Source organism: Ancylomarina euxina (assembly GCF_003863355.1).
Lineage (GTDB): Bacteria > Bacteroidota > Bacteroidia > Bacteroidales > Marinifilaceae > Ancylomarina > Ancylomarina euxinus.
The window spans coordinates 173,015-288,357 of sequence record NZ_QQWG01000004.1; the positions used below are offsets into that span (position 1 = coordinate 173,015).

General features: G+C 36.2%; 87 protein-coding genes, 2 tRNA genes and 1 riboswitch (2 of these 90 running past the window's edge). Of the genes, 20 read left to right on the forward strand and 69 right to left on the reverse strand.

The window, feature by feature from the left end; genetic code table 11:
* From DWB61_RS06010 to DWB61_RS06085, 16 genes are all read right to left on the reverse strand, one after another.
* Positions 1 to 1,763, reverse strand: the 5' portion of a protein-coding gene (locus DWB61_RS06010; protein ID WP_156190160.1) for a GNAT family N-acetyltransferase. The gene continues 214 nt to the left of window position 1, outside the view; 1,763 of the gene's 1,977 nt are visible here — the first part of the coding sequence; it begins with the start codon at positions 1,761 to 1,763; its stop codon lies beyond the left edge, outside the window.
* Between the two features lie 355 nt (positions 1,764 to 2,118).
* On the reverse strand, positions 2,119 to 5,391 hold the full coding sequence (locus DWB61_RS06015) for a S41 family peptidase (RefSeq protein WP_125029996.1): 3,273 nt from the start codon (positions 5,389 to 5,391) through the stop codon (positions 2,119 to 2,121).
* A gap of 416 nt (positions 5,392 to 5,807) precedes the next feature.
* A complete protein-coding gene (locus tag DWB61_RS06020; protein WP_125029997.1) occupies positions 5,808 to 6,245 on the reverse strand; it encodes a hypothetical protein in 438 nt (145 codons plus the stop codon).
* A 345-nt stretch (positions 6,246 to 6,590) separates the two neighbouring features.
* The gene (locus tag DWB61_RS06025; RefSeq protein ID WP_125029998.1) at positions 6,591 to 7,604 is read right to left on the reverse strand and encodes a S41 family peptidase; all 1,014 of its coding nucleotides are present in this window, start codon (positions 7,602 to 7,604) and stop codon (positions 6,591 to 6,593) included.
* A gap of 342 nt (positions 7,605 to 7,946) precedes the next feature.
* Positions 7,947 to 8,489, reverse strand: a complete 543-nt coding sequence (locus tag DWB61_RS06030; protein ID WP_125029999.1) for a hypothetical protein — start codon at positions 8,487 to 8,489, stop codon at positions 7,947 to 7,949.
* Positions 8,490 to 8,721: 232 nt separating this feature from the next.
* The gene (locus tag DWB61_RS06035; RefSeq protein ID WP_125030000.1) at positions 8,722 to 9,216 is read right to left on the reverse strand and encodes a flavodoxin domain-containing protein; all 495 of its coding nucleotides are present in this window, start codon (positions 9,214 to 9,216) and stop codon (positions 8,722 to 8,724) included.
* Positions 9,217 to 9,274: 58 nt separating this feature from the next.
* Positions 9,275 to 10,099: a site-2 protease family protein gene (locus tag DWB61_RS06040; protein ID WP_125030001.1), complete on the reverse strand. Its 825-nt coding sequence runs from the start codon at positions 10,097 to 10,099 to the stop codon at positions 9,275 to 9,277.
* Between the two features lie 258 nt (positions 10,100 to 10,357).
* Positions 10,358 to 11,425, reverse strand: coding sequence for a ribosome small subunit-dependent GTPase A (gene rsgA / locus DWB61_RS06045; protein WP_125030002.1), 1,068 nt, complete (start codon positions 11,423 to 11,425; stop codon positions 10,358 to 10,360).
* A 243-nt stretch (positions 11,426 to 11,668) separates the two neighbouring features.
* On the reverse strand, positions 11,669 to 11,905 hold the full coding sequence (locus tag DWB61_RS06050) for a hypothetical protein (RefSeq protein ID WP_125030003.1): 237 nt from the start codon (positions 11,903 to 11,905) through the stop codon (positions 11,669 to 11,671).
* A 97-nt stretch (positions 11,906 to 12,002) separates the two neighbouring features.
* The gene (locus DWB61_RS06055; protein ID WP_125030004.1) at positions 12,003 to 12,647 is read right to left on the reverse strand and encodes a hypothetical protein; all 645 of its coding nucleotides are present in this window, start codon (positions 12,645 to 12,647) and stop codon (positions 12,003 to 12,005) included.
* Positions 12,648 to 12,731: 84 nt separating this feature from the next.
* Complete coding sequence (locus DWB61_RS06060) at positions 12,732 to 13,871, reverse strand: serine hydrolase domain-containing protein (RefSeq protein WP_125030005.1); 1,140 nt, start codon at positions 13,869 to 13,871, stop codon at positions 12,732 to 12,734.
* 112 nt (positions 13,872 to 13,983) lie between these two features.
* Positions 13,984 to 14,574 (reverse strand): HD domain-containing protein, encoded by a 591-nt coding sequence (locus DWB61_RS06065; RefSeq protein ID WP_125030006.1) that lies wholly within the window; start codon positions 14,572 to 14,574, stop codon positions 13,984 to 13,986.
* A gap of 451 nt (positions 14,575 to 15,025) precedes the next feature.
* A complete protein-coding gene (locus tag DWB61_RS06070) occupies positions 15,026 to 15,766 on the reverse strand; it encodes a hypothetical protein (RefSeq protein WP_125030007.1) in 741 nt (246 codons plus the stop codon).
* Positions 15,767 to 16,155: 389 nt separating this feature from the next.
* Positions 16,156 to 16,416, reverse strand: coding sequence for a cysteine-rich small domain-containing protein (locus DWB61_RS06075; protein WP_125030008.1), 261 nt, complete (start codon positions 16,414 to 16,416; stop codon positions 16,156 to 16,158).
* 149 nt (positions 16,417 to 16,565) lie between these two features.
* The gene (locus tag DWB61_RS06080) at positions 16,566 to 18,041 is read right to left on the reverse strand and encodes a PepSY domain-containing protein (protein WP_125030009.1); all 1,476 of its coding nucleotides are present in this window, start codon (positions 18,039 to 18,041) and stop codon (positions 16,566 to 16,568) included.
* A gap of 91 nt (positions 18,042 to 18,132) precedes the next feature.
* Positions 18,133 to 20,646 carry a TonB-dependent receptor gene (locus tag DWB61_RS06085; protein WP_125030010.1) on the reverse strand — a complete coding sequence of 838 codons (2,514 nt, stop codon included), beginning with the start codon at positions 20,644 to 20,646 and terminating at the stop codon, positions 18,133 to 18,135.
* Between the two features lie 136 nt (positions 20,647 to 20,782).
* Positions 20,783 to 20,995: riboswitch (cobalamin riboswitch) on the reverse strand.
* Positions 20,996 to 21,231: 236 nt separating this feature from the next.
* Here DWB61_RS06085 and DWB61_RS06090 point away from each other — a divergent pair.
* Positions 21,232 to 21,852: a CAP domain-containing protein gene (locus DWB61_RS06090; protein WP_125030011.1), complete on the forward strand. Its 621-nt coding sequence runs from the start codon at positions 21,232 to 21,234 to the stop codon at positions 21,850 to 21,852.
* Between the two features lie 714 nt (positions 21,853 to 22,566).
* On the opposite strand, the gene DWB61_RS06095 is transcribed toward DWB61_RS06090, so the two are convergent.
* From DWB61_RS06095 to DWB61_RS06130, 8 genes are all read right to left on the reverse strand, one after another.
* Positions 22,567 to 23,571 carry a hypothetical protein gene (locus DWB61_RS06095; RefSeq protein WP_125030012.1) on the reverse strand — a complete coding sequence of 335 codons (1,005 nt, stop codon included), beginning with the start codon at positions 23,569 to 23,571 and terminating at the stop codon, positions 22,567 to 22,569.
* Positions 23,571 to 23,816: a hypothetical protein gene (locus DWB61_RS06100; protein WP_125030013.1), complete on the reverse strand. Its 246-nt coding sequence runs from the start codon at positions 23,814 to 23,816 to the stop codon at positions 23,571 to 23,573. The genes DWB61_RS06095 and DWB61_RS06100 overlap by 1 nt, the downstream gene beginning before the upstream one ends.
* Before the next feature lie 179 nt (positions 23,817 to 23,995).
* Complete coding sequence (locus DWB61_RS06105; protein WP_125030014.1) at positions 23,996 to 24,919, reverse strand: carboxypeptidase-like regulatory domain-containing protein; 924 nt, start codon at positions 24,917 to 24,919, stop codon at positions 23,996 to 23,998.
* A 1,077-nt stretch (positions 24,920 to 25,996) separates the two neighbouring features.
* Positions 25,997 to 26,758 (reverse strand): cyclase family protein, encoded by a 762-nt coding sequence (locus DWB61_RS06110; protein ID WP_125030015.1) that lies wholly within the window; start codon positions 26,756 to 26,758, stop codon positions 25,997 to 25,999.
* Between the two features lie 213 nt (positions 26,759 to 26,971).
* A complete protein-coding gene (locus tag DWB61_RS06115) occupies positions 26,972 to 27,814 on the reverse strand; it encodes a hypothetical protein (RefSeq protein WP_125030016.1) in 843 nt (280 codons plus the stop codon).
* A gap of 203 nt (positions 27,815 to 28,017) precedes the next feature.
* The gene (locus DWB61_RS06120; RefSeq protein WP_125030017.1) at positions 28,018 to 28,839 is read right to left on the reverse strand and encodes a hypothetical protein; all 822 of its coding nucleotides are present in this window, start codon (positions 28,837 to 28,839) and stop codon (positions 28,018 to 28,020) included.
* A gap of 238 nt (positions 28,840 to 29,077) precedes the next feature.
* A complete protein-coding gene (locus DWB61_RS06125; RefSeq protein WP_125030018.1) occupies positions 29,078 to 29,476 on the reverse strand; it encodes a DUF2391 family protein in 399 nt (132 codons plus the stop codon).
* Positions 29,477 to 30,376: 900 nt separating this feature from the next.
* Positions 30,377 to 32,356 carry a PAS domain-containing sensor histidine kinase gene (locus tag DWB61_RS06130; RefSeq protein ID WP_125030019.1) on the reverse strand — a complete coding sequence of 660 codons (1,980 nt, stop codon included), beginning with the start codon at positions 32,354 to 32,356 and terminating at the stop codon, positions 30,377 to 30,379.
* Positions 32,357 to 32,802: 446 nt separating this feature from the next.
* Here DWB61_RS06130 and DWB61_RS17920 point away from each other — a divergent pair, with 446 nt between their 5' ends.
* Entirely contained in the window at positions 32,803 to 35,268 is a 2,466-nt protein-coding gene (locus DWB61_RS17920; RefSeq protein WP_125030020.1) for a helix-turn-helix domain-containing protein, read from the forward strand.
* A 78-nt stretch (positions 35,269 to 35,346) separates the two neighbouring features.
* Here DWB61_RS17920 and DWB61_RS06140 read toward each other — a convergent pair whose 3' ends face one another.
* Complete coding sequence (locus tag DWB61_RS06140) at positions 35,347 to 36,753, reverse strand: MFS transporter (protein ID WP_125030021.1); 1,407 nt, start codon at positions 36,751 to 36,753, stop codon at positions 35,347 to 35,349.
* A 331-nt stretch (positions 36,754 to 37,084) separates the two neighbouring features.
* Between DWB61_RS06140 and DWB61_RS06145 the strand changes: the two genes are divergently transcribed.
* Positions 37,085 to 37,169 (forward strand) — tRNA-Ser (locus DWB61_RS06145).
* Positions 37,170 to 37,393: 224 nt separating this feature from the next.
* Here DWB61_RS06145 and DWB61_RS06150 read toward each other — a convergent pair.
* From DWB61_RS06150 to DWB61_RS06230, 17 genes are all read right to left on the reverse strand, one after another.
* On the reverse strand, positions 37,394 to 39,580 hold the full coding sequence (locus DWB61_RS06150) for a beta-glucosidase (RefSeq protein ID WP_125030022.1): 2,187 nt from the start codon (positions 39,578 to 39,580) through the stop codon (positions 37,394 to 37,396).
* A gap of 241 nt (positions 39,581 to 39,821) precedes the next feature.
* On the reverse strand, positions 39,822 to 41,177 hold the full coding sequence (locus DWB61_RS06155) for an MFS transporter (RefSeq protein WP_125030023.1): 1,356 nt from the start codon (positions 41,175 to 41,177) through the stop codon (positions 39,822 to 39,824).
* Between the two features lie 22 nt (positions 41,178 to 41,199).
* A complete protein-coding gene (locus DWB61_RS06160) occupies positions 41,200 to 42,159 on the reverse strand; it encodes a hypothetical protein (RefSeq protein ID WP_197091133.1) in 960 nt (319 codons plus the stop codon).
* Positions 42,160 to 42,258: 99 nt separating this feature from the next.
* The gene (locus DWB61_RS06165) at positions 42,259 to 43,272 is read right to left on the reverse strand and encodes a glycoside hydrolase family 2 TIM barrel-domain containing protein (RefSeq protein ID WP_125030024.1); all 1,014 of its coding nucleotides are present in this window, start codon (positions 43,270 to 43,272) and stop codon (positions 42,259 to 42,261) included.
* A 41-nt stretch (positions 43,273 to 43,313) separates the two neighbouring features.
* The gene (locus tag DWB61_RS06170; RefSeq protein ID WP_125030025.1) at positions 43,314 to 44,801 is read right to left on the reverse strand and encodes a glycoside hydrolase family 30 protein; all 1,488 of its coding nucleotides are present in this window, start codon (positions 44,799 to 44,801) and stop codon (positions 43,314 to 43,316) included.
* 55 nt (positions 44,802 to 44,856) lie between these two features.
* Complete coding sequence (locus DWB61_RS06175) at positions 44,857 to 46,353, reverse strand: MFS transporter (RefSeq protein WP_125030026.1); 1,497 nt, start codon at positions 46,351 to 46,353, stop codon at positions 44,857 to 44,859.
* A 62-nt stretch (positions 46,354 to 46,415) separates the two neighbouring features.
* Positions 46,416 to 47,507 (reverse strand): glycoside hydrolase family 17 protein, encoded by a 1,092-nt coding sequence (locus DWB61_RS06180; RefSeq protein WP_125030027.1) that lies wholly within the window; start codon positions 47,505 to 47,507, stop codon positions 46,416 to 46,418.
* A 72-nt stretch (positions 47,508 to 47,579) separates the two neighbouring features.
* Positions 47,580 to 48,518, reverse strand: a complete 939-nt coding sequence (locus DWB61_RS06185) for a glycoside hydrolase family 17 protein (protein ID WP_156190162.1) — start codon at positions 48,516 to 48,518, stop codon at positions 47,580 to 47,582.
* A 6-nt stretch (positions 48,519 to 48,524) separates the two neighbouring features.
* Positions 48,525 to 49,451, reverse strand: coding sequence for a glycoside hydrolase family 17 protein (locus DWB61_RS06190; protein ID WP_125030028.1), 927 nt, complete (start codon positions 49,449 to 49,451; stop codon positions 48,525 to 48,527).
* Between the two features lie 78 nt (positions 49,452 to 49,529).
* The gene (locus tag DWB61_RS06195) at positions 49,530 to 52,988 is read right to left on the reverse strand and encodes a hypothetical protein (RefSeq protein ID WP_125030029.1); all 3,459 of its coding nucleotides are present in this window, start codon (positions 52,986 to 52,988) and stop codon (positions 49,530 to 49,532) included.
* A 104-nt stretch (positions 52,989 to 53,092) separates the two neighbouring features.
* Positions 53,093 to 54,649 (reverse strand): sugar porter family MFS transporter, encoded by a 1,557-nt coding sequence (locus DWB61_RS06200; protein ID WP_125030030.1) that lies wholly within the window; start codon positions 54,647 to 54,649, stop codon positions 53,093 to 53,095.
* Between the two features lie 51 nt (positions 54,650 to 54,700).
* Positions 54,701 to 55,540: a glycoside hydrolase family 16 protein gene (locus DWB61_RS06205; protein WP_125030031.1), complete on the reverse strand. Its 840-nt coding sequence runs from the start codon at positions 55,538 to 55,540 to the stop codon at positions 54,701 to 54,703.
* 39 nt (positions 55,541 to 55,579) lie between these two features.
* The gene (locus DWB61_RS17750; protein ID WP_197091134.1) at positions 55,580 to 56,926 is read right to left on the reverse strand and encodes a family 16 glycosylhydrolase; all 1,347 of its coding nucleotides are present in this window, start codon (positions 56,924 to 56,926) and stop codon (positions 55,580 to 55,582) included.
* Positions 56,927 to 57,186: 260 nt separating this feature from the next.
* Entirely contained in the window at positions 57,187 to 58,590 is a 1,404-nt protein-coding gene (locus tag DWB61_RS06215; RefSeq protein WP_125030032.1) for a PKD domain-containing protein, read from the reverse strand.
* 74 nt (positions 58,591 to 58,664) lie between these two features.
* Positions 58,665 to 60,230, reverse strand: coding sequence for a RagB/SusD family nutrient uptake outer membrane protein (locus tag DWB61_RS06220; RefSeq protein ID WP_125030033.1), 1,566 nt, complete (start codon positions 60,228 to 60,230; stop codon positions 58,665 to 58,667).
* A 28-nt stretch (positions 60,231 to 60,258) separates the two neighbouring features.
* Positions 60,259 to 63,300, reverse strand: a complete 3,042-nt coding sequence (locus DWB61_RS06225) for a SusC/RagA family TonB-linked outer membrane protein (protein WP_125030034.1) — start codon at positions 63,298 to 63,300, stop codon at positions 60,259 to 60,261.
* A gap of 296 nt (positions 63,301 to 63,596) precedes the next feature.
* Positions 63,597 to 66,509, reverse strand: coding sequence for a triple tyrosine motif-containing protein (locus DWB61_RS06230; RefSeq protein ID WP_125030035.1), 2,913 nt, complete (start codon positions 66,507 to 66,509; stop codon positions 63,597 to 63,599).
* Positions 66,510 to 66,946: 437 nt separating this feature from the next.
* On the opposite strand from DWB61_RS06230, the gene DWB61_RS06235 reads away from it, so the two are divergent.
* On the forward strand, positions 66,947 to 67,441 hold the full coding sequence (locus DWB61_RS06235; RefSeq protein ID WP_125030036.1) for a hypothetical protein: 495 nt from the start codon (positions 66,947 to 66,949) through the stop codon (positions 67,439 to 67,441).
* 273 nt (positions 67,442 to 67,714) lie between these two features.
* On the opposite strand, the gene DWB61_RS17925 is transcribed toward DWB61_RS06235, so the two are convergent.
* The 6 genes from DWB61_RS17925 to DWB61_RS06270 form a co-directional block, all read right to left on the reverse strand.
* A complete protein-coding gene (locus DWB61_RS17925; protein ID WP_158614376.1) occupies positions 67,715 to 68,332 on the reverse strand; it encodes a DnaB-like helicase C-terminal domain-containing protein in 618 nt (205 codons plus the stop codon).
* Positions 68,320 to 68,985, reverse strand: coding sequence for a DnaB-like helicase N-terminal domain-containing protein (locus tag DWB61_RS17930; protein ID WP_332112633.1), 666 nt, complete (start codon positions 68,983 to 68,985; stop codon positions 68,320 to 68,322). Before DWB61_RS17930 ends, DWB61_RS17925 begins: the two co-directional genes overlap by 13 nt.
* A 498-nt stretch (positions 68,986 to 69,483) precedes the next feature.
* Positions 69,484 to 71,388 (reverse strand): pyruvate carboxylase subunit B, encoded by a 1,905-nt coding sequence (locus tag DWB61_RS06255; RefSeq protein WP_125030040.1) that lies wholly within the window; start codon positions 71,386 to 71,388, stop codon positions 69,484 to 69,486.
* A gap of 51 nt (positions 71,389 to 71,439) precedes the next feature.
* Positions 71,440 to 71,628, reverse strand: coding sequence for a hypothetical protein (locus tag DWB61_RS06260; RefSeq protein ID WP_125030041.1), 189 nt, complete (start codon positions 71,626 to 71,628; stop codon positions 71,440 to 71,442).
* 39 nt (positions 71,629 to 71,667) lie between these two features.
* Positions 71,668 to 73,224, reverse strand: a complete 1,557-nt coding sequence (locus DWB61_RS06265; protein ID WP_125030042.1) for an acyl-CoA carboxylase subunit beta — start codon at positions 73,222 to 73,224, stop codon at positions 71,668 to 71,670.
* A gap of 1,093 nt (positions 73,225 to 74,317) precedes the next feature.
* Positions 74,318 to 74,399: transfer RNA gene (locus DWB61_RS06270), tRNA-Leu, on the reverse strand.
* A 438-nt stretch (positions 74,400 to 74,837) separates the two neighbouring features.
* Here DWB61_RS06270 and DWB61_RS06275 point away from each other — a divergent pair.
* From DWB61_RS06275 to DWB61_RS06290, 4 genes are all read left to right on the forward strand, one after another.
* Entirely contained in the window at positions 74,838 to 76,037 is a 1,200-nt protein-coding gene (locus DWB61_RS06275; protein ID WP_125030043.1) for a threonine/serine exporter family protein, read from the forward strand.
* Between the two features lie 79 nt (positions 76,038 to 76,116).
* Entirely contained in the window at positions 76,117 to 77,520 is a 1,404-nt protein-coding gene (locus DWB61_RS06280; RefSeq protein WP_125030044.1) for a tetratricopeptide repeat protein, read from the forward strand.
* Between the two features lie 73 nt (positions 77,521 to 77,593).
* Positions 77,594 to 78,529 carry a polyprenyl-phosphate transporter gene (locus DWB61_RS06285; protein ID WP_125030045.1) on the forward strand — a complete coding sequence of 312 codons (936 nt, stop codon included), beginning with the start codon at positions 77,594 to 77,596 and terminating at the stop codon, positions 78,527 to 78,529.
* Positions 78,530 to 78,692: 163 nt separating this feature from the next.
* Positions 78,693 to 79,433, forward strand: coding sequence for a shikimate dehydrogenase family protein (locus tag DWB61_RS06290; protein ID WP_125030046.1), 741 nt, complete (start codon positions 78,693 to 78,695; stop codon positions 79,431 to 79,433).
* A 7-nt stretch (positions 79,434 to 79,440) separates the two neighbouring features.
* Here the strand turns inward: DWB61_RS06290 and truA are convergent, their stop codons facing one another.
* Positions 79,441 to 80,202 carry a tRNA pseudouridine(38-40) synthase TruA gene (truA, locus tag DWB61_RS06295; RefSeq protein ID WP_156190163.1) on the reverse strand — a complete coding sequence of 254 codons (762 nt, stop codon included), beginning with the start codon at positions 80,200 to 80,202 and terminating at the stop codon, positions 79,441 to 79,443.
* Between the two features lie 567 nt (positions 80,203 to 80,769).
* Between truA and DWB61_RS06300 the strand changes: the two genes are divergently transcribed.
* The 4 genes from DWB61_RS06300 to DWB61_RS06315 all read left to right on the forward strand — a co-directional run bounded on the left by DWB61_RS06300 (position 80,770) and on the right by DWB61_RS06315 (position 84,858).
* A complete protein-coding gene (locus DWB61_RS06300; RefSeq protein WP_125030048.1) occupies positions 80,770 to 81,438 on the forward strand; it encodes a TatD family hydrolase in 669 nt (222 codons plus the stop codon).
* 41 nt (positions 81,439 to 81,479) lie between these two features.
* Entirely contained in the window at positions 81,480 to 82,202 is a 723-nt protein-coding gene (locus DWB61_RS06305; RefSeq protein ID WP_125030049.1) for a tRNA threonylcarbamoyladenosine dehydratase, read from the forward strand.
* A 179-nt stretch (positions 82,203 to 82,381) separates the two neighbouring features.
* The gene (locus DWB61_RS06310; protein WP_125030050.1) at positions 82,382 to 82,891 is read left to right on the forward strand and encodes a methylated-DNA--[protein]-cysteine S-methyltransferase; all 510 of its coding nucleotides are present in this window, start codon (positions 82,382 to 82,384) and stop codon (positions 82,889 to 82,891) included.
* 176 nt (positions 82,892 to 83,067) lie between these two features.
* A complete protein-coding gene (locus DWB61_RS06315; RefSeq protein WP_125030051.1) occupies positions 83,068 to 84,858 on the forward strand; it encodes a hypothetical protein in 1,791 nt (596 codons plus the stop codon).
* A 72-nt stretch (positions 84,859 to 84,930) separates the two neighbouring features.
* On the opposite strand, the gene DWB61_RS06320 is transcribed toward DWB61_RS06315, so the two are convergent.
* From DWB61_RS06320 to DWB61_RS06330, 3 genes are all read right to left on the reverse strand, one after another.
* Positions 84,931 to 86,241, reverse strand: coding sequence for a citrate (Si)-synthase (locus DWB61_RS06320; RefSeq protein WP_125030052.1), 1,311 nt, complete (start codon positions 86,239 to 86,241; stop codon positions 84,931 to 84,933).
* A gap of 88 nt (positions 86,242 to 86,329) precedes the next feature.
* On the reverse strand, positions 86,330 to 88,594 hold the full coding sequence (locus DWB61_RS06325; protein ID WP_125030053.1) for an aconitate hydratase: 2,265 nt from the start codon (positions 88,592 to 88,594) through the stop codon (positions 86,330 to 86,332).
* A 592-nt stretch (positions 88,595 to 89,186) separates the two neighbouring features.
* The gene (locus DWB61_RS06330) at positions 89,187 to 89,687 is read right to left on the reverse strand and encodes a metallophosphoesterase family protein (protein WP_125030054.1); all 501 of its coding nucleotides are present in this window, start codon (positions 89,685 to 89,687) and stop codon (positions 89,187 to 89,189) included.
* A gap of 291 nt (positions 89,688 to 89,978) precedes the next feature.
* Between DWB61_RS06330 and DWB61_RS06335 the strand changes: the two genes are divergently transcribed.
* The 6 genes from DWB61_RS06335 to DWB61_RS06360 all read left to right on the forward strand — a co-directional run bounded on the left by DWB61_RS06335 (position 89,979) and on the right by DWB61_RS06360 (position 95,037).
* Positions 89,979 to 91,553 carry a peptide chain release factor 3 gene (locus tag DWB61_RS06335; protein WP_125030055.1) on the forward strand — a complete coding sequence of 525 codons (1,575 nt, stop codon included), beginning with the start codon at positions 89,979 to 89,981 and terminating at the stop codon, positions 91,551 to 91,553.
* A gap of 109 nt (positions 91,554 to 91,662) precedes the next feature.
* Positions 91,663 to 92,037, forward strand: a complete 375-nt coding sequence (locus tag DWB61_RS06340) for a thioesterase family protein (protein ID WP_125030056.1) — start codon at positions 91,663 to 91,665, stop codon at positions 92,035 to 92,037.
* Positions 92,038 to 92,145: 108 nt separating this feature from the next.
* Positions 92,146 to 92,670, forward strand: a complete 525-nt coding sequence (locus tag DWB61_RS06345; RefSeq protein WP_125030057.1) for a DUF4251 domain-containing protein — start codon at positions 92,146 to 92,148, stop codon at positions 92,668 to 92,670.
* 396 nt (positions 92,671 to 93,066) lie between these two features.
* Entirely contained in the window at positions 93,067 to 94,104 is a 1,038-nt protein-coding gene (asnA, locus tag DWB61_RS06350) for an aspartate--ammonia ligase (RefSeq protein WP_125030058.1), read from the forward strand.
* 159 nt (positions 94,105 to 94,263) lie between these two features.
* Positions 94,264 to 94,788 carry an SRPBCC family protein gene (locus DWB61_RS06355; protein WP_125030059.1) on the forward strand — a complete coding sequence of 175 codons (525 nt, stop codon included), beginning with the start codon at positions 94,264 to 94,266 and terminating at the stop codon, positions 94,786 to 94,788.
* Positions 94,789 to 94,830: 42 nt separating this feature from the next.
* On the forward strand, positions 94,831 to 95,037 hold the full coding sequence (locus DWB61_RS06360; protein WP_125030060.1) for a YgaP family membrane protein: 207 nt from the start codon (positions 94,831 to 94,833) through the stop codon (positions 95,035 to 95,037).
* Between the two features lie 60 nt (positions 95,038 to 95,097).
* On the opposite strand, the gene DWB61_RS06365 is transcribed toward DWB61_RS06360, so the two are convergent.
* From DWB61_RS06365 to DWB61_RS06375, 3 genes are all read right to left on the reverse strand, one after another.
* Entirely contained in the window at positions 95,098 to 97,110 is a 2,013-nt protein-coding gene (locus DWB61_RS06365; protein WP_125030061.1) for a cation:proton antiporter domain-containing protein, read from the reverse strand.
* Positions 97,111 to 97,273: 163 nt separating this feature from the next.
* Complete coding sequence (locus DWB61_RS17760) at positions 97,274 to 97,432, reverse strand: hypothetical protein (protein WP_197091135.1); 159 nt, start codon at positions 97,430 to 97,432, stop codon at positions 97,274 to 97,276.
* 246 nt (positions 97,433 to 97,678) lie between these two features.
* Positions 97,679 to 98,092 (reverse strand): nucleotide triphosphate diphosphatase NUDT15, encoded by a 414-nt coding sequence (locus DWB61_RS06375; protein ID WP_125030062.1) that lies wholly within the window; start codon positions 98,090 to 98,092, stop codon positions 97,679 to 97,681.
* A gap of 561 nt (positions 98,093 to 98,653) precedes the next feature.
* Here DWB61_RS06375 and DWB61_RS06380 point away from each other — a divergent pair.
* Positions 98,654 to 99,166: a hemerythrin domain-containing protein gene (locus DWB61_RS06380; protein ID WP_125030063.1), complete on the forward strand. Its 513-nt coding sequence runs from the start codon at positions 98,654 to 98,656 to the stop codon at positions 99,164 to 99,166.
* 53 nt (positions 99,167 to 99,219) lie between these two features.
* On the opposite strand, the gene DWB61_RS06385 is transcribed toward DWB61_RS06380, so the two are convergent.
* The 4 genes from DWB61_RS06385 to DWB61_RS06400 all read right to left on the reverse strand — a co-directional run bounded on the left by DWB61_RS06385 (position 99,220) and on the right by DWB61_RS06400 (position 103,667).
* Positions 99,220 to 100,320 (reverse strand): CNNM domain-containing protein, encoded by a 1,101-nt coding sequence (locus DWB61_RS06385; protein ID WP_125030064.1) that lies wholly within the window; start codon positions 100,318 to 100,320, stop codon positions 99,220 to 99,222.
* A gap of 159 nt (positions 100,321 to 100,479) precedes the next feature.
* Positions 100,480 to 102,276 carry an ABC transporter ATP-binding protein gene (locus DWB61_RS06390; protein ID WP_125030065.1) on the reverse strand — a complete coding sequence of 599 codons (1,797 nt, stop codon included), beginning with the start codon at positions 102,274 to 102,276 and terminating at the stop codon, positions 100,480 to 100,482.
* A 24-nt stretch (positions 102,277 to 102,300) separates the two neighbouring features.
* Entirely contained in the window at positions 102,301 to 102,570 is a 270-nt protein-coding gene (locus tag DWB61_RS06395; RefSeq protein ID WP_125030066.1) for a transporter suffix domain-containing protein, read from the reverse strand.
* Between the two features lie 311 nt (positions 102,571 to 102,881).
* Positions 102,882 to 103,667, reverse strand: coding sequence for an energy transducer TonB (locus tag DWB61_RS06400; RefSeq protein WP_125030067.1), 786 nt, complete (start codon positions 103,665 to 103,667; stop codon positions 102,882 to 102,884).
* A 626-nt stretch (positions 103,668 to 104,293) separates the two neighbouring features.
* On the opposite strand from DWB61_RS06400, the gene DWB61_RS06405 reads away from it, so the two are divergent.
* Positions 104,294 to 104,941, forward strand: a complete 648-nt coding sequence (locus DWB61_RS06405) for a PQLLE family protein (protein WP_125030068.1) — start codon at positions 104,294 to 104,296, stop codon at positions 104,939 to 104,941.
* 70 nt (positions 104,942 to 105,011) lie between these two features.
* Here the strand turns inward: DWB61_RS06405 and DWB61_RS06410 are convergent, their stop codons facing one another.
* The 10 genes from DWB61_RS06410 to DWB61_RS06455 form a co-directional block, all read right to left on the reverse strand.
* Positions 105,012 to 107,546 carry an ATP-binding protein gene (locus tag DWB61_RS06410; RefSeq protein WP_158614377.1) on the reverse strand — a complete coding sequence of 845 codons (2,535 nt, stop codon included), beginning with the start codon at positions 107,544 to 107,546 and terminating at the stop codon, positions 105,012 to 105,014.
* Between the two features lie 335 nt (positions 107,547 to 107,881).
* Positions 107,882 to 108,457: a hypothetical protein gene (locus DWB61_RS06415; protein ID WP_125030070.1), complete on the reverse strand. Its 576-nt coding sequence runs from the start codon at positions 108,455 to 108,457 to the stop codon at positions 107,882 to 107,884.
* A 428-nt stretch (positions 108,458 to 108,885) separates the two neighbouring features.
* Positions 108,886 to 109,806: a mechanosensitive ion channel family protein gene (locus DWB61_RS06420; RefSeq protein ID WP_125030071.1), complete on the reverse strand. Its 921-nt coding sequence runs from the start codon at positions 109,804 to 109,806 to the stop codon at positions 108,886 to 108,888.
* Between the two features lie 230 nt (positions 109,807 to 110,036).
* Positions 110,037 to 110,498, reverse strand: coding sequence for an SRPBCC family protein (locus DWB61_RS06425; protein WP_125030072.1), 462 nt, complete (start codon positions 110,496 to 110,498; stop codon positions 110,037 to 110,039).
* An 11-nt stretch (positions 110,499 to 110,509) separates the two neighbouring features.
* On the reverse strand, positions 110,510 to 111,112 hold the full coding sequence (gene plsY, locus DWB61_RS06430) for a glycerol-3-phosphate 1-O-acyltransferase PlsY (protein ID WP_125030073.1): 603 nt from the start codon (positions 111,110 to 111,112) through the stop codon (positions 110,510 to 110,512).
* Positions 111,109 to 111,849 carry a peroxiredoxin gene (locus DWB61_RS17765; RefSeq protein ID WP_197091136.1) on the reverse strand — a complete coding sequence of 247 codons (741 nt, stop codon included), beginning with the start codon at positions 111,847 to 111,849 and terminating at the stop codon, positions 111,109 to 111,111. The genes plsY and DWB61_RS17765 overlap by 4 nt, the downstream gene beginning before the upstream one ends.
* Before the next feature lie 6 nt (positions 111,850 to 111,855).
* Positions 111,856 to 112,632, reverse strand: coding sequence for a DUF1295 domain-containing protein (locus DWB61_RS06440; protein WP_125030074.1), 777 nt, complete (start codon positions 112,630 to 112,632; stop codon positions 111,856 to 111,858).
* Positions 112,633 to 112,642: 10 nt separating this feature from the next.
* Positions 112,643 to 114,442, reverse strand: a complete 1,800-nt coding sequence (locus DWB61_RS06445) for a DegV family protein (protein ID WP_125030075.1) — start codon at positions 114,440 to 114,442, stop codon at positions 112,643 to 112,645.
* An 8-nt stretch (positions 114,443 to 114,450) separates the two neighbouring features.
* Positions 114,451 to 114,858 carry a DUF2177 family protein gene (locus DWB61_RS06450; RefSeq protein WP_125030076.1) on the reverse strand — a complete coding sequence of 136 codons (408 nt, stop codon included), beginning with the start codon at positions 114,856 to 114,858 and terminating at the stop codon, positions 114,451 to 114,453.
* A 20-nt stretch (positions 114,859 to 114,878) separates the two neighbouring features.
* A protein-coding gene (locus DWB61_RS06455) for a lipocalin family protein (protein ID WP_197091138.1) crosses the window boundary here: on the reverse strand, positions 114,879 to 115,343 show its 3' portion. It continues 99 nt past the right edge of the window; only the last 465 of its 564 coding nucleotides appear in the window; the start codon falls outside the window, past its right edge; it ends in the stop codon at positions 114,879 to 114,881.

Sequence of the window (115,343 nt, forward strand, 5' to 3'; positions counted from 1 at the left end):
GATGAGGCTTTTAAAGCTGTCTGCACTACAATCTCAGGAACTGATTCGATACTGAGCGTTTCAGAGTCACCAGAATGATCTTCCTCTTCACCTTTCCAATTATAAATTTGCCAATGATCTTTAGACATATAGTATTTACAAGCAAACAAAGGGGTATTATCAATTATTCCAATTCTCCAATCGAATTCAGAGTATAGAAATTCCTGACAAACAAGCATATCTGAAATTTTAAACAGATCATTAATTGCAGCTAGAGCCTCAATTTCATTTACCACCTTAATTACTCCAAGAGAAAAAGCACTATCAGGCTGTTTGAGAACCAAAGGATAATTCATTTGCTTCAGAACCTTTTTATCAAATAAATTTTTAGTGAAAATATTTGTTTCAGGTGTTAGAATTTTGTGCTTTTTAAAAATTTCATTCTGATATATCTTATTAGAACATCGTAAAATAGACCATGGATCATCTAAAACCACAAGACCTTCAGCATAGGCCATTCTGGAAAATTCGTAGGTGTGATTATTGACACAGGTTGTTTCTCGAATAAACAGAGCATCAAATTCATTGATTTTATCAATATCCTTTTTTGTAATAAACTCTAAGTACAATCCTTTTCGATTGGCAGCACTTTTAAACTTCTCCAATGCTTTAGGGCAGGAAGGTGAATTGGTTTCCTTAGGATCTACAAGTACTGCTATATCATACTTATAATTAACCAACTTTGTATTGTTAAACCTTTTCTTATTGAAGTACTTTTCTGCGAATTCGTAAACACAATTTAAGTCAGATTCAGGTACCTTATTTAAGGTTAATACCTTTAATTTTTTAATCATCCATTTTTCATCATGCTTAATGAAATCGACTTTAAAAAGTGGCGCTTCAAATAATTGATGGAGTTTTGATGCTAAAGAATTATAACCTTTAATATTCGTTTGCCCAAAATAAATATTTAAAGAGAACGCATTTCCCTTCTCTTTATACAATGAACTATTAATATGTTCTTCAATATCATAAGCTGCAGAATGAATCACGTTTAATATTCCAAAATCACGTATCGTTATGGTACTTGGTATAATGCGCTGTCCACGTGCCGATGCAAGTAAAGAAACGTAATAACCATAGCTTTGATATTTATAAGAACTGCATAGATTAAAAATTCTAAAATCCGTATTTGTTTGATAAATTGGGTTATTAATATATTCTTTAACAGAAATGATCTTTGCATTTATATCTGTAAATGCCCATTTGTAAGGCTGATTAATAACAATAATATTACTTGTCTTTTTTGAACAAGAAATAGCTTTAGCATTGAACTCCATTTTTAAAGCATCTTCTCCTTCACAATAATAATCTTTTACCATTCCCAAAGTATAAAATCCTTTAGTTTTGTACCAGTCTATTAATGTGGTGTTTTTAGCACTTACCTCGATCAATATTTTTCCATACTGATGTCGATTTGCAAATTCATAAACATGTTTAAGCAAATAATCTCCATAGCCCTTCTTTTGAAATGAAGAGGCTATTGCAATCGAGTATATGCGTAACGACTTGCTGTACTTAAATAAAACTAAAGCACCAATAGGAGTATTACTTCCATCTTTCGTTGCGGCAATTAAAACTTCTTGAAAATCACTTTCAATACTGTGTTTTATACTCTGTTTGGTACTTCTTTGAAAAGCAGGAAAAGACTCCTTTTCTAATTTTAACAAAAAACCAATATCCTCAACACTGGCTTTTCTTATCTCAATATCTATTTTCTTCATCTGAGATTCAAAAACACTTATTAACACCCATATGTTTATATTCTAAAATTATAATTACTAACACAAATTAAAGAATAAAACATATTCCTTTTTCATTCTGTAAAAAATAAATTTGTATGATCATAAATATTATTTCCATTTTCATCATACAAAGCTACTAGCTTTAATTTCAACGCTTCATATATGACCATAACCCATGAAAATAGAACAAATGAGGAGCTAATTGCGCTCCAGTAACTTATTGAACTAAATAAAAAAAGCCGAATCTGAAAATAACTTTCCAGATTCGACTTCATATTTAAATATCTATTCTTTCTTATTTTAAGTACTCCTTAATTTAAGACACATTAAATCCTTATTTTCTAAGTGCAGGCGTTGAGAACGGTGGTGGCGTAATCTTTCTCTTTGTTTTCGGCAAAAGAGAAAGTACTTCCTTAACAGCACGCTCTAACTGAGGATCGATGCCCTTGTTTAAGGATTTAGCATCCTGACGAACATCAATCGTTGGTGAGATACCTTTATTCTCGCCAACCCATTCGTTTTTGTTCGGATCAAATACCGCATTATCAGGAGCTGTTAAGGCACCGCCATCAACCAATCTGTAGTGGATTGACGATTTTACCAAACCACCCCAGGTGCGTGCGCCAACCACAGGACCAATTTTCTGATGCTTGAATACCCAAGGGAAAAAGTCACCTCCCGATCCTGCAAGTTCATTGATAATTAAAACCTTTGGACCAACAATTCCAGCAGGCAGACGAATCGGATCACCATTTGGAACCTCATTGGTCAAACAAGCTCTTGTCTCACGTTTCATCAGATCAACCATATAATCATCCAGAAGACCACCGCCATTGAAACGCTCATCTATAACGGCCCCTTCTTTATCTTGCTGAGCAAAATAGTAGCGATTGAAAGATATAAATCCGTTGTTTGAGGTATTCGGAACCCAAATATAAGCCAGGCGTCCACCAGAAAGCTTATCAACCAAACGGCGGTTATCTTCAACCCATGCGCGTTGACGAAGTGCTCTTTCGCTACTTATAGGCTTCACGGTAATTTTCCAGGCCCCTTTAAAATCAGACTTGTTGTTGATATGAAGAACCGTTTGCTGACCAGCTGTACCATCTAAGGCCATATAAGGATCTTGCTTATTACTAATCTCCTTACCATTAATTCCCACAATATAATTACCCTGCTCTACTTTCATTCCGGGACGATCCAAAGGACTCGACAAATCAGGATTCCAGCTCTCAGAGGTATAAATACGTTGAATTTTCCAATGTTTACCGTCAGCCTTTAAGTCAGCTCCTAATAGACCAACCGACGGACGATCGGTCTTAGGAAAATCACCACCAAAAACAAAACTATGCCCTACCGACAGTTCACCATTCACCTGATCGAGCACATAATTTAAATCGCTGCGATGCTTAATATATGGCACAAGAGGCGTATAACGCTTGTAGACCTCATCCCAGTCTCTTCCATGCATATTTGGATCATAAAAGTAATCGCGTTGGTATCGCCATGCTTCTTCAAACATCTGATTCCATTCTGCCATTCGATCGAGCTGTGTTTTTAAGTTGATCTTAAGAACTTTGGCACTTTTCGTATTCGCCCCTTTGGTTCCAATCACTTTCCATGAGGCTCCCATTTTTGCCAACATCTGATTCCCGTCAGCAGAAATCGAAACACTTCCAACTCCAGAAGCAAACTCTTTAGCTTCTCTTTCCTTCAAATCGAATTTGTGAAGAATAGAACCTTTTCCTTTAGGATTCGCTTCGGCAATAAATACAATGCCTTTAGGTCCTGCTATCATATAACGATACTTCCCTTTTTCCATAGGCAAAGGAATAATTCTGCGCTCGATACCATCAAAATCGATCTGCATCAGGCTATCGGCTTTTTCCTTGGCTTTCTTCTCTTTATCATCCTTCTTTTTATCCTTAGCATCCTTTTTATCTTCTTTCTTAGGCGCTTTTTCTTCATCACTTCTAGGCTCAAAAGGCGAAGCATCTTTCTTAAGCAGATTAACCACATAAGCCTCGTAATTAGGTGCTTTTGCTCCCATTACCGAGGTATTCACATAACCCGATAGCAATGCCAAATCGGTACTTGCCAGAAAATACAGATGATGCGTGTCGGCATCCCAGGCAGGTGAAAAAGCATCAGCCAATTCGTTGGTAATGGGGCGGACTCTATCGTCAGCCATCGACCAAACACAAACACGTCGGAAATTGTTGGCTCCCGATTTGGCATAGGCCAGCCATTTAGAATCCTTCGACCAGCTTAGACCTAAATCGCCACGTTCAAAGTTATTGCCCCCCACATCAATAGTTTTAATGCTTTTGGCTTCAATATCAATCAAACGAATACGAACATCGTCATCTGTGAAAACGATATACTTGCCATCGGGCGACCAAGCTGGCTCCCAGGCCATTTTCGATTCTTTAATTGATATCGCTTCAGGCTCCGATAAACCATCCTGATTAGCAAGCATCAATTGATAGCCTTTTCCATTTATATCAGAAAACCAGGCAATTTTATCACCTTTAGGTGACCAAATTGGAGCTCGATCGGCTGCTGCTGAATTATTGGTTATGTTTCTCGCATCGCCATGCTCAACCGGAACCGTAAAGACTTCACCACGAGCCGACATAATTGCTCGCTTTCCTGTTGGAGATAAGGATGCCGAACGAACGCTGGAACTCACATCTTCCCACTTGGTCCTTGCCCAAGGGAAATCGCCGCTAAGCTCTAGTTCAAGCTGTGTTATTTTTCCTGAAACTAAATCATAAGTATGCAAATAGCCCTCTCTTTCGAAAACAAGCTTTTCTTTATTACCTGAAAGGGATTTGATATCAATATCTTTGAATTTCGTGATTTGCTTTAAATCATTGGATTGGGTATCATACATCCAAATATTCATAGCCCAATCTCTGTCCGAAAGAAAATAAATTTTATCACCTATCCATACAGGCTGAACATCAATCGTTGATTCATTAGGAAGTAATTTCTCACTTGAATCCTCAAGGTTCAGAATAATCAACGGGGTATTTTGTCCGCCACGGTAAGCACGCCATTCCCTATCCCAACGACGAACCTTATCAATAACAATCTGCTTACCATCAGCAGCAAAGGAAGCTTTCGTTCCCCATTGCGCATTCAGCATGGTTGAGACACCGCCCTCACGTGATACGGTCCATAAACGATCGTAATTGCTTGGTGCTGTTTCACGAGTTGAAGCATACAAAACTCGTTTCCCATCAGGTGTCCAGCCACGTACATTCGATGCTGCAGGATACCAGGTCAATTGCTTAACTTCGCCCCCCGTAACAGGAACCGTATAAACGGCATCCACACCCGAACGATTGGATGTAAAAGCAATAGTTTGACCATCAGGAGAAAAATAGGGATCGCTTTCAACAGCTGGCGTACTGGTTAAACGTAAGGTATGGGTGCCATTGAGATCGGATACCCATAAATCGCCTGCATAGGTATAGGCAATGTGTGTTTCAGATAGTGTTGGCTGACGCAAAAGGCGCGTACCCTGCGCCTGGACATAAGCCGACAACAATATAAAACAGACAAGAAACAGACTCAGTTTCTTCAAATAATTGTTAGTCATATCAATCAATTTTGGTTTGTATAATACTTTATAATCAAAAATATCTATTAGACAATAAAAATTTGCTTTTGCTTACAATCAGAAACCCAAATTAGACTAATTATTCCAACATTTCAATTCTATTCTATATCCAATATGTCTGACTCGTTATACACCATAAATTGCAGGCTTATCACCATTATGAATCCTCATCCAAAAAAATAGAGTCACAATAATTGCAACTCTATTCCTAATTTTTTCAAACTTCGCCTAAGCCTTGATATCCAAATCTGGTAAAAGCTTTGACTTAAAAAAATCGTCGTAATATTCAACCAGATTATCTTCTATGGCTATTATTGATGCAATATAGATTTATAGCTTTTCAAATGTACTTTTATTATATGCTTCCGGAGAACAGGCTGATCAATAGCCCCGACTTATCTTTCCATCAAGCTGAGTCTTTCCTCTCTACGGAAGATGAGTTTGGCCGAAGGTGTTAGGCCTATCTCCAATTCGATTTCCTCCAGATTGATTTGATCAATACTAATTTCATTCTTTATATCAGCAGCCTTGAATAAGCCAATCAGAATAAAATTTAGGAATTTGTTTTTCTTGGTTTTAAGCAGAATACTTTCACGTTCTTCTTTACCGATGAGCTTTATCTGTTTAAAGCGTGCAAATAAACGTGGCAGAAGTGCAATGTCCACATCCAGGCGGACAAGTATGAATCCTGCTTCTTCAATATCAGGTAAAGCCTCGTTTAAATTCTGTATACCATTCTTTAATTTATCCTTACCCGCACTCTTGATACTCGTCCATATTTCAGAACCCTTTTTCTTTGCATCCCCTAATAAATCATCCAGTCCATTTCCCATAATTAGTTTACTTTATTTTGTTAATAACACGATACTTTCGAACAAAGTTTCAACAACCATTAAGTTTGGTTTTTATTCTATCTTTTTATCACCTTCCTCTTTCTCTTCTGCATAAAATAAACAAACCAACTTACCATACATACCAGTAGAATTAACCCTAGAATAGGATTACCGTCTAATAATCTAGCTCTTTTTTCTGCTGTTATTAAACTCACAATTGCAATTATCGTCATTAATAAGGGGTGCCATAAATTTCCTTTCATAATTAAGTATACTTATTAGTTAATTTCACGCCGATGAGTGGTAAAGATTCTGATAAGTTCCTTTGTACTAAGCCTTGTTTTATCAGTTAGAGTTTTGAATCACCTCAATGGCTTTTTCAAGGATTAAATCTTTACCCTCTTCCATTGATTTTTCCGTATTTGTAATAGCAATATCCGGAGCAATGCCCCGATCTTCAATTAGCTGATGCATGGCTGTTGTTGCCTGCCAGCTCGACACACGATATTTCCAACCGTTGGGTAATGAAAACTCCTTCGGATTAGCTGTAGCCCCTCGTGTTGTATCACCAATGAGGGTCGTATTGGGCAATACCATCATCATACTAACAAAGCCTTCACCCGAGCTTACAACAAAACGGTTGGTTAAAACCGTGATGGGTTTATTAAAGGTAATCGGATTATCAGGAGTCAATCTACGTTCATACCATTCTCCAAAATCATCTCTCCCTGCTCCGTTTCTAACACGCACATAGCCATGAACAACATTTTTATGTGTCAGTCGGTTTACAAATTTCTTAGCAATGCCATCATTCCCCCCATTATTATCTCGGAGGTCAAGAATTAAGCCATCTTTCGAGGGCAAATCCTCTAATACTGAATTCAGCGGATCAAAATCGCCTGTTGGGATTAGGTTTTTCACTCTCAGATAAGCAATATTGGTATTTTCAATATCACCAATGGTCAGCGTTGGGGTGTTGACACGAACGGATGTCATATACCTGTTTGCATTTGCCGGTGAATTTCGATCAAACAAATCGCTATTCGAGTACCTGTGCGTTTTCGTATCGGTAATTAAGCGAACATGAATATCCTTAAGCGAAAAGATGATATCGGCGAGTAAGCTTTCAAATTCGGTAGAAGTCGTTTGCGGCTTTATTTTGCTCTTACTCTCATCGTAAACAGCATCCCAATCGACTTGTTTCAGGCTGAAGTAGGAATAGGTTTGATCAAAATTATTCCAAAACTGTTCAAAATTGCTTTCATATTCCGATTTAATAGTTGGCTCATCCTTTTCCTTTTGGCAACTAATAATGCCGATAAAAAGGAATACAATAAAGTATTTGTAATATATTTTCATCTTGGTTTAAGTGATTCTTTTTGTTAGCGTAAGATTATATTATGGGATAATCGTTTTAAGGAATTCGATACAATTCCGATTCGTTTTTGATATTTGTATGCTCAATCTCTTTTAATCTAAAATCCTTATACTTTGCTTGCAAATAGGGTCTCCTCTTTAAAATCGATTTTTCCAGATCGATTCTCACCTTTTTATTAAATAAGGTCTCGATTAGCTTTAATCTATTTTTTACAAATTATGGAATCATCTTAATGGCTTGCTGGTGTTTTACAATTGAGCTAAACTTTCATTTTTTTTGTGAAAGCCCATATCAATTAAGCTTTTTATTAACGTCTCTTGATTTTATGAGATAATGGTGTATCGTTTATAACGAGATTCTATTTGGCATGTATGCCATCCCTCAATTGTATATAACTTTCGAACTGCTGTTACTTTTATAACTTCATTTGCCTCAATTATTATCGATTCTATACTTATTAGGGTATTTACTGAATCTTTCTGAACATCTCTAAGTAATTGTATTGATGTATAATCATTATTAAATAAACAAGTACTCATGTTATAGTATGAATCATAGCTTAAAGCATATGTTGAATAAACTTTATTAGGATCATAAACCTCATCTCTGCGTACCTGGGACGACACCATAGGCCACATCTCCTCAAAATAATGATAGTCATTTTCTAAAATTCTAATGCCTAAGCGAGATTCCGAAAGCATAGGGTTTTCTGAAAGCAAATCAGTAGAAGCTCTTCCATCCATATTTAAATCAACGGCATGCTTAGAAATTGAAGAAATTAATTCATAATTCCCGTTAAACTTTTGGTATAGTTGCTCTAAATTTTCCTTTGATTCTTTCTTATTACAACTAATAAGAAAAATCATACATACTGTCATTAATAATCCTGTTTTCAGAACAGGTTGGTTTTGTAAATTCATTGTTTTATTTTTTCAATTGGTACTAACAGCCTTTCTAAACTTCATCGACAATTAAAACAGATGTTCTATCCACCGGCCAGCGGGTGCAACCTCGATATATTTTATATTATTAAACTCATGTTCAATTTAGTACCATCCGCCCAATAACCTATCTTTATTATGAGGGTTTCGTGCTTTATCATGGCTCTTTTAACTCATTGGTAAATCTTAAAATTGCGTCATAGTCAATCTCGGATATACTCTTCATGACACCTGAAATATTCTTAACCAGGGCTCTTTCAAAAAAATTCATTTTATCTAAATGATATTCATAACCTAATAATGCAGTACTTGTTGCATGTTTTCGAAGATCTTCAGAAAAAGCATTCTCAAATTGCTCAATAGACTTTTCATCTTTTTCCATACAACATAGAAACAATCCCAATGGTTTTGTTAATAGAATGTTTTTGTGAGACTCACAGAGTTTTTTTGTTTTTTTATGCACAGATGCCATATGAACTGAGCCCCCAATTATTATCCTGTCAAAAGTCTCAAAATCCTTAATCTTTTCTTCGTTAAGATTTATCAATTGAGTTTCATTTGGATGAAGCTTATCGGCAATTATCCTTGCTACTTTCTCAGTAGTTCCATGTTTAGATATGTATATGATTCCCGTTTTCATTTCTTTCTGCATGATACTCTATGTTATATTATAATGCGACTTTGCGCCTTAACCAGGCATTTTATTATATTTAAATCAAAAGGAGTAGAATTACAATAAGGATTGAAACGTATCCAATTAGCTTCTTTTTGTTATAATGTTTTCTCCTCTGGGTTTCTATACTTGATATGATAGCATTCCCCACATTAAAACCTGGAAGGGGTAAAAGATTCAAGATCCCCAAAAGAATTAGAGTAAACGCTAAAGACAGGGCTTGACCATGGCTATTGGCAGGATTTGCCATTCTTAAAAAGCCACCAACCTGCTGTATATGTGACGGACTTGGGTTTACAAAAACGATAGCTTGATACCATAGCATTTTAAATCGAGCCAAAACATCAGAAAAATTATAATTTTCATAGGTTATTTTAACACTGTTCGTGTTATTCGTTGATTTCATTATGGGTTTAATAAAATCCATACTCACACTCTTGAGAATATCGCCTTTAGCTTTTGCATCTAAAATGTTGATACTCTCTATCCCATTCACGTCAACACACACCTCTGATTTCCCATACTCCACTAGAATCGTTTCAATAATGTCTGATACTTTGTATACAGCTTTATCATTTATGCTAGCGATTTTCATTCCGTCTTGAAATCCTAATTTCTCCATGACCGAATTAAATTCTAAGCCATAAATGGCATTCTTATTCTCAACAAATCCTTTCTTTGTTGTAAATGTGGAAATAGAAATTAAAACAAAGGCTAAACTTAAGCCTACAAAAAGTCCCGACAGTTTGAATAATGGAATTTTCCAACTGAATTGCTCCCTCAGGATTTCATAATCTTGCTTTAAAATCCACTTTGGGGCTAGTCCAGCCAAGACATATATTAAAATTGCTACTAATATCATTGGTTTATTATTTATAATTCTGCTCTTTCAGAAACCGACTCTCTTTTATTATAGATTTTGCAACGGTTCATAGGTAATTTAATACCTCTCCCCCTTGCTAGCTTGCAAAACGAAGTTCGACGAAATTAATCCTGCAATGCTATAGTCTCTATAGAAAGGCAATACACCCTATCAAAGGAAGCCCAGCGATGTTAATCGCTTACCATCGAGGGCTCTTAATCTAAATTCAGTCCTGTTTTTTTAGTTATATGATTGTACTCAGTTCTTCTTATTTTTTTTGCCTTTTTTATAGTTCTTAATCATCTTACCAAAATCTTTATCTTTTTTACGCCTTTCGGCAACAGTCGATTCAAAGTGCTCTTTTTCACGTTCCATTCTCAAGTAGTTTTCGTAGGACAAGCTATCTATCTCCCCACTTTCGAGGGCTGCCACAAGCACACAGCCGGTTTCAGTTGTATGCGTACAGTCCTTAAACTTGCATCGCTTTGATAAGGCGACTATGGTTTCAAATGTAATTTCTAAGCCACTGGCCGAATCGGCAATTCCAACTTCTCGCATTCCAGGATTATCAATTATAATCCCACCATTTTCCAGGATATGCATCTCCCGATGACTGGTAATATGTCTGCCTCTGTTTGAGCTTTCACTTATGGCAGCTGTCCGCATCAAGTCTTTTCCCAAAAGATGATTCAAGAGGGTCGATTTCCCGACTCCTGATGAGCCCAGCAGACAATAGGTTTTAGCTTTCTCTATAATCTGTTTCAGTTCTTCAATCCCTTTATGAGATTCATTACTGATTGCCAATATGGGCGCTGAATGTACCCGTTCGTGAAGGCTGCTAATCATCTTTGTTAATTCGGCCTCGCTTACCAGGTCTATTTTATTGAGAATGACAATTGGTTTGACCTTTGACGTGTTGCAAATGGTCAAGTATCTTTCTATTCTGTTAATACTAAAATCACGGTCGACAGCCTGTACAATAAAGGCGTAATCAATATTGCTTGCTATAATTTGTTTCTCCCCTTGCTTACCAACGGATTGTCGTTCAATGATGGTCTGTCTTGGAAAAACGGCATGAATAAGCACTTTATCCTCATCGTACTCCGAAATTGCCACCCAATCGCCAACAGCAGGAAAATCAGACCTCTTACTTGCCGAAAAACGCAGGTTTCCAATAATTTCACCATCGTATTCTTTTTCAGTTGTTTTCACAATGTATCTTTCCTTATGCTCGGAAATTACTCTTCCCACACCAAACGAATCAAGATTTTGATCTTTTCGGTAGTTTTCCAATTCTGTATGATAGCCTAAATCTTCAAGTCTCATTTCTTATCTCCTCTTTTAGGGTTGGGCTAAGGCCATATAGGCTTTTAAACCTGCATTGAGCCAAATCGTTTGTTCACATCTTCCTTGCTTTAACTATAATACAGATGAGGAATCTGTTCACCGTATTGTTAATACTTTAAATATCTTAATTTAACTTTCCTATAACGGCTTTGCAAACATGTGGCGACTAAAAAAATACTTTACCACCCACCAGCGAAGTTAATCACGTACCAGCGGGGGGCCTTATTCTTTTAATAAAACCGATTTAAAGCTTCTAACTGTCAAAGCCAACAAAACAATCGTCCCTAAAATTTTAAGCAAACGCCCAAACATTTCACCAGTAGATCTACCAAAGGCAAATGCTGAATTGTAATTGGGATAATTGTCGATTAGTGAATAAATAATTGAGAGAATAAATAGTGCGAACACCACATTTACTAGTCTTGAAATCCTATTGTTTGTTTCTTTTGATCGATTCATGCTTTAAAGTTTTAATATTTTATTTGATTGATTTTTTGCGTATGATGCCTGACTTTCGTGTATATGAAACCTTTGGCAGTTCCCGCCACACAAACACTTAGTTGTTATGGGCGATCTTCCCTTTTCTATTCATCCATATTTTCATCGTAAAACCAAAACCCAAGCCACCTATAAGCCAGATAGGGATTCCTATCAACATACTTTTCTGTGTGACTTGCTCTTGCATCATAAGTGGAAATATAAAAACCATGATCAAGTACATGAATAAGCCCCAGACTAAGCCCATCTTCAACCAATTCCTTGTTGTCATTTTTGGTGTCTCTAGTTCCATATTTAAATTCTTATACCTCTCTGGTTGTCTATCTAACCAGTTCTTCTCTAGAGATTTTCTAAACCAACCCCAAATCGGGAAAGTAATGATCAAAACAATTAATGAGGTCAAATTCCTCTGTACAGGAATTATTTTGGTACACTTATCACAATAGAATCCAAACCAGTTTTTTATAGCTGTCTTGTTTTGAGCAGAATATTTCAATCCTGAATGTCGTTCTCCACAGTGAGGACATGGTATTAATGAACGTTGCATGAAAGGTTTATCCCCTTCCCGCTCAATCAACATCACTTTGGGAATTGTTTGTCCCAAAATCAATTCATTAATCATTAATCCCGGATTAATAATCCAATGTAAAATCACGGGGCTTTTCCAATCCCAAATTTTATATTTTTCCTTATCGTATATCATTCTACTCTCTTTTTGTTTTTTCCTGACTAAATAGATTATGCGAAACAAACAGGCCGACTAATAGCAGGATGGTAATTTTACTCTTCATATTTTATTTGTTGTATTATTCTTCACAATTGTTTGTAATATTTTTGGTATTATTGGGGCAATATCCTTTTCTTTCCAATGCTGACTATAATTTGTAGAAATAGTAGTTTTTATTTTTGGAAAATATGCCACTTGAGTGCCCCAAAATCCTGAGTGTGTATAGCCTTTCATTCCATTAACTTCAATTTGCCAAATCCCCATCCTGTAATCTAGCCCCTGCTTTTTTTTATATTTTACATGAGTGAGCATTGTGTCTAGTGTTGCTTTATTATGGAATATTTTATGCTGAAACAAGCTTTGATAAAAGAGACTTAGATCAGAAGTTGTTGAAAGCAATCCACCGCCTCCATAGTAATCTAACGATGGATGAAAATTGTATGTGTCAGCATTTTCAAGATATTGATGAATTCGTTTTCCTGTATAATCTCCATTAAAATCTTCCATGTATGTATCTTTGATGCCATTTTTTTTAAGTTGTAATTGTTCTAATATGGCATCGCCCATAGATTCACCAGTGATTTTCTCGATGATTTCACCTAAAAGAATGTATCCCGTGTCGGAATAACTGAATTGTTCGCCAATAGCACCGATAGGTTTAGCGTATAATATAAGATCATTTAGTTGTTCGGTTCGTGTCCACTCATGACGTTTTTTCATAAATTCAATCTTGAATTTATACGAATTTGTATGTTCAGCAAGTCCACTAGAATGGGTTAATAAGTGTTTTATAAAAATGTTATCTACATCGTATCCTCCCGTTTTTAAAATATTAATATGCATGTCCGAAATATACTTTGTTATTGGGTCATCAAGATTAAGTCTTTCGTCTTCCCACAATCGCAGAATTGTTGCAGCAACAAATGTTTTGGTTACACTTGCGATACGGAAAGTTTGATTTGGGAGTAATTTCTTTTCTGTCTTCTCTTCTGAAAACCCAGCTGCACCATTCCAACAAATATTTTTAGTCGGAGAAGTTACGTTTACTATAACTCCAGGATTGTTTTCTGATATTTCATCATATAAACATTTCTGAAGCAGGGAGTTGTAATCATCTTGTCTGTTACAGCAACTATAATTCAACAACATTATAATTGAAATAATAAATTGAAATTTCATTGTAAAATAAGTGATTTTCATTTGTATATCGTTTAATGTTATTTTTTTGTATTTATGTTCTTCTAATTATTAATAGCTTTTGTGTTGATTAGTTTTACTGAAACGCAACGGATGTGTAAGATCCATATTGATGTTATTTCTCTAAAATGCCTTTTTCAACACTATCATCAATAAGTTTTTCAGCATAATTCCATAATTCTTTCGAACCATTTTTTATTACTTTTTTCTTTTCGTATACAGTTTGATATTTAACGCCAAATTCTTTCCACGTCCCACCATTATTTGAAGTATTCTGCAATAAAGGTTCAAGTCTATCCATTGATTTTGCAAATTTCGCCTCATTAGAAATACCATCTTCAAATTCAGTCCAAATTTCCATAAATTCGGCAGCCTGCTTCTTGGGTAGAATGCCGAAAATCCGTTTGGCAGATTTCATTTCCTCCTCAGTATTTTCATGATTTTTATTTTGGTCGTAAATAAAGGTGTCACCAGCATCTATTTCGACGATATCATGAATTAAAACCATTTTTATAACTTTTAGCAAATCAATCTTCACATCAGAATATTCGCTTAAAACAATTGCCATCATCGCTAAATGCCAACTATGTTCAGCATCATTTTCATTTCTGTCGCTATCAAACAATTTTGTTCGTCTCTGAATGTATTTGATTTTATCAATTTCTTTAATAAACTCTATTTGCTTTATTAAACTATCGCTTATCATTTTAATTTACGGTTTTATTTATATTGTTGCCAAAGGTGCGTTTGCGCCTGCAACAGGCATATTACGTATGACACATTGTTGGCGGCTCGTGCTTTATTTCTTCTAATTATTATCTGGTTTAACTATTGTAATTCCTTCAAAAAAGTAATCTACAATATATTTATCAAACCAATCGAAGAATGGTAATTCTAGAATAAATACTATTGTTATCGTTCCAATATGGCAGGATAAGAACAGCACTTAATAAGAGTCACTAAATTAAATATTATTCGAACTAAACAGTATATCGAGTGCAAGTAAAACTATAAGTAAGTATAAAATAGAATCACTCTTCGTAATAGAAACCTTAATGTCAAACTTAAAAGTGGCATAAGAACAAACCCCACAGCGCAATGCACTGTGGGGCTTGTTCTTATAATGAAACGACCTACTTTTCTCTCTCTCTAGAAATTTAATTCGTTGTGCGAACAACAATCGTATGGGTACCGCCATAAGTCAGACTACCATCAGCATACCTGGCGTAAGGTCTAAAATGATAATCTGTAGCAGGTGTTAGATTAGTGGCATCTGCAAAATAGCTGGTGGTCGAAACATTCCCTACTAAATTGTCAGCAAGTAAGGTCATCGCATCTGTAAAATCACTATTGAGACTGTATTGTATCCCTAACTCTATTGGCGACTCTTTCTCCACCTCAAGTACTCTAAGTGCAGCGTCAATACTCGTGGCTTCTATAGCGATTGTTTTAGGTGTAATCATTTCCATAGCCATCGATCGGCTTTGACTAGCATCAATCTGAGTGCTGACATGTATTTCGTTACCGTAAAAGAAACTGCCATCGTTCATTTCGAGAAATGCTCTGATAAAATAAGTGCTGTTTCGGTTTAGGTTTTTAAGGGTTGCGCTTACATTTGCAGGACCTACCGCTATGGCTGTATTGCTCGAATTCACCGTAGGTTTCGATGTTGTTCCGTACACAAAGGCACGTCTTACAACATTCCCAAAATCCTTGTTTCCATCATCAAAGGCTCCAGTCAACATGATATCGACTGTCCCATCACGATTAATAAAGTAATCGGTGTCTGCATTTGTAACAAAACTTCTGTCATCTTTTACTACCGCATCCTTACTGGAACAGCTAAAAAAGGCTACTGTGCTGAAAGCAAACAGAACTGCCATCAATAAATTTCTCATTTTCAAAAACTTTCTTTTAATAAACGTTTACAAAACGAATCTTATCTCTTCCTTATGCAGAAAAAATAAGCTTCCTTTTCTAAAATCGCTGCAAGAGTATGAAAAAAGAATGAGCTCACCAATCTTCCCACATACTTTAATAGTTAAAAAAACATAACTAAATACTTAGAAACCAATATAACAAGCCCCACACAACCTAGCATATGGAGCTTGTTGTATAATGAATCTTCAAAAATAATTAACGCTTCCTTAGGATAACTTCGACTACATTTCGGCTTTACTCAACGGGCAGCTCAGTCTCCGTTTAAGTCATCTCAAACTCATAATCACCTCACCAACTTCTATTGATGAGTCGATTTCTAAATTTAAATAACCTCTTAAGATAATGCCTACTCCTGTTCGCTTGCGATTTTACAAACCTCTCCCATTTTACTCATCATGTATTCATGAGATTTTCGGGTATGCGGGATGGTACAATCGGCACAATTTTTAAAACCGTTTGTGTATTTGAAATTCCCACCACATTTATCTTTCAGCATGTATAAGGGGCAGAAACAAAACAGGCAATTAAAATCAGCCTCATTTTCAACTTTATGACAGGGGAAATATTCGCACTTTGTGTTTTGGACAAACTTATAGTTATCAGACATTGTATTCAATTCTTATTGTGTTTTTCATGGTATTGGGTGTAAAAGTAACGTTTTTAAGCCTGTCAAACTTACAGAAGCTAGGGCTTAAATCAGCTCTTTCCCCTATATAAAAACAGTATCATTTAATAATCAAGGCATTCAATCTTAAGTCAAAGCTCTGGTTTTACTTTTTTTAATAAAACACGCCATGTCAGCACCAAAGCAGAAACACTTACAAATGTGCCCCCGACTGAAAGCAGGATAAGCAAGAGTTTTCTCAACCATTCATACTCTGACAAAAAAGGAAAATCAAAGCTGTGAAGTCCATTATATAGCCAACGCCTCCATCGCCTATTAGTATTGTAAGAACGAATGACTTCGCCCGTTAAGGGATGAATATATAGGCTACTTTGATCGGCATCATCAACTTGCAATTGCCACACAGGTATGGGATAATCGCCTGATTCTGCATATGGGTAATAGGCGTTATAAGTATATAATTGATTTAAACTGAAAGAGGTATTTTTAAACAAACGTTTTGTCCAAGTTTCAATCTCCGTTTTTGTGTAAGTCAATTTTCTTTCAAGCTCATTTCCCTTAAGGATATAAACCTCGGGCATTCCATTATGATGACAAAAAACATGAACACAAGCTTTACCCATCACCTTTTTCCAAATAATCCTTTTTACTTGTGTATCCTCATGCAATAACGCCCCAATTTGCTTAGGTGTAATCGCAAGTGAATCGTAACATTCACCCTTCTGATTCCAAAGCTTTCTGGCAGATTGTTTATTGTGAACAGGAGCTATAAACTGGGGAATATTCGAAACAGAAACCAAGCCACTAAGAATAAAGGTGAAGACAAACAAGCCGAATACAAAACCTGTTATATGATGCCATTTGTACCAGAACTTTTTATACACACTGAGGTTCGACCAACTTGCTCTTTTCTTTCTTCTCTTGAGTCGGATAAAACCCAAAATCAGACCTGATAAGCTAGCGAAGACACCCAATAATGATATCCAATACACTAGTCTTAACCAAAAGCCTGTTTTCAAACGAATCGATTTAAAATAAATCCAATGTGGTATGGCACCTAATCGGGCTGCCCATCTCGCATTGCGTGTGGTTTCCTGAACAACAAGCCCATTTACAGCTGAGATATAAAGCTGCGTATGAGCCTCATCATTCATATCGCATTTGTAAATAGGAAGCCATGATTGACAATACGACCATGGCATCCACTGATCCAGCTCCAAACATTTTTCATAGGATAGCAAGTCTGCTCCCGAAAATGAACAAGCCAAGTTTAAAACATCTTCCTCAGAATAGTGATCTATTTTCTTCAAGCTTGTAGCATCATAAATGTTCTCATTGCCTCTCGATTGTCTAAACTCATAAATAACTTTTCCATGTCTTTTTTCTACAACAAGCTGTTCTGATAAATCTGAAGTTGGCGTTCTTAGATGCATTAGCTCCTGACACGTGATGGCTTCCAAATGTGAAAATGCCTTCTCTTTTGATGCATGCGGAAAACTTGCAAATATCATCACAAAGCCAGATAGGAACCACATCACAAACATCAGACTCAGCAAGGAACCTAAGAGACTGTGTAATCGAATAATCAATTGTTTTAAGTAGCGCATATTGTCAAAATCTATATCAGCAATAAGCTAATCCCCACAAGTCATATTGGAAGATTAGCTTATTGGAATTGTTTTCAATCATTAAATTGAATTACAGTTTAAGTCCTACTGTCAACACAAAGTTTCGTTCTTGTCCAGGAACATATTGGTTTGAATAAACCGAGCTTGACTCATATTCCTTATTTAAGATGTTGTTGATCTTTAACTTCACAAAGGTTTTATCAAACATATACCCCAGTGCTGCATCGAACAAGCAATAGCCATCCAGTTCGTATTCATTATTCGAGTCGGTAAACATTTTATCAGAATAGTTGGCACCCAATCCCATATTAAAGCTCTTAAGTGTCCCTTTTTGAACCTGATAGAAGGCCCAGGCATAAACCTGATTTCTGGGATTAAACGTCAGGTCATTACCAGCTGTAGAATTGATGTAATCATTGGCTGAAAACTGACGGTACTTAGCAATATTAAAGCCGTAGCCAGTTGTTATGCTCAATCCTTCTGTTGGACGAAGAAGGGCCTCAATATCGAATCCTTTTGAATCGACCATTCCAATTTGCCCGTATACGCGGCGACCATCATCGGTTTTGCCTAGAGATTGTACGATGTTATTCTTCTTGATATAATAGGCACTGGCGTTTAGATTCAAAAACGACTTGTAATCGTATTTGATACCCGCCTCAAACTGGTAACCATTTTCTGGCTCATAAACTTCTTTTCCATCTTCGGGGAAGAATTCCTTACCGTCCTTATTCAAGTAAACGTAATTGGCATTAAAGCTAGAACGCTTTGGCTTGAAAAAACTTGAATATGAAGCATAAACAGAAAGAGATTCAATAGGCTGATACACTCCACCTAAACGATATGAAAAGGACTTATTCACCATGCTCGTCTCTTCTGATTTATCGGTTAAATGACGCCCAAGATCAACCTTTGCCGATCGCATGTTTACTTTAAAATGATCGAATCGTAAACCTGCCAGAAACTTCACTTTCTCTGAAACTTCAATTAAATCCTGGAAATAGAAACCATTCACATATTCCCTGTAAAGGCTCGCTCCTGAAAAGCTTGTGCTTAAGTTCCCTTGATTTAGTGTTGGATTCTCTACAGCCACTTTTGCAAACAGACCATCTCCCTTCACATCAACACCTACGTTATAGCCCTTAAAGCAAGTTCTATCAAGATACATAAAGTAATAGCCAGCAGTGTATTTATGCTTGATCACACCTGTTTTGAAGCTTGAACTGTAGTCGATATCGTTTTGATAAGTCTGCGTTTCATGAGAAAAACGCAAGGGGAAGGTGCGTTGAATGGTATCTAAAGAGATAAACATCTTTTCACTTCCTTTCATATAGTAATTGGCATAAATATCCGATATTGATGTCAGATAAGACAATTCCTCTGTTGAAAAATAATCAATTAAATCGTCAGAATAAGTCGAATGAAACTGCAGCTTCGATTCATCGTTAAACTCATGTGTATATTTCACTGAAGCATTCACGTTCTCATGCTTAAGAAAATCTTCAGGATCGTTATATCGCTGTTTTCTATCGAAATTCTCTGGTAAATCACCCTTCTGATAAACAAGCTTATCATCGGCATCGTAAATATCGTATTTAACTGATGGCAAACCCGTTTCTGTCCCATAAAAATCGTCATTGGCGCCCATACGGAATTCCAATTTATTTTTATCGTCAATTTCATAATCCAGAGCTAGGTAAGCATTGGCTGTTTTATTACCATTATCACGCCAACCTTCCTGACTTGATAAGCTCGCATCGAAACGGTAGCTTAACTTATCTGTAATACGATTACCCAAACCTAAAGTCATACGTTTGGCTTCCCAACTACCATATGAGGCTGTGAAATTACCTCTAAAATATTTAGTTGGTTGTTTTCTAACAACATTCAAAATCCCACCTACTGCTGAGTGACCATAAAGAACGGAAGCAGGACCTTTCACAAATTCGATGCGCTCTACAGCAGCTAAAGAGGTCAAAGGTGCACTATTAGAAAGGTTCATCCGCTCATCGCGAGCTCCGTCGAGCATGATAACCGGTGCTCCAAAGCCACGCATACTAAAGGTTTGAAATCCACCATAGTTCATTTTTGGTTTAATCCCTGTCGCATATTTCAGAGCATCGTTCACATTGTTCACTTGTAGCTGATCCAATAAGTCCCGATCAACACTGGATGTTGTTAATGGTATATCTTTCAATGGAGCAGCTAGTTTCAAAGAACTTTCGGCCTGTCGAATTCTTTGAGCAGAAACATTGGTTCCTTTTAAAAGGGTTTGCTGATTCTCCATTTCGAAAATCAGCCTCGGCATATCTCTGCTGATTTTAACTATTTTATTGATTTTAGTATAACCTGAATAAGAAACACTGATCTCATATTCACCTACTTTCAAATTTGTAATAGAGAATTCTCCATTTTGGTTTGTAGCTGCACCCAAGTTTGTGCCGTCAATATAAACATTGGCTCCTATTAGAGGTTGTGGGGATCCCTGTTCTTTTACCAGACCCGAAATTGTCAGACTTTGTGCTAGTAGTGATTGAGAGACTAACATAAATAGACCAAACAGGACATAATTCATTCTTTGCATGATTCATTAATTTTAAAATTCTAAAAAAAAAATGACATCTTGCTTTCCTATTCTTTCTTTTGTGAAAAAATCAAAAAATAAATACTGAACACGCGCGTAAGTTCAATACATATACTTCGTTTCCCGGAAGCAAAATGTTTTAAGTTACGATTTGGCAGGTCTCCTGACTTATCTCAATTTTTACAGCCTTCCCCCCATCTCTGAGAGTGGCTTGTGGTGTAAAAATTATGCTTTGCAATTGCAAAACGAGATTTACAGTAGCGGGTACTGTTCCGGATTCTCACCGGATTCCCTTTTCATTCCCTCAAGCGAATGCCTGAGTAGAACACCTAAATCGTTGCAAATATAAAAGCTTTATTTTTTCAATTCCGAGTTCTTTATCAATATAATTTCGTGTTATCTAACATCTATCGTTTTTTAAGTGAAATCGTATATATAAGTGAAATAAAACTTTAATAAAGTTCCACGATTTCCATACCATTATCTCAAAACATGCGTTCTATAAAAGAATCCCTTGCCTCACCTAAGCTTAGTTTGGCAGGGCGTTTATAATTCAAAACAAATTTCATTTATATCGGTCGCAGCATGAGCAAGTTTTTCACTCTCCTTCTCCTTTCAGTCCCTATTCTCCTAATTTCTTGTGGCGGTACAGGCTATCATGAAGATATGAGTATTGAGGAATCTCCAGAGGCGAAAACACTCAATGAGATCAACCGAAAGGATGCCTTCGATTATCTGAATGCGGTTAGAAATAAACCAGCAAGTTTCAGTGATGAACTAGGGATTGATTTATCAGGGGTTGTGACGCGTAATCAATTAATTTGGAGTGCAGAACTAGCGAAGGCTGCCTACGATAAAGCTAAGGATATGGCTGAGCGCAACTATTTTGCCCATGTCGATCCGGATGGTTATGGCATGAATTATAAGATAAATGCAGCGGGTTTTGATCTAGCCGACTATCTGATGCCGTCAAAATCAGCTAATCATTTCGAATCGATAGCCGCTGGCACCAATCGAAATACAGGGGAAATCATGATACAGCAATTGATTATTGATAAGGGAATTCCTAGCCTGGGACACAGAAAACACCTACTTGGCATGACCTGTTTTTGGGCAGATGCAGAATACTGTGGCATCGGATTTTATAAAAAACCAGGCTCAACATACACCCATTATATTTGTGTCATGATAGCCAAGCATAAGTAAGTTGGACTTGCAAGAAAAGATTCTGGACTTGCATGCAAAAGATTCTCCTCCTTTGTAAGGGGGGAGTTACGTAAGATAAAAAGAAGCTGAGCCCAGACCTTATTCAATCCGACTTGAGGATACCGATCGAAATTCAATCTCCTTATATATAGCTCTCAATTTTCTACAACCAATTACAAACAAGGGGAATAGCCCCAGCGGGACAATCAATAAAGGCGTAAAACCTGAGGTAAAGTACATAAATGAAGTCAACACGATTAATGCACTTAAAAGCATAGCGAATGCTGTAAGTAAAGAGATATAAATTCTCTTCTTATGCTTGAGTCTTTCCGAACTCAAAATAGATAGCTTATCTTGTTTCACGCGATTGAGTTTTATTATATTCCCAAATAAATTAGGAATAAGGGACTTGAATGAGTTCTTAATTATTTTTTCAAAAACATGACAAATAGATTTATTTCATATTCTCATATGACAACCTAAATTACATTTTTTTTAAAGCAAAAAATAAATTTAATTATTGTAAAATGATAAGCCAGACTAAAATAGAATGCATCTACATAATAATGAACACAAGCATCACGGACATTAAAAAAAGGTGTGGACTCCCCCACACCTTTAACATGCTCAAACTAGGCCAATCTCACCAAGAATAAACTAATTTAGAGCAAATTTACTAAGCCTATATCTAAACGCTCTTAAACCAACACAAGCTTATAGCTTTTCTGCCATTAGTTCTTTCTTTAGCTTAACAACAGACTCATTATTCAGCATCGAAACAATAATTGCCACGGCCACTCCTGCATTGTGTGCACCGGAAACGTTCTGTGCATAAACCTTAGGATTTACATCTGTAGCAAATTGAGTAAAACGATCGACTTCACCACTTACAAATAGGAAGGGAGGATTCTGATTGTTAAGATGATTTTTCGCAGCTTTATAAATCAAACAATGGGTTGTTTCCATGGAAACCCCGTTTTCATTATTGGGGTAGTGAGCTTTAAATGCAGACCCCGTTTCCCCGTCCTTTTGAGCATATTGGGTATAATCAGTCACATTCACATCTCCCAAGGCAATAAAATTTTTATCGACATAAATCTGCTGACTATTCGTTGATGGATTGGTTGGTGGACAAAGCATCAATTGGTTATAAGGGCTAAAATCTACGATCTTAAGTTGTTCAATAAAACTTGTCGATCCCGATTCGAGAATCTCATCCCAAGAGTCGGTATTATAATGACTTTTCGAATTAGCATCTCCACCATTATGCATAAACACCTTGCTACCTATCACCACCGAACCATTGATGTTATCCGATTGAAATATGGAACTAGCCGTAACGCCCGGGCCCGAAGATGCCGTACCCACCGCTATAACCAATTCAATCTCTTTTTGAAGATCGTACTCAAAAATAATTGGTAACAGTCTCATTTTCTCCTCTGAACTCGACTGCAAGTCCTCAGGACTCCCACTCAACAAGTCAGATATGCACCAAACCTCTATCGTTTTATCTTCAGCATCAATAGTCAATCTTGGTAAACTTGCCTCAGCACATACCGTCTTTACGGGTCCGTAGGATGGATAAGTTAAGCAAGTCAGTATCGCATTTAACTCGATACCACATTGTTCATTGATATATTTATTAGTCAGTACCCAACAAACTGGATCGCATTCCCAATACTTATTAACCACAATAATTACTCTTGTTTTTTTATACATCACATCTTAACTTTAAATGGTAAATAATTTACATCATCATACTTGTCTCTAATCTGTTCTATATATGAACTTGATTGTCTGCTCAATTTCGCAGGACTATTTTTATATTCGATATAAGAAACCAAACAACCATTATCGCTCATATCAAACACACCTATTAGTAATGTGACATCTTCTTCTTTCTGTTCATTACAATAAACCGATAGAACCTCATCCTTTGAGTCAAAGACGAATAGCTCTTCCAAATACGAATATAGATCTTCTGAATAGATGCCAGGAACACCAATAAAAACATTGATTAACTTTTCATTTGAATCAAAAAGATAAATCAGGTTGATAGATTGATCAGAAATGAATAACGTCTCCCCTAAAATTTAGGGGAGACTAAAAGATAGCCAGGGGCAAGCCCCAAGGAATTCTATTATTAAATATTCTGAGGAATGAATTCAGGTTCCAAAACGATATCCAGTCTATCCGTTTCCCCGTAATTGTGAACCAGGGTTATCCTTTGACTTTTATAATTTACGGCACGAAACTCTACAGGATAGGTTCCTGCTTCGAGACTTGGAATACGGAAACCACCCTTGTCTCCTCTGATAATATGATCGATTTCGGCCTGAGGAATCAACACCTGAGCATTGGCGATGGGTTTATTGGTTCTTTTATCCTTAACCGATCCGATAAGGGCAAGTTTCCTACTTGCTGCACGCTCACGCCTAACAGCCTGTTGATAGGCCGAATAGAGTGTTGGGTCCGATAACTTGAAGAAACTTTCCATCAATTTGTTTAATCGGTCTATTTGCAGACTATCAATTTCTTTAGCCTTTTTAATTATGGCTTTGGTTGCCTCCTCACGCTTCTTTATCATTTCCTGAGGCAATGGCATATAGGTTTGCATTTCACGAACGGCATCTTTCAGGCTGGTTAACATGGCCTCAGTAATTCCGGCAGCTGCTAATTCTTGGCTATGCTTATCGCAATACGTCACTGTTTTTTCAGCATAATTCAACAATCCGCTGAACGACATACTAAGAAGCTTCCCTTCTGTCGATTTGAAGTTTTCAATATCATCCATCTTATTGTTCTGCAAACAATCATTATAAAACAAGTTCAGAATGTTAATTAAACTATCGGCCAAATTCTCTTTCTTTTGCCTTTTAGCTATAGCATATCCCCCATAATTGATACTCTGTACAGCAATAGCCTCGTTAAATTCGATACCTTTAGCAAGTATCTTTTGAATCAACGCCCAAAGAAGAGGATTGCTTTCTAGCTTTTCTCTATTCGCTGTTACAAAATCGTTAAATTGAAACAGCATGTTTTGAGTAGGTAAATACTTTTTGTTCATCACTTCAATTTTTAAAGATTAATATAATACAAAGCCAATGCGATAATGCTAATGGCAAACTCATATGAAACGAGAAACCAAACATTCAACACCTCTAAAGACCCTCAAGCCAGCAAGGCCTACCTATTTAGAATCGTATGGCAACCAAACAAAGTGTTATTCTCTGTATGAAAATTCTTCCTCTCCGTATGTCGATTGAAATTCTCTGTATGAAAATTCTTCCTCTCTGCATGCCGATGGAAATTCTCCGTCTGAAAATTATTCGTCTCTGCATGCCGATGGAAATTCTCTGTATGAAAATTATTCGTCTCCGTATGTCGATTGAAATTCTCTTTATAAAAATCCTTCGTCTCTCTTAGTCGGCAATAATTCTTTGTAAGAAAAGTTGTTGTCTATGTTTAAAATTTCAGTTTCAAATTATTACTTAATAAAATGAATGAAGAAATAAGGGGAGTCTTAGTTCTACTTTTTGGTGGGTTTGTTAAAATTAAATGATACTCACTCTAAAAAATTAATTTTAAAAGCTCTTCCGGAAAAAGCTTTAAGAGAACTAACAGTCTCACTGGATCAAACTTATGATACAAATGGCTTTACAGACTGTGGAACGTTTTCTATAATAAAGTTATGGAATAATTTCTTTAAATTCCAAACCTAAAATTCATTCATCAGAAAAAGAAGTGGATTCGTCAGGTAAAAACAGCGACTCAAGAAAGCCCAAACTGCCCGTTTTTATTAGCATTCTAAAACAAGCAACAAAGTATTATTTTTTTGTAAAATATTTTAATCCTAATCTTTTTCCCTAAACAACAGACATTCAGTTAGCTATTCGAAAACGAAGAAATCTTATTGTTTTATAGTCTTCATTTCTAAAGACAGCCAAATAACTGAATCTGATGAAAAGGCATCAAAAAGCCCAAAGCTTGATGAGCTTTGGGTTATTTTTTTAGTTTCAATTTTGAGCAAACCAATTTTAATTGGCTTGCTGGTGTTTCTTAATTGAATTAAACTTTCGAATTACTTATCAGCGCCCATGAAATTTAACTTCTGTACAGGGCGTTTTTATTGTTGCAATAGCATTTATTCAAAAATCGCAACAACTCTAGCTGGAGCAGCTGAAGCTCCCACAATCTTAAGAGGAAAAACAGCAACTTTAAAACCTTCATATGGAAGACTTCCCAAATTTACAAGCTGTTCCATATGACAATATTCTTTTCTTTGTCCAAGTACGTGAGCTTCCCAAAATAATTCTGAATTATTTGTTTCTTTAGCTTTGTTTATCATATATCTCAATGGCAAATCCCAACCCCAAGAGTCGATTCCCATTACTTTAATCCCTTGATCAATTAACCATTCTGTTGCATCTGCACTCATTCCCGTCCCTTTATCAGGGAAATCTTTTGTCCCATTATAAATGTCTCTGCCTGTATTGATCAAAACAATCATACCTTCCTTAATAGATAAGCATTCTTTTTTAAGAAAATCTTGAATGTCTTTGACAGTTATTGCGTCGAAATCTTCTTTATGCCTCATATCAATAACAAGGCCATCTCCATAACACCAATCTAATGGAATTTCATCAACGGTCTTTGCACGTTCTCCATTTACTGTTGGAGAATAATGCCAAGGAGCATCAATATGAGTTGTAGCATGTACCCCCATATGTTTTATTGTATCATCTGCCCAACCGTTAAAACCTTTTGGGAACAATCTTTTAGGTAAGCCCAAAAAACGTAATAATAAACTTGCTTTTTTATGTGCTTTATATTTGATCCGAACCTTCATAAACCAAGGGTCGGATCTATTAAATTGAATTGGTTTTGATAAATCTACTATTTTCATTATTAATTATATGTTTGTTAAGGCATCCTTTACACAAGTTAAAGATTAGACTTTACACTAAAAGAAGCAAGCCGCATAAATTCGTTTATATTTTTAAGCAAACCAATTTTAGTAGCTTTCTGGTGTCTCTTATATGAACTAACTCTCGTGCAATTCCCCTGACAATGAAATTTAGCTTTTGTGCAACAGGCACTTTTGTTAGGCACCGTAGTTTTACTGGCTTATTAGATATGATATTAGTGAAATAATAATTCCTATTACACCTATACCAATCAATCCACTTTTCGTAGCCTGAGGTGAGTTTTCATTTTTCACCTGATATTTAATTAAAAGCGATAAGAATTCCTCATCAGTTAAATTATTCATCGGCGTACTATTTCTAAATTTCTTTTCTTGGGTTGTTATAAAAACAAACATTGAAGCAAATGTAAATGGAACACCAATGGCTATGAAATATGGAAAAGTAAATTTAACCTGCAGGAAAATCCAAAAGCTTAATGACACTATTAATATTAGAAGCATCGATAAAATATTAATCCTTTTATAGATCTTTATATTATCTATTATTTCTGGCGAATTTGAAGAATTTAGACTTTTTATTACATCATTGTCTAGCTTCTCGCTTTTATTACCGATTTTTCTTCCCCAATACGTCTCAATTAAGCGTTCTAACTTCCTGTAAGAAAACTGATAGTCATATATTTTTTTTGAGATTGTTCTATTCCCATATTCAACTCTCAAGTATGGTATATTATTAGCATTCTTTCCACTTCCAACAGTTTTACTGTCAACGAAAATATACTTAATATGTTCCCAGTCTATTTGGATGTCATCATCACAAAACTTGATACCCTCCTTTGAAACGATGATTTTGGGTTCTCTGTCTTTTAGACGTTGATTTGTTTTGTAAATAGTATAAGTGAACCAGACTAAGTTTGATATTGTCAGAAATGTTATTTCAAATCTAAAATAAATAGTTGCTCCCGTAAAGATTACCAAAATTAGCAGTTCTGAATAATCAATAATTGGTTTGCGAAGTATCAGTTTCTCTGTCATCTATGTTTTTATTCTGTGGATCAGCTATGGTGCCTAACGGTCTTGCAAGTTTTCGCGGGCGATTAAAAGAACCTCCCCTTTCAAACCGCGAGGAAGCAAGCCGCATAAATTCGTTTATATTTTTAAGCAAACCAATTTTAGTAGCTTGCTTGTGTTTCTTAATTGTACTAAACCTTCAAACGACTCATCAGCTCCCATGAAATTTAGTTTTTGTTGTGTGGTCGTACTTTAATCAATTTATCAAATAGTTCAGTTTTTGTTATGAAAATTTCCCTGTCTAGTATTTTACCCTTCTTTTCAATTTTAACCAAACCAAAATAACAAAGAAACCTTTCAAACATTCTTATTGAATAACAGTTTCCAGCATAATTTTCAACAGTTCCATAAGTCGGCGTAATTGATTCCAGAAATTGAGGGAAAGCTTTAAGGTATTTCTCGGCATAAAAAGAGTCTAACCGTTTTTGCATTCCATATTTTGATATTAGCAACAATGAAAAACCATAGCCGAGCTGTCCTAGTTGTTCGTCTTCGTAATTGTCGTAATAAGCCCAACTAAACTTTTGTGTCATTGTTTTAAAAACCAATTCAAATAATTTCTGATTGTCGGATGCAATTTTTCCTCCTGCTTTTGTCAGGCTTAATTTACCGTTTCTTTTTTTAGTCAGACCAGCTAATTCAACTAACAGTCGAGTCAGATTAATAGTTAATGAATCACTTTCCTTATATAATTTAGAAATTCCTGATGAAAATTGATATTCCTCTATGAATCCTTCATTATAAATTTCGTGAACAATCTTAGTCGGTAAAAATCCTTTCGAAGTCAACTTGATTTCACCAGATTCTCTCACTAAATTCAAAAAGTATTTAACCTGATTAAGTATTGGAATATTAAGATACTCTTCTTTAGTAAGTTTTTGGATACTTATAGGACTGTCGGGCTCAAAAGTAAAATGCAAAAGGTTATGCATTTCAATCGGAGAATATCCTTCAAATTCAGGGATAGACCGATTGTTCTGCTTGCTCATTATTTGATCAATTTGTTTTTGTATGCTTTTAAAGTCCATTCAGTTTTTTGTTTTGTATGCCACACAACGGTAAATTGTATGAGTAGTGGCAGATTGCGTGGCACTTTCCTGTCAAGCTACAAGAAAGTTAAAACGAGCTATAAGCTTTGAATTTACTCCCAAGACAGCTATTATTTTATACATTGTTGTGCTTTCGTGCTACTTTTTTGAGCATAAATGAAAATTATATCTAATTGCATTACTCTTTATCAAATCCATCAACAATAACGCCCCCCATTGATGCTGGGAACGATAGGATTATTATTCTTTTAAAAGCAATTAATGGTTCTTCTAATAGTGGCATCCTATTAAGGGCAAATAAAATAATAAATACTACAATAAAGGTAACAGCATAATCTATTATAGTTCTTAATACGAAATGCGATAATCTGTGTTTTACTTGTCCCTGAAATATTCCTTGAAATGAGTATATATTAATAAATAATAATGACAATAGAATTATTACAATAAGATTGAGAGTTGGTAAAGTTTCACTTAATTTCCATGATTCCTCTGAAAAGGCAACAGGAATCGTCAAAGCAGATGCCCCTACTATTACTTGAATAATATCTTCAAAGTTAATTGTTTCTTTACTCATAATATACACTTCATTAGAGGTACTAATAAAAGTTTTATTTCTTATTTTCAATAGATCTCACTTAATATGATCTCTTTCTAAAAAAATCGACCTCTTTAGTACGATCTCAGCATGAAGCACAACGGTCTTCAAAGTTTCGTGGGCGATTAAAACAGTTGTCTTATCAAATTCCTAAAGAAGCAAGCCACATAAAGCTTAGGACCAATAAAGCAGTTTCCATTTTTGCACGAGAAAGTAAATTTATGAAAACAATTGTATAAACAGTATTCCCAATTAAAGTAAAATGATCAGCGAGTATTAAATAGAAAGAATATATTTAGCCCTTCGACTCCGCTCAGGGATCGAAAAGTAGCTTGGCACTACTCCTCAAAAAAGAGGGAAATTTTATTAACTTAAGTCAAGTCTGGCGAAATATGGGTTGTAGTCATAACCTGATATTTACAGCTTACACATAATCAGAGCATGACCATTCAATTCTCTAGGCATTTCGCCTCCTTTGGGTTACTAAGTGTCTTGTACTGAGCTTGCCCTTTAGTTTTATACCCAAAAAAGATTTAACTTTTAAGAGACAGAAAAGACCGAAATCCAATCTCCTTATATATGGCTATCAATTTCCAACAACCAAGCACAAACAAAGGAAATAGACGCAGATAGACAGCCAATAAAGTTGAAAAGCCTGAGGTAAATACATAAATGAAGTCAACACGATTAATGCACTTAAAAGCATAGCGAATGCTGTAAGGAAAGAGATCTAAATTATCTTCTTATGCTTGAGTCTTTCCAAACTCAAAATAGATAGGTTTTGGGTTTAAATATCTTAAGTTTTGTTTATTCTGTATGAGATTGGTTGTGATTAGTAAGGGATTTCATAACTCCTTAAAAAATTTGCCAATACTTTCTTTATCGTTCATAACTATTAGCGGTTTTCATTTTACTATGATTCGTTTCACTAATAGGTATTGTAAATATAAAGTTACTGCCTTTCCCTAATTCGCTTTCTACCCATATTTTCCCTCCCTGTATTTCAACAAGTTCTTTACAGAGTATTAAGCCCAAACCTGAACCTATTTCATTCTCTGTTCCCATCGTCGTTCTATTTGTCTCAACCTTGAATAATTTATTTATCGTTTCTTCACTCATTCCAATACCATTATCAGAAATTGCAATTTCAACTCGACTTTGTTTTTTTTTTGATAAAACACTTATATTTCCTCCTGGTTTTGTGAATTTTATGGCATTCGAAATAAGATTTCGTAAAATTATTTTCAACATATCTCTATCGGCACAAACTTCAATATCACCTGATTGATTATGAGCTAATAATATATTCTTGCCAATGGCGACTGTTTTGGAGAGTTCTATCGTTTCATTGATAATTGATGCTAAAATTATTTCTTGGGGCTTGAAGGTAATTCGTCCGGTTTGCGATTTTGCCCAATTCAACAGATTATCAAGTAAAATAAGCGTGCTTTTGGCTGATGAATTTATAATGCCTAAATACTCTTCACATTCTGCAAGTTCAAAATCTTTTAAATTATCAATTAACAATCTCGAAAAGCCCAATATTCCATTAAATGGACTTCTTAAATCATGAGCAATAATTGAAAAAAGTTTGTCTTTTGTCGCATTGAGTTCTCTTAATTTGATTTCATTTTCTTTAATAATTTGTACGGCATGTTTTCGTTCAGTCACATCACGAACATTAAGAACAATAGATTTAATTTCGGGATTATCTAATTGATTATTGCCATAGGCCTCCAAATAAACCCAGCTTCCATTTTTATGAAGATGTCGGTATTGCGTTCCACCATTTGCCTTATTTTCAATCATATCAAGAAACCCTATTTTAGTTAATTCCTGATCTTCTGGATGAATCATCTTATCAATGACAGAGATACCAATTAGTTCTTCTTGTTTAAATCCCAGTATCTTCTCACATGATTCACTAGCAAAATGTTGTATTCCATTGGAATCCATTAACACAATCATATCAAACGAATTCTTAATGAGTTGTTTAAAACGTGCTTCACTTTCTTTGAGGGCTTTTACTGTCAACTTAGTCTCAGTGACGTCCCGAGTAATCCCCATTACATGGCCTACTGTCCCGTCTTTGTTATATTCAGGAACATAACGGGATTCGTAATAATGGTCACCTGTTGGTGTTGGGAAAGTGAAGCTAAACTCTATTTCCTGTCCGCTTTCAAAAACCTTGCGAATCTGCTTTTGGAAAAACAAAACAAGTTCTTCCGGCATTCCAAGATCTCGATGGTTTTTCCCGAGAAATGTTTGTTTGGGGATTCCTGTAGCTTTTTCAACAGCTGCATTCACATAGGTGTGTCGAAATAAACGATCAAACCTAAAAATAATATCTGGAGCGTTTTCTGCCAAGGTTCTAAATTCCTGCTCACTAATCCTTAGAGCCTCATCTGACTGTTTTCGCTTCGTGATATTATCAAAAATCACAAGAAACTGATTTTTTTGAGAACTATAAACCGAAATGGAAAACCATATCCCCAAGGCTTCGACAAAAGTTTCTATCCTCTCAGATATTCCTGTTTGCAAAACCCTGCTATATAAATGAAACAGTTCTGGGTTTTCCATTCTATGATTAGGAATGACTTCAGATACACGTTCACCAACAATATTTTTCAAACCCGTTAATTTTTCAAAAACCTGATTTACTTCAAGATAAATAAAATCAATGGGTTTATTATTCTCATAAATCATTTGGCAATGCGCAAATCCTTCTGACATATTATCAATGAGAGAATGATAGATATCGTCATTTTTAATAGAAGAATTGAGCTGACAATTTTCCTTATATTGTTTAAGTTCTGCAATCTGAATTTCCAATTCTTGATAAGTAGGTTTAGAATCCATTTTTGTTTTTTTATTAATTTCTTATAAGGAGAGTAAAAATTATATAAGAGCTATATCTTATTTATTCTAATGGCTGTATATGTCTATATATTATAAAACAAGCTCTCACGAAACAGCTAAATCATTGTTATTTAACTGACAGATAAAATCATACATCCCTATTAAATTACGAAATATTCTATAGCCAACAATAAACTTGTCTATTCTAAAATCACGAACAAATCTAAAATAGAACCTATCTACATAATTATGAATATCAAAATAACAGCCATTCACACTGTCATTAATCATGCATCACTTATTACAATTTGTTTTCATCATATTCAATCAGAGACAATCTATTTCAAAGTCTGACTTTAAGCCTTATATTTTAATTTACTCTCCGCTTTATCGCCTTTCTCCATCTAAAATATTAATTTTACTGATTATCATTTTTCGACATCAGGATGGAAGACAACAAAGAGCTGAGACTAGCTTACGATTATATAGAAAACACCAACACCAACATATTTCTGACGGGGAAAGCCGGTACAGGTAAAACCACTTTTTTGCACCGCCTGCGTCAGGAGTCACTCAAACGAATGATTGTGGTTGCCCCTACGGGTGTGGCTGCGATTAATGCGGGCGGTGTAACGGTTCACTCTTTCTTTCAGTTGGGCTTTAGTCCCATTCTTCCCGAAGAAGAATATAAAAATAAGGATCAGGCATCTCCTGAGAATCGTTTTAATAAAACCAAAATCGATATCATTAAATCTTTGGACTTATTGGTGATCGATGAAATCTCTATGGTTCGCGCCGACTTATTGGATGGGATTGATGCCGTTCTGCGTCGTTATCGCAAATCGAAATTGCCTTTTGGTGGTGTTCAGTTATTGATGATTGGTGATTTACAGCAATTGCCTCCTGTGGTGAAACAGGAAGAGTGGTCCATATTGAAACGTTTTTATGCAACTGAGTTTTTCTTTAGTTCGAGAGCCTTACAAAAGTCGCCGCACATTTGCATTGAGCTGAAACACATTTACCGTCAGAAGGACGAAGACTTTATTCGAATTCTAAATGAGATTCGTAATAACCAGCTTTCTGATCAATCGCGCCGTCGATTAAATGCCAATTACAAACCCGATTTCGATCCGGATGATAAAGAAGCTTACATCACTCTAAGTACTCACAACCGTAAGGCTGAAGATATCAATGAGATTAAGCTGGAAAAACTAGAGACAGACAAAATGAGTTTTAAGGCTAGTATAGATGGTCAATTTCCCGAATACGCCTTTCCTACTCTCGAAAAGCTTGAGCTAAAAAAAGGTGCTCAGGTGATGTTCGTAAAAAATGATTCTCAATCGGCCAAGCGTTTCTATAATGGAAAAATTGGAACGATCACCTTTATGAATAAGGATAGTATCAGTGTAAAATGCGAGGGAGACGAAGATGTGATTGAGGTTGAAATGGAAACCTGGCAGAATATTAAATTCTCCATTAATGAAAAAACCAAGGAGATTGAAGAGGAGGTCATTGGCAATTTCAAACAATTCCCACTCAAATTGGCCTGGGCCATCACCATTCACAAATCTCAGGGCTTAACCTTCGAAAAGGCAATTATCGATGCCGCTTCGGCTTTTGCACACGGGCAGGTTTATGTGGCACTATCGCGTTGTAAATCGCTTGAAGGTATGGTGTTGAAAACACGCATCAATCCTCAAGGCATTATTTGCGATAGCTCTGTTGCCAGTTTTAATAAAGCTATGCAAGAGAATCCGCCAAAACAAGAGGATCTCTACAAAGCCAAGCGCGACTATCAGCTTTCATTATTGAAAGAGCTTTTCGATATGGATTTGATTTACCATTACGCTTACCGGCTGAACAAAGTCTTCGAAGCCTACCCCACAACAGCTCAAGGCGATTGTAAGGAGAAGTTAAAGGCTGTTATTGATCATCTAAAACCAGAATTGGTAAAGGTTGGTCAACAATTTTCCAATCAGTTGTTTCATATGTTTGGTAACTCTCCTAGTTTAGAGAATGACAAACTTTTTCAGGAACGCCTACATAAAGCTTGTCAGTACTTTATTCCTAAGTTGGAGCTTTATCTGTTAGAACCAGTCCATCAGAGCTATTTCGATACCGATAATCAAGCTCTGGAGAAAACCGTTAAGGATCTGCGCATTCGCATTGTTGAGCTAACTCAGGTGAAATTAGCTTGTATGCTTCATTGCAATCATGGTTTTGTACTTAAGGATTTCCTTGAGCTCAAAGCGAAGGAGCATCTCAAGACGATTAACTTCAAACGTATGCCAAAGCAAGAAGATTTTGCTGCTATTGTCGACTATCCGGATCTGTTTAAGCAACTTAAAGATTGGCGATATGCCAAAGCAGATGAATTAAACACAAGCGTAGCCTCAATTATCAGCCTTAAGGTGATTGTTCAAGTATGCAACAGTTTGCCACAAAACAAAATGGCCTTGAAAAACATAAAAGGCATGGGAGCCAAAAAGATTGATGAATTTGGTCTGGAACTTCTGAAATTGGTTGATGCTTTTAAAAAGGATAATAAACTATCACAGGTTCCCGATATCTTTTCATCAGTTGAAAGCCAGGAACCCAAAAAAATCAGCAGCAAAGAAAGAAGTTTTTTAATGTATAAGGAAGGCAAAAGCATTCCTGTTATCGCAGCTATGCGTGATCTGACTCGTTCTACCGTTGAAGAGCACCTAACCTATTATGTGAGTATTAATGCCCTTCCCATCGGGGATTTTGTTGATGATGAGAAAGTCGAAAATATCATGGCTTATTTTGATACACACGCCATAGATGCCCTTAACGATGCAAAAAAGGATCTGGGCAAAGATATTAGCATGAGCGATCTTCGCTTTGTTTTAGCTTACTGGGAGAATGTAAAAGATAAAAAGACAAACTAAATGCTAGCAAAAAAAAACCACCTCAAAACTGAGGTGGTTCAATTAAATCGACTCAAGCTAGCCAATCTGTATACTGTATCAGGCTTCTAAAAGCTCTTTCTGCTTATCTAACTTACGAGTCACTCGACCATAAATAATCAAAGCTATTGCCGATACACCTGCAATGGCTACAAAATAATACCAAATGTAATGTGCATGCGCTGATGCAACTTCCCAGTCTGCATGATTTTCAAATAAATGTGGATCAGGACAATATTTTGACAATAAGAATCCAGATAAACCAAATCCTAAAATAGATGAGATGAATGAATGTAAATGACTAAAGCCTAAATACATTCCTTCCTCTCCCTTAGGAGCTTGCAATGAAAAGTATTCTAAGAATCGTGGTGAAATAAATGACTCAGCAAACCCCTGGAATACAATACCTATAATCATCATGAAAGCAACCGGATGCAGACTAAAAAAACCTAAATCTATCGATTCCACATCTAAAAGATTTCCTGCTGCCATACACAAAGCTGAAACGGGCATTATAAACATACCGACAGTCATTGAAAATAGAGCTGTTTTCTTTCGCATAAGCTGAGTGATAAGGCCAACAAAAAGGAAAACAATCAATGGATTCACATTAGCATACCAAGAAGGTGATGCGCCTTCACCTGCCATACGCAAGACATACTTGGGCATGGTTGCATACAATTGGTGCTGAACCATCCAGAATCCTGTAACAATCAAAATCAAAGCCACCAAACGCCCATTAGCTAGTACCTTTAACAATGCATCCCAAATTTCCGACATACTCTTGCCTTCTCCTTCGTGACGAGTGGTCTTAAAAAAGAAATAAACGGCGATCAGGCCCAGTAGAGTTGCACCAGCCGAGAAATAATTCAAGGTGATTAATCCTTCATTTCCCATTGCCTCACGCAATGGCTTTACAATAGTTTTCCCAGAAAAGGCACCAATATTGACCATGGTGTAAAAAATAGAAAAACCTCTAGCACGATTGGCCTCAGTCGTTTCCTTAGCAACAGTACCTGTAATTACTGATTTAATGAATGATCCACCAATCATGATCAGGATAATAATTGGGATTATAAACCATTTATGAGAACTGCTCTCTAATCCTGTAAATGTTGTAATCTTGGTGTATTCTACCAAACCTGCGGATTCGAGCAGTGTTGGAAAAATAGCTAAACCAGCGTAACCAATAGATAAAAGGGCAAATGCTAATAGTAAGGCATTCTTAAAACCCATTTTATCGGCTAATGCTCCACTAAAAGTTGGCAATAAATACAAACCTCCAGAGAATAAACCTGAAATCATGGCCGCTTCCACATCCGTAAATCCTAATATTCGGGATAAGTAAATTGTAATCACAATAAAAACCCCGTAATAAGCTGCTCTCTCCAACAATTCCACCGAATTGGCTACCCAAAAGGCTTTAGAAAAGCGTTCCTTTATCGTACTCTCTTTTTCAACACTCATTTTAATTCTCAGTTAAATTTTATTTAAGGTATAGTTGTCCAACTTTACAGGCGGTAAAAATAGAATTTCTTATAAAAATCACGAGTAGGGAAAACCCGACTTTAATGTTTATCAAAAATTAGGCCGTAAAACCCGGCAAGCCCTCTGTTTTGTATGATTACAATAAAAAAATAATTTTTATTTGATGAAAGTAGTATTTTAAAATCGTAATTGTCAAGCCCTTGCTTATTTTAACAAAAAAATATTCATCCAGAGCCCTTATTATATTTGCGAAACGAACATTTTTGACTTACATTTGCACCCGTTATCAGAACAGATAATAACACATATTGGAGAGATGGCAGAGTGGTCGAATGCGGTAGTCTTGAAAACTATTGTGCGGCAACGTACCGGGGGTTCGAATCCCTCTCTCTCCGCAATTTAAAACGCAAGCCTTTATCCATTAGGGGTTTGCGTTTTTTCATATCAACTATTTATCAACCGCGATGAATATGCAAGTTTTATGAGTACTCGTTAGAACTAATCAAAATGAATACTCTTTACTATAATTCATTAAAATGAAAGAAAAGTCAAAATACAGTTAGCCTTACAGTTAACGTCTCCTTTTCTTTCTTTAAACTAATAAACTATCTTGTTTCAATTAGTTTTTAACGGCAATTTGAAGCACTTTTTTAATCTCGCGAGAAGAAGTTCCCAGCATCAATTTGAATTGGCCTGATTCCAGATTCCAATTCATTTTTGAATCATCGAAAAAGGCCAGTTCATCCACGGGAATTTCCATGATAACACTTTTCGTTTCACCAGGATTTAGGTTGACCTTATTAAAGGCTTTCAATTCCTTAAGCGGTCTTAAAACCGATGCTTCAACATCGTTGACATACATCTGAATGACTTCAGATCCTTTTGATTTACCCGTATTTTTAATCTCACATGAGACTTTAATCACCTCTCCTTTTTTATAGGTAGACTTATCTGTTTTCGCACTTAACAGCTTAAATGTGGAGTAGGATAAACCGTATCCAAATTCGAATAAGGGTTTAATCTTCTTCGTATCGTGCCAGCGGTAACCGACCAATATGTCTTCTTTGTATTCCTGATTGATGCCATCGCCAGGATAAGAGATCTCTCCAAATGAATGAGCTGCGTTGTCTTCCAGCTTAACAGGAAACGAAAAAGGCAGTTTCCCTGATGGATTCACATCTCCCGAGATTACATCTGCGATAGCATGTCCGGCCTCACTTCCCAAATACCAGGCTTGAACAAGTGCTTTCACCTTCGAAATCCAAGGCATTTCAACAGCATTACCACTTAGCATGATAAAAGCGGTGTTTTTATTCACCTTCAATATTTCATTCAACAAATCATCTTGACCAAAAGGCAAAGCGAACTGAGTACGATCATCGCCTTCACAATCCTGATGATGACTTTTATTCAAACCGCCTACGAAAAGAACGATGTCTGCTTCAGCAGCGACTTCGATTGCCGCACGCTTTAATGAATCTGCATTTAGATTGGTTGGTAACACCCAACCATAAACTGATGGGCCTGATGCATAACCCATTGCATGTATAATTCGAGCATTTTTAAAGCGTTTCTGAATACCTTCTAAAGGTGATATTTCATGCTTGGTTTTGAGTTCCGAAGAACCACCACCAATTGTCATGCTACGGGTCGCATTCTCTCCAATTACAGCGATGGTTTGTTTTATTGCAGGATCTATCGGGAAGAACCCCTTATCATTCTTCAACAAAACAATCCCTTCTGTAGCCACTTCGCGAGCCACTTCAAAATGTTGCTGATTGGTCATTTTACCGAAAGTTCGAGTTGGATCCATATTGGTTCGAAACATCAGGCGAAGAATACGTCTGACCTTATCATCAACAACAAACTCATCTATTTCGCCACTTTTTAACAGTTCCAGAAATGGGTTCGCTAAATAGTAATTATCGTAAGCATTTTTCGATGAAGAGGTGAGTCCATCCGTTCCTGTTCCCATTTCCATATCCAAGCCATATAGTGCTGCTTCTTTGGTATCGTGTGTGGCTCCCCAATCGGTAACCAATACGCCATCGAAAGCCCAATCGCCCTTAAGAATCTTGTTCACCATCAATTCATTGTGGCAACAAAACTGGCCTCTTATTTTATTGTAAGCACCCATAATTGCCCAAACTTCTCCTTCGAGAACCGCAGCCTTAAATGCAGGCAGGTAAATTTCATATAAGGCTCTGTCGCTCAATTCCACATTAATATGATTACGCCAGTGTTCTTGATTGTTCAGGGCATAGTGCTTCACACAAGCTGCCACACCATTTTCCTGCACGCCTTTGATATAGGGCACAACCAGCTTGGATGCCAAATAGGGATCCTCCCCCATGTACTCAAAATTACGACCATTAAGAGGTGTGCGATAAATATTAACACCAGGGCCTAAAAGAATATCTTTCTTGCGATATCGGGCCTCTTCACCAATAGCCTTACCATACTTAAACGACAAGTTTGGATTGAAAGTAGCCGCCAAACAAGTTAAGGCAGGAAAAGCGGTACAGGAATCATTGGTCCAGCCTGCATGGTCCCAAGTATCCCAGGCAATCTCGGCACGCACACCATGAGGTCCATCCGACATCCATATCTCAGGAATTCCCAAACGAGGCACACCAGGCGTACTAAACTTCGATTGTGCATGACACATGGCCACTTTCTCTTCCAGAGTCAATTGTTCAATTAATACGTCAATCTTCTTTTCAATCGTTTTGGTATTCACTTGCCCAAACAGTTGCATGCCAGCAAACAGAACCAATAACAGAGTCGTAAGGAATAGTCTTTTCATTGTGATTTGATAAGTACTTACTAATTTGTATAACTTATATATTAGTCGTAAAAAATAGCGCATATAGCATGAGGGATACTACAGAGGCGCTACCAACTAACATCTTACATAACAAGCGTTTAAACTATTTTGGATTGAAAATCAAGTTTCCTTGATTCTCAATCTGTGTTTAAAATGCTTCATAAACCAATTTTAACACCCCAAATTTTCCTACCTGATATATTATGGGCTAATCAAATGATTATGCTTCCGATAATCGTCTCTTATCCAAATCCGATTTCATCACGACACAAGTGTCATGATCGATGGTGTAGAAATATAAGAGGATGGCACATGACATATACAGGATTCCCGGAATGACTGAAATCATAAGTTTTATTCCTGTAATGGCAGTTTCGGTTTGTTCTACATTCGGTGTAAATTGGAAGATAGCAAGCATCCATCCTGCCAAGGCTCCACCAATACCCCAACCCGCTTTTTGAGCAAAAGTAGCCGCAGAAAACACCAAACCGGTTGATCTTCTTCCTGTTTTCCACTCCGAGTAATCGGCTGTATCGGCAAGCATGGTCCACAGTAAAGGCACTGCAGGAGCATAAGCCATCTTTGCCAGAATATTGAGAATATAGATCATTGTAATATTGTTGGCACCAGGAAGATATAGGCAGATGAAGAAAAAGCCCGACAGTAATGAACTAGCCAAAAAAACATTACGCTTGCCGAACCGTTTAGCCAAAGGTTTTGAGAAAGGTATGGCTACGATTAGAGCAACAGTTCCTATCACATTAAACAATTGAACATTTTCTTCATTTCCTATATAGTATTTAAAGTAGTAAGCAATGGATAAATTCTGCATTGCAAACATGATAAAAGAGATAATTCCTACAAAAAACAAAATGACCCAGGGTTTGTTTTTAAATAGATTCTTAAAATCTTCCTTTAAGTTTTCTTTCTGTTCTTTAGGAGGTTGAACTCTCTCTTTAGTGGTTTTAAAGGTGATCATGAAAAGTGCAAAACTGATAATAGAAAACAAAATCAAGGTATACTGATAACCTTTTGCATTATCACCCTGACCAAAATACAAGGCTAAAGAAAGAGCTGTTCCTGACACGATAAACTGACCAATAAAAGCAAAGATAAATCGGTAGGAATTAAGGCCTGCTCTCTCGTATGAATCAGAAGTCATTACAGCTCCTAATGATGAATAAGGAAGATTTATAGCCGTAAATACTGTCATTAATAACATATAGGTAACGCCTGCATAAATCACTTTACCCGTAGGGCCTAGATCGGGAGTGGTAAACGTTAAGACTGCCAATACACTGTAGGGCAAAGCCATCCAAAGTATATAGGGTCTGAATTTTCCCCATCGGGTGTTTGTTCTATCAGCAATAATCCCCATTAAGGGATCGCTAAGCATGTCCCAAAAACGAGCAATCAGCATGATGGTACCAGCTGCTGCTGCAGAAATCCCAAAGGTATCGGTATAGAAAATTAGAATCCAGAAACCGACCATATCCCATACAAAATGGGAGGCGGTATCTCCTAAACTATAACCGACTTTTTCTTTCAAAGATAATTTTGACTCTATTTCACTCATCTCTATATGATTCAAATACTTTTTATTTTACTTCAAACAGATTGTACATTCTGGTCCATTCAATTGTCTGGCCGGGCTTCACATTGACATCAAAAAATAACTCCGGACTTACAACATGTTTCCATCCCCAAAGATTGACTTTGTTAGTTTTAAAACTTCCTGTTTCACTAATTCCAATCTTACTTTTTGTGTTTACCAATTCCCATATTGCATCAACACGCTCACCTCCTGAAAGATTACTGAAGAAGAACTGTTCTTCAGGAGTATTATTGAAAGTGATTTTATGATCTCTAATTTCAACGATTCCTTCAGGATTAACAGTAGCTCCAAACAATTCAGGTTTAATCTGGAATGGAAATTTTAAAATATAATCGGAACCTATTAACTCTTTATTGATGGCTAAAAAATTGTGGTTGTATTCATTGGTCGAAATGATTTTGTCACCCGTATTGTGTAAGTGATATTTAATGATAAAACTGTTTCCCCAAAGTTTAACTTCTTTTTTCAGAACATATGAATACCCGTTAAAGCTTTGAGATTTACACACAACAATTAGCTTATTCGTTTCAGCAATTAGTTTAAAATCGGCAGGTTGAATTTCGTAAACCTTACTAAAACTGTATGAATCACCCTCTTTTTTTAATAAGCCTACTCCAATCTTAGGAAACCAGTCTCCTTCCTCACATTCATCAAATCCTACTGGTGTTTCAATCCCAAATTCATTATAGAAGCCTTTTCCAAAGCTATTATCATCATCACTATTTAACCTCTCAGTTCCGGCAATATCGACACCTTTAAACTTCACAGACACAATTTTACCTGTCCAGTCAAATCTTGAGAGCTGATAATTTTCCAATGGCAAGTCGATATGAATTTCCAGGTTCTTATTTTTAAGGATATGTACCATATTCGTTTCTTCTTTGTGTTGACCAAAGCTTACAAATGGTAAGCATATCATTAGAAATAGGACTGTTTTAGTCATGTGTTTATCATTCTATTTTAGTTACCAGCCATGATAATCATATTCCTTTGTCTGAATACATGAAATGGCTCGTTTCATTTTTTTTGCTTAGAACCGTGGCTAATTTGACTTAGATAAGTTGGTGTACTTTTCTTTGACAACACTGAAGGCCTCTTTCTTATTTCTTTCAATATCAACAATCCCCCAATATTCTTCATTTGGTGCACCATCATATGGCACACCACCACTTTTGGGAGCCCAACCACCAACATCCAATTTGTTGTTATTTCCAGCTTTCCACAACTCATCTACAAAAGCAAACAAAGTGACACCTGAACAAATTGCCTGATTACTAAAAATGGATTCCAGGATATTTTTCGTGGCATCTGCTTGAGCTAGCTCATTTACACCTTGTTTATAGCCATCTTTTGAAATCGTCATATAGCTATCTGCTCCCGCTTCAGACAAATACATAGGTTTATCACTAAGAATAGCCCATTCCGAAAAGATCTCTTCCGGATTATCCCATCGATAGACATTCATGCCCCAGACATCTATATTGGGACACATTGTTAGTGCCAATGAATCTGGCAACTCGCCGTGTGCGGTTGTTACCGGATGAGAAGGGTCATGCTTCTGAATTTGCATGGCAGCATTGTTTAAAGCTGTGTACCAATTCTTCATATCACCACCAAACCACTCGGGATGATAATTATACTCGTTCCCCAATTCCCACATTAATATCACAGGGTGATGTTTGAACTTCTTTATATATGTGACAAAAGATCCTGAAAGAATATCATTCTCACCACCTTGGTCGTAGCCAAAACCTATAATTACCTTGAGTCCAGCTTCATTTATCTCATCAAGAACAGAAACATCTGTTATAGGAGCATAAACCCTAATGGTGTTTATTCCAGCTTCAAGCATTAAATACAAGTCCTCAGACAAATTACCAAAGTTTCTTTTATCACTTCCTTTGGGAACAGGATGATAGCATATCCCTTTGATTGTATAAACAGAGTCGTTTACAAGAATACGCCTTCCATTAACTGATACGGTATTCGCCTTAATATTCTCAGTCTGAAAGAGCAATAAACTCACTGAAAAAATTAATAAAATATGTTTAAGCATAACCATGGATATTTATTCGTTATTTACTTTTATAACAAGACTTAAGCAGGAATTACAACTGTTTGAATTGCCTGTGCACTAATCTGTATATCGACAGAACGATCACCCAAAGAAAGTTTCATGTTTCTTGATTCCAGGTTCATGTTCAAAATCACAAGAGCTATCGATCCATCGGGATTTTGTGCCGCTGTCATCATAAGATCCTTATCGGATATGTCAAATCCAATGCGCACTGCTCCAGGACAGATATACTTGCTAAAGTGTGCCAGAGTATAATACATTGGCGTAAAATACACTTTGTCTTTCTCAGGATCAACAATGACCGGGGCAAGACACCAGTTTTTAGCCCAGTTGGGGCCACCTTGTGTATCCAAAACCATATTCCAATCAACCCATCCTTGTACCCAATTGTTCAAACAACCTATGATATCTCGTGCATAACGATATACTGGCACGTATTTAGTGTGAAGATGTTTCTGATCATCAGGAGCCCAATCCCAACCCCAATCGGTAGCTTCTTTCTTCCAATACCAGGCATCATCATTCCAATGTGGCACTTCTGCATCGACACAAGCTTCCGACTGAATCATGAGTTTATTCGGAGCTTTATCATGTGTATATTGTAAGACATCAGGCATATAATCATAGGTACTGGCATACCAATGAATTGCCATACCATCAAAATACTTCGATGATTCCTCATCTTTATACATGACATCTGCCCATTCCTTTAATTCATCGCGATTCTGATCGTAGCCCAAGATCTTAATATCATGACCATCACTTTTTAATTTTGGTCCCAGATACTTGCTAACAAATTCTACCATTTCTTCTGGTGTATAATGCATACTCTCCCAGTTGCTGTTATTTCCCAAAGGCTCATTCTCTACAGTCAATCCCCAAATGTTGATTCCTTCATTTTTATAAGCAGTTATATATTTTGAGAAAAATAATGCCCAGGTGTCCTTGTATTCAGGTAATAACCTACCACCTTTCCAATCATTATTATCCTTCATCCAAGGTGGTGCTGTCCATGGCGATGAAAGAATTTTGAATCCATCTTCTGATAGTTCCATTGCATCCTTAATCATTGGAATAATATCATCTAGATCTTCTTTAATTGAAAAGTTCTCCAAAGCCAAGTCTCCTGCTACAGGAGCGTAGGAATAGTTACTCAATGAGAAATCACAAGAGTTAATATGCGTTCGTGTTAACGAATATCTGGCCCCTTCTGACCCAAAATAGGCATCCAAAATTATGTCTCGGTTCTTTTTACCTATTTGATTCAACAAGTAAGCCGATGACTCGGTAAAGGATCCTCCAAAACCAATGATGGTTTGAAATTTCTCATCCGGTAATAATTGGATGGCAACAGCATCTTCTCCAGATTTAAATTCACTTATTTTTTTGAGCTTATTGCCATTTGAAGACGTTTCATAGACATCCACCGTCAAATTATTCTGTTGTACTGTGCACCCCAACAAATTTGCCATGAGAAAAACAGATAAGAAATATTGAAATATTTTCATTAGTTTATAATTATCATATTAATTAAAATTGGATTTCTGTAGTCCTTACTTTTAACTACAACTTAATGGTTGAAGGAGTAACTTCTTCAGTCATATTTTCATTATTGACTTCTTGCCCCTCATGCTTAGCCTTACCCCGTCGAAGAATTAAAGCCTCTCTAATTTCATGAGCCTTAGTCTCTGTTATATCATATTTCCATACAATTAAAATTGCCATTACTGCCGTCAGAATAGGGATAATGATATCCGCAATTCTCAGGTTAATCAGTGTTTCAGTGGCCTGTTGATCAATTGATTGATCAAAACCAACAGCTTGCAAAACAATACCACTGGTCAATAAAGCCAAGGCAGTCCCAAGCTTCACCATCCACCAATACACAGCACCAAACATTCCCTCACGACGTTCTCCGTTGTTCAATTCATCCAAGTCACAAACATCAGCAGTCATCGACATCATAAGCGTAAACAAGCCTCCAATGCCAAAAGACAAGAATGGAATAGGCATAAACATCAACCATGGGTTGGCTGGATTGAATCCCCACCATTTCAGTCCGTAGCCAATCATTGATATTAGAGTTGCGATAACAAAAGCATTTTTCTTACCTACCTTTTCAGATATTTTTGTCACAATAGGAATAACCAGGAAAGCGGTAGCCATGGCACTTATAGTCCCAAACCAGGCAGGCCAGGATCCAGCAGCAACCTTATCTCCATTAAAAAGGTAGTAGACTATAATGAACATGGCGAACTGTGCAATAGTTTGAAATCCATTGAATATGAGAAATGTGGCGCCGCAAAGTTTTATGAAAGGTTTATTTTTGATTGTAAGCTTAATGCCTTTCACGAATTCTTTGGTGTTAGCTGCCAATTCATTCATAGATAAATTGGCTCTTTTGCTATTATCAGGCAATATCATTTCTTTATTAAAAAGAGCTGGTAATACACCCAGAATCATACAAATAGCGCCTACCCAAATTGATAAAACACGTGCTCCAGCGGGTGCTGATTCAAATATTGATGGATCGTAAATAATAACCCAAAACCAAGGCGCTATCATCCATGCTACCTGGCCCATCCATTGAGAAACAGCCATTAAACGAGTGCGCTCGTTATAATCGGGAGTCATCTCATATCCCAACCCGATTAATGGCGTTGCAAAAATGGTATAACCAATGTAAAAGAATATGGATACGATTAAGAAATAGAAGAAATTGTAGGTTTGTGAATTTTCAGGATTTAATTGCCACATCACCATAAAAGCGACACCTGTAATAGCACTACCAATAAAAATATAGGGCTTACGCCTTCCCCATTTCGATCTTGTATTATCAGAGATAAATCCCATTATAGGATCAGTTAAAGCATCAAGAAGTCTGGGTAATGCACCTAATAAACCTGCGAGAACAGGATTCATTCCAAGAGACATGACCAAAACGACCATAAAAACACCCAAAGCAGCAGGAAATAACTGATTGGCCAAATGCCCTGATCCAAATGCTAGTTTTTGCCCAAATGGGACAATATCTTCCTTTGCTGTTTTATAGTGTGTCATATATTTTGACTTATGAATTAGTAATTATGAGTTATGAATTAAGGACCTATTGATGTTGAATCTTAATGGGAGAACATCTTCTGCATAAGCTTTTTAGGTTTACGATCGACAGAGAACATTCCCCAATGCTTTTCGGCCCCTAAAGGATTTGCGGTTTCACCTTTCCAATCCTCATCGAAAGCTTCAAAAAAGAAAGTGGTGATATTCATTTCTTTTGTCCACTTCATCAGTTCTTCATAATACCTAGCCTGCTTGTCTTCACTTGCTCTTTCACCAAATTCTGAAGCCACAGTTGCCCAGCCAGCTTCTGTAATCACGATTTTACTATTGGGAAGCGCATTGCGAACTTTTTGCACATTTTCTATGGTATAAGCCATGGCTTCATCAATATCTTTACCTTCCCAAACCGGATAGACATGTATAGAGATAAAGTCTACAGCTTTAGCTAACTGGCTTCCTTTTGCAGCCCACCACTCATAATTATCAGCAACAGTTACAGGTTGCTTAATAGCCTTCTGAACTTTCTGAACATAGACAATAATAGAATCCGTATCCACTTTGTGATCGTTCCACTCAACCAAAGATTCATTACCTACATTCACGGCAACAACTATATCCGGATATTGATTTGCTAACTGTATTCCTTTCTGAATTTCTTCCTGATTTGCAATACTATTCTTATCAAGAACTTCCTGAGCAATGGGTTCTGTGAGCCAGCCGCAAGTCTCATGTGCACTCAATTCCGCTTTTAACCATATACCCAACATCACTTTAATATCAAGCTTATTTTCTTTGATTATTCTCAAAACTGCTTCCGAATTTTCACCAGAATCATAAAGTCTAATCAAATTGAAAAGTGAATCCCGAGAAATAATCTTCAAATCCTCAAGAACCTGCTCATCTGATGGGTTTATAGCTCCTTCACCTCTGTCTGGATGTTGCCCCGTTCGAAAGCCCGAATAACAAACTGCTCTTGAAACGCCATTCAACAAATCATCTTTACTTTGCTTAATCGCTTTCATCTCTGGTTCTGCTTCGTTTGTAATGGCTTGTTTGGACTTACTCGTTTGCTTACAGCAAATAAGACTAAATGAAAAAAAGATAAGTAGTGCCAAATTGGCTATTTTTCTATTGATTCGTTGATCTGAAATCATGAGTTGTATTTTAGGTGTTAGCTTCGTTTTAGTTCAAATGGTAAGGTTTTCTTCTTATTCCATTAAGAATCTCTAAACCATACTGAGTTCCATCTTTTGCATCACTTTCTTTGGTTTTCGGTCTACCGTAAACAATCCCCAGTGTTTTTCGGGTTCCAGGGGTTCATTGGACCCTTTCCAGGATTCATCAAAAGCTTCGAAATAAAAAGTAAGAATCTCTTCTTCATCTGTCCACTTCATCAAATCTTTATAATAAACCTCCTGTAGATCTTCACTTACATTATGAGGATCAATCCCTCTACCATTAGAATTAGTTGCCCATCCGGCCTCAGTAATCACAACAGGTTTATGAGGGTACCTGTCAGCAACGCTATAATAATTCTGCTTGGTGTATTCTAAAGCCTCATGAATGTTTTTATATTCCCAAACCGGATAGGTATGTATCGATATGAAATCAACTTCCTCGACCAGCTCGTGTAATTTTTCCTGCCATGGGACGTAGTTTTCACAAAATGTAACAGGCTGTTTGGTTCCCATTTTAATTAGCCTCACATACTTAATCACATCCTGAATCGGTACGTAATGATCTGTCCAATGCACCAAAGCCTCATTTCCAGCCGATAAGGAAAAAATAATATCAGGGTACTCATTTGCAAGTTGAATCAACTTCTTAATTTGATCCAGGTTTCTTGCCTTGTTTTCAGCCAACTCCTCTTCAGAATAAAATCCTCCCCATTGGCAGCCAAAGTTGTTCATCTCAGCTCCTATATAAGCGCCAAGCATCACCTTAAAATCCAGATTTTCATTTTGAATAACTTCCAAAACAATATCTGTATGCTTATCACAATCGTACAAACGCAAGTATTTCCAATGATCGTGTAGAATTAACAGATCCTCTTTTATTTGTCCGTAGCTTGGAAAAATACCTGATTCAGGACTTTGTCCTTCTCTGAAACCTGAATAACAAATCGCTCTTCCAGGTTCTATATCTATTCGTTCTTTAATCTTCATACTTTACTAATGTGTGTGCTTAGCTTGTGATTGTAATTCAACTGATGGTTTGAATTTTGGGTTCTCATCCTTATCCCAAATTCCCCAATAGGCTCCAACATCACCCTCATCATCGGTTTTCCAAGTCTCGTCGAAAGAAGAAAAATAGAAAATATCAATATCCTCTTTCTTAGACCATAATTGTGTATTGATAAAATATTTAAGGGCATTTTCATCAGAAGGTTCAGCTCCATAAAATTTTTCGCCAACATTAGGCCAGCCGGTCTCAGTAATGATGACTTTTTTTCCCTTACCTGCCTGTAATGCGCGATTATACATATCCTTCATATATAAATAGGAATGTTCCAGACTGCAACCTTCCCAGAATGGGTAGCAGTTAGCCAAAATAATATCGCAAGCTTCTGTGATTCTTGGGCGGTTGCCAAACTCATAATAGGCATCAACATAACCAACCTGAATTCCTGGTAATGCTTCCTTAACCTGATAGATATAATCCAACAATTCGTCTTCTGTTAAATCCTCACGATATAAGACTTCATTACCTACTGCAACAATATCTGCATGTCCAGCCTTAGCAACCTTAATAAGCCCCTCAATTTCCTGCTCATTAATACTTTTGTATTTGCCTAACCAGGCTCCAACCAAGGTTTTCATTCCATTTTGTTTGGCAATTTTAGGAATCAGTTCATTTCCTTCGGTACATGAAAATGATCTCACCCATTGGGTATGGGGCTTGATAATTTCAATTCGTCTTTTTATTTGTGCCTCACTTATTTGAGTGCCGGGCTCCTGTCCGTCCAAGTAGGGACTGAAGCACAATCCATGCATACCTGCATGCAATAATTGATTATAAAGAGCCAATAATTCATCCTTCGTTTTCCGGGAAAAATCGGTTCCGGCCAGGGACATTAAATATTCACTGCGTACAGACATAGGTTAGATCTTAATTAGGGTTAAAAGTGTCTGTATAAGCAAAGCCTAAAACGATGCTTATACAGATACCTTATTATATTAATTCTTTGTGATTGATAATTCAATCCTTTCAACTTCACCACCTCGATTAAATATCAAAGCACTTGTCTCCCCGTCAATTATATGATTTGGAATGACTTTCGTTTCTCCATTCTTAAAAGCAATTACGATTTGATTCTTATCACATGAAGTATAAATTACAGGTACTTTACAGAATGTAAATCCTAATTGTCCTGCATCAAGAGCAATCTGTTTCTTCTCGCCATTGGCATCGTAGTAAACAAAATTCTCAGTGTGATTCAATAATTCCTGATCGTTTAATAGAGATGTATCAAATACGATTTCTCCATTAATGACATGGATACCCAATTCTCCCATTCTTGAGATAAAATCCTCTTTCACCTGCCCTGTCATACCGGGTTGTTGAGCTCCAGCAGTAGAAGGGGTATGAGAATAAGCATCAGTTGGGAAAGCACCGTATAAATCCGGTGATTTATATAATCCAATACCAGCCTTAATCTCAAAATAATGGTCTTTAATTTTGCCTAAAGTAATCGGGCTGGCACCTTCTTGTATGGCATTAAAATAGCTTTCCTGTGCAGCTAACAACAACTTTGAAACCATATGCCAGTAAATACTACCCAATCCTTCAAATCCATAAAAAGTACCCGAACGCCCCGTAAAAGATTGGTGGTCAAATATCTCTTCAAAAATATCAAGCACCTTGTCTTTCTCTTCCTTAAGAAGCTGAACGTAAACATCTGACTTTAGATCGTTCATCGCATTATTCAAAACCTCAGCATTTCTAAAAGTCCCGTTAAAGTGATACCCGCCCATACTGTCAACAGTAATAATTGAAGAATCATTATTGGCAATCAGTTTACTTAAGAGTTTAGATTCTTTAACACGTTTCTCCGGGATGTTATTTTTTTCAGTGAAACGTGGTAATTGTCTGTTTGGATATAGGAAATAACTGTATTGATCACGTCTAAACAGTTCACTCCACTTCAAACAATTCAATACATCAAGACTTTCCTCAGCATTTAAATAACCTGAACTTAAAACAGCAACTTGCCCCTCAAGCATTTGATATAAATGGCGTACAGAAACACTTTGATCTGCAAAAGAAATTAGGTTGTATGCATGATAAAGTCCGTCTTCTCGCTTGTTCACTTTTATGGATTGATCCATATACATTAAAGCCAGATCAGTGAACTCAAGTAATTCGCTCACCTTCACCGTTTCTTTCAAACCTGAAAAAGACTGTTCATAAATCCCATTTCTGTATGTGCTTCCAGCTTCACCTAAAACATCAGCGAAACGACGTCTGTCTTCATCTGAAAATCCATTTTCTAAACGACCTGCATTTGCAACAAACAGACTATAAATAGAATCCATTAGCATTTTCACTTCCTCTGAAATATGAACTTCCTCTATTGAAATTTCACTAAACTTTTCTGACCAGAACTTTAGGAATCGTCTCAGGTAACACAAAGTAACCATAGACACACCATTACCAACCAAAGCATTATTGGCATCATTCCATTCCGGGCGTTGGGTATTTAACCAAATACCAGCTTCAGGAATAAAGTTGCTCAGCTTAGTTAGCAGTGTGACTAATATCTTTTCAGTTAGATTGACTTGGTACAAGCCATCTGTTCCATTTTGAAGTAGTCGGGCATCTGATCCAATCTCCTCAACCATTCCTCTAATCTGATCATTTAGATCAAAATCAAACTCAATGGTATCTTGCGGATTCTTTACGATATCCTTGTATGATTTGATTCTATAAGGAACATTAGCATAGACAAAATTCTCTTTGGTCAATAGATTATCCAATTTCCCAGGATGGTATTCATTGGATAACTCAAGAAATTTTTGAAGGTAAATGATCTGATGATCGCCCCAGTATCCTATATAAGCCCATGGGTCATTAGGATCCGGGCATTCCCAGTCGATACCTTCTCTTGTTATTCGGTATGGATTATAACCATCGGCAGTTGATGCATTGACAAATTTGCTGATCATGCCTTCCAAAAATTCAGGATATGAAAGCCCTAAAGCTTCCCAGTTTTGAAAAATATCACGCCAGTTTCCCTGATAGTTTAATTTTGGTGAGCCGTCCTCATTTTTTGTTTCGATAGCAAATTGGTTCCAAGGTCGACTAGGATCACCATGTCTTCGACTAAAGGTTAGAGGAAGGTATTCATAACAAATTCTGATCAAATCTGAATTACTGGTCTCTTCGGCCAATTGATTCAATTCCGCATAAGCAATTTCTGGAGGTAATTGATCAATCCACTCTTGAAATTTCTTAGCTATTGGTTTATTGGTTTGCTGAACAAACAATTTAAAATCAGCAGAGTCTACAAGGTAATTATCTACAAAAATACCACCTCGCATGACATTGAAAAGCGTATTGGAAAAATGACGAGCGTAAGCCAAGTCATCCTCTCCCATTTGCAAACCATCAGCATCAGCAACAATTTTGATCAAATTATTGGTTCCTAAAGCAATATCTTCCGCTATTAAATCAGCAATATTTTTTTCGGTTTTAATAAACTTATTCAGATTGGCTACTGCAACACTATCCTGATTAAGTTCCGTAATGATCATCCACTCTTTGGATTCATTTTGCCCCAACTCAAGCTCAGAATTTAAAAAATAAGCCCCTTTGGCAGCTCTTATATCGATCTCCGTTTCAACAGAATAACCTTCTTTAAAGCGGTTAATTTGCTTAGCTGACAACAGAATTTTACTCCCCTCCAATCCATAAGACCAAACCGTTGAGGTTTTTAGAGACTCACTTGGTTCTGCTCTGTCAACAGGAATTGAACTCAGCATGTATAATCCAAGACCACTTTCCTCAAGCAGTTCACTCTTTTTATAGGCATCTAATAAATTACTGTATTCATTCTGAAAATCGTAATCGACACCACTAGGCAGGATGTTTTCAATCCCATCGATAATCTCGAATTTTACCATTTTATCACTAAGATTGGACACCTTTGATGTTTTCACAAAGCCAAATTTCTCGGTATTACTCCAGCCATATTGGAAACTCATCCCTAAGTCGAAATTGACCTCTTCAAAAATGATTTTGTTGCCATAGATACTCTTATACAAATTTCTTTCAATCTTATATATATTTCTAAGGCCATTGGAAAAAGGTTTCCACAATAGAGTCTTCTCATCCTTTTCAACTAAAACAATGGTTTTACTCCCTGTTTTATCTCTGTAATCGTGAATCTTATCAACAGTATAATAAGGAAACAAGGCATTATTCCTGTCTTTTCTTCCTGCTGATAAAGAACCATTACTCGATATGAACATCCAGTGATCGGAATCACTGACAATACTCATAAAGAAGTCTGACATTTGATCAGAATTACTGATCTTGTAAAACTTTTCATCATGTAGCTCAACGAATTCCCCCTCAACTTCAGCCCCGCTGTAATTCAAATTCGTATCTCCCAAATAAATGTTATTCTTCTTCATTTTAATATTAATTGATTCTACTTCAATTACTTTCAATAGTAAAAACGTCTGCTTCTTATATTATAAACTCCCAATTGTATTATACCGATTGAAGAGTCTGTTTATTATTCTTTTACAAGTATTAATTCCAATTCTTCCAGAGATTTACCCTTAGTTTCTGGTAGCATAAAAAAGACAAATACGAGTCCTAAAGCTCCAAAGATTCCATAAATAAGGAAGGTTGTTGCATTACCAAAATTCATCTGTTCCCATGGAAAGACAAGTTGAACAAGGAAGCTTATTCCTGAATTTATCAAGCCAACAAAAGAGATGGCAAGTCCCCGAATACGGTTGGGAAATAACTCTGAGAACAAGACCCACATAACCGGTCCGATTGAAATGGCGAAAGAGGCAACAAAGCCTAGAATACCAATCAAAACTAACCAGGGGTTAATACTAATTGCTTTCGAGATAAAATCTGTTTGATGCTCTTTAAAAGCCTTTTCGCTTACACTATTTCTTAATGCTTTATTAAAGTCCAGGTCGCTATAGTAAACGACATTTTGCATGGACGAAAGATGCTCTATATCTACAAATGACTCGCATGCCTGAATTTTATCTTCGGTTAATTGATAAGTTGCTTTGCTAAATCCTGTAGAAAGGATAAACATAGAGATCGCGATGCCAGTTAAACCAAAAATCAAAAGAGGTTTTCTTCCGATACGGTCGACTAACCCAATGGCAAAAAGCGTAAACACCAGATTAATAAGTCCAACCAGTATGGCTTGCGAAAATGAAGCGTCGGTACCAATACCAGTTTGTTCAAAAATCATGGGTGCATAAAAGAACACGGAGTTAATACCTGTAATTTGCTGAGTAACAGCTATGACAATACCAATCAACAAAACAAGTTTCATGGAAGGTTTAAAGAGTTCTTTTAGTGAAGTTTTCTCCTTTTGTGAAGAGGCTTTAATACTCTGAGAAATCGACTTTAATTGAAGTTTTGCCTCTTCGGCTCCCAATGATTTCGCCATCACCTGTAAGGCCTCGTTATCCAATCCATTCATGGCTAACCACCTTGGACTGCGAGGAACGAAAAATAGAAATATGAAATATATGATAGCAGGTAGGGCTTCCAAACCAAGCATCCAACGCCAGTTGTAATTATTAAACTGTAACATTTCCGCCCAGCCTGTATTTGATTTTCCTAATTGTAAAATCATGTAATTGGTGAAAAATGCGACCGATATCCCCAGTACAATATTCAATTGATTTAGAGAAACCATGGTTCCTCTCATCTTAGATGGCGCAATTTCAGCAATGTAGATAGGAGCAATAATCAGCGACGCTCCAACACCAAACCCTCCGACCATTCTGGCCAGAACTAAAAACCAAAAGCTGGGAGCTATCGCTGATCCTATTGCTGAAATAAAATAAAGTGCTGCGGCGTATTTAAGCACCGTTCTTCGTCCTAATTTATCACTTAAAGGACCCGCCAAAAACATGGCCAAAGTCGCAGTTAGGGTTAGGCAACTAACAGCCCATCCCAATTGAATTTTCGTTAAATCAAATTGAGGTTCAATAAATTTTACAACACCCGATATAACAGACGCATCGAATCCCATTAGGAAGCCTCCCAATGCAACTATAAACGATACAAAAATTGTATATCTTAAATTCATATATTCTAACTTTATTTAAAATTCACTAGCCACAATCGGCTATGAATGAGATTATTTTTTCTGATAGATTCTGACATAGTCAACTTGCATACTTTGTGGGAAGGCATTCTCATCAATCCCCTGTACATTGCCCCAAGCGCCTCCTACAGCAAGATTCATGATCAGATAGAATGGCTTGATATACGGCCATTTTGATTTGCCCAAACCTTCGTTTTTATACTCAAAATAGAGTTTGTCATCCACATAAGCTTTCATCAGCTCTGGTGACCATTCCAATATGTAAGAATGAAATTTTTCAGACACCTCAGCTATTTGTATGGTATCTGTTTGTTGTGTATTAGTTTGCCATTGATAATCTTTAGAATGAGCCGAAGCATGAATGGTACCTAAATTATGTCCTACATGTTCCATAATGTCGATTTCACCAATATTGGGCCAATCCCCATCTTTATAGCTCCAGCCTTCGGGCATCATCCATATGGCAGACCAGGTCCCTCTTCCCTTTGGAAGTTTAGCATTCACTTCAATTTTACCCTGTAGCCAGCTTACTTTTGAATTTAAGCGTGCCGACGTATATTCTTTTCCTTCTTTTTGCTCTTTTAAAGCTGTAATGTTTAAAATACCATTTTCAACCCAGGCATTTTCTTTATTTGCTTTGGTATAATGTTGAGCTTCATGATTACCCCATCCGTCGGCATTACCTTCTGTATCGTAAACCCATTTGGTTGAATCGGGTAAACCCGTATAATCAAACTCGTCGCTCCAAACCAATTGGTAATAGTCAGTTTGGGAGCTGTTTATATTTTTTGTTTTAGATTCTGATTTTTTCCCCTTGCAACTTGCAAAGAGAAATATCATTCCTAATAGTATTATTGTATTTTTTAGTTGCATGATCTATTCTTTTAAGACTTATGCTTATACTTTGTCTAGTTAATTTGATTGATATACACGCACGTAATCAACCGCCATACTTTGTGGGAAGATGGTATTATCAACACCTTGTACGCCTCCCCAATTCCCACCAACAGCAACATTCAGTATAAAAAATTGAGAGAGATCAAATGGCCAGTTGCTAGCCGTTTTATTAAATGGCGCGTATGTATGAGTTACATTCTCAGGTGAGTCGATATAAAAAATCATCTCCTTAGCATCCCAAATAAGTCCGTAAACATGAAATGCTTCCTCAGCCGTTTCCAATGCTTTGCTGCTTCCATCGCCATTAGCTCCAGAACCAGAAGTAGTATGTACTGTTGCATGTACCACATCAGGTTGATACCCGACATACTCCATGATATCAATTTCGCCACAGGCTGGCCATCCTTCAGTACTTATATTTCCTCCCAACATCCATATGGCTGGCCACATTCCAGTTCCAGAGGGTAATTTGGCACGAACTTCCATTCGACCATATGTAAATTCTTTCTTCCCTTTAGAGATCATGCGAGTAGAGGTGTAAGAACCTGCCACCTTAAATTCATTCTCTTTTCGGACAGTGATAATAAGCTTACCATCAGCGATTTCAGCATTATCACCATTGGTGTAATTTTGTAGTTCATTGTTCCCCCAGCCACCAGATCCGGTTTCAAAAGTCCAATAGTCGGTGTTAATTTCAGTTCCATCAAATTCATCAGACCAAACCAAAGTCATATTGTCCAAATAATCAGGATCGTCTTGTGCTATTGTAATCTGTTTTGTCAAAAGTTCTTCAAAACCATCTTTATAAACATGTAAGTCCACATCATAAGTACCTGCTCTGGGCAAATAAATCTCTAACTCATAAATATTATCTCCCATATATTCCTTGCCATTGCAAGACCATGAAATATTATCATAATCACCTTGACTTGTATTAGTTAGAGTGACAAAATTAGGTTTAGACTCATCAATTGAATACGTAAAACCAGCAAGAAATACATCTTGATCAATACTGATTGTTTTGGTCGCAACCTTATTATTCGACAACTTATTATCAAGTCCCCAAAGCGTTAACTGAACCTTATAATCTCCCTTTTCAGAATAGAAAACGGTTTGATCATTTGTATTGGCACGTTCTTTTTCAGAAACTTCTCCATTACTGAAATCCCACTGCATAAATAAATACGATCCCTTACTTGTATTTGAAAACACAATTTTATTTGCATCATTAACATCCTCACTAAAAGTAAAATCAGGCATATAACTTTCCTCATCATCACTCTTTTGACATGACAATAGAACAGAGGCAAAAAATATGGAGAAAAGTATACTTAGAAATGTAAGAGAGCGTAAGGTTTTCATAGGTATTATCGATTAATTATTCATGACTAGCAGCTAACTAATTACTTAATTAGTATTAAAAAAAAAGCAATAAGATTGCACTGAAAGCCATTACCCTATGGTGATTACAGATAAATACTTCAGAAGGTAGTGTGAGCTTCACAATTACCACTTATTGCTTAAAAATTCATGAATGAATCTTAATAAATCAATTTGAATTTTGAAAAAAAGACATTGGTGAGAATATGCCAGAGCACGGTCTGTGCTCTGGCATAAACTAATTAAGGTAACAACTGGAAATCGTCGATATAGAAAAGACCAGAATTACAATGTCCTTCTGCTCCAAGTTGAATGACAATCTGGTCAAAATCAACACGATCAGAAACATCGCTGTAATCAAAAGTTAATTCTACCCATGTACCAAACTGAGCTTCAGTTAAAGTATGGCTACGAACCTGCTGTGTTTGCCAAGCATTACCTCCTAATGAACTATCTTGTAGTTTCACATCAATCTGAGGCTTAAGATTATGATCTGCAATCCAAGGTGTTCCTGGATCACAAACAGTAGTATAATCATTAAAAGCTGGAACAAAAACCTTCATTGTGAATTGGTTTCTTGTAGATAAATCAATGATATAATCAAGTACAGTCAAAACACTTGACCATTCGCCAGCACCTTTTTGGTACTTAATAATATTGTCGGACGAATTAACATCTGATGGCGCAAAATTATCAATGATATCAAAACCATCAATTGCTGCTGTATCCCATATAATATTACCATTGCCTTCAAAATCGTCAGCGATATCATTACTCTCAAGCTCTTTAACAACTGGTTCTGGTTCTGGTGTTAATTTATCAACAGGTGCAAATCTTGTAAACCAATAGAAATTGGCATTAGTATCCCAAAATGCAACTTCTAATAAATCTTCAGTTAGAGTTATGATTTCATACTCATGAGCACCTGCGTAGTAACCTAAGAAACCACCTCCTGTTACAGTCAACTTTTCACCTGCTATAGTACAAACAAAATCACCACCTGTATGCGGCATGATAAAGTCACCACCATCTGGTTCCTGATGTCCATCTGTAGAACCTAAGTCTGCAGCCCATCCACCATTGGCATAAACATCACCATTGGTTAGTTGAGTTAAGGTTAAACCTGATTCCGTAATTTTAAAGGTAAATCGGTCATCATATAATCCTTTATCTAAACGAGCACCTTTAGCATCAGCATGCCATTCGGTAGGATTAGCCAAGGTAGGTCCTAAGCCAAAAGCACCTTTTGAATACCCGTCAACAGCCCATACTTGTTCTCCAGCTCCTACGAGTTGATCGTAAGGATATCCTGAAAGAAAAGATGGATTATCAACAGTTGTTACAATTTCATCCTCAAGAATAATCACACCACCCTGAGAGATAACTGTAAGCTTAACGGTATAGGTTCCAGCAAAGGTATACTGCGCTGTAACCGAGCTTCCTTTTTGAGTCACACCATTACCAAAATCCCAAGTTGAACTTACACCAGGCGTGTTGTTGTATAGTGTATATTCATTGGTGATATCGGTAGCTGTGTAGCCCCAGTCAATTTGTTCTGCCGTTAGGTTTTCAGGTGTACTGTACTCATCGGGAGAACAAGACACAGCAACAACTAAGAGCAAAATAAAATATAATATTTTTTTCATAATTTTAATTTTAAATAATTACCAAATAAGTCCTGAAATTCATTAATCATGTAAGATGATTTGATTTCGACTTATTAATAACCATCGTTTTGCTCTAAGGCATAGTTCGACAGTGCAATTTCAGTTGAAGGAATTGGCCAGAATCCTCTGGCTGCTGAATTAACTGCAGAATCATAAATTCCACCTAAATTCGTTGCCTGAACGGCACTTTCCAAAACAGGCATACCTCTTCGAAGCAAGTCCCAATATCTGATTCCTTCTAAGGCAAATTCCAACTTTCTTTCTTGGAATATTTGCTCTAAAGTCACCGTACTAACTGATGAATATGAATCGCCAAAAGCACGAGCTCTAACTTTATTGTAATGAACTGCAGCATTAGCAGCAGATCCCAAATGAATTTCCATTTCGGCAGCCATCAATAAAACATCGGCAAATCGAATTGAAATATAATTCTGAGGGAAGTTCAATTGTTCTTGTCCAACATCAGGCACCTGACTTTTAAGACCTGCATACTTTTTATTCAAGTAACCTGTGTACTGGTCAGCCTCTTCGAAGTTACCATCGCCCAATTCAGCGACCATATCAAGAAGTGTAAAATCTCTACGAAGATCACCATCCTCATAAGAATCATATAGTTGTTGAGTAGCTGGTGAGAAACCCCAACCTGAATAATATTCAGAATCAGCACCGGTACCTCTTGGCCCAACAAAAACAACCATTTTATTACCAATATCAAATGGTGCATTATACCATTGCCAGCCTTCGCCTTGATTCGAGAATTGCACCTCAAAAACACCTTCTACTGAGTTTTCAACCCATGAATCTGTAAATTCAGAGTGTCCCCAAAGATTTCCAAAATCTGGTAAAAGATCTGCACCACTATTATCAATAACTTCATTTAAATAAGTCAAAACATCAGAACCGGTAACATCTCCTGGCATTATAGAACTTGCATCGCCATTACCATAAACACCATCATAGAAAAGGAACATTCTAGCTAATAAGGCTCTGGGAGCCCATTCTGTAACTCTTCCTTTTTGATCATTGTTGTAAGTAACACCCTCTAGGTATGAAATTGAGGTTTCCAAATCGCTTGCTATTTGAGCATACACATCTGCAACTGGTGCTGCAGCCTGCGAATATTCTGACGTAGCTAGTGTTTTCGTGATCAAGGGAACATTTTCGAAAATACGCACTAAGTTGGCATAGTAATAAGCTCTTAAGAAAAGAACTTCGCCCTTAAATTGAGTTTTCTGCTCTTCTGAGATTTCAGAAGCATCAACTTTTTCCAAAAAGACGTTTGCGCCATAAACACCAGCATAGTGGTCGTTCCACATAGCACTCCACATGCCCTCTGAAGGGGTTGTTATTCCTCTGTCAGCTTTCTTTCCTGAAACACCATCAGTAGCAGAACCTCCTCCTCCATAAGCATCGTCCGAAACAATATCCATGGTTAATTGCAAGCTCTCTCCCCAGTTTCTTTGAAGTGGCTCGTAAGCTGAAATTAAAGCTCTGAACATATCGTCTTCTGTACGATAGAAGCTTTCTTCGGTCTGCTCCGTCACTGGACTTTTCTCAAGATAGTCTTCACAGCCCATGAAAGTAACAGCAAAAAGAAGTATATATATTATCTTTTTCATTGTTTTAGTTTTATCTGTTAAAAATATCTTAGAAAGTGATATTAGCACCTATAGTAAAGACTCTTGCCTGAGGGTAAATTCCCTGATCGATACCAGTGTAGAATACATTTTCACTGTTTCCAATCTCAGGCTCGAATCCTGAATATTTGGTGAATGTCAATAGGTTATCACCAGAAACATAAAATCTGCATCGCTCGATATTAAGTTTATTCAGAACAGATTTTGGTAAAGAATAACCTAATTGAATATTCTTAAGTCTTAAATAGTCAGCATCTTCAACCATATAATCAGAGAAATTTCCTCTATTATTGTTACTATCACTCCAAGATACCTTAGGCGTCTTATTGCTTGAACCTTCACCGGTCCATCTATCTAAAACAGATGTTTGATAGTTAGCATTAGGTAAATCATAACGACGTGTCGCATCAACAATTTGATTGCCAACAACACCATACCAGAACATACTTAAATCGAAGTTCTTATAAGAGAAGTTCAGGTTTAAACCAACAGTAAAATCAGGATGAGGATCACCCAGATTGATTCTATCAGCATCATCCATCACACCATCTTCATTCTGGTCAACATAGATCAAATCACCAGGAGTGGCGTTAGATTGATGCGATCCACTATTATCAATTTGTGCTTGATTTTGATAGATGCCATTAGTTTCCCATCCCCAGAAATAACCAATTGGTTGGCCTACTTTAGCGATGGTTAAGTTTTTCATTCCAGAAGGACCAATATTCACATTACCATAAATGATACCTTCATCGTTGTTGATCTCCAACATTTCGTTTTTGTTAGCCGAAAAGTTAAGTGTTCCTCCGTAAGAAAAGTCATTTGTACGGCCATTGTAACCTAATAGAAACTCAACACCTTTGTTCTGTACAGTTCCTCCATTTACGGTTGGTGCACTGTTACCAATATAACCTGGAATTGGTGCATCAATCAAAAGATCCTTAGTTCTCTTATCGTAGTAATCGAAATTCATGTAGAAATTAGAACCCAATCGTAAATCAATACCAATATCGGTTTGCTCTGAAGTTTCCCATTTAAGATCAGGATTTGCAATTTTAGAAGGAGAAGAACCATTTACAATAGTACCTGCATTAAAGTTGTAGTTATGATTGTTAGCAATAGAAGAAAGGTATCTGAAATTACCAATATTCTCATTACCATTCTGACCCCAACTAGCTCTTAGCTTAATAAAAGTAATCGGACCTAATTTGTCCTTTAGGAAATTCTCTTCAGACATAATCCATCCGGTAGAAACAGAAGGGAAAGTTGCATAACGGTTATTCGGTCCAAAACGGGATGATCCATCACGACGAACAGTCACCGATGCCATATATCTATCTTTGAAGCTATAATTAGCACGTCCAAACAAGGACAATAAAGAATTTGAGTCAAAAGTTCCACCTGCTGATTTACTTTCTATATTACCTACATTATCAATGTAAGCATATTCTTTACCTCCAATTATCAATTCACTACCACTACCGCTTAGATTCTCGTAATTGTTAGTGTAAGCTGTTGTTCCTGCAATCACGTCAAGCTCATGCTCTCCAAACGTATTGTTATAGTTGATTGTAGTTTCCCAGTTAGTACTGTACCAGTTGTTCATGGTTTTATCCACTCTGGTTTTATCATTCTTGCTAATTGTACTTAATTCGTAAATAGGCTTATATACATCGTGCCATTGGTAGGCGTAATCAATACCTATTGATGTTCTCACTTTCACGTGATCCATCACCTTATATTCTGCATAAAGATTTGCAACAATTTTATCTGTTTTGTATTCATCATTCAGGTAATACATGGCTGCAATTGGATTCACAATTTCCTGCATATTACGAATAGGCTTACCAAAGTCTCCTTCAGAATCTTTAACTACAGAAATAGGATCGATGTTTATAGCCTGAGCCAATGGCGAGTTATAAACATTATTAGGATCAACACCTTGGGACGTACTGTGAGAATAAACAAAGGATGAACCCACTTTTAACTTCTTGTTATAAGAGGTATAATCACCTTTCGCACGGAAGTTAACACGCTCATAGCTCGATTTGTCTTCAGAAACAATACCATCCTGACTGAAGTATGATAATGCAGTTGAATACAAGATCTTTTCATTTCCACCATTAAGAGATAGAGTATGACTTTGAATAGGCGCATTATTTCTGAAAATTTTGTTTTGCCAATCCGTACCAGAACCAATACCAGTAATTTCAGCATCCTGAATCCAGTCTGGTGAAGAACTATCTCTACCAGCATTCAACAAAGATTCATTAATGATCATAGCATAGTCGCTTGCATTTAGAACATCCATATTTCTCGATGCATTCTGAATACCATAATAGCCATCATAAGATAGCTTAGCTTCACCTTTGGTTCCCTGCTTAGTTGTAATAATAACAACACCATTAGCACCCCTTGCTCCATAAATAGCAGAAGCAGAAGCATCTTTCAAAACTTCCATACTTCCAATATCTGTTGAAGACAAATAAGAGATATCACCTACAGGATTGCCATCTATAATATAAAGTGGCTGTGAATTCCCTGTGGTACCAACACCTCTAATGTTAACAGATAGTCCAGCACCTGGCTGACCTGAATCCATTGTTACCTGAACTCCGGCAACTTGCCCTTGCAAAGCTTGTTCTGCTCGCTGAATAGGCATTTTCTGGATATCTTCAGCTTTTACTGAGGATATAGAACCTGTTACCGAACTCTTTTTCTGTACACCATAACCAATAACAACGACTTCATCCAAGCCCATATTGTCAACAGCAAGTGTTACATTTATGGTAGTTTGACTGCCAACTTTAATTTCCTGAGAGGCAAAACCAACCATAGAAAACACTATTATAGCGTCATCATCTGCCTGTATTGAATAATTTCCATCGAAATCGGTCGATGTCCCTATAGTTGTACCTTTAAGTACAACTGATGCAAATGGCATAGGTAAGCCATCTTCAGCCGAGGTAACGACACCGTTGACCGTATGTCCTTGCGCAAACGTATTCCAACATAAAAATGTCAGAAATAAAAACAAGACTGTTTTTTTCATGTGCTCTTTGTTTTAGTTTAGATTGAATTAGTGATCGATTCATACGCGTTTAAATCGTTTGCAATATGACCCGACTTTCTCTCCAAAGCAAAAAATCGAGTACATCACGAATACATCATATACTTAAACACAATACATCACTAATACATCATTTAACAAATATTAACACATAACAACCTGACTGTGAATAAATAATAAAACAAATAAAAATCCTACACTTTCTTTCATTAATACATCAAAAAAAAACATGGAGAGATAAACAGATATCTCCATCCTTTTATTAATTCAAAGCCTCTTTATATATTTAATAGAAATTCAATCAGATTATCATCCCTGTGTAATTCAAATTTCTTTCTTAAACGGTATCTACTGATTTCAACACCCCGAACCGAAATATTCATTAGAGGTGCGATTTCTTTGGTTGAAAGGTTCATTCTTAGATAGGCACACATTCTTAAATCTTTGGGAGAAAGCTGAGGGTATTCCTTTCTCAGTTTCTGAAGATAATTGGCATGTACCTGATCGAAATTCAACTCGAATTGCTCCCAATCCTCTTCGCTATTGAATTCCTTTTCCACTGTTTTTGCCAATTTTTTAACCTGAACAAGAGCAGTTGGATCCTGAATTTTCTTCAAAGCTTTTTTCAATTCACCCAAGGCATATGAGAGCACCTCATTTTTATGAATAATATTCATAGTAGAACTGGCCAATTCGCGATTCTTGAACACAACTTCATTTTTAAGCTTCTCATTTCGTAACTGCACAATTTCCTTTTCAACCAAAAGGGCCTCTTCCCTAAACTTTTGTTCTTTAACTTTTAACTCTTCCTCTTGCCTTTGTTTTAGGCGTATTTGTACGATTTTTATTCTTCTCCTGATTAGAAAAACAGTTAGAAGTAGAATAAAAACACAAACAAGTAGATAAAAGAAGTAAGCCACTAAAGACCTGTACCAAGGAGGTGAGATCGAAAAACGGAATTCAGTAGACTTTGCTTTAATCCCATGTTGATTATGAGCATCAAGTCTGAAAATATAATCCCCCTCTGGTAGATTCGTATACTCTTTCTGTAGTGTACTTCCACAGAGTGATGGAGCATCTTCAAAACCAATTAATTGATAGTGATAACGCACTAAACCTGGATCGCTATATTGTGGTGCAGAAAAATTAAAGCGTAAAGCATTATTACTATAAGGCAATGACACTAAGCCATCACCAGCCACCAAACCAGCTTGATTGTCTCCGCCAAAATAAATAACAGAATCCTTAGGACTAGTGAGGCTTACTTCACGAATAAGAACATGAAAATCGGAATCGTATCGTTTTGTTATGGAGGGATTATAATGTACAAAGCCTTGTTCGGTACCAATCAACACATTTTTCCGATCGTAAGTGTAAGCATTCTCAAAAGCATTGGTAAAGGCATCCTTCAAAGAAACAAAGGGCTTCTGAATCAACTCATAAGAATTCCCTATTTGTCGCTTTAACAAGCCCATATCTGCCCCTTGAAAAAACCAGACATCCCCATTCTGATCCTCAATCAGTTTACTTACACTGTCCTCATTCCTAAATAAATCATTTAGATATTTATGCTCATCAAAGCGATCTAATTCGGACTGGTATTTATAAAAACCATTGGGACTAGAAAAAACAATTTCGTCGTGTACCTTTTGAACATTGATATTTAGACGTGAGTCAAAACCATCACCTTCGTCATAAAAACTGAAATTGACACAGGTATCCAAAGTGGGGTTTAAAAAGATACGGTATACTCCCTTATAACCATGACACATCCATATGGAATTGTCATCGTTCCAAATCATTTCGCGAGACGATTCATTAAAACCTTCGATCTCTTTCACAAACTGCCATTTCCACTGACTTTTTGCCGATTTCTCAAACAGGATTAATCCAGAATAGGTTCCTCCAATCATTCTGTTTGGAAATTCTTTTTTATATAGATATTTCCAGCCTCCTTCATTATCGCAAATCAATTCAGCCTGATTCTTTTCAATTCGAAAGGTACCCTTATTGTGCCCGCAAATCAATTCTCCGTCAACCACTTGCAAAGACCAAACCTGCCCCTGTGTATTTTTAACCAATTCTAAATCATCTGCTTTTAACTTAGAATCTGAGTCGACAGGAAGCGTTTTACAAAACAGCCCCATATTGGTTCCCAGATAAAGATAATTGTCATGAACAACAGAGGCATAACCTGTACCGATATTCGTTTTCAATAGAGACAAAGGAGAACTAATCTCAAGGTAATCAATCCCATTATCGAGCCCTAACCAAAGGTTTTCTTCCAGATCTTTAAAAAGGCATAATATGGTATTGTTTTGCAAGCCCTTATCAGAATTTATATGCTGAACCAAATGACCGGACTTATCCAGAATATATAGGCCATTCATCACACTTCCAAAAGCATAAAAGCTATTACCAAGCGAAATGCCCGAAAACAAGCGATCCTTTTTTAATGTTGAATTAAGTGCGGTATCCCAGGCTTGAATCTTATCCCCATCAAACAAAAACAGCCCAGACATTGCTGTGCCAATAATTATAGAATGATCTGTATATGGCAAAATGCTCACAATTTCGAGATCTTTAAAAAATTCACCACCGCTTACCTGCTCAACATTCTGCTTATTCCAAAGACACAAGCCTTTTTCTTTTTCTTGGATAAATAGCTGATTATCTATCAAAAAACTATAGTGAAACTCAGTATCAGCATTAAAAACCGTAACTTCCCCACCCTTATAATAAAGTATCTTTTGAAAGGAATGAAAAAGGACACCATCCTCAAAGGGGAAAATTTGCCAAATCTCAGAAAAATCCCGTTCAGCCTCAGGTACTAAATCTACTAGAGAGTGATAATTTAACTTACCCTGATCATTCGGTTCTAAATAACCCAATTCATTATAAGCACCTACATAAACCCTTTGCAAACTATCTACTGCCAGGGAGCGAACAACAGAACGATTTGGCATGGGAATTAAGCGCCACGAATTACCATCAAATTCTAAAACCCCATCATTATTGGCAAAATACATTAAGCCATTCATGGTCTGAACCATATTCCAATTCTGTGCCCCCCCTTTATATTCCCGTTTAGAAAAACTACGTATAAATGGAACCCCTACATTTTTAATCTCAGAAAAAACACTACTGGCAACAAAACAAAAGATTATACTTAAGCTGAATAATTTTCTCACAATAAAACATTTTAGAATCAAAACTCGCTACGGTCATTCAAGTGCATTAAACATTCCAGTATGAAAACTATAGTTTTCAGCGATACGAGTTATTAAAGAAATTTCATCAGCTTAAATTATGAAAAAAAAGCTTAGAAACGATTAGATAGGAAAAGTAATAGGAATACAAATCAATAACAAAAATATGTCTGACTAATTCTTCAAGTGTGTTTTCTTTAAGCATATCTTTTAAAATAAGAGACCGTCAAAGAATAACAAGTCATTTTGATGATTGTAGACTTGTGATATTGAGCCGTATCCTTTTAAAAAGACTTGTATGAATAAACAGCATGATAACTTATCCTAGCGATTGCATTTACGTTTATAATAAACAGGAACTTAAAACACATCCATCTAACTTTAAGGTAAGTAAATTTTACATCTCAAAATACTCCATCATGACTAAGTTCAACAAGAATACTAGCAACAGATCCAAGGCTTATAGTCCTGAGGAGGTTGGAAAGATTATGGAGATAATGAGAGCAAATAGCTTTAACATCTCCAAAACAAATAAAGAGACCAAAATATCGAGAGCTACCCTGACTAAATTTAGAGATAAGTACAGAACAAGTTTGGCTATTAATGATAGAGTTAAGCATGATGAGATTCAAGCAACAGAAGAGTGTTCAGAAATTAGAGATGCTGGCTTAGTTGAAGAAGGAGACTATATTCAAAATTTATATACAGCAAAAAAGCAAGTACTCAACAGGATCATCAAACTTATACCTACAGAATTAAACCTTGATAGACTAACAAAAACGTTCCTAGCACTTGAAACAATTAATAGTAATCCTACAGAAAAAGAGGATCCTAAATACATTTGGGAAAACCTAAGTAAGAATCTCATAAAACTCCAGAAACAAAGAGAAGAGGAATTTGGAGAGTATGCTTAGTTAGAAAACGTAACTCAACCTGTATAGTCACAACTTATCAATGCTCATTCTTTACACCCTATTTCAAAAACACTGCTGATACCTGAATGGCAAACAAATATCACACCTATCAAATTTCAGTGTCATTATGATTACACAATAGCAATCGATATTTACGGTACAATCTCAGTAGACTAAGAGCAATTCTTAAGGACTCTTCATTTGAAGCATCAAGTGTGTTTTGGTTTAAACCCATAGTTTACATTCTACATAAAGTAAAGAAACTTAATACAACTATATCCTGGAATCACTAAAAAAAGTCATGCTTTCGTTATGGTAGGCATCAACGTCCAATGTTCTTCCATTTCTGTTCTTGCTCACGATTAGTTTGACACAACCTTTAAGTGGTAATCCATTTTCATCTTTTGAATTACTCATCTCTTCATAATATGCTGGTCTGTATGGAAAAATAACCATGTCAGCATCCTGCTCAATTGCACCTGAATCACGCAAATCAGATAGTTGAGGCATCCTAGTTCCACCTCTTTTTTCCACATCTCTGGATAGCTGTGAAAGGACGATGATAGGTACATCTAGATCTTTAGCTAAAGCTTTCAATCCACGGCTAATCATGCTAATTTGCTGCTCTCTAACAGAACCTGCTGATTTATCAGGCTCAATGAGTTGCAGGTAGTCAATAATAATGAGATCACATTTACCTTCACGTTTTCGCTTCCTTGCCGTCCTGCGAATGTAGCCCATATTACAATATGGAAAATCATCGATCAAAAGCTTGGTTTGTTCTATTTCATGGACTCCTATGTCTACAGCAGTCATTTCAGTTGAAGTCAGTGTGCCAGCTTTATATTGGTCAGCACCTACTTCAGAGCAGCCAATAATTAGCCTATCCATGAGTTGTGTTGCTGACATTTCAAGCGAGTAGAAAGTACATCACATCCAGCTCTTAAAGCTTCTAGTCCAAATAAATTCAATGCAACTGCAGTTTTTCCCATCCCAGGCCTACCTGCAAGAATAATTAGGTTACTCTTTTGCCAACCATTAGTTAGCCTATCCAGACTGTTTAAACCAGTAGGAACACCAATAACCGAATTTGACTTATCTGCAAAGGTTCTTTGTGCTAATAAGTCTAATGACAACTTCAGAACCTCAGAGGTACTCATCCCTTTTTGGTTTCTAGTTAATATTTGATCAACCTCTTTTTGTGATTTGTGTAGTTGATTTGTTACAATCTCCAGATCCTCGCCTTCATATATCAGTCTTTCTAATTGTGCAGTCTCAATAAGTAATTTTCGTTTTAGACTCATCTCAGCTAAACACAACACATGCTGTTTAAGATTCGCATAAGGAAACAAGTAATCTGTTAGCTTAGAGACATAAACAGTACCTCCAACCTGATTTAACAATCCTTTTCTCATTAAGGTTTCTGTTACAGATAAAAGATCAATGGTCTTCCCATTCTTAACCATTTCTTCGAGGATAGTAAAAATTGTCCTGTGGTCATCCTGATAGAAATAATCAGGACAGATATGTAGATCATGAAGAATATCGCTCCAAGTATCGCTATCTCAATTTCCTTATCATTGGGTGGTGCCTGATTTAGTTTAAGTTCTTTTCTCATCTTGATTAAAATTTGATGACACTCAGATCCTCTCTCTCCGCTGAATAAAGCATCAAGGTTGAAAAACCTTGGTGCTTTTTTTTTGTATCACGAGTTTTGAGGATTTGAACCCATTGGGGGTTCGTAATAAATTAATGAGTGAGGAACGAACGAATCATCCCTCTCTCTCGGCCTTCGCCCGACATAGCAACAGATGTGTTGGGCTTTTTTTGCACGAAAATTCTTGCGATAAGGGATTCGGCGGATAGATCCGCATCATATTCGTCCGCCTTAGCAGCTTCTACGACGGAGCACTTTAATAAAATCGGGGCTTAAAAGAACAATAAACTTACATTTGGAGTATACATCTGGGAAAATAAAGCAAAAAAAATACCCCCCGAAAATAAATTCAGGGGGTAAATAAAACTCAATTATTAAATAGTCATTAGGCTTTTGGCTCAATTACTAAAAGCAAATCGCCTTTAGCAACAGAATCGCCAGTTTCACATTTAATTTCTTTTACGGTACCTGCTGCTTTAGCATCAAGATTATTCATCATCTTCATCGCTTCAAGTACGACTAGTGCATCTCCTACTTCTACTTCATCACCAACTTTTACCTTGTACTCTATAATCATACCTGGAATTGGCGCAACAACACTTCCTGTAGCAAATTCGTCTTTACTAGCTTCCTTCTTCTTACGACCTTTAAATTGAGGTGTAGACGGACCATTAGGATCATTGATTTCTACAGTAAAGGTTTCGCCATCAACAGTAACTTCAAGCTCACGACCACTACCTTTTCCTTTAGAAGTCAATTCTCCGGAAAGGGCTTTTCTTACAAGCTCCTCTTCTTTTTCGACCTCTGCCATAGTTTTAGCTTTGACATCTGCTGGTACTTCTTCCAACCCATATTTCCATTTCAAGAAGCGTTTTCCTGTAATAGGGTAAAGCGCGCATAAAACTTCGTCATCAATATCTTTAGCAAGACCTTCGAATTCAGTTTTAACATCTTCCATTTCTGGCTCAAGAATAGATCCTGGACGAGCTGTAATAGGCTCTTCTCCTCGAGGATACCCCTTAAGAGCTTTCTTTTGAACCTCAGGATTAATTGGATGTGTCGTTTTACCATACAAGCCGAAACAAAGGTCTTTTACTTCTTTGGTAATTTGTGCATACTCCCCTTCATAAGAATCGAATAATACATTGTTTACTGTTTGTACACCAACAATTTGAGATGTAGGAGTCACCAATGGAATATTACCTAGATCTTTACGAACTTTTGGAAGTAAACGATATACTTCTGGTAATTTATCCAAGGCATCCATAGCTTTCAACTGATTGACTAAGTTAGAAAGCATTCCACCCGGAGTTTGGTGCAATAAGACATTGATATCAGTAGTCGCATACTTAGGACTATTGTCTAAGTGCTTATATTTAGGAATGTATTTCTCCATTTCACCAGCAATAGCATTAATCTTATTAATGTCCATTCCAGAGTCACGGTTTGTGCCTAATAATGACATAATCATTGGCTCAACAGCAGGATGAGAAGTACGGTATGCATATGGTCCGATACAAGTATCAACAATATCAACACCTGCCTCTATAGCTTTAAAGATAGCTAAGTCACCCATACCAGAAGTAAAGTGAGTATGTAAGTTAATTGGTGTATCTGTAAACTTCTTGATTTCGCGCACCAAATTATAAATATCATAAGGAGCTACCAATCCAGCCATATCCTTGATACAAACTGAATCTACTCCAAATGCGATAAGATCTTTTACCTTATTAAGGTAATAGTCCATATTATATACTTCACCACCCAAACGAGGCTCGTTAAGCGTATAACATACAACACCTTGTAAGTGTTTCTTATTATCCTTAATAACCTTAGCAGCAGTTTCGAAGTTTCTAAAATCGTTCAATGCATCGAAACAGCGGAAGATATCCATACCATTATCGATTGATCTCTGAACAAAAGCCTGAACAACATCATCAGCATAGTTACGGTATCCTACCACATTCTGCCCACGTAGAAGCATCGAGAATGGTGTTTTAGGCATATGCTTTTTCAATACTCTCAAACGCTCCCATGGATCTTCACCCAAGAAACGGTGCATGGTATCAAAAGTCGCACCACCCCATGTTTCAACAGAATGATAGCCTGCTTCGTCAATCATTTCTGCAACAGGTAGCATATCTTCTGTACGACCGCGAGTAGCAAATAGCGACTGGTGACCATCACGCAAACTGACGTCATTTATTTTAATTGGATTCTCAGCTTTCGGACGATCACTTCCGTAATTTAATTGGGTCATTTGTAAGACCCCGTGCTTATCGTATATCATTTTTTTATTTTTTTTGAATTAATACTTTTCCCAACTAACATGAAAAATGAATTATGCACTTCGTAGACTTCGACCACGAAGTTGTACAATCTTACGTTTGGTCATCATCATTTTAATGCCAGTACGTGACCAAGAACTATTAGTCGAACTTTGAGCTTTTAAAGCTTCAGCTTTCTCTAACTCTATGTGGTGAGCAACTGCTATTAAAGCTGCTTTTTTAATCTTTTCTTCTCGTGTCATAATTATTGGTATGAATAATTAATTTATTAAAAGTCTTTATTACAATGGAATATTTCCATGTTTCTTAGCTGGTAAAACCTCTGCTTTTGTATGCATAGCTTTCAATGCATCAATCAATCTTGAACGAGTTTCGCTAGGAAGAATAACATCATCGATATGTCCACGCTGAGCTGCCAAATAAGGAACGCTAAATGCATCTTCATACTCCTTAATTTTCTCATCAGTTTTAGCTTGTCTATCATCAGCTGCTGCAATTTCTTTTTTATAAGAAGAAATAACCTCCACAGCTCCCTTAGCACCCATTACAGCAATTTCGGCAGTTGGCCATGCAAATACCATATCAGCTCCCAATGGCTTAGAACACATTGCCAAATAAGCTCCACCATAATCTTTACGTGTTACCACAGTAAATTTAGGTACAGTTGCTTCAGCATAACTCCATAGTAATTTCGCTCCATGACGAATAATACCACCCAGTTCTTGCTGAACGCCTGGAAGGTATCCCGGAACATCAACAAATGTGATCAATGGAATATTAAAAGCATCACAAGTACGAACAAAACGACTGATTTTATCAGAAGCATCAATATCTAAACAACCAGCCTGAATCATTGGCTGATTTGCGATAATACCCACCGATTGATTGTCTAATCGACCAAAACCAACAATGGCATTCTCTGCATAGTGTTCATGTACTTCGTAAAACTCACCTTGATCAAGAACAGATTCTAATACTGCCTTCATATCATAAGGTGTTTTAGAATCATCTGGAATAATCGTATCCAGTTCCTCACAAACACGCTCAGGATCGTCACCCATTTGTATTTGAGGAGTTTCCTCTAAGTTATTATTAGGTAAATAACTTAAAATATCGCGAATAGACTCAATGGTTTCTTCGTCCGAATCACAGGCAAAATGTGCATTACCACTTTTGGTATTGTGAGCCATAGCTCCACCAAGTTCTTCAAAAGTCGTTTCTTCACCTGTTACTGTTTTAATGACATAAGGAGATGTAATAAACATGTGACTCTGCTTTTTAACCATATATACAAAGTCAGTCATTGCTGGAGAATATACTGCACCTCCGGCACAAGGTCCCATAATCGCAGAAATCTGTGGAATTACTCCAGATGCTCTTGAGTTACGCATAAATATGTCTCCATATCCTTTTAGAGCATCAACTCCCTCTTCTACACGTGCTCCGCCAGAATCATTAAGCCCAACAACTGGAGCTCCAGCACTTACTGCCAAATCCATTATCTTACAGATTTTTGCAGCATGCATTTCGCCTAAAGAACCTCCTCTGGAAGTAAAATCCTGAGAATAAGCAAATACTGTTCGACCATTTACTAAACCATGACCAGTAATTACGCCATCAGCAGGAATTTCTGTTGTTTCAAAACCAAAGTTTACGCAACGATGTTTCACAAACATATCCAGCTCTCTAAAACTTCCTTCATCAAAAAGCAAGTCTATTCTCTCTCGTGCGGAAAGCTTACCCTTCTCATGTTGTTTCGCAACACGAGCTTCTCCGCCCATTTTTTTTACTTCTTCTCTTTTTTTCTTTAAGAGATCTAACTTTTCAGATACTTTCATTTTATATTTTTTATCAAGTAATTTTCTAAGAAAATCTCAAGGAATTTCTATTTTACTTCAATTTTAAACCTAAATATTTAGAACCTGTTTGTTTAGATCCCAATCCAGTTTAAAGAATTATTTCATTATTGATGGCCGAATATATATACTTTCATTGTAGATAAGAAACTGTTTAAAAACACTACTTTACCAACGTAAACGTTTGAATATCAAACCGCACTCATGAAACTATGATTCTATCAGTCTGTTTTTCAACCCATTCCTTTAATAAAGCGATATTCAAGGAAGAATGGCAAAAATTCATCTTAGATATTGTAGAACATATAAAGAACGAGTTGAAAAACGACAATATCTATAAAAATATATTTCAATAACCTTTTCTATCAAGAAAAGAATACATACCAATAACTCTCCTTCTAATGTTTAATTCAAATAGTAGCTAATAATTAACACACTACCTATTAATGGGTATAATTACCCATTAATATCAAAATACTAATGATTGGTTTTGATAAATATAAAAATCGCTCCAGTGTATCCATTAGCTTATAAGGATGAATCGAATTATTTAGCAGCTTGATTAAAATATGACTGATTATGGCTAGCAAAAAAAAAGAGATTTAGAGTACAGAGAATATGTTAGTCCGATTCCTTGATAAGGCATCATACATATAAGGAATTTTTTCTCTATTAAATAACGAATACAATCATTTTTCCGCGGGGAAGGAAAGATGATATCATCAGCAAAATCATTCCTACCCTTTATGCTCCAATTGAATTTCGATGATATTACCAAAAGCTAGTAGTACTAATTTTAATAGAGTTTTAGCACCCTATTTCTTAGAGAACTCTCAAGTGAGAATAAATAACCACCCTAGCATAAACATCGGCAAATCAAGCCTTAAAGCCTATAGGATGTATACAATCAGAATCTGGAAGAGCATTCACAAAGAGACATCTAACATAAAGACATAACCCTTTTAATACTAAACTTTCTTGGATACTCACGATCGATCGGGACAGGGATTCGTAAAAAAATCACAAATTCTAAGAATAAAAAAAAGGATCAACACTTTCGTATTGATCCTTTTTGTGCGGATGAAGGGACTCGAACCCCCACGCCTCTCGGCACTAGATCCTAAGTCTAGCGCGGCTACCAATTACGCCACATCCGCGTTTCTCTTGATTGCGATGCAAAGATGGTGTGTTTTTCAATAAACTCCAAATGTTTTTTGAAAATAAGTTGCACTAAATTCACTGTTCATGGGCTTTGCGCAGTGAATGAACTGAACTTCAAACGCTAAGGTTTTTAGTTTTTCTGATGTTTTTTCTCAGAATTGAGCCAAACTTACCAATTCAGATTGTCGGTTCTCAATGAATCGTTCATTTTGGACTAAAAACCTCAGCGGAATGGCATAAAACAAGCCGCCCAAAATTTACTAAGTCAGGAAGGGGAAAATCCCGCTAAGTTATACCAACAGTCCATTTGAGATTTCCCCCGATTCTCTGAAGTTGTAAAGATTAATTCCTTCAAATTTATTTCTAAAATCTCTCTCCACTTCAAAACTCTTATCTATATTTGTTCCACTTAAAAACAACCAGTATTTAAAGCATTGAAAACACCAAAACAATACCAATTCATCATACAATTAGGAAGAGCTTTACACGTTTACGGTGTTCCTTCTTATAAAATTCAAATCTATCTTTCCGAAGTATCCAAACTAAAAGGTATTCGAGCTAGCTTTATGGACACTCCTACATGGATAAATTACGTATTTTATAGCGAAGATGAAGATGAATCGTACAATCATATCGAAAGCATCCCTCCAGGAGGTATTAACCTAGGCGCACTATCTCAAACTGTAGAAATTACCAATCAGGTTCTCGCCGACGAAATCGACTTTGATGAAGCTAGTGTTAGGTTGCGCTTGGTATACAAACAGTCTTTAAATGTCAACCACCTTATCTTAACCCTTGCATTTGCATTGGGAGCTGGAGCTTTCAGTTTACTGATGGGAACAAATTTAATTTCATTCCTTACTGCATGCCTTATGGGAGCAGTTGTTTATGCTCTAACTTATCTCAGCACCAAATATCAGTTTCTTAGCAATACCTTAGAAGCCTTAGCCGCCTTTATTGTTACTATACTTATAGGTTTAATTTCTATTTATGTCTCTGGTATAAACATGCCAATAACGATACTCTCTGCTATCATTATTTTTATACCAGGCTTGGCCATAACCACAGCACTAGAAGAAATAACGTACAAAAGCTTAGTATCTGGATCAGCAAAATTATTTGATGCTTCAATATCTCTATTCAAACAATTCTTTGGAACGATTTTAGGCTTATCAGTACTCCCCTTATTTGTCAGTCTTAATTTCGAACCTGTAAACTCAGACATACCTATATGGCTTAAACATTCAGGTATTCCATTACTTGCAATATGTCTTATTCCTATTTTTCAAGTGCGCCGAAAAGATATTTTATTTGGCGTATTAACTAGCGTAATAGCTTACAGTACAACGGTACTATTATCATTCAGTGGTATACTTCTTAGTACTTTTGTAGGAAGTATTGCTGTTGTACTTGTAAGCAAATTATTTTCTCATATTACTCGCTCTCCTAGCCATGTTTTCATCACACAGGGGCTAATCGCACTTGTTCCTGGTAGTAAGGCATTTATGGGAATCAGTAATATGCTTCTTGACACACCAATTGAAAATGCTGGAAACCTTGGCTCACAAGTTGCCTACATTCTAATGGGAATTGTTGGAGGACTTCTTTTCACAGGTAGTTTTAATACAAAATAACTATTGTTGATAACTAAATATTGAAATTCTGCAAATAAAAGCTACTTTTGCTTTTAGAATTATCACTTCAAATAAATAAATGATAGATAATACAGAGAATTATTTTGACGATGATGCTCTAGAATCTTTAGAAAGATTCGAAACTATGCTTAAGCATAACAAACCGTGCTACTTCGATGTACATGAGTTTGAAAACCTCGTCGACTATTATCTTGAGGACCATAAATTGGCTAAAGCTACCAAGGTATCAGAATTAGCCATACAACAGCACCCTTCTTCTATTTCCTTGCAATTGAAATACGCACAAGTGCTTATTGGCAGAGGCGAAGAGATAAAGGCACTTACTATTCTCAAAAAACTTAAGCAGATAGAAAGCACCAATAAAAACATCTATATCCTTATTGGGAATATCTACAACATCCTTAAAAAACCTCAAAACGCTAAAATTCAATTCGATATTGCTTTGAATTTATGCTACGATGATAAAGAAGATTTATTATTTAGCATAGCAGCTTCTTTTGAGCAATTGGGCTTATACGAAATGGCTCTGCCCTATTTTAAGGCAGGTCATAAACTAGATGCTGAAGATCCTGAAGTTCTTTTTGAGATAGCGTATTGCTACGAAAAATTACAACAGGACGAAGAGAGTATTTTAGCTTATAAGGCTTATTTGGATCTTGATCCATTTTCGGATAATGCTTGGTACAACTTAGGAATTTTATATAACAGAAACGACCAAAGCCTGAAATCGGTAGAGGCTTATGATTTCTGTATTGCCATTAATGATAAACACAGCAAAGCCTATTTTAACAAGGCCAACGCTCTAGCTCTATGCGATAAATTCGAAGAAGCTATTAAAAGTTATATCGAATATCTTGAATTTGAAGATGATCATGCCTCTACCTATTCATACATAGGAGAATGTTTTGAAAAGCTTGAAGAATACGATCAGGCTATGATTTATTACGAAAATGCCATTAAAGAGGATGAGAAATTTGATGATCCTTGGTTTGGTATGGGCTTAATTCTTCTTTATCAGGATAAAATTGATGAGTGCTTGGTCTATTTAAATGAAGCTAAAAACCTAGATGATACAAATCCTGACTACTGGTTTGCGCTCGGTTCAGCTTATTCTCGTATACCAGACGCCCAAAAAGCTGTTCAATGTTTCCGTGAAGCCATCAACTTAGACCCTTATGATCCAACTTACGCCATCACCTTGGCAGAGTTCTATCATCAAAATAGTAAGGAAGAAGCCGCTATTGACGTTTTACTTGAAAGTTTAGGCTGTTGCCCTGAGGATGTTCAGCTACAGAATAACTTAGCAGCATATTATATGTTAGCTGCAGATGCAAATGCTGCCGAACACTATCTCCGTAAAGCAATGGCTAACCCTGAGAATAAGATTGAAGATATTTTCATTCAGTTTCCTGAGTTAGAAAACAATAACAAATTCAAACAAATTATAAAAGCTAATCAATAGAATTAGCTTTTTTTTAGGTCTTGTATTTTTCCTTAGGCATAAATACGTCTCAGGCCGACCAAATATTAAGATTATGACCCGATCAATAAAAGACTATATAGTAATTGCCTTGAAAGGCATGGGAATGGGAGCAGCAGATGTCGTTCCAGGTGTTTCAGGAGGAACAATCGCATTCATAACTGGTATTTACGAAGAACTTATCGAAAGTATTAAATCAATTAACCTGAATTCCATAAAACTCTTATTAAATTTTAAGCTGGCTGATTTTTGGAAAGCTGTCAACGGCAATTTTCTTTTATCACTTGTTATTGGTATTGGAATGAGTATTTTGTCGCTAGCAAAACTGATTAAATATCTTTTAGAACAACACCCTATCTTAATCTGGTCTTTCTTTTTTGGCTTAATTGTGGCATCTGCCATTGTTATTGCCAGAAAAATCACCGAGTGGAAATTACGTAGTATTGTAGCCATGATAGTGGGAATCGGAATTGCCTATATGGTGACTGTTGTTACGCCTGCCGAAACGACAAACGCCTATTGGTTTTTATTTTTATCTGGTGCGCTTGCAATTTGTGCCATGATTTTACCTGGTATATCAGGTGCTTTCATCCTTTTACTCTTGGGGAAATATGAGTTTGTCTTAAATGCTTTAAGCAGCTTTAAGCTGGATGTAATTGCCGTTTTTGGTGTAGGAGCGGCAGTAGGTTTATTAAGCTTCTCAAATCTATTAAGCTGGCTATTGAGAAAATATCATAATATGACCATAGCTCTCCTTTCAGGTTTTATGATTGGCTCATTAAATAAGGTATGGCCTTGGAAAGAAACAGTCTCAACATTTATCGATCGCCATGGTGTTGAAAAGTCTGCGACTACAAGAAACATCTTACCACAAACTTTTGAAAACATATCTGGACAGAATGCAGATATAACAATAGCGATTGCTTTAGCCCTTGTTGGTTTCTTATTAATCATCATCATGGACAAATACAGCCCTGAATCGAAAAAATAATTTGATGATATGATAATATATTGATGGGATGATGTGGTGATTACAAAATTAGGAATACCCTTCGTAACTTTTTTCACCTTTATCCTTTATTTCATTTACCCTTTAATCCCTTTATACTTTTAACTTTTAACTTTTAACCTTTATCCTTTTCATCTTTGAACTCATGAAAACATACGGTATCATCGGCAATCCTCTGGGACACTCCTTTTCGAAACAATACTTTACGGATAAATTCCATAATGAGGAAATTGATGCACAGTTTTTAAATTTTGAGATTCCAAGCATTGAAAAAATCCTTAATGTTGTTCAGGATAACCCAAGCTTACTGGGACTATGTGTTACCATTCCGTATAAAGAGGAGGTAATGGCCTATTTGGATGAAATTGATCCTTTAGCCAAAAAAATTGGGGCTGTCAATTCCATACAGATTCGCAGAAAAGATGGGAGAACTTATCTAAAAGGATACAATACGGATATTTATGGTTTCGGAGAATCACTAGCCGACTTTATTGAAGGAAAAAAGCTAAGCGCACTCATATTAGGTACAGGTGGCGCTTCAAAAGCCGTAGCTACAGCCTTAAAGAATCAGGATATTGAATTCATATCTGTTTCTCGCAAGAGAAGTGATACCACGATATCCTACGAGGATTTAAATGAAGAGATTATTTCAAATCACCAATTAATTATCAATTGCACACCACTTGGAACTTTTCCAAATACCGATGCTTGCCCTAATCTGCTTTATTCTAATTTAAATTCTGAGTATTTTCTATACGACCTTGTGTACAATCCAGCCACTACCCTTTTCATGTCAAAAGGGATAGAACATAAAGCAAAAACCCATAACGGATTAAAGATGCTTCATTTACAAGCTGAAAAAAGTTGGGAAATTTGGAATGAATAAAGCTAAACTAAACTTCCTGTTTTAAATCATTGGGATATTCTATGGTACAAAGGAATAGGCCATGCCCCGGAACTGAGGAACCAGCATTGCACCTGTTCATACTTTCAATCACCTGACGGAAACCAGCCATATCCAATTTACCCCGACCGACTTCAACCAAAGTTCCAACAATAGCCCTAACCATATTTCTTAGAAAACGATCAGCACAAACCGTAAAGACTAACTCATCGCCTCTATCTTCCCATTCTGCCTTATAGATTTTACAGATATTCGTTTTGGCATCGGTATGTAGTTTACTAAAACTAGTAAAGTCCTCATATTCGAAAAGAAGCTTAGCGGCCTCATTCATCTTATTTACATCAAGCTGATGCATCATTTGCCAATGAGACTCTGATCGAAAAGGATTCTTGTGCTTGGTAATAAAATACTGGTAAGTTCTAGATAAGGCATCGAAACGGGTATGTGCCTCGGCTTTGACAGGGAACATCGATTTAACAGCAATATCATAAGGGAGAAAACGATTCAGTCGAAACACCAGCTTCTCAGCTTCAACATCTCTAGCTTCAGCAATATCAAAATGAGCCATAAAATCGCTAGCATGAACTCCCGTATCTGTCCTACCACAACCTACAACATTTATTTCTTGATTAAGAATCGTACTTAAAGCCTTATTCAAAACTTCCTGAACAGTGATCGCGTTTGGCTGTATTTGCCAACCATGATAATGGGTTCCCTTATAACTAAGTTGTATAAAATATCTCTGAGTCAAAATCGATATGTGTTTATGATTAGCCAGTAATTAGGCACAAAAATAGCAATTCCGATGAGATTCTCGAAATCGAACCTGAATAGATATAAAAAGACCTTTACACAAAGACAAGTCACATTTAGGCATAAAAAAATCGCACCAGTTAGTAGATTTTAAACTCCTATAAAACAGGATTTGAGTGCCCATCTGGTCAAGTTTCCCCTGTGTCCTAAAACAACCCGAAGGTTGGGGCCTGCTTTTGCAAACGTGTAGCTTTCTCGGTAACTTGTAAGTGTTGAGTTTAACAATCGATAACTAGCGCGATTATGCTTTTATCTTATATGTAAAGAACGTTCCTTTATTAAGTGCAAAGTAAGTAATTTTTTCTGTGTTTACAAGGCCTACAGACGAAATTCATCTATTTGAATTAAAGCTTTTATGAGTCAACTTAAAATCTTACCTTTATTAAATGTGTGGTAATAAAATGAAGATCATAGGGATAAACCAAAGTCCATCCTCCCAATCTTATTCCTAATAAAAAGAGACATTTTCCAATATTTTTATATTTTTGCCAGCAAATAATAGAAAATGCTTGAAACACCCTTTATAGATATACATACGCACCATTCGATTCGAATCGATAATGTCCTTTCTATAATCAATTGTTTTCCGGAACAGATCAAACTTGAAGAGCATACTGACAAATACATTTCAGTGGGCATACATCCTTGGCATCTTAATAATGACAGTGCAGACGAAAATCTGAATCTTATAAGAACATTTGCTTTACTTGATAAGGTATTAGCAATTGGAGAAATTGGTTTAGATAGAAACAGAACTATTGCTTTAAGTATTCAAGAGGCCTATTTCACAAAACAGATTGCCATAGCTGAAAGTGTCAACAAACCAATTATCATTCACTGTGTCAGATATTTTCAGGAATTAATTTCTATCAAGAAGAAACTTAAAGCTTCTACTCCATGGTTGATTCATGGTTTCAGAAACAATATACAGATTGTTGAAGACTTGCTTCAACAAAATTGTTACATCTCATTTGGGGAAGCCTTGCTGTTTGATAAGATGACTCAAGACGTATTCATAGAAGTGCCAATAAAACGGCTATTTCTGGAAACAGATGAGAGTACATATTCTATTAGTGACATTTACAAGAAAGCAGCTCAATTAAAGAGCTTGCAATTAAACGATTTTAAAACGAAGCTTTTTGAAAATTATACAGCTGTATTCCACGCCAAGTAATAATTTGAAAGTTTAAGTGTAAATATTTTTTTTGAATATAGATGAATACAGAATGGTTGAGCAGAACGGAACTGCTCCTCGGAGAAGAAAGGTTAGAGCAGGTAAAAAATGCTCATATATTGGTCGTTGGACTTGGCGGAGTTGGAGCATATGCAGCAGAATTACTTTGTCGTGCAGGAGTTGGTCAAATGACTATTGTTGATGGAGATAATATTGAAGCATCAAATATTAATAGACAAATGCCAGCCACAACACAAACTTTAGGCAAAGATAAAACTGATGTCATGGCTGATCGATTATTAGCTATTAATCCTAATTTAAAACTTAAAGTCATTAATGAATTCTTGCGTGATACACGTATGATAGAAGTATTAGAAGAAACACCTTTTGATTACGTCGTAGATGCAATAGATACCTTAGCACCAAAGATATTCCTTATCTACCATAGCCTTAAAAATAACTATAAAGTTGTGAGCTCTATGGGGGCTGGTGGTAAAATGGATCCAAGTCAAATTCAAGTTCAGGATATTTCTAAATCCTATAATTGTAGACTGGCTAGAATGCTAAGAAAGAAACTCCACCAAATAGGTATTTATAAGGGTGTTCAAGTGGTTTTCTCACCCGAAGAAGTAGATAAGAAGGCAGTTGTTTTGGCCGAAAGTCAAAACAAAAAATCAAATGTGGGAACGATCTCTTATATGCCTCCAATTTTTGGTTGCTATATTGCTTCTGTCGTTCTTCGTGATTTAACTCGCAACAACTAAAAACAGATTACAATAAAATTGAATTTAGCCCTGTCATTCAAAATGACAGGGCTTTTCTTTTAGAAATTAAAAAAACAAAAAAAACGTTTTAAAATTATTAGAAGTAAAAAATTAGTTCAGCGCACTTTTTATTATCTTCGGAATATCAATAAACAATATAGAACTTAAGCCAAGTGAGCATGCAACTTTTTTATGATATTCTCCCATCTCCAATAGGAGATTTACTAATTATTGCCCAAGAATTTGCCTTAAAAAAAATCGTATTTCAACCTAAAGAAAAAGCTCATGATATTCATCCTGAATGGATTCAAGGGGCCGAATTGATTGAACAAGCAAAAAGGGAGCTTACAGCTTACTTTAACGGACAGCTAAAGAAATTTACGGTAAATGTAAATCCACAGGGTACACCTTTCCAAAAACAAATTTGGAAAGAAGTCATAGCTATTCCGCATGGGCATGTTTGTTCCTATCAGGATGTCGCCAATAATATCGATCACCCTAAGGCATGCAGAGCAGTGGGAAGAGCCAATTCTCAAAACCCCATCCCCATAATTATTCCCTGCCACAGAGTGATTGGGAAAAGTGGAAAGCTAACGGGTTATGCAGGTGGTTTAGACAGAAAACAAAACCTATTAAAACTAGAAGGCATTGAAATAGAAACGAATCCTGATCAATTCAAGCTTTTTTAATTAACAATGCCATTTCCCTTATTCATACATTATAAATAAACCTTGAATAAGACTTCGCTTTTTCATTATTTTATTTGATAAACTGGCTAAAAACAATACCTTGCGGGCTGTTTAATGCTAAACAAAGATATTTACTTGTTATACTGCATAACACATATCAAAAAAACAAAAACTAAATGACCAATAAAACTGCACACACATTTCACATTCCTGTCATGGGAACGGGATATACTGTGAACACACCATTACAAGTAGCTCAGTATGGTATTTCGTCAGTTGTTTCCATTGTGGATGATATTCTTCTTGAGAATTTGCGTGAATTTTATAGCAAACAATTGAGTTTGCCTTTCCAACCTATATCCAGTAAAACCATGGATTGCAGAGCAGAAAGAATTACCGCATATCTTAACCTAATAGATAAAATGGTTAAGGATAAATTCGAAGAAGTCAAAGAATCAATACTAGAGAAGGGTAAGGAATTTGAGAAATATATGGATCTTCTTCCTGACGTATCTACTCTAAAAAAAGAAATTCAAGACAAGGTAAACAATAACCATTACGTTAAGGATATTAAAAATTGGTTAAATGAGAATCTACCACTTGGTAACATTGATGTTAACATCATGACAAAAGTGGATAAAGATAACTACTTTGAAGGAGAACAATTGCCATCGGAATATAACGATGCTCATGCTGCTCTAAGAGGTTTTGCCAATAGTACACTTGAATCTTCACTAGTATTATCAGCTGGAATGAATCCTCGTTTATATGGCTATCTAGAGCAATTCAATGATTTTTTTCCAAACGAAGACGGCTATATCAAAAAGAAGGTGGTTCTTAAGGTAAGTGATTACCGTTCGGCTCTTATTCAAGGTAAATTCTTAGCAAAAAAAGGAATTTGGGTTTCTGAATATAGAATAGAATCCGGACTTAACTGTGGTGGTCATGCTTTTGCTACCGATGGTTCATTAATGGGACCTATTCTTGAAGAGTTCAAGAACAATAAATCAGAATTAATCGCAGATACAAGTGAGCTACTGTATTCTGCACTCCAAGAAAAGAATCTTCCTGTACCAGAAGGTAAATTAGAACTGAATATCACCGCTCAAGGTGGTGTTGGTACATCAGAGGAACATGAATTTTTGATGGATTATTATGGAATTAAGTCTGTGGGTTGGGGTTCCCCTTTTCTATTAGTTCCTGAAGTTTGTGATGTTGATAAAACAACACTAAAGACCCTTTCTGAAGCAAAAGAAGAGGAATTATACTTAAGTCATTCGTCACCTTTAGGTGTTCGTTTCAATAATTTGAAAGGAAATACCCGTGATGAGGGAAAATTGGAAATGATTAAAGCTGGTAATCCAGGTAGTGTTTGTACAAAGCGTCTCTTGGTTGCCAACAAGGAATATACCGATAAACCGATCTGCACAGCTTCGAGACAATATCAAAATTTGAAAATCAAGGATCTTAAATCACAAAATTTGAGTGACGAATCGTACGAAATTGAGATTGAAAAGATGAGTCAAAAAGCTTGTCTGTGTAAAGGTTTATCCGCTGCATCCTATCTTGTAAACAATTTGGATACAACGGCTGATGGTCCTGGTGTTTCAATTTGTCCAGGTCCAAATATGGCTTACTTTTCAGAGATTGCAACATTTAAACAAATGGTCGATCATATTTATGGCCGTTTCAACTTGATTACTCGAACAGATCGTCCTAATATGTTTGCCAAGGAGTTACATATTTATATCGACTACCTAAAGGAACAAATTGCTGATCTAAAGAATCCTGATAAGAAGAGTATTCGTAACCTTGAAAAGTTCAAAAATAACCTTCTGGCAGGAATTGAGTATTACCGTTCTTTATCAGATAAAGTAAAAGGTCAATTTGATCAATTTAAAGTTCAGATATATAAAGATATGACACAATTAGAAATGGAGCTTAAACAAATTAATATCCTATCCTAATTACCACTATACTATGAAAATCCCCTTTAAACATCAGTTTAAAGGGGATTTTTTTTGCTGCATACTGAATGGCTATTTCTTAATGCCAACCATCTTTTCAAGCATATCAGTTGTTACTGATTTTGGTCTTTCAAGCGGATAACCTAAAGCTCTGTCCCAGATAATATTGGCACATATACCAATTGATCGCCCAATACCAAATAAAACCGTATAGAAATCGTAATCTTTTACGCCATAATGCCACTGAATAACACCCGATTGTGCATCGACATTAGGCCATGGATTCTTCGCTTTACCATGCTCCTGAAGAATTGGAGGCACAACCTTATAAAGTAAATCAGCATATTTAAAGATTGGATCATCTGGTAGATGTTTCTTACTAAATTCACGCTGTAACATATAACGAGGATCGGTCTTACGCAATACAGCGTGGCCAAAACCTGGAATCACCTGACCAGAATTCAATGTATCCCACACAAACTGCTTCATTTCGTCTTCAGTCGGTATCTTATTATCCATCTTATCCATCACATCCTGCAACCAACGCAAAACTTCCTGATTGGCTAAACCGTGTAATGGTCCAGCCAAACCATTAATCATAGCAGAAATCGAAAGGTAAATATCAGATAAAGAACTTGCTACCAAATGACCTGTATGTGCACTCACATTACCACTCTCATGATCAGAATGAATAATAAAATGCAAACGTGATACATCATCATAAGGCTTATCAATACCCATCATGTGTGCAAAATCAGCTCCCATATCCAATTTCGGATCGGATTGGATTGGATCACCTTTTCGATACAACTTATTGTAAATATATGCCGCTATTTCAGGTAATTTTGCCAGTAGATTCAAAGCATCTTCGTAAGTTGCTTCCCAATAATCTTCTTTTTTAAGCCCTGCATGGTATTCCCGATTAAAATCAGATTCACGATTCAAAGTCAAAATGGCTGTAGAAAAAATCGCCATAGGATGACTTGATGTGGGGAAAGAATCTATGACATTGTAAACGTAACGTGGAACAATACGACGCTTGTTAAATTGTTCAACCACCAGCATCACTTCTTCCTCATTTGGAAAATCACCCGTTAAAAGTAAGTAAAGCAATCCTTCAACATATGGCATTTCAGCTCCCTTAGCCTTCGGTAGGTTTTGAATGACTTCGTCAAGTGTATAACCACGATAACGAATACCTTCTTCCGGATCAAGGTAAGATATATCAGTAACAAGAGACTTGATGCCTCTCATACCTCCTATTACTTGTGCTACGGTAACACCATCAATTTGAACATCACCATATTCCTTTAAAAGGCGTTCCGTTCTTGGTCTGTGCTCATCAATTTTTCTTGATAATCTTAATTTTAGAGTCTCTCTCATATGGTTAGTATAGTTAGAATGTTATTGCTTAAATTGATTTTGTCTTTTTTTTATTCCTGGATATTTCATTTTATTAATACCCATTTTACTAATTGTTTTGTTTACGAATAAGATTCAATGCACTTCCAGCCTTAAACCATTCTATCTGTGCTTCATTATATGTATGGCAAGCTTGAATTTCATCCTGACTACCATCTTCATGTTTCAAGACAAGAGTTAAATCTTTTTCAGGTTTGAATTCCTTCAATCCTAAAACATCGATTTCATCTTTTTCTTGAATTTTATCGTAATCTGCTTTATTAGCGAATGTTAAGGCAAGCACGCCTTGCTTTTTTAAGTTCGTTTCATGAATACGTGCAAACGAACGAACTAAAACAGCCTTTATGCCTAAATGACGAGGCTCCATAGCCGCATGTTCACGAGAAGATCCTTCTCCATAGTTTTCATCACCTACAACTAAAGAGGCAAGACCTTTTGCTTTAATTGCACGTGCTGTTGCTGGCACTTCTTCATATTTTCCAGAAAGCGGATTGAAAATTGAGTTGCTTTCATCATTAAAATAATTGATAGCACCTATCAACATATTATTCGAGATATTATCAAGATGACCACGATAACGCAACCAAGGTCCAGCCATTGAAATATGGTCTGTCGTACATTTCCCCTTTGCTTTAATTAAGAGCTTAAGTCCGGTGTAATCTTCGCCATCCCAAGCTGTAAATGGAGCTAATAATTGTAAACGATCAGACATTTTATTCACCTCTACTTTAATACCAGATCCATCGACCTGTGGAGCTAAATACCCTGCATCCTTCACATCAAAACCATGTGGTGGTAATTCGTATCCTTTTGGCTCATCCAATCTTACTTCTACTCCATCCTCATTGATCAAGGTATCCGTCATCGGATTAAAAGTTAAATCACCAGCAATGGCCAATGCCGTTACTAATTCAGGCGAAGCTACAAAACCATGTGTATTAGGATTGCCATCATTTCGCTTGGCAAAATTCCGATTAAATGAGGTAATGATCGAATTCTTACGAGTAGGATCATCTGTATGACGCTTCCACTGACCGATACATGGACCACAAGCATTAGACATGATAACACCACCAATATCTTCAAATTCACTCAAAATACCATCTCTTTCAGTCGTATATCGCACCATCTCGGAACCAGGAGTTACAATAAATTCTGATTTTACTTTTAGGTTTTTATCCTTTGCCTGTTTAGCTAATGAAGCTGCTCTCGATAAATCTTCATATGAAGAATTGGTACATGAACCTATTAATCCAACTTCCAATTTTTGAGGATAGTTATTTTTCTTAACCGCATCTGCAAATCCTGAAAGTGGGTGTGCTAAATCTGGTGTAAATGGACCATTTATAAAAGGCTCTAATTCTGAAAGATTGATCTCGATAAGCTCATCGTAATATTTCTCAGGATTTAAGGCAACCTTTTCGTCAGCACGCAAGTGTGGCATAATATCATCAGCCAATTCTGCTATTTCTTCACGACCAGTATGACGTAAATAAGTACTCATATTTTTATCGTAAGAGAAGATTGAAGTTGTCGCTCCAATTTCAGCACCCATATTACAAATGGTAGCTTTTCCAGTACACGATAAAGCATCTGCACCCTCTCCAAAATATTCTACAATAGCACCAGTACCACCTTTTACAGTCAAAATACCTGCCACTTTAAGAATCACATCCTTAGACGACGCCCAACCGCTTAACCTTCCTGTAAGCTTTACACCAATCAACTTGGGCATCTTAAGCTCCCAAGCCATTCCTGCCATCACATCAACAGCATCAGCACCACCAACTCCAATAGCAACCATTCCAAGTCCACCTGCATTTACTGTATGTGAATCGGTTCCTATCATCATTCCTCCTGGGAAAGCATAGTTCTCCAAAACCACCTGATGAATGATACCAGCACCTGGTTTCCAAAAACCGATACCGTATTTATCAGAAACTGATTGTAAGAAATTATAAACTTCGTTATTTTGCAAAAGAGCCTCTTTTAAATCTTCATCAGCACCAACAGAAGCTTGAATCAAATGATCGCAATGCACTGTTGAGGGAACGGATACTTTAGATTTCCCCGCATTCATAAACTGAAGTAGTGCCATTTGTGCCGTAGCATCCTGCATGGCAACACGATCTGGAGCAAAATTGACGTAAGCCTCTCCTCTCTTATATTCTTGCAAAGAATTATTATCAAATAAGTGAGAATATAGAATCTTCTCACTTAGTGTAAGAGGCTTGGCTAAATTCTTCCTGGCAGCCTCAATTCGGGCTGGCATATTTTTGTAAACAGATTTAATCAATTCGAGGTCAAAAAGCATGTTCTTAAATTTTGGTTTTTCATATATAATAAAGAGTCACTCTTCTTTTGTGGTCTTTTTTTTCCGAGTCCCTAAAGTAATAAAAAAACTCACAAATAAGATATAGAGATCTTCTTTTATTTAGTTCTCAATCCTTGCTTTTGCTTGCCCTCAGCTCAAATCTTTCTCCCAAAGCATTTAGATATCTAAATATACTAAAAGAAGGTAAATAATTCAATTCTAAGTCATATAATTAGGAACTAATAAGTTGTGTCATAGTTAGTCTACATAAATTAGCTATTATGATTTATGGCTTACAGATATAGAATTGCCTAGAAATCTTTGAATTGAGAAGATCAAAAAAATGATACAATAAGGATAAATGAAGAAGAAAAAAATTGACAAGGAGATAGTGAAATTATTCTCTAATTGGGGTAAAAAAGAGAATTTCCTCCAAATAGGATGGAAAATACCTTACAAAAAAAGCTCATCGTGTTTTCCACTGATGAGCCTACCTGAAACTAATTAATTTTTAAATAATCACTGGTGGGAGCTACAATTTATATTTGATTAGACTTCGATCCGCTCCATGCTCGAGAACCATCAGCCCAAACTATTTACCTTTTGTGCCAAACTCGACAACTTCCAAATCTTTAATTTGCTTGCCATCTATTGTAAATCGAATTAGGGTTTGTACTTGATGGAAGCCTTGCATGCCAGCTGCACCTGGATTGATATGCAATAAATTCAATTCCTTATCAAACATCACTTTGAGAATATGAGAATGACCGGATATAAATAGCTCTGGTGGATTTCGTTTAATTTCCTCACGTACATTAATATCATATCGTTTAGGGTAACCACCAATATGCGTCATCCAAACATCAAGGTCTTCGCATTTGAACCTTTGATGCAGCGGATGCACCTGACGAACATCTTGCCCATCTGCATTACCATAAACAGCTTTTAAAGGTGCACATTCAGCTAATCGGTCAGCCGTTTCAATATTTCCAATATCACCAGCATGCCAAATTTCATCGCAGCCTTCTAGATGTTTGAATAAATTTTCATCGAGATAAGTGTGGGTATCAGAAAGTAAAGCAATCCTCTTCATGTTTTTTTTAAGCTTAAACGACTTTTTATGAAAGGTAAAAATAGATGAAATTATGCTTATTTTCCCCATGTACAGCAATAATATCAACACATCTATCAGATTTATCAGGAAAGTCCACTCAGTTGAGTAATTTCATCAAATGGCGAGTCTAAAATCCACTAAAAATGCTTAGTTTTGCATGCTTTTTTATATAGAGTAATAAACACTTTGATATTTTGCAATTTATGATTCTTAAGTCAGATTATTGCATTTCAAATCTAAGTTTCAAGTAGAAAGAAAACACAATCAGCTATGGCTTTTATAGACGAAATAAAGAGAAGAAGAACCTTTGGTATCATTTCTCATCCCGATGCAGGTAAAACAACACTAACTGAAAAACTTTTGTTATTTGGTGGTGCAATTCACGTGGCAGGTGCCGTAAAATCGAACAAAATTAAGAAGACAGCAACTTCCGACTTTATGGAAATTGAGCGTCAAAGAGGTATCTCTGTTGCGACTTCGGTAATGGGATTCGATTACAAAGGCCATAAGATTAATATTCTTGATACACCTGGTCACCAGGATTTCGCAGAAGATACTTTCCGTACTTTAACAGCTTGCGATTCGGTTATTATTGTAATTGACGTTGCTAAAGGGGTTGAAGCACAAACCAGAAAGTTAATGAAGGTTTGTCGCATGAGAAAAACGCCAGTGATCGTATTCATTAATAAAATGGACCGTTCGGGTAAGGATGCATTTGATTTGCTTGATGAAATTGAAGAAGAATTACAATTGAATGTAAATCCTTTGAGCTGGCCTATTAATATGGGGCCTGATTTTAAAGGTGTTTACAATATCTACCATAAGAATTTAAGCCTGTTTACTCCGGCAACTCAAACCGTACAGGAAACCATCCAATTCGACGATATCTCTAGTCCTGAATTAGAAAATTATATTGGTGAAGATGCTGAAATTCTTCGTGAAGAACTGGATTTGGTTTCAGGTGTTTATCCTGAATTCAATGTTCAAGATTATTTGAATGCTGAAATTGCACCTGTTTTCTTCGGTTCTGCTTTGAACAACTTTGGAGTACAGGAATTACTTGATGTCTTTATCAAGATTGCTCCTTCTCCACTGCCTTGCCAAACTGTTGAAAGAATGATTCAACCAACTGAGGAAAAATTCTCTGGTTTCGTTTTTAAGATTCATGCAAATATGGATCCTAACCATCGTGATAGAATTGCCTTTGTAAAGATTGTATCTGGTACTTTTAAAAGAAATACCCCTTATCTACACGTTCGTAATGGTAAGAGGGTAAAATTCTCAAGTCCTACAGCCTTTATGGCAGAGAAGAAATCAATTATTGAAGAGGCTTATCCAGGTGATATTATTGGTTTGCACGATACGGGAAACTTTAAAATTGGTGATACCTTAACTGAAGGCGAAAAGATCAACTTCAAAGGGATACCATCATTTTCTCCTGAACTATTTAAGTATATCGAAAATGCCGATCCAATGAAATCGAAGCAGCTGGCCAAAGGAATCGACCAGTTGATGGACGAAGGTGTGGCACAGCTTTTCACTTCTGATTTCAATGGTCGTAAGGTCATTGGTACAGTTGGTGCTCTTCAGTTTGAGGTAATCGAATACCGTTTATTACACGAATACAGCGCTTCTTGTCGATGGGAACATATCAACCTTCACAAGGCTTGTTGGATAAAATCAAACGACGATGCAGAATTGAAAGAATTCAAGAAAGCCAAATACCAATACATTGCCAAAGACAAGCATGGTAGAGATGTATTCCTAGCAGATTCAGGTTATATGTTACAAATGGCTCAAGCAAATTATAAGAATTTGGAATTCCATTTCACTTCTGAATTTTAACAAACAAGAATAAAAAATAAAGGTTAAGGATAAAGTGAAAGTTACGATTATCTGTTCTATTGATGACTTATAGACCTTCTGACTTTTGGACCTTTAAAATATTACAATTATGTCTTTAGATAAAGGATTAAGCTTCACTCAGGAAATTACAGTTGAAGAAAACAATACTGCCATAGCACATGGATCAGGAAAACTTCCAGTTTTTGCAACACCAGCAATGGTTGCATTCATGGAAAACACCGCTGTCAAATGTATAGAAAACAATTTAGATAAGGCACTTGATACTGTTGGTATTCAGATAGACACCAAGCATATTAAAGCAACAAAAGTAGGTAAGAAAGTGACTTGCACCGCTAAATTAACAGAAGTTGATGGCAAAAAATTGACTTTCGAAATAGAGGCTGCTGACGAGGATGGTCCAATTGGTTCATCTCTTCACAAACGTTATGTGATCGACCCAATTAAATTTATGGAGAGAGCCTAAATAAAGTTTTTAATGATGTAAAAATTGCCCATTCGGATATATTCTGAATGGGCTTTTTTATGGCATGTTTTTTGGCTAACTTGAGGGTATAAACCAATCCTTTTAGTTATGAAATCCAAACTGATAATACTAATCAGCTCATTCCTATTTCTTTTTATTTTCTCAAGTGCTTTTGCTCAAAATAAAAAAGAAAGAAAAGCCAAAAGGCAGAAAGCATATATCGAATGCTTGCAGCTAATTGAAGGTGGCGAATTCAAATTTGAGGCTGAAAAAGCCTATCCTCAAGGAGGATCATCTATCGATTTAACCACAAACTATGGTTTTATTAAAATTTCTGAAAATAAAAGTTTAGGAGATTTACCCTTTTTCGGAAGAGCATATCGAGTGGATTATGGTGCTGATGGTGGAATCAATTTTGAAGGTGATATTTTAAATGAGAAATTGACTCGTAACGACAAAAAAATGAAATTGACTTACACCTTCGAAGTCAAGGATAAAGAGACTTACACGGTTATTATGGAAGTCTTTTCAAAACAATCTGCATCCACAATTATTCGAACCGATAGTAAAGCTCACATCTCCTATTCTGGGCAAATATCAGAACTAGAAAATGAAAAATCAGAGTCCGAATAAACTCTGGTTTTCGAGTTCATTTTCACGAAAAACGATTTTTCTTGTTTTGTAATTCAAAAAAACTTGTCTAGTTTAGCAGCAGCAAACAAAAAAACTATGAGATCATTCAACAACAATAATGCTTTTAATAATTTGATGAATAATAATTCATCAAAATCGGGAAGCTTATAGTTGATTGTTAAAATATACCTACACTAGCTAAAGCCTTCCCCTACCGGAAGGCTTTTTTTATAAACACATTTTTATAGCATTATGTATTCATTCAATAATAATAAGACTAATAATAATTTTCCCTGAGGGTGAGAAAGGATACCAACATGCATTTGTTTGAGCCTTTCCACCCTATGGAAAGGCTTTTTTTATATCAAAATTTCATTTTAACCAAAATCAAAAACCATGAAAGATTTAATTATTCCAAAAGATTACAAGAGCTTACTCGACTTAGATCGTACAGAAAAGGCTATCAAGCTCATTAAAGATCAATTCCAATTACAACTATCAGCAGAACTTCGATTGAGACGCGTTACCGCTCCACTAATCGTGATGAAACACACTGGCTTAAACGATGATTTAAACGGTACTGAGCGCCCAGTAGCCTTTCCCATTAAAGCATTGGGCGATGATAGAGCTGAAGTTGTTCATTCGCTGGCAAAATGGAAACGCTACATGCTTGGAGAATTAAGTATACCAGTGGGACAAGGTCTTTATACAGATATGAACGCCCTACGTCCTGATGAGGACTTTACCAACATCCACTCTCTATATGTGGATCAATGGGACTGGGAAAAAACAATCACCAAAGAAGAACGTAGCCTTGATACTTTGAAAAAGACCGTTAAACAAATCTATGCGGCACTCAAAAGAACAGAATACATTTTGCAAGAGCATTATCCAAATATCGAAACTCAATTACCCGAAGATATTCACTTTATCCATGCAGAGGATCTATTACTTAAATACCCAGAACTAAGCCCTAAGGAAAGAGAAACAAAAGTCGCCAAAGAATATGGTGCCGTCTTTATTATTGGTATTGGTAGCGAAATGGCTAACGGCGAACCACACGATGGTCGCGCTCCTGATTATGACGATTGGAGCACACCTACCCTTAACGGTTATAAGGGATTAAACGGTGATATTATTCTTTGGAACCCAGTACTGGAAATTGCCTTCGAAGTATCCTCAATGGGGGTTCGTGTAGATAAAGAAGCACTTGAAAGACAACTTGAAATTCGTAGAGCTGAATCAAGAAAATCCTTGATGTTTCATAAAAAATTACTTACCGGGGAACTTCCCTATTCAATTGGTGGTGGAATTGGACAATCAAGATTGTGCATGTTTCTTTTGAAAAAAGCTCACATTGGAGAAGTTCAATCGAGTATTTGGCCTGATGAACTCAGACAAAAGTGTAAAGAATCGGATATTTTCATACTCTAGCAAAATCGCCCTTATCTAAAGAAGATCAGATATTTAAAAACAATATTAAGACAAGTGAATCCTACAATAAGTTTTTTTTCTTAAATTTAGGAGGCACTTGTCTTTTTATTTGAGGCATTTTTGGAAAGCCATCCTATTTCAAAACCTAAAAAAATATCTATGAAGAAAGCGTTATTTATTACTGGAATGCTGGTTCTTTTGTTAGTTGTAATGCATGTGATTGCACCCAAAGTTTATCAAGTAGAACGAAAAGTTGTTGTCTCTTCACAAATTGACACTGTATTCAAAAGTTTGTGTTCTTTAAAGGAACAGCAAATTTGGTCTCCTTGGGCAGAAATGGATGCAAACATGAAAGTAGAATATAGAGGAATTGATGGTGAAATTGGATCAACTACTCATTGGATTGGAAACGAGGAAGTTGGTGAGGGCGAACAAGAAATCATGAAAATTAAAGGCAATACGGATATCGAAACCGAACTGCGATTTCTCAAGCCATTCGAATCAACAAGTATTGGTTTCTTTAAGCTTAAGGAACTAGATAATCAAACTGAAGTGATCTGGGGATTCCGCGGTGAGCATGCATTTCCAACGACCATCATCATGTTATTTATGGATATGGAAAAGCAAGTTGGTCCCGATTTTGAAAAAGGGTTGAGCAAATTTAAAGCTTACATTGAGAAATAATAAGATACAACTAAACAAATTTTATCACTAAAAATTATTCAAATGAAAAAAAACATGGGTCCTGTTGACCGAATCTTACGTTCAATAGTAGCAATAGCGTTAATTGTTTTGTTTATAATGGATATTATCACAGGTACTATAGGAATTGTAGTTGTAGTATTTGCATCTATTATGCTTATTTCAGCTATTATTGGGAATTGTCCTCCTTATGCTCTTATGGGTTTCAATACTTGTAAAAAGAAAGACTAAAAAATTTATAGCTACAAGAAAGGCTGCTTTCACAAGTAGCCTTTCTGTTTCAGAATACTTCTAAATAAAATCACCTCCTTTAGGAGATTTCACCTTCTTAAGAAGTTTCATATGTATCCCTCTCAATTGTCTAAAATCAGCCTCACTTTGCTGTCCTAGCTTTAGTTTCACCTTCTCTAAACTTTCTCTGGAACCAACAAGGGTTAATACATCTCCTATTCTCAATCGTGTATAACCTGTTGAAATAATAGGATTTTCATTACGCTTAGTTGCTAGAATAATAATATCACTAGGCATCTGAAGTTCTCGTATACTCATGCCATGGTAATCACTATTTTGCATTTCGACATCCACTGTATCCTGACTTTCATCCATACCCAGAATAATAGATGTGGCGATTGGTGAGCGAACCAGGTGATCCATCAAACCAATCAGCATAGAAGCTGGCTCAACAATAAGAGCGCCCAAGTCCTGAAAACGCTTCATAAACGTTCTATCGTGCAAGCGCACGACCAGATGCCGAGTACCAAATTGTTCATAGGCTAGTTCACATATTTCTAAACTCTCTTTATCTTGATAAAAAAGAACAAAACTATCAGCCTCATTAGCTCCAATACGTTTCATTTCATCTACGCCTAAGTCTTTTATATGAACAACCTGAACGCCCATATATTCATGTGAGGCCTTTTCTTTATCGCGCGTCACCATACTCACCTGAACATCACTGGATTTAAGCTGACGAGCTAAGGCTAGAGATTCCCCTTCGAGACCAAAAATAAAAACCTTCTTATCTCGCTTTTCATGCAAAACATCGTGCTTGCGATGAGATTCTCCAACCTTTAAAATTCCCCATTTAAATAGTGGGGGGCCTACAAAAAGATTTAATACAACTACAGTTACTAAGATCGTACCAAATTCAACGCCCCATTCTGGGTATTTCTGACTCACGATCGAAACTAAGCCTAATGATATTCCAGCCTGTGTGACATAAGGCATCCATGACGATTTTCTCGTATGTGACGGATCATTGGCAAAAATTCCTCCAAAAAAAGTTCCAATCGCGAGTACAATCAACCTTAGAAAAAAGAAAAATAAGGCAATCAAAAAAGTGTGTGCAAACGTATCCAATGAGAGAGAAGCTCCAGTTAAAGTGAAAAACATAATGTAAATCATTGGGGTTACTTTTTCGACTATCTTAGAAAACTCCCTTTTAAATCCACTATAATTCACTACATAAAAACCGCCCAAGATACAGATTAATAGAGGCTCTATATAAATATCAAAACTTAAATACTTTTGACTAAAAAAATGTACCTGATGTGCCAATACGAAGACTAAATAGCCCAAACCAATTAATAAAATTGATTTAACTGTAGTTGACATTCTGAAACTTAGTAAAAGGTTAATTCCTTTTCCTAGTGCATAACCCAAAAAGAAGGATAAACTCAACTCACCAATTAAAACAAATAAGAGTTTAATATCAAACTCAACATTGTTAATCAGCACATTAGCAATGGATGAACAAATGGTAAATAAAATAATAACTAAAAATTCTTTAACAACGACAACTCCAATTACAGTTTTAGTAAATGGTCCCTTAGCTCTCATCTCGTTAATAATTGCTATTGCAGAAACCGGTGAACGTGCGACAAAAATAGTTCCGATTAAAAGAGAAATTGCCAATTTAACAGGAGCCCCTAATTCAGACATAAAAGGAATATAATCGCTTACAAAATAAATCGCTGTAGAACTCAAAGTAAATGTGAAAAACAATTGTCCAAAAGTTATCCACTTAATACTTTTCATCTTGCTCCTCAATTCAGACATATATAGTTCTGCACCAGCCGCAAAAGCAATAAAAGAAAGGGAAATATCATTGATAAAACCAAGTTTAGGCAAGGCTTCATTTGAAATAAGTTTCAATACAAAAGGACCTGCAATAATCCCAATAACAAGGAGGCCTGTAATAATTGGCAATTTAACTTTCACGAAATAGAGAGAAAGTCGGCTCGCTGCTACAGTTATAATTAAAAATCCGGCCAAAAAGAGAATAATTTCAAGATAGGTTTCCATAGGCTGTTGATTCTATTTGTGAATCTGACACATAAGATAATTATTTTTTTCAAATGAACACTTAGGATCTCCATTTTACACAAGCACCATTCGACCTTTGCTTCTAATTCAAATGCAAAAAAAAGAGCTCCCATAAAGGAACTCTCTCACAAGTAAGTTTCAATTAGAATTTCTTTTCTACTTTAGAAATTTCAGGATTCATCTTACGGTTTTTCACATACTTCTCTAACCACTGATCGTGTTCCCATAACATATGCAGAATCGATTCTTTAGCGGTATAACCATGACTTTCTTGGCAATACAACCAAACGTACCGTTGCACCCAAACCTTTTAAGGCATTAAAATAACGCTCACTCTGCATGGTGTAAGTACCCGAGTTGTTATCTGCTTTTACCATGAATCAGAAGCAAAGGTGTTTTCATTTTATCGGCATTCATAAAAGGCGACATCGTGTTGTAAACATTAGGTGCTTCCTTAAAGTTTGAGATAACAAAACAGTTACTTTGGGAATAAATGTACCGTTCCAAAAAATGAGTAAAATCACAAGGCTATTTCTTAATCTAAGAACTACTGATTTAAAGGATTATAATTGTCTTTCAACAGATTCTCAATGGATACGAAAAGAGCATCAGGAAGCTTATCCCAGTTGAACCACTCCCACTTTTCACATTTATCAGGTTCCATTAAACGCAGGTCGCCAGACTCGTAATCTGATAGCATAATGATGGTCACATAATGCTTATGCTCTTCGTGAAAAATATCGTTAGTCACAGTTCCAAATCTAATATTCTTAATTGACAGACCTGTTTCTTCAAGCGTTTCGCGAAAAGCACAGTCATCCCAACTTTCCTGATACTCCAAATGCCCACCAGGGAAAGACCAAGTTCCCTCGCCATGTGCATTCTTACGCTTACCCAACAACACTTTCCCCTCTTTTACGACGGCAACTCCTACCCCCACTTTAGGACGCTTACTTTCCATATATTATGATTCGATTTTTAAGAACACGACCAAATTTATGAAAATAAGTCTATAAACAGATAATGATTTCTAGACAAAAAAGCTATAAATAAAAAACAATAGCGCATCAGCCTTGCACTTGCAGCAGCGTTCTCATAGTGCGGATTATTAATGGTTGGTAATCCTAAATCGCTATCTCGTTGAGATCGGAATTCCTCATAAGCTTTCTTTTCTGTAGGTATAATAGCCGAATTCATTTTAACTCTACTAGAAATTCTTTCTTTTTTTTTAAAGCCTGCAAAGAAAACTCATTTGATCTGATTTAACAAAAGAACAACCTCTTTGTTATAAGTGTTTTGCATTTTTTAACACGCCCTCAATAATAAAATCAAAATTTGATTCACAAAACCACATAAGTCCTGTTATCGGGAAGTTATACGCCATCCAAATATTTCATCTTTCAATTGACTTTAAGACTTATTCATATGAATTATTGAATTTAAATTTTAGCTTTGCAAACAAACTAGAGTAAAAGATACACAACTCTCTTACTCTAATTATTAGAAATCAAAATCGAACAAAATGGAATTTTCATACCAAGCACCTGATAAAAAAATAGAGACAGTAGAAACTTATAAAAGTTGGGATTTGGACAAATTGATGGCTTATATCGAAAAGCAATACCATCAGAAGATAGAAGCTGATATCAATGAACTATTGCCTCCTATCGACAAGGTGGTTCGTGTTCATGGTGAATCTCACCCTCACCTACCAGCGGTTCGTAACCTTTTTTTACAATTGGTAGCCGAGCTTAATGAGCACATCAAAAAAGAAGAGACTGTATTTAATTTAATTGATGATATTAAGGTGGATGACAATATTCTAGACTTTGAAATTTCATCATTAGCTGGGAATCATCTTGCTTTCGAAAGCGTTCTTGAAAACATCTCAGAATTAACCAATCAATTTACAGCACCTGAAGGTTCTTGCAGAACTTATAACTTGGTTTACGATCTATTAAGAGCTTTCAATGAAAAATTAAGCCATTATAGAGAGCTTGAAAATGAGGTTCTTTTTCCGAAAATCAAAGAATAAGGTATTGCAATATTAACGGACAAAGCTCTCTGGAAATCCAGGGAGCTTTGTCGTTACACCTTATTTTCAGCATTGCCAGGAGGCCTTTTTTCTTCGTCCTTTTTATTTAACTTCTCTAATATATTATATTTAGCTTGTCTTTCCTTCCATCTGTCCCTTGCATATTTTTGCATATCAGTTATCGTATCTTTTTCATCAATAATTTCAAGACCTAATAAAGTTTCAATTATATCTTCCAAGGTTACAATACCATCCATACCACCGTATTCATCAACGATCAAGGCAATATGTTCCTTTTTCTCCAAAAGTTTCTCCCACAAAGTTAATAGAACGATCGAATTAGGAAAAATAACGATATCTCGTTTAATATCTTTCAATTTTAACTCAAATTGATCTTCTGCGAGCTTTTCAAAAACGGCTTGTCTAAAGACATAACCCGTTATATTTTCATCATTACCCAAATAGACAGGTATGCGCGAAAACCTTAGATAATCTTTATTTTTCAAAAAATCCTTTAGAAATAAGTTTTCATCAGCAAGAGCAACAACAACTCTTGGGGTCATTATTTCTGTTACTTTCACATTTTTTAGCTTCAATAAATTTTGAATAATTTTATCTTCTTTTATTGAAAAAATGCCTTCATCTGCACCTATACTTGCTAGTACCGCTATTTCCTCTCTACTCGTTGTCTGCTCTTGCGTGTTACTTGAAATAAACTTTGTTATCCTAGCTGACATTAAAACTAAAGGATAAGTAATAAAGATCATTCCTCTGATAAGAGGAGAGCATATCATGGCTAAATTTCGCCAATATCTGGCTCCAATTGTTTTCGGTATAATTTCAGTGATAACCAAAATTAAAAGGGTTAAAACAGCGGAAACAATTCCAAATGAAGCTGCTCCAAAAACTTTAACGGCTTGTACACCAACACCAGCTGCTCCAATGGTATGAGCCACTGTATTTAGCGATAAAATGGCAGATAAAGGTTTGTCAATATTGCTTTTTAGTTCGACAAATGTCTTGGCCCAGCCATGACCTTCCTCGCTCCTAACAATTAAAAAAGATTGAGGTGTGGAAAGTAAAACAGCCTCCGTTATAGAGCAAAGAAAGGAAACAACGAGAGCTAGAAATAGGTAGAATAGAAGTAAGATCATGCGTTTTCTTTTAAATTTACAATATTATAGATTATTTGTAATGATTTTGTACACTTTATTAAACACGACTTTGAATAATAATTACAAAAAAAGAACAAATAAAAAGCCAACTCACTCGAGCCGGCTTTACCTATTGAAAATATTTTGTTTTTAAATTTCTTAATTGGCATACTGTAATTGAATCAGCTTATTGTATTTACCTTCTATCATCTTCATCAGTGTTTCGTGTGTGCCCTGCTCTACGATTTCACCTTGTTCCAGGACAATAATTTCATCGGCCTTTCTAATGGTCGATAAGCGGTGTGCAATCACTATGGATGTTCTTCCTTTCATTAATTTTTCAAGAGCTTCCTGCACCAATTGCTCCGATTCTGAGTCCAACGAAGATGTAGCTTCATCCAGGATTAAAATTCTTGGATCTTTTAGAATAGCGCGCGCTATGGCTATTCTCTGACGTTGACCTCCCGAGAGCTGAGTACCACGCTCACCTACAATAGTTTCAAATTTTTCGGGAAAACGGTCGATAAACTCCATCGCATTGGCTTTTTTCGCAGCCTGATAAATTTCGTCTTCGCTTGCACCTGGTTTGCCATAGGCAATATTCTCACCTATACTCCCTCCAAATAGAAAAATATCCTGAGGCACCAAGGATATCTGACTTCTTAAGGCAGATAAAGGAAAATCGTGACTATCGTGCTCATCGAAAAATAAGCTGTTTTTTGGGGGTTGATGCAACATTAACAGCAGAGAAGCCAAAGTGCTTTTACCAGCCCCACTATGTCCCACAAGGGCAATCATTTTATTACTTTCAATTTCTAAATTGATATTGTTCAAAACCGTTTGCTCTGATCTTGAAGGGTAGGCAAAATTCAAATTTCTCAGGCTAATTTCTCCCTGCATTTTATATTTCGGATCAATCTCCTTGATATCTTGAATGTCTTCAGGTACTTCATCGTAAATCTTAAACAGATCTTCAGTGGCTCCAATAAACTTCTGAATACTGGTGTATACATTGGCCAAACCACTAATGGTTCCCCCCACAAAAACAGAATAAATGACAAAGGAGAATAAATCTCCTGATTGCATTTCACCCGCTTGTAATAAACGAGAACCTTGCCATACCATAGCGGCAATAGCACCAAATAAGCCGAGAATAATAAAAGAGGAAAACGCCCCTCTGTACTTACCTCTCGTCATGCCTAAATCAGCTATCTCAATGGTTTTCTTTTTGTATCGAGCAATCTCAATAGATTCATTTGTAAAGGCTTTCACAGATTGTATGCCCTGTAGTGTTTCTTCAATAATCGTATTGGAATCTGCCAGTTTCGTTTGCACATCTTTGGAGAATCTCCGAATAAATCGACCAAAGAATCTTGCTACGATCATAGTTGGTGGTAAAGTAATCAGCATAAAAGCTGTTAGTTTTATTGATATGACAGCCAAAAGTGTAATACCCCCTGTAATGACAATAATCTGTCGGATAAATTCAGCCAGCGTGCTCGTCATGGTTTCCTGAAGCAAAATCACATCGGCCGATATTCGACTATTCAACTCCCCCACGCGTCTTCTTTCAAAAAACTGTAAAGGCAGCTTGATTAAATGACGATAGGTGGCCTGACGAAGCGCAGCAAGCGATCGTTCTGTTACGTTTACGAATAAGACAATACGAAAATAAGAAAAGACTGCCTGTATGATTAAGACAAGAGCAATCAAGATGGCCGTTTGGTTCAAAGTTTGTCCCAGCGTGGTGTTATTACCCGTATTCACCAAATCCCCAAGAAGTTTGGGGAAAGCCAGGCTAGCCAAACTTGAGCCTAATAAGAAAAAGATCCCAAGGAAGTACTGTCCGCGGTAGGGTTTGATGTATTTATAAAGCCTAAAGGCATTTCGTAGGCCACTTTTATTTATTTTCCCTTTGGGAACATTCGATGTATCTGCTGTATGTGATCTTGCCATTCTCTATCCTTACTATTCTTTTTATCAATTTACGTCCTTATTCTGATCTGCCTTTTTTATAAACCAATTTTTAGGCTTAAAGTATGATTTGTATTTTCCCAAAAGCTCTTTACCAACCAATATACCACCAACCCAAAACATAACTTCCCCAATAATTAAAGATATGGTGGAGAGTGTAATTTTGGTTTTAGCATCCATTTCGAGGAATGGAACAACAGGGAGGAAAAGAAAAAATGGAATACAGAGAATAATCAAAATGATCCCTAATTTTATTGTCTGTTTCTTTTTTTTCATATGCTTTGTGTTTGCTCTCCTTTCGAATTTGGGGATATGCTCTTTAGTTTTGCCATGCTCTCCCCTTCCTATTTATTATTATTCTTAATAATAACGAATTTCAGCGAGATATTGTTTCTTCCTAAGCTGTTTTTTTTAAGAACTGGATGATTAAAAAAAACCTGACAGATTAATTTACAAGATGTAGATTAATCTGTCAGGTTGTAAAAGTCCAAAATCTTGTTGAGAATGGGCTATTCTTTAAAGTTTTACATCTTTTTCACGACAAGTCTAAACAATCTTTTCATGACTCATATGAACAAAAATTTCAACTAGTATGACACTTTCCTTCTAGTTACTGTTTTTCTTGTTGTTATCACCGAAGAATATGTAAGTACAGTATGCCATAAATAAGGAAGATCCTCTTCTTTATTCATAAGTGATTTTCCAAAACTCTGAGACATACTTTGTACATCTACAGTGAGAATTATTTTTGATGAGAAAGCTTTACCATCTTTTGTTGCTGGAACCCAATCTCCTGTCAGTTTACTAATCACATCAAGTATCTTCTTATCAAATTCCTTATTTAAAGAAAACTCAATTTTCTGATCTCTAATTTTACCATTCTCATCAACAACAAATGAGGCGACACTTTTGCCACTTATTCCATTTTTAAAAATTTCTATAGGTAATTTGATGTTTCTTGCAATATACGTGCGAGGTTCGTTTTCGAATCCTAGATAAATTTGCGGATGATCAACTCTATCAAGTACAAATTTCTTATCATGTAGTATATAAGTCGAATCAGATTTTAACTCATCACCACAAAAAGAAGCTATGGTTTTCGTCTCGTAATTAAACTCAAGGTATTTTTCTCCATTCATTTTATTATATGTCCACAAACCAGTCTTTTGGTCATTCGAATAATTACCAACAACCAGGGTGTCCTTCGTACTTGTGGATATTTTATAGTAAAACCCGTTTTTTGTTTTACTCTTCTTGTCTATCTGGTAGATTTCTTTGGTGAATTGACTTGTTTTCTTTTTGGTTTTTAGATTCTGACTATAAGCCTGATGGCTAATTAGAAAACCTGCAAAAACTAACAATAAATACTTCATTTAAAATATTTTTTAAAATTATCTTACTAAATTTCAACCTTTCAATAGACTCATTTTAAGAGGACTAAAAATAGACATAAATTCCATTAAACAGTATTAAACAAGACACAAAACTATTAATCAAAATTAAATAAGAGTGGCTCTACATAAGTGCATATACAAATAATTGAACCTACCACAACATACTGCAAACATAACTTAGTTTTTTGCGCCTACAAGGGTGCATATTACCGTAAAATTGGCCATAAAACCGTCTGGGGGAGCATAAAACCAATAAATAGGGCATCCTCCCACCCCAGCAGTCCATTCTTACACTTGGGAACGAATTATGCGGACGAAGCAATAAATAATGCGGCCGAATAGACCAATCCTACCAACTGACTAGTCCATTCTAACCTCTGGGAACGAATTTTACCATCGGATTAACCAATTCTACCGAAGGATATATCCATTCTACCCTCCCGCAGCCTACCTTACCATAAGGCTATGGATAAAAAACGCTCATCTATTAACATTGTTTTACAATTATGTTGCGTTAACTATTTTATTATGTGATTATAAAAATGTAACTTCATTGTCATTCTATTAAACTTAAACTATTTTATTAATCAAAAATTAAAAGAACAATGAAACAATCAGAATCAAAATTTTTAGAACGCACACGTACCGCATTAACCAATGCGCAAACGCATCCTCAAATTAAAGCTGCATTAGCCGAGTATGGTATAGACGAAAGCAAGTTTTCCGAAGGTTGGAACTTATACGATATAGCTAAAGGAACATGGGAATTTCATAAAAAAGAAGAGTCGGAAACACGAGTGGCATCTAACATCTATAGCAAGGCTTACAGTAAATTGGAGATGACCTTTAAAAGACATCGTGACTTAAGTCTAATTCTATGCAAGAAAGATCCTGATACGCTAATTCAATTGGGTGTAAAGGGGCGTTTCCCAATAAAATATAATGAGTTTTTCGATAAGCTTAAGTTGTTTTATACAAGCATTAACACGAACCAGTCGGTTCAGGAAAAGCTTGCACTTATAAAGTTGACTCCTGAGCTTGCGACAGAATGCTTGGCAGAACTCGATACACTATTGACGCATAGATCTGAGTTCGACAAAGAAATGGGAGAATCTCAAGCGACTACTGTTTCTAAGAATGCAGACTTACACGCACTAAGTGAATGGATGGATGATTTTGACACACTTGCTAAAATTGCCCTATACGATACGCCACAACAACTCGAAGTTTTGGGTATATTGGTTAAAAGCTAAACACCGCCTCTTTAAAATACAAAAAGCCGACTCGCAAAAGTTGGCTTTTTGAAAATAAGGCTTAGAAAATCTATTTAAGGAGCTGTTCATTAATTTTAGATAATAAGAGTTCTCTTTTAAAAGGTTTACTAATAAAATCGGAACAACCACAAGCAATAGCTTTGTTTTTATCTGCTTCGTTGGAATATGCGGTTTGAGCTATTATAGATAAATTAGGTCTAAACTCTTTTATGCGTTTGGCAGCCTCGTAACCATCCATTTCAGGCATTTTTATATCCATCAGTATTAAATCCACCTGTGGGTTTGATTTGCAAATTGCAACGGCTTCTAACCCATTTATAGCCCTGATAATATTCATTTTAATGTCTGAAAAGAATTTTTCCAACAAAATAAAATTAAAATCTTCATCCTCTGCAATTAAAACTGTTTTTGGCTTTATGAATTCAACGTTTAGCTCGTTAAGAGGGAGCTCAGGTATCGATTTCGAGTTTACCGTTTTGTAAGGAAGAGTAAAGTAGAACACAGAACCTTTACCCACTTCGGAGCTTAGCCAAATATGACCGCCCAGCATTTCAACATAAGCTTTTGAGATAGACAATCCCAAACCTGAACCTCCGTATGTTCGGGCTGAAGTCGATTCTACCTGACGAAAGCGTTTAAATATTTCGGCGTGCATATCAGAAGAAATGCCTATTCCCGAATCTTCAACAAAGAATTCCAGCCAATTGTCTTTTACAGTGTATCCAAAATTAACAAAACCTTCTTGGGTAAACTTAAGAGCATTGCCTACAAGGTTACTTAGTATCTGTGTTAGTTTAGTTGAATCGGTAATAATAATCGCGTCATCGTCGGACAAAGGGGTTTGTAAACGAAAGGTAACATTTGGGTTTGTGTCTCTCGGAAAGAATTGCTCGTTTATAAGTTTACAAATTAAATTGATATTGATTTCATTTCCCTGAACTTCTTCCTGTCCGGCCTCAATTGAGGCAATACTTACTATATCGGTGATAATAGAGAGCAATTGGTCGCTACTTTGTATAATTAAATCGGTGAAATATTGACGATCTTCAGAAAGCAAATCGGGGTCGTTAAGCAAACCTGAAAAGCCTACAATTGCATTCATGGGTGTTCGTATTTCATGCGAAATATTGTGCAAGAATGCCGTTTTTAGGTGGTCGCTTTCTTCGGCTTTTTCCTTGGCTATAGTTAATTCTTGATTTGTTTGATTAAGTTCTTCATTAATTTGCAGGTATTCTTCATTAATCTGCTGGTATTCCTTGTTTTGCGACTTTATTTTATCTGTTTTTTCTTTTAGTAATGCTTCTGCATTTTTACGTTTAGTAATGTCTTGAATAATTGAATGTAGCACATTATTATTGTCAATTTTAATTTTACTACTCAATACTTTAACATCCCTTATAGTGCCATCCTTCAGTTGATGTTTGAATTCAAATTGGTTTTTATTTTCGGACAAGACACTCTCAATATTCTTCATAATTTCCTGAGATGAAAGGCCATTGAGTAGCCCAACATTCATCTTCGTCAATTCTTCACAGCTCCAGCCATAATACTTGGCTGCAGATTTATTCGCATCAATAATATTGCCGGTATTGGGGTCTATTAGAAGTTTAACGGCTGCATGATCATCAAATATTTTACGGAATTTCTCCTCGCTTTTAAGCAATGTTTTTTCAACTTCTTTTCTTTTAGCTTCTTCTCTTAAAAGATTTCTGACTTTAGTCAGCGAATAAAAATAAAATGAGAGAGCTATAAATAGCAAAGAAAAAACAAAGATTAAACGATTACGAAGCCTGGATAGGGCGATATAAATATCTTTTTCCTGATAGGAAATAAGAATAGTCCAATACGTATTGCCAAGCGGAATACGATAAAAAGCGTAATACAAATCTAAGTCCTTCGTGTTATCCTTATCAAATACGTCCTGATGGGTAATTTTACCTGTTCCTGTATTATTATTTTTTATTTGCTCGAGCATCTCAATGGTAGAACCATCCTGCTCCGAAGTTTCAAGAATGGATTCGCCTGTGTGCCCGCTTATAGGACAATAGATTTCGATACCATTTTCGCTAAGCAGCCATGCATGTCCGTTTTTTCTGTTCTTTATTTTCCCAAGATACAGCTTTCCCAATCCATCAATTGGGATTAAAACTGCAAGACTACCTACAAAGGTTTCGTTTTTAAACACAGGAACATGCAAAGCTATTGCTAAAAATCCTTGTGCCGACATAAACACATCACTTAAAACAGGCTTCTGATTAACAAGAACTTGTTGAACATGATTTTGATAGGAGATATCCTGCCCTATTGCTGATTGATTATAAGGATAAGTGTACAGAATGACACCTGCTGTATCTATTCTTGTAATAGCTGTAACAATACTTTTATGGGTTTCATAATAGTTTGTCATTAATGCTTTACTCTCATCCGAAAAATCTATAATTTGCTTAAACTTCGCCAAAAAAACCAGTTCGGATTGGCAATCATCGATAAAAAAAGTAATACCCTGAGATGCCGTTTCGGCTAATATTAATTGTTCATTATTGAAGTCATTGATTGTATTGTTTTTAATATCTTCATAAATCATGTAGAAGGTTAAAAAGAATAAAATTAATGCAATGGGTATGAAAAAATACCGATTGAGGGATATCAATTTATTAGTCTTAAATTTTCGCGTATTCATTCTCGATCTATTTTCATTTCCAACACGGATGGAAGATACAGTAAAAAATCAAAATTATTGTCAAATTTCAGAATCAATCTCCGAAGCATGAGTACTTTGGGTAGTGGACATCTTTTTTTCAATTAACCTATTAATTGTCAACGAAAGCTGTTTTTTGACTTAATGCTAACCTTCCTTATATAATATCCTAGTGTCCACTGAGGAGATATACTCTATATATGTTGATAGTCACTAATTTCTTATTCACAAACAGCACTCGCTTGATTAAATAGTTCCACATCATCCAGCATGTATTCTAAAATTGGGCGACACTTATTTTTGCAGGCCGGGTAGAAAAGCTTGTGTTCTCTCTCTTGATTCTTGATAGAATTTCCCCACCAAAATTCTGCTAAAGCGATTGGTTTTAAACGGTTTTTAAAAGCATATTGCAGTAATTTAGGAGCAGCGCATTCGCCAGCTGCAGCTGGAGGATTACCATGTGAAGAACTCTCAAAAATTTGTAATACATTTTTCTCAATTCCCGAAAAGTTTAAAAATTGATAATTCTCGAAAAGTCGTTGTTGCAAGGCAAACGATTTTTGTTTCCTATTTTCTATCAACAAACTAATTTCAGATGGCTTTTTAGCTTTTTTAATTTGATTGCCGATTTCCGTCAACTCTGTCATGCCTCTATTAATGAAAAAATCATCAATAGAATCATCAAAGGTCGAAGGAACAAATTTGTCGCATATAGTGTTTCCCTGTAATTTCCCTGAAACTGTTCCTAAATAGCTGTAGGTACAATCTTCTTTTTGAACCACAAGAATTCCAAACATTTTTCCTTTTTGGATCCGAAAGTCATGCTTCCATCCTTGAGATTCTGAACTAATAAAATCTTGAAATTCATTTGCCGCTATCCTGGCAATTTCAGGAATAGATAATCCAAATGGATTGTTCAGTTTTGCAGGGATATTAATCCTAGATATATCCGTTTTAAAGTTAAAAATGTGTCGTTTATCCATTTAGTAATTTACACCAATATTGTAAGCGGTTCGACTATGCATATATACATCTTCCACCCGTTTTTTAAGAACGTCAAAATTAAGCAAAACATTAACTAAACAATAGAGTCATACAAAATAGAAAAGCTCTACATAAGAATGCGCTTAGTCAAAATTTGGCAAAGAAAAAGCCCAAACTCTTTAAGAGGATGGGCTATTCTTTGTGGTGTCAACAGTTTGAATAAGCTGCTTTTTAATACCCTTTATTTTTTGTTGCCTGTCGTTTTATTTATCTCGGTTTGAGAAACGTTCGTAACTTCTACTGATGTTGTTGCTATCATTATGATATTATCGTAATGATTGATTTCCTCTAACAAGCGTGTGAACAGGTGGTCTTTCGTACTTCTTCTCTTTTTGAAATCAACGACATAACGTATCGTATAGGTTATCCAATTTTCGTCAAAAGTCAAGGTTATTAGTGGTTGTACATCTGCATCTTCTATCCTATACTTATCCGTCATTTTAGCCCATACCTTCTCAGATTTTTGAGAATATTCGCCACATACTTCCACTGCTACTTCACTGAAAATCTTGCGAGCAAGATTGAAATCACTTTCGGTACGAATAGGTACAGTTATTTCATCCCATAAAAAAGGATAATCAGCGGAATAATTTTGTATCGGTTCTTTGAATACAAAACTATTAGAAAGATCAGTGATACGTCCGTTATAAAGATCGCCATCAACCCAATCTCCCACTTCCATTATGGTTGTTTTAAGCACGCCTATATCAATCACATCCCCTTTTATTTCTCCAATTTTCACCCGTTGTCCTATTCTAATAGAATTTGTTGTCATAATATTAATCCAACCAGCAATACTAGTTATAACTTCTTGCAATGCAAAAGCTATTCCTGCACCAGCTAGGCCTAGTGCAATTCCAATATTACCAAGTTTGTCGCTATAAACAAATAAGACAATACTGATAATAAGAATGTATCCTAAAACATTTACGGCCTTTCTTGATCGATATTTGTTAGCAGAATTGCTAACGTGACGCGAAATGATTTTTTTGAGATAATACGTTACTAGCAAAATGAATAGTACTCCGACAAGTATTATTAGGAGACGTTCAATATTTTGATCGTGTAGCCAAGAAGCGAATATGTCTTTTGTTTTTTCCATATACTTTAAATTACCATCAAGGGATGTATAAGATCAACAATGATCTTAGTTCACTTATATCTTTACTATAGATATTGTTAGCCTAACAATATTTTAGTTCCCTGTAAGGTAAGAAAATAGAGAAACTCTACATAAAATAAGGAAAATAAAAAGCCAACTTGTACGAATCGGCTTTGTATTATAATTCTGAGGGAAAGCTTATAGACACTAATTAGATGCAAATAAAGTTCTTAATATGGAAATATTTCATCAAGTGCTTGGGTTCTGAAAGCAAAAATATTATTCAATTTATGTGTAATGACCAAGGCATTTGCAATATTTCCTAAAAAGCCAAATGGAGGTTGATAACTCACAATATCTTTCATTAAAACACCATTTTCTGTAGCTATAATTATATGCTGATGATGCCATAATTTATAAGGACCAACCCTTTGTTCATCCACAAAATACGATTTATCTCTAACATGTGTTATTTCAGTAACCCAGTTTGTGGGAATCCCCAACAAAGGGCGAACCGTATAACTAATAATCATGCCCTCATAAATTTTATCGGGTAAATTTGGAGTACGTATATCAAACCCCATATTTTGAGGTGTAATTTTTTTTAAATTCTGTGGAGAACTTATAAAATCCCACACCTCGTCTATAGAGGCATTAACAAATTGTTCTTTTTGAAATTGATAAAATGCCATAAATGTTCTTTTTAGGATGAAAGTTCCTCGCTATGCAATAAGCGATTGATATTCGTTCGGTGCCTAAGAATAATAAGTATCATACAAACCAATAAATAATAGAATATCGAGCTAAGTCCGTGAATAAACAATTCTGTAAGTGGTAAAGTTATTCCCAGAATAATAGAGCCCAACGAAACATACTTTAGTCGCCACTTTACAACAAAATAGACGGCAACCGAAATAAAAACAGAAAATGGAGCAATCAATAACGAGGCGCCAAGCGTGGTATTGACACCCTTCCCACCTTTGAATTTTAGAAAGATGCTAAAATCGTGACCTATGATCGTGGCTAACCCAACACTACAGACAGAGAATTCAGCCCCCATTTTTTCACCATCAATAAAATAGAGATAAACAGCCACGGGTATGAGTCCCTTGAGCATATCCAAAAGCTGAGTGATGATAGCGATTCGTTTTCCCGCCACCCTTCCTACATTTGTTGACCCCACATTACAACTCCCCATTTCCATTATATTTTTACCCGTATAGTATCGGGTTAAAATGTAACCAAAGGGAATTGCTCCCAGTAAATAGGCTAGCAGTATAAAAATATATTGAATGGCTATATTCATCTCATTTCTTGTAGTATGCGCAAGGCCTCGTCGACGTGCTTTTCTGCTTGAATCTGTGAATTAAAAAGGTAGGCTATTTCTCCTTCCTTATTCACAACATAGGTGACTCTGCCGGGAATTAGTCCAAAAAAACTGGCTGGCACACCAAATAATTGACGCACTTTATTACCCGTGTCGCTCAATAGCGTGTAATTCAGGCGGTGTTTTTTCGCAAACTCCAAATGACTTTCCTCCGATTGTGCACTAATACCAATAATCATAGCATCAGCATCGGCAAACGCTTCAAATTGGTCTCGAAACGAACAAGCTTCTTTTGTACAGCCCGGACTATCGTCTTTCGGATAGAAATAAATCACCAGGTTCTTTCTCCCTAGTACCGTTTCAAGCTTAAATAGTTCACCATTCTGGTCATTTAATTTAAATATTGGAACTTTGCTTCCGACTTCAATTTTTTTCATTTTTTCAGAATTTGTGTCAAAAATTAAATAAGCAATAAACAAGGCTAAATAAATGGTCAGATAAAACAGGTAGAAGTTTCTAAACCTCTTGTATTCCAGATTGTCGGGATAGATGTTTCCAAAAAGCCCCTTAATCTCTTTCAAAAAAACCGGCTTGATGTTTATTGTCCAACTATCGGTTTGATACACCATTTTACGGAATTTGCTTCTGTAATAACTTAATGGCAGCCCCCATATTACAAAAAGTATAAGCCAAATATTATTTGTGATAAAATCCATTGTCATTTATTTTTTAGGGAACCAAGGGAAAAACGAATTGGTTTTTTCGATATATTCTCTGTATTGTGGTTTTGTATCGTTTAAAGATTTTTCAAGTAGTGCCACGCCTGATACTTTGATAATCAATAAAGTCATTACAATAGAACCAATAATCTGCCAGTAACTTCCGGCTGCGATACTAAAGATTGCATAGGCCCACCACACAGCTGAGTCGCCAAAATAATTCGGGTGGCGGGTGTATTTCCACAATCCTGTATTTAGAACCTTTCCTTTATTTGCAACATCTCGTTTAAAACGTGCCAACTGATAATCGCCTCCTGCCTCAAACGTAAAACCAATAAGCCAAACTATTATTCCAAGGTAATCCAATATCATAAGCTCTCCGGAACTTGTACTCGAATTGACACCTAATAAGGGCAAGGAAACAATCATAATCAAAATGCCTTGCAATAAGAATGTTTGAAAAAAACTAAACCACCAATAACGTTTGGGACCATAATTTCTTCTAAATTCCTGATATCTGAAATCCTCTCCTTTACCGATGTTTCTATAGGCAAGATAAAGGGCAAGCCTTAGCCCCCAAATGCTAACCAAAGTAAAAACCAGTATTTTCCTAGCATTTATTTCGTCCGACATGAATACATAAAACGCATTTACAAGCACAAAGCCAATCCCCCAAAAAATGTCGACAATACTTACATTTTTTATCAATACACTCCAAATCCATAATAGACTTACCAGAACTAAAATAATTAAGGATACTTGTAAAAATAGAGTCATCATATAAGTAATATTAATTATTAAAAAGTAATGAAACTGCAAGAGCACCATTACCAGCATGCATACCAATAACCGGAGAAATATTGACAACCGATACTGGTTTTATTCCGGTCATTTCAAACATCTTAGACTCAACCAATTGAGCTCCTTCTGAATTATGTGCATGCAAAATGATGTAGTTCCATATGGTTTTTCGACGACTAATCTGTTCAATATGCTTGAATATTTTTTTTAAGCTGGCTTGCTGGCTAAAAGTATTTCCAAACAAGAGCGATTTTCCATTTTTATCCATGGAAATAACCGGATTTAAACCCAGAGCGCTAGCGATTATCCCTTTGGGTCTTGACACCCTGCCTCCTCTAATCATTGATTGTAAATCGCGAACACTTACGAATATTTTAGATTGGAGAACATCCTTTTTGAGAGTATTGACAATTGATTCTACTGACTCGCCAGCTCCAATCTTTTGGGCTGCTTTTAAAACAAGTAACCCCAATGCTCCCGATAAATTCTTTGAGTCAATGACATAAATCGGTTTTTCAAATTCTTTTGAAATGCGTTCACCTGCTTTTACACTGTTTGAATAAGTTCCACTAAACTGTCCGCTCAAATGCACAGCAATTATAGCATCGTAATGCGAAGCCAAATGCGAATATAAGTTGGTAAAAGTCTGCTCGTTTATTTGAGATGTTTTTGGGAATTCGGATTCAGTATCGAGCAAATCGTAAAACTGGTTGGGCTGAATCGTAACTTTATCTAGATAATGACTATCTCCAAAATTCAAATTAATTGGCACCATATTGATCTGATATAAATCAATCAAATCCTGTGATAAATCACAGGTTGAATCTGTAACCAGCGCAATATTCCATTTTCGTTTGCTTACTGCCTCCTGTTGACGCACCATATCATCTACTTTCTGAAAAGTGATGGTTCCCACTTCTTTTAACTGATGAAAAAGCTCTGCTGGTTTGTTGGTGTGAACGTGAATACGACAAATGCTTTCCGAACCAGCAACAACAACGGAATCCCCATTTTGACTAAGGAATTTCTGAAGTTCAGATTTACTTTGCGTCATATTTTTTATAATAGCCTCGGTGCAAAAGCGAAAAGATATTTCATCTTCTGTTAAATCGTAGGAATGAACAAGCGAAATGTTTTCGGAGGCGTCAACCACGAGGTTTCGAATATTTCTATTTTTAATAAAACCGATAATACCTTCCATAAACAAGACAAAGCCTTTTGCTCCTGCATCTACAAAATCCGATTTGCTTAATGCTTTCAATTTTGTGTTCGTTTCAGCCAGTGATTTCTCTAATACTGCGAAAGAATCAATGATGACATCTGCAAAATCATAAATAGCATCTTTTTTACTATTTAGAAAATCAGACCACTCCTTAATAACGGTTAACATAGTCCCTTCAATAGGATTTGCAACGGCTTCGTATATATAGGGAATTGATTTCTTTACACTTTCAGCAAATTCATTTAAAGTAATAATCGGTTTATTTATGGTTTCACGATTTAAACCATGCAGAAACTGTGCGAAAATAACGCCTGAATTTCCACGAGCCCCAATTAATGCTGCATCGGCAATATTACTCACCGTAGTCTTATATGATTTATGAGGTTTTATATTATCGATAACCGAACGGACGGTCGAAGCAAGATTTGTTCCGGTGTCTTTATCGTTAACCGGAAAGATATTTATTCTATTTATTTCGACCTGATTTTTTAATATTTGATTTCCACCTGCGATAAAAGCATAATACAAGAATTTTCCGTTAATAAAAGGTGTTTTAATGTTTTTCATGCTTATTACTAATTAATCCATTTCACGATATAAAAACCTGATAAACTTACGATTGCAGATAGGCTCACACCCCATAGTATATCGATAAAAACAATGGGAAGTGGCCAGCCTTTAAGCGTAGCCAAATTTGTTAAATCGTAAGTGGCATAAGTAAATAATCCAAATAGAGCCCCCAGTAATATGGCATTGAAAACTGATTCTTTATGAACGGATGGGTAAATAGCAAAAAATGAAATCCCCGCAACATAAATGAAATAGAAGATAAAAGCTGCAGTCCAATTTACCTTATCAGATAAAAATTCGCCCAGGTATTTCTGATAAAGGTTTTTAGCAATAATGCCAAGCCATAGCAAGTCTATCATCAAAAAAACGACGAAAGTAAGCAAGTAACTTATGAGAATACTTTTTATATGCATAACATCTAATATCTAGTCGTTTACAAAGGTTTTTGCTCCACTTCTATCAAGCCTGAAACATTATACCCCCGCTTTTCTAGTCGATTAAGTAACTCATTATATAACTCGGTATGCATTTCTGACGTGCGACTTAGAATCCATAGATATTTATCAGAGCTACTCCCAATAACAGCCCATTGATAATCCTTGTCCAATTCCATCACAAAATAATCACCGTAAAAGAACAAGAAAAACGATACTTTCAATTTTGCCGGTGCCTTTTCGGGATTAGGGATTTTGGCTTTACCAACAGCTTGCGAGAATTTACCGTCTAAACTATCTTTATAACCGCTGTTTATCACCTTAATCTTTCCATCGTCGCGTATTGAATAATCGGCTGTTACACCAACTAGCCCACGTTCAAAACGATGGTCGTAACGAGCAATTTCATACCATGTGCCTAGATATTTTTGTATATCCAGTTGTTCAACTACTGTTTTATCAAT

What these genes read in the sequence shown, in the direction of transcription:
- DWB61_RS06285 (WP_125030045.1), top strand. Translation starts at nt 77,594, where the DNA reads ATGACCCGATCAATAAAAGACTATATAGTAATTGCCTTGAAAGGCATG.
- DWB61_RS06105 (WP_125030014.1), bottom strand. Translation starts at nt 24,919, where the DNA reads ATGAACAAAAAGTATTTACCTACTCAAAACATGCTGTTTCAATTTAAC.
- DWB61_RS06185 (WP_156190162.1), bottom strand. Translation starts at nt 48,518, where the DNA reads ATGAAGATTAAAGAACGAATAGATATAGAACCTGGAAGAGCGATTTGT.
- DWB61_RS06320 (WP_125030052.1), bottom strand. Translation starts at nt 86,241, where the DNA reads ATGAGAGAGACTCTAAAATTAAGATTATCAAGAAAAATTGATGAGCAC.
- DWB61_RS06190 (WP_125030028.1), bottom strand. Translation starts at nt 49,451, where the DNA reads ATGTCTGTACGCAGTGAATATTTAATGTCCCTGGCCGGAACCGATTTT.
- DWB61_RS06065 (WP_125030006.1), bottom strand. Translation starts at nt 14,574, where the DNA reads ATGATAAGCGATAGTTTAATAAAGCAAATAGAGTTTATTAAAGAAATT.
- DWB61_RS06175 (WP_125030026.1), bottom strand. Translation starts at nt 46,353, where the DNA reads ATGACACACTATAAAACAGCAAAGGAAGATATTGTCCCATTTGGGCAA.
- DWB61_RS06215 (WP_125030032.1), bottom strand. Translation starts at nt 58,590, where the DNA reads ATGAAAAAAATATTATATTTTATTTTGCTCTTAGTTGTTGCTGTGTCT.
- DWB61_RS06180 (WP_125030027.1), bottom strand. Translation starts at nt 47,507, where the DNA reads ATGATTTCAGATCAACGAATCAATAGAAAAATAGCCAATTTGGCACTA.
- DWB61_RS17765 (WP_197091136.1), bottom strand. Translation starts at nt 111,849, where the DNA reads ATGGATTTTATCACAAATAATATTTGGCTTATACTTTTTGTAATATGG.
- DWB61_RS06090 (WP_125030011.1), top strand. Translation starts at nt 21,232, where the DNA reads ATGAGCAAGTTTTTCACTCTCCTTCTCCTTTCAGTCCCTATTCTCCTA.
- DWB61_RS06340 (WP_125030056.1), top strand. Translation starts at nt 91,663, where the DNA reads ATGTCTTTAGATAAAGGATTAAGCTTCACTCAGGAAATTACAGTTGAA.
- DWB61_RS06280 (WP_125030044.1), top strand. Translation starts at nt 76,117, where the DNA reads ATGATAGATAATACAGAGAATTATTTTGACGATGATGCTCTAGAATCT.
- DWB61_RS06205 (WP_125030031.1), bottom strand. Translation starts at nt 55,540, where the DNA reads ATGCAACTAAAAAATACAATAATACTATTAGGAATGATATTTCTCTTT.
- DWB61_RS06310 (WP_125030050.1), top strand. Translation starts at nt 82,382, where the DNA reads ATGCAACTTTTTTATGATATTCTCCCATCTCCAATAGGAGATTTACTA.
- DWB61_RS06080 (WP_125030009.1), bottom strand. Translation starts at nt 18,041, where the DNA reads ATGCGCTACTTAAAACAATTGATTATTCGATTACACAGTCTCTTAGGT.
- DWB61_RS06085 (WP_125030010.1), bottom strand. Translation starts at nt 20,646, where the DNA reads ATGCAAAGAATGAATTATGTCCTGTTTGGTCTATTTATGTTAGTCTCT.
- DWB61_RS06115 (WP_125030016.1), bottom strand. Translation starts at nt 27,814, where the DNA reads ATGACAGAGAAACTGATACTTCGCAAACCAATTATTGATTATTCAGAA.
- DWB61_RS06330 (WP_125030054.1), bottom strand. Translation starts at nt 89,687, where the DNA reads ATGAAGAGGATTGCTTTACTTTCTGATACCCACACTTATCTCGATGAA.
- DWB61_RS06055 (WP_125030004.1), bottom strand. Translation starts at nt 12,647, where the DNA reads ATGATATACGATAAGGAAAAATATAAAATTTGGGATTGGAAAAGCCCC.
- DWB61_RS06070 (WP_125030007.1), bottom strand. Translation starts at nt 15,766, where the DNA reads ATGAGAAATTTATTGATGGCAGTTCTGTTTGCTTTCAGCACAGTAGCC.
- DWB61_RS06390 (WP_125030065.1), bottom strand. Translation starts at nt 102,276, where the DNA reads ATGGCAAGATCACATACAGCAGATACATCGAATGTTCCCAAAGGGAAA.
- rsgA (WP_125030002.1), bottom strand. Translation starts at nt 11,425, where the DNA reads ATGAGACTTGAAGATTTAGGCTATCATACAGAATTGGAAAACTACCGA.
- DWB61_RS06170 (WP_125030025.1), bottom strand. Translation starts at nt 44,801, where the DNA reads ATGAAAATATTTCAATATTTCTTATCTGTTTTTCTCATGGCAAATTTG.
- DWB61_RS06150 (WP_125030022.1), bottom strand. Translation starts at nt 39,580, where the DNA reads ATGAAAAGACTATTCCTTACGACTCTGTTATTGGTTCTGTTTGCTGGC.
- DWB61_RS06110 (WP_125030015.1), bottom strand. Translation starts at nt 26,758, where the DNA reads ATGAAAATAGTAGATTTATCAAAACCAATTCAATTTAATAGATCCGAC.
- asnA (WP_125030058.1), top strand. Translation starts at nt 93,067, where the DNA reads ATGAAAGATTTAATTATTCCAAAAGATTACAAGAGCTTACTCGACTTA.
- DWB61_RS06195 (WP_125030029.1), bottom strand. Translation starts at nt 52,988, where the DNA reads ATGAAGAAGAATAACATTTATTTGGGAGATACGAATTTGAATTACAGC.
- DWB61_RS06440 (WP_125030074.1), bottom strand. Translation starts at nt 112,632, where the DNA reads ATGATGACTCTATTTTTACAAGTATCCTTAATTATTTTAGTTCTGGTA.
- DWB61_RS06030 (WP_125029999.1), bottom strand. Translation starts at nt 8,489, where the DNA reads ATGATTTTTCTTATTAGTTGTAATAAGAAAGAATCAAAGGAAAATTTA.
- DWB61_RS17920 (WP_125030020.1), top strand. Translation starts at nt 32,803, where the DNA reads ATGGAAGACAACAAAGAGCTGAGACTAGCTTACGATTATATAGAAAAC.
- DWB61_RS06415 (WP_125030070.1), bottom strand. Translation starts at nt 108,457, where the DNA reads ATGTTTGGAATTCTTGTGGTTCAAAAAGAAGATTGTACCTACAGCTAT.
- DWB61_RS06445 (WP_125030075.1), bottom strand. Translation starts at nt 114,442, where the DNA reads ATGAAAAACATTAAAACACCTTTTATTAACGGAAAATTCTTGTATTAT.
- DWB61_RS06095 (WP_125030012.1), bottom strand. Translation starts at nt 23,571, where the DNA reads ATGTATAAAAAAACAAGAGTAATTATTGTGGTTAATAAGTATTGGGAA.
- DWB61_RS06260 (WP_125030041.1), bottom strand. Translation starts at nt 71,628, where the DNA reads ATGACACGAGAAGAAAAGATTAAAAAAGCAGCTTTAATAGCAGTTGCT.
- DWB61_RS06035 (WP_125030000.1), bottom strand. Translation starts at nt 9,216, where the DNA reads ATGCAGAAAGAAATGAAAACGGGAATCATATACATATCTAAACATGGA.
- DWB61_RS06395 (WP_125030066.1), bottom strand. Translation starts at nt 102,570, where the DNA reads ATGAAAAAAAAGAAACAGACAATAAAATTAGGGATCATTTTGATTATT.
- DWB61_RS06375 (WP_125030062.1), bottom strand. Translation starts at nt 98,092, where the DNA reads ATGGAAAGTAAGCGTCCTAAAGTGGGGGTAGGAGTTGCCGTCGTAAAA.
- plsY (WP_125030073.1), bottom strand. Translation starts at nt 111,112, where the DNA reads ATGAATATAGCCATTCAATATATTTTTATACTGCTAGCCTATTTACTG.
- DWB61_RS06235 (WP_125030036.1), top strand. Translation starts at nt 66,947, where the DNA reads ATGACTAAGTTCAACAAGAATACTAGCAACAGATCCAAGGCTTATAGT.
- DWB61_RS06360 (WP_125030060.1), top strand. Translation starts at nt 94,831, where the DNA reads ATGAAAAAAAACATGGGTCCTGTTGACCGAATCTTACGTTCAATAGTA.
- DWB61_RS06450 (WP_125030076.1), bottom strand. Translation starts at nt 114,858, where the DNA reads ATGCATATAAAAAGTATTCTCATAAGTTACTTGCTTACTTTCGTCGTT.
- DWB61_RS06160 (WP_197091133.1), bottom strand. Translation starts at nt 42,159, where the DNA reads ATGACTAAAACAGTCCTATTTCTAATGATATGCTTACCATTTGTAAGC.
- DWB61_RS06130 (WP_125030019.1), bottom strand. Translation starts at nt 32,356, where the DNA reads ATGGATTCTAAACCTACTTATCAAGAATTGGAAATTCAGATTGCAGAA.
- DWB61_RS06020 (WP_125029997.1), bottom strand. Translation starts at nt 6,245, where the DNA reads ATGGGAAATGGACTGGATGATTTATTAGGGGATGCAAAGAAAAAGGGT.
- DWB61_RS06365 (WP_125030061.1), bottom strand. Translation starts at nt 97,110, where the DNA reads ATGGAAACCTATCTTGAAATTATTCTCTTTTTGGCCGGATTTTTAATT.
- DWB61_RS06425 (WP_125030072.1), bottom strand. Translation starts at nt 110,498, where the DNA reads ATGGCATTTTATCAATTTCAAAAAGAACAATTTGTTAATGCCTCTATA.
- DWB61_RS06200 (WP_125030030.1), bottom strand. Translation starts at nt 54,649, where the DNA reads ATGAATTTAAGATATACAATTTTTGTATCGTTTATAGTTGCATTGGGA.
- DWB61_RS06405 (WP_125030068.1), top strand. Translation starts at nt 104,294, where the DNA reads ATGAAACAATCAGAATCAAAATTTTTAGAACGCACACGTACCGCATTA.
- DWB61_RS06410 (WP_158614377.1), bottom strand. Translation starts at nt 107,546, where the DNA reads ATGATTTATGAAGATATTAAAAACAATACAATCAATGACTTCAATAAT.
- DWB61_RS06380 (WP_125030063.1), top strand. Translation starts at nt 98,654, where the DNA reads ATGGAATTTTCATACCAAGCACCTGATAAAAAAATAGAGACAGTAGAA.
- DWB61_RS06305 (WP_125030049.1), top strand. Translation starts at nt 81,480, where the DNA reads ATGAATACAGAATGGTTGAGCAGAACGGAACTGCTCCTCGGAGAAGAA.
- DWB61_RS06050 (WP_125030003.1), bottom strand. Translation starts at nt 11,905, where the DNA reads ATGAATCGATCAAAAGAAACAAACAATAGGATTTCAAGACTAGTAAAT.
- DWB61_RS06120 (WP_125030017.1), bottom strand. Translation starts at nt 28,839, where the DNA reads ATGAGCAAGCAGAACAATCGGTCTATCCCTGAATTTGAAGGATATTCT.
- DWB61_RS06220 (WP_125030033.1), bottom strand. Translation starts at nt 60,230, where the DNA reads ATGAAAAAGATAATATATATACTTCTTTTTGCTGTTACTTTCATGGGC.
- DWB61_RS06300 (WP_125030048.1), top strand. Translation starts at nt 80,770, where the DNA reads ATGCTTGAAACACCCTTTATAGATATACATACGCACCATTCGATTCGA.
- DWB61_RS06255 (WP_125030040.1), bottom strand. Translation starts at nt 71,388, where the DNA reads ATGATATACGATAAGCACGGGGTCTTACAAATGACCCAATTAAATTAC.
- DWB61_RS06325 (WP_125030053.1), bottom strand. Translation starts at nt 88,594, where the DNA reads ATGCTTTTTGACCTCGAATTGATTAAATCTGTTTACAAAAATATGCCA.
- DWB61_RS06385 (WP_125030064.1), bottom strand. Translation starts at nt 100,320, where the DNA reads ATGATCTTACTTCTATTCTACCTATTTCTAGCTCTCGTTGTTTCCTTT.
- DWB61_RS17750 (WP_197091134.1), bottom strand. Translation starts at nt 56,926, where the DNA reads ATGAAAACCTTACGCTCTCTTACATTTCTAAGTATACTTTTCTCCATA.
- DWB61_RS06290 (WP_125030046.1), top strand. Translation starts at nt 78,693, where the DNA reads ATGAAAACATACGGTATCATCGGCAATCCTCTGGGACACTCCTTTTCG.
- DWB61_RS06025 (WP_125029998.1), bottom strand. Translation starts at nt 7,604, where the DNA reads ATGAAAATATATTACAAATACTTTATTGTATTCCTTTTTATCGGCATT.
- DWB61_RS06040 (WP_125030001.1), bottom strand. Translation starts at nt 10,099, where the DNA reads ATGATATTAGTAGCAATTTTAATATATGTCTTGGCTGGACTAGCCCCA.
- DWB61_RS06075 (WP_125030008.1), bottom strand. Translation starts at nt 16,416, where the DNA reads ATGTCTGATAACTATAAGTTTGTCCAAAACACAAAGTGCGAATATTTC.
- DWB61_RS06335 (WP_125030055.1), top strand. Translation starts at nt 89,979, where the DNA reads ATGGCTTTTATAGACGAAATAAAGAGAAGAAGAACCTTTGGTATCATT.
- DWB61_RS06125 (WP_125030018.1), bottom strand. Translation starts at nt 29,476, where the DNA reads ATGAGTAAAGAAACAATTAACTTTGAAGATATTATTCAAGTAATAGTA.
- DWB61_RS17925 (WP_158614376.1), bottom strand. Translation starts at nt 68,332, where the DNA reads ATGGATAGGCTAATTATTGGCTGCTCTGAAGTAGGTGCTGACCAATAT.
- DWB61_RS06155 (WP_125030023.1), bottom strand. Translation starts at nt 41,177, where the DNA reads ATGAGTGAAATAGAGTCAAAATTATCTTTGAAAGAAAAAGTCGGTTAT.
- DWB61_RS06400 (WP_125030067.1), bottom strand. Translation starts at nt 103,667, where the DNA reads ATGAAGTATTTATTGTTAGTTTTTGCAGGTTTTCTAATTAGCCATCAG.
- DWB61_RS06140 (WP_125030021.1), bottom strand. Translation starts at nt 36,753, where the DNA reads ATGAGTGTTGAAAAAGAGAGTACGATAAAGGAACGCTTTTCTAAAGCC.
- DWB61_RS06420 (WP_125030071.1), bottom strand. Translation starts at nt 109,806, where the DNA reads ATGGAAAAAACAAAAGACATATTCGCTTCTTGGCTACACGATCAAAAT.
- DWB61_RS06015 (WP_125029996.1), bottom strand. Translation starts at nt 5,391, where the DNA reads ATGACTAACAATTATTTGAAGAAACTGAGTCTGTTTCTTGTCTGTTTT.
- DWB61_RS06355 (WP_125030059.1), top strand. Translation starts at nt 94,264, where the DNA reads ATGAAGAAAGCGTTATTTATTACTGGAATGCTGGTTCTTTTGTTAGTT.
- DWB61_RS06225 (WP_125030034.1), bottom strand. Translation starts at nt 63,300, where the DNA reads ATGAAAAAAACAGTCTTGTTTTTATTTCTGACATTTTTATGTTGGAAT.
- DWB61_RS06345 (WP_125030057.1), top strand. Translation starts at nt 92,146, where the DNA reads ATGAAATCCAAACTGATAATACTAATCAGCTCATTCCTATTTCTTTTT.
- DWB61_RS06165 (WP_125030024.1), bottom strand. Translation starts at nt 43,272, where the DNA reads ATGCTTAAACATATTTTATTAATTTTTTCAGTGAGTTTATTGCTCTTT.
- DWB61_RS06060 (WP_125030005.1), bottom strand. Translation starts at nt 13,871, where the DNA reads ATGAAAATCACTTATTTTACAATGAAATTTCAATTTATTATTTCAATT.
- DWB61_RS06265 (WP_125030042.1), bottom strand. Translation starts at nt 73,224, where the DNA reads ATGAAAGTATCTGAAAAGTTAGATCTCTTAAAGAAAAAAAGAGAAGAA.
- DWB61_RS06315 (WP_125030051.1), top strand. Translation starts at nt 83,068, where the DNA reads ATGACCAATAAAACTGCACACACATTTCACATTCCTGTCATGGGAACG.